This is a genomic window from Pseudomonas sp. JL23, from assembly GCF_056933585.1.
Genome location: NZ_CM167795.1, coordinates 4,164,127 through 4,276,961, shown reverse-complemented (window position 1 = coordinate 4,276,961; position 112,835 = coordinate 4,164,127). Strand labels below are relative to the sequence as shown.

103 protein-coding genes and 3 pseudogenes (2 of these 106 only partly in view) are annotated in these 112,835 nt (G+C 59.2%); 60 read left to right on the top strand and 46 right to left on the bottom strand.

Going from position 1 to position 112,835, the window contains the following annotated elements; all coding sequences use genetic code 11:
* Positions 1 to 621 carry the 5' portion of a LysR family transcriptional regulator gene (locus AC1Z24_RS19825; RefSeq protein ID WP_483742325.1) on the bottom strand. 282 nt of this gene lie to the left of the window's left edge, so the window shows 621 of its 903 coding nt (coding positions 1-621); it begins with the start codon at positions 619 to 621; the stop codon falls past the left edge of the window.
* A gap of 135 nt (positions 622 to 756) precedes the next feature.
* Between AC1Z24_RS19825 and AC1Z24_RS19820 the strand changes: the two genes are divergently transcribed.
* Both AC1Z24_RS19820 and AC1Z24_RS19815 read left to right on the top strand, forming a co-directional pair.
* On the top strand, positions 757 to 1,674 hold the full coding sequence (locus tag AC1Z24_RS19820) for an NAD(P)-dependent oxidoreductase (protein WP_483742324.1): 918 nt from the start codon (positions 757 to 759) through the stop codon (positions 1,672 to 1,674).
* A gap of 133 nt (positions 1,675 to 1,807) precedes the next feature.
* Positions 1,808 to 2,593 (top strand): 2-keto-4-pentenoate hydratase, encoded by a 786-nt coding sequence (locus AC1Z24_RS19815; RefSeq protein WP_483742323.1) that lies wholly within the window; start codon positions 1,808 to 1,810, stop codon positions 2,591 to 2,593.
* 311 nt (positions 2,594 to 2,904) lie between these two features.
* Here the strand turns inward: AC1Z24_RS19815 and AC1Z24_RS19810 are convergent, their stop codons facing one another.
* The 3 genes from AC1Z24_RS19810 to AC1Z24_RS19800 all read right to left on the bottom strand — a co-directional run bounded on the left by AC1Z24_RS19810 (position 2,905) and on the right by AC1Z24_RS19800 (position 6,788).
* Positions 2,905 to 4,143: an MFS transporter gene (locus AC1Z24_RS19810; RefSeq protein WP_483742322.1), complete on the bottom strand. Its 1,239-nt coding sequence runs from the start codon at positions 4,141 to 4,143 to the stop codon at positions 2,905 to 2,907.
* Between the two features lie 321 nt (positions 4,144 to 4,464).
* Positions 4,465 to 5,352: a GntR family transcriptional regulator gene (locus AC1Z24_RS19805; protein ID WP_259107670.1), complete on the bottom strand. Its 888-nt coding sequence runs from the start codon at positions 5,350 to 5,352 to the stop codon at positions 4,465 to 4,467.
* Positions 5,353 to 5,471: 119 nt separating this feature from the next.
* Positions 5,472 to 6,788: a CitMHS family transporter gene (locus AC1Z24_RS19800; RefSeq protein ID WP_483742321.1), complete on the bottom strand. Its 1,317-nt coding sequence runs from the start codon at positions 6,786 to 6,788 to the stop codon at positions 5,472 to 5,474.
* Between the two features lie 347 nt (positions 6,789 to 7,135).
* Between AC1Z24_RS19800 and AC1Z24_RS19795 the strand changes: the two genes are divergently transcribed.
* From AC1Z24_RS19795 to AC1Z24_RS19780, 4 genes are all read left to right on the top strand, one after another.
* Complete coding sequence (locus tag AC1Z24_RS19795) at positions 7,136 to 9,742, top strand: aconitate hydratase (RefSeq protein ID WP_483742320.1); 2,607 nt, start codon at positions 7,136 to 7,138, stop codon at positions 9,740 to 9,742.
* 31 nt (positions 9,743 to 9,773) lie between these two features.
* Positions 9,774 to 10,922 carry a 2-methylaconitate cis-trans isomerase PrpF gene (gene prpF, locus AC1Z24_RS19790; RefSeq protein ID WP_483742319.1) on the top strand — a complete coding sequence of 383 codons (1,149 nt, stop codon included), beginning with the start codon at positions 9,774 to 9,776 and terminating at the stop codon, positions 10,920 to 10,922.
* A 78-nt stretch (positions 10,923 to 11,000) separates the two neighbouring features.
* On the top strand, positions 11,001 to 12,230 hold the full coding sequence (locus tag AC1Z24_RS19785; protein WP_483742318.1) for a lactonase family protein: 1,230 nt from the start codon (positions 11,001 to 11,003) through the stop codon (positions 12,228 to 12,230).
* 15 nt (positions 12,231 to 12,245) lie between these two features.
* The gene (locus AC1Z24_RS19780; protein WP_483742317.1) at positions 12,246 to 12,995 is read left to right on the top strand and encodes a transporter substrate-binding domain-containing protein; all 750 of its coding nucleotides are present in this window, start codon (positions 12,246 to 12,248) and stop codon (positions 12,993 to 12,995) included.
* Between the two features lie 568 nt (positions 12,996 to 13,563).
* On the opposite strand, the gene AC1Z24_RS19775 is transcribed toward AC1Z24_RS19780, so the two are convergent.
* Positions 13,564 to 14,574, bottom strand: coding sequence for a zinc-dependent alcohol dehydrogenase family protein (locus AC1Z24_RS19775; protein ID WP_483742316.1), 1,011 nt, complete (start codon positions 14,572 to 14,574; stop codon positions 13,564 to 13,566).
* 159 nt (positions 14,575 to 14,733) lie between these two features.
* On the opposite strand from AC1Z24_RS19775, the gene AC1Z24_RS19770 reads away from it, so the two are divergent.
* The 3 genes from AC1Z24_RS19770 to AC1Z24_RS19760 all read left to right on the top strand — a co-directional run bounded on the left by AC1Z24_RS19770 (position 14,734) and on the right by AC1Z24_RS19760 (position 16,942).
* Positions 14,734 to 15,648, top strand: coding sequence for a LysR family transcriptional regulator (locus tag AC1Z24_RS19770; RefSeq protein WP_483742315.1), 915 nt, complete (start codon positions 14,734 to 14,736; stop codon positions 15,646 to 15,648).
* 273 nt (positions 15,649 to 15,921) lie between these two features.
* Positions 15,922 to 16,356: a DUF1810 domain-containing protein gene (locus AC1Z24_RS19765; RefSeq protein ID WP_483742314.1), complete on the top strand. Its 435-nt coding sequence runs from the start codon at positions 15,922 to 15,924 to the stop codon at positions 16,354 to 16,356.
* Positions 16,357 to 16,489: 133 nt separating this feature from the next.
* Positions 16,490 to 16,942: a hypothetical protein gene (locus AC1Z24_RS19760; protein ID WP_483742313.1), complete on the top strand. Its 453-nt coding sequence runs from the start codon at positions 16,490 to 16,492 to the stop codon at positions 16,940 to 16,942.
* A 12-nt stretch (positions 16,943 to 16,954) separates the two neighbouring features.
* On the opposite strand, the gene AC1Z24_RS19755 is transcribed toward AC1Z24_RS19760, so the two are convergent.
* Positions 16,955 to 17,398, bottom strand: a complete 444-nt coding sequence (locus tag AC1Z24_RS19755) for a hemerythrin domain-containing protein (protein ID WP_483742312.1) — start codon at positions 17,396 to 17,398, stop codon at positions 16,955 to 16,957.
* A 201-nt stretch (positions 17,399 to 17,599) separates the two neighbouring features.
* Between AC1Z24_RS19755 and AC1Z24_RS19750 the strand changes: the two genes are divergently transcribed.
* The 3 genes from AC1Z24_RS19750 (at position 17,600) to AC1Z24_RS19740 (ending at position 20,123) form a co-directional block, all read left to right on the top strand.
* Positions 17,600 to 18,250: a hypothetical protein gene (locus AC1Z24_RS19750; protein ID WP_483742311.1), complete on the top strand. Its 651-nt coding sequence runs from the start codon at positions 17,600 to 17,602 to the stop codon at positions 18,248 to 18,250.
* A gap of 496 nt (positions 18,251 to 18,746) precedes the next feature.
* Positions 18,747 to 19,433 (top strand): spermidine synthase, encoded by a 687-nt coding sequence (locus tag AC1Z24_RS19745; RefSeq protein WP_483742310.1) that lies wholly within the window; start codon positions 18,747 to 18,749, stop codon positions 19,431 to 19,433.
* A gap of 120 nt (positions 19,434 to 19,553) precedes the next feature.
* The gene (locus AC1Z24_RS19740) at positions 19,554 to 20,123 is read left to right on the top strand and encodes a tyrosine-type recombinase/integrase (RefSeq protein ID WP_483742309.1); all 570 of its coding nucleotides are present in this window, start codon (positions 19,554 to 19,556) and stop codon (positions 20,121 to 20,123) included.
* Between the two features lie 80 nt (positions 20,124 to 20,203).
* Here the strand turns inward: AC1Z24_RS19740 and AC1Z24_RS19735 are convergent.
* Positions 20,204 to 20,440, bottom strand: a pseudogene (locus AC1Z24_RS19735) (N-acetyltransferase family protein); the annotation flags it as partial.
* 408 nt (positions 20,441 to 20,848) lie between these two features.
* On the opposite strand from AC1Z24_RS19735, the gene fae reads away from it, so the two are divergent.
* The 4 genes from fae to AC1Z24_RS19715 all read left to right on the top strand — a co-directional run bounded on the left by fae (position 20,849) and on the right by AC1Z24_RS19715 (position 25,301).
* Positions 20,849 to 21,361 (top strand): formaldehyde-activating enzyme, encoded by a 513-nt coding sequence (gene fae, locus AC1Z24_RS19730; protein ID WP_483742308.1) that lies wholly within the window; start codon positions 20,849 to 20,851, stop codon positions 21,359 to 21,361.
* A gap of 10 nt (positions 21,362 to 21,371) precedes the next feature.
* Positions 21,372 to 22,406: an aldo/keto reductase gene (locus AC1Z24_RS19725; protein WP_483742307.1), complete on the top strand. Its 1,035-nt coding sequence runs from the start codon at positions 21,372 to 21,374 to the stop codon at positions 22,404 to 22,406.
* Positions 22,403 to 23,836: an NAD-dependent succinate-semialdehyde dehydrogenase gene (locus tag AC1Z24_RS19720; RefSeq protein ID WP_483742306.1), complete on the top strand. Its 1,434-nt coding sequence runs from the start codon at positions 22,403 to 22,405 to the stop codon at positions 23,834 to 23,836. The genes AC1Z24_RS19725 and AC1Z24_RS19720 overlap by 4 nt, the downstream gene beginning before the upstream one ends.
* Positions 23,837 to 23,936: 100 nt before the next feature.
* Entirely contained in the window at positions 23,937 to 25,301 is a 1,365-nt protein-coding gene (locus tag AC1Z24_RS19715; protein ID WP_483742305.1) for an MFS transporter, read from the top strand.
* 85 nt (positions 25,302 to 25,386) lie between these two features.
* Here the strand turns inward: AC1Z24_RS19715 and AC1Z24_RS19710 are convergent, their stop codons facing one another.
* The 4 genes from AC1Z24_RS19710 to AC1Z24_RS19695 form a co-directional block, all read right to left on the bottom strand.
* A complete protein-coding gene (locus AC1Z24_RS19710; RefSeq protein WP_483742304.1) occupies positions 25,387 to 26,262 on the bottom strand; it encodes a LysR substrate-binding domain-containing protein in 876 nt (291 codons plus the stop codon).
* A 246-nt stretch (positions 26,263 to 26,508) separates the two neighbouring features.
* On the bottom strand, positions 26,509 to 27,366 hold the full coding sequence (locus AC1Z24_RS19705; RefSeq protein WP_483742303.1) for a glycine betaine ABC transporter substrate-binding protein: 858 nt from the start codon (positions 27,364 to 27,366) through the stop codon (positions 26,509 to 26,511).
* A gap of 272 nt (positions 27,367 to 27,638) precedes the next feature.
* Positions 27,639 to 28,868 (bottom strand): M24 family metallopeptidase, encoded by a 1,230-nt coding sequence (locus AC1Z24_RS19700; protein ID WP_483742302.1) that lies wholly within the window; start codon positions 28,866 to 28,868, stop codon positions 27,639 to 27,641.
* Positions 28,869 to 28,923: 55 nt separating this feature from the next.
* On the bottom strand, positions 28,924 to 29,805 hold the full coding sequence (locus AC1Z24_RS19695; RefSeq protein ID WP_483742301.1) for a HalD/BesD family halogenase: 882 nt from the start codon (positions 29,803 to 29,805) through the stop codon (positions 28,924 to 28,926).
* 115 nt (positions 29,806 to 29,920) lie between these two features.
* Here AC1Z24_RS19695 and AC1Z24_RS19690 point away from each other — a divergent pair, with 115 nt between their 5' ends.
* Complete coding sequence (locus AC1Z24_RS19690; protein WP_483742300.1) at positions 29,921 to 30,835, top strand: LysR family transcriptional regulator; 915 nt, start codon at positions 29,921 to 29,923, stop codon at positions 30,833 to 30,835.
* On the opposite strand, the gene AC1Z24_RS19685 is transcribed toward AC1Z24_RS19690, so the two are convergent.
* On the bottom strand, positions 30,773 to 32,008 hold the full coding sequence (locus AC1Z24_RS19685) for an MFS transporter (protein WP_483742299.1): 1,236 nt from the start codon (positions 32,006 to 32,008) through the stop codon (positions 30,773 to 30,775). The genes AC1Z24_RS19690 and AC1Z24_RS19685 overlap by 63 nt on opposite strands.
* A 663-nt stretch (positions 32,009 to 32,671) precedes the next feature.
* Between AC1Z24_RS19685 and AC1Z24_RS19680 the strand changes: the two genes are divergently transcribed.
* Positions 32,672 to 33,484, top strand: coding sequence for a DUF1206 domain-containing protein (locus AC1Z24_RS19680; RefSeq protein ID WP_483742298.1), 813 nt, complete (start codon positions 32,672 to 32,674; stop codon positions 33,482 to 33,484).
* A gap of 400 nt (positions 33,485 to 33,884) precedes the next feature.
* Positions 33,885 to 34,184: a hypothetical protein gene (locus AC1Z24_RS19675; protein ID WP_483742297.1), complete on the top strand. Its 300-nt coding sequence runs from the start codon at positions 33,885 to 33,887 to the stop codon at positions 34,182 to 34,184.
* 154 nt (positions 34,185 to 34,338) lie between these two features.
* Here AC1Z24_RS19675 and AC1Z24_RS19670 read toward each other — a convergent pair whose 3' ends face one another.
* The 3 genes from AC1Z24_RS19670 to AC1Z24_RS19660 are packed head-to-tail and all read right to left on the bottom strand — an operon-like array spanning position 34,339 to position 36,648.
* Complete coding sequence (locus AC1Z24_RS19670; RefSeq protein ID WP_483742296.1) at positions 34,339 to 34,959, bottom strand: NADPH-dependent F420 reductase; 621 nt, start codon at positions 34,957 to 34,959, stop codon at positions 34,339 to 34,341.
* Positions 34,960 to 35,002: 43 nt separating this feature from the next.
* Complete coding sequence (locus AC1Z24_RS19665; protein ID WP_483742295.1) at positions 35,003 to 35,962, bottom strand: SDR family oxidoreductase; 960 nt, start codon at positions 35,960 to 35,962, stop codon at positions 35,003 to 35,005.
* A gap of 50 nt (positions 35,963 to 36,012) precedes the next feature.
* A complete protein-coding gene (locus tag AC1Z24_RS19660) occupies positions 36,013 to 36,648 on the bottom strand; it encodes an NADPH-dependent F420 reductase (RefSeq protein WP_483742294.1) in 636 nt (211 codons plus the stop codon).
* A 160-nt stretch (positions 36,649 to 36,808) separates the two neighbouring features.
* Here AC1Z24_RS19660 and AC1Z24_RS19655 point away from each other — a divergent pair, with 160 nt between their 5' ends.
* The 6 genes from AC1Z24_RS19655 to AC1Z24_RS19630 all read left to right on the top strand — a co-directional run bounded on the left by AC1Z24_RS19655 (position 36,809) and on the right by AC1Z24_RS19630 (position 42,564).
* The gene (locus AC1Z24_RS19655; RefSeq protein ID WP_259107747.1) at positions 36,809 to 37,261 is read left to right on the top strand and encodes a winged helix-turn-helix transcriptional regulator; all 453 of its coding nucleotides are present in this window, start codon (positions 36,809 to 36,811) and stop codon (positions 37,259 to 37,261) included.
* 63 nt (positions 37,262 to 37,324) lie between these two features.
* Positions 37,325 to 38,239 (top strand): LysR family transcriptional regulator, encoded by a 915-nt coding sequence (locus AC1Z24_RS19650; protein ID WP_483742293.1) that lies wholly within the window; start codon positions 37,325 to 37,327, stop codon positions 38,237 to 38,239.
* A gap of 3 nt (positions 38,240 to 38,242) precedes the next feature.
* On the top strand, positions 38,243 to 39,148 hold the full coding sequence (locus AC1Z24_RS19645; protein WP_483742292.1) for a LysR family transcriptional regulator: 906 nt from the start codon (positions 38,243 to 38,245) through the stop codon (positions 39,146 to 39,148).
* 156 nt (positions 39,149 to 39,304) lie between these two features.
* The gene (locus tag AC1Z24_RS19640; RefSeq protein ID WP_483742291.1) at positions 39,305 to 39,934 is read left to right on the top strand and encodes a glutathione S-transferase family protein; all 630 of its coding nucleotides are present in this window, start codon (positions 39,305 to 39,307) and stop codon (positions 39,932 to 39,934) included.
* A 46-nt stretch (positions 39,935 to 39,980) separates the two neighbouring features.
* Positions 39,981 to 42,041 carry a pyridoxamine 5'-phosphate oxidase family protein gene (locus AC1Z24_RS19635; protein ID WP_483742290.1) on the top strand — a complete coding sequence of 687 codons (2,061 nt, stop codon included), beginning with the start codon at positions 39,981 to 39,983 and terminating at the stop codon, positions 42,039 to 42,041.
* Between the two features lie 46 nt (positions 42,042 to 42,087).
* Positions 42,088 to 42,564, top strand: coding sequence for a nuclear transport factor 2 family protein (locus AC1Z24_RS19630; RefSeq protein ID WP_483742289.1), 477 nt, complete (start codon positions 42,088 to 42,090; stop codon positions 42,562 to 42,564).
* A gap of 23 nt (positions 42,565 to 42,587) precedes the next feature.
* Here the strand turns inward: AC1Z24_RS19630 and AC1Z24_RS19625 are convergent, their stop codons facing one another.
* Positions 42,588 to 43,481, bottom strand: coding sequence for a LysR family transcriptional regulator (locus AC1Z24_RS19625; protein ID WP_483742288.1), 894 nt, complete (start codon positions 43,479 to 43,481; stop codon positions 42,588 to 42,590).
* 189 nt (positions 43,482 to 43,670) lie between these two features.
* Between AC1Z24_RS19625 and AC1Z24_RS19620 the strand changes: the two genes are divergently transcribed.
* The gene (locus AC1Z24_RS19620; RefSeq protein ID WP_483742287.1) at positions 43,671 to 44,297 is read left to right on the top strand and encodes a hydrolase; all 627 of its coding nucleotides are present in this window, start codon (positions 43,671 to 43,673) and stop codon (positions 44,295 to 44,297) included.
* 104 nt (positions 44,298 to 44,401) lie between these two features.
* Here AC1Z24_RS19620 and AC1Z24_RS19615 read toward each other — a convergent pair whose 3' ends face one another.
* Complete coding sequence (locus AC1Z24_RS19615) at positions 44,402 to 45,319, bottom strand: bifunctional helix-turn-helix transcriptional regulator/GNAT family N-acetyltransferase (protein WP_483742286.1); 918 nt, start codon at positions 45,317 to 45,319, stop codon at positions 44,402 to 44,404.
* A gap of 484 nt (positions 45,320 to 45,803) precedes the next feature.
* Here AC1Z24_RS19615 and AC1Z24_RS19610 point away from each other — a divergent pair, with 484 nt between their 5' ends.
* The gene (locus AC1Z24_RS19610; protein ID WP_483742285.1) at positions 45,804 to 47,183 is read left to right on the top strand and encodes an OprD family outer membrane porin; all 1,380 of its coding nucleotides are present in this window, start codon (positions 45,804 to 45,806) and stop codon (positions 47,181 to 47,183) included.
* Positions 47,184 to 47,423: 240 nt separating this feature from the next.
* Here the strand turns inward: AC1Z24_RS19610 and AC1Z24_RS19605 are convergent, their stop codons facing one another.
* The gene (locus AC1Z24_RS19605; protein WP_483742284.1) at positions 47,424 to 47,726 is read right to left on the bottom strand and encodes a hypothetical protein; all 303 of its coding nucleotides are present in this window, start codon (positions 47,724 to 47,726) and stop codon (positions 47,424 to 47,426) included.
* Between the two features lie 141 nt (positions 47,727 to 47,867).
* Here AC1Z24_RS19605 and AC1Z24_RS19600 point away from each other — a divergent pair.
* Positions 47,868 to 47,978 (top strand): annotated as a pseudogene (locus AC1Z24_RS19600) (hypothetical protein); the annotation flags it as partial.
* A gap of 421 nt (positions 47,979 to 48,399) precedes the next feature.
* The gene (locus AC1Z24_RS19595) at positions 48,400 to 48,627 is read left to right on the top strand and encodes a hypothetical protein (RefSeq protein ID WP_483742283.1); all 228 of its coding nucleotides are present in this window, start codon (positions 48,400 to 48,402) and stop codon (positions 48,625 to 48,627) included.
* 35 nt (positions 48,628 to 48,662) lie between these two features.
* Here AC1Z24_RS19595 and AC1Z24_RS19590 read toward each other — a convergent pair whose 3' ends face one another.
* On the bottom strand, positions 48,663 to 49,553 hold the full coding sequence (locus AC1Z24_RS19590) for a bestrophin family protein (RefSeq protein ID WP_483742282.1): 891 nt from the start codon (positions 49,551 to 49,553) through the stop codon (positions 48,663 to 48,665).
* Between the two features lie 325 nt (positions 49,554 to 49,878).
* Here AC1Z24_RS19590 and AC1Z24_RS19585 point away from each other — a divergent pair, with 325 nt between their 5' ends.
* The 4 genes from AC1Z24_RS19585 to AC1Z24_RS19570 all read left to right on the top strand — a co-directional run bounded on the left by AC1Z24_RS19585 (position 49,879) and on the right by AC1Z24_RS19570 (position 55,050).
* Positions 49,879 to 50,925 carry a class I SAM-dependent methyltransferase gene (locus AC1Z24_RS19585; RefSeq protein WP_483742281.1) on the top strand — a complete coding sequence of 349 codons (1,047 nt, stop codon included), beginning with the start codon at positions 49,879 to 49,881 and terminating at the stop codon, positions 50,923 to 50,925.
* A 113-nt stretch (positions 50,926 to 51,038) separates the two neighbouring features.
* Positions 51,039 to 51,839 carry a glucose 1-dehydrogenase gene (locus AC1Z24_RS19580; protein WP_483742280.1) on the top strand — a complete coding sequence of 267 codons (801 nt, stop codon included), beginning with the start codon at positions 51,039 to 51,041 and terminating at the stop codon, positions 51,837 to 51,839.
* On the top strand, positions 51,832 to 53,658 hold the full coding sequence (locus tag AC1Z24_RS19575; RefSeq protein ID WP_483742279.1) for a glycoside hydrolase family 15 protein: 1,827 nt from the start codon (positions 51,832 to 51,834) through the stop codon (positions 53,656 to 53,658). The genes AC1Z24_RS19580 and AC1Z24_RS19575 overlap by 8 nt, the downstream gene beginning before the upstream one ends.
* A 255-nt stretch (positions 53,659 to 53,913) precedes the next feature.
* The gene (locus AC1Z24_RS19570; protein ID WP_483742278.1) at positions 53,914 to 55,050 is read left to right on the top strand and encodes a saccharopine dehydrogenase family protein; all 1,137 of its coding nucleotides are present in this window, start codon (positions 53,914 to 53,916) and stop codon (positions 55,048 to 55,050) included.
* A 7-nt stretch (positions 55,051 to 55,057) separates the two neighbouring features.
* On the opposite strand, the gene AC1Z24_RS19565 is transcribed toward AC1Z24_RS19570, so the two are convergent.
* Entirely contained in the window at positions 55,058 to 56,401 is a 1,344-nt protein-coding gene (locus AC1Z24_RS19565) for an MFS transporter (RefSeq protein WP_483742277.1), read from the bottom strand.
* A 272-nt stretch (positions 56,402 to 56,673) separates the two neighbouring features.
* Positions 56,674 to 57,516, bottom strand: coding sequence for an EamA family transporter (locus AC1Z24_RS19560; protein WP_483742276.1), 843 nt, complete (start codon positions 57,514 to 57,516; stop codon positions 56,674 to 56,676).
* A 100-nt stretch (positions 57,517 to 57,616) separates the two neighbouring features.
* Between AC1Z24_RS19560 and gcvA the strand changes: the two genes are divergently transcribed.
* On the top strand, positions 57,617 to 58,543 hold the full coding sequence (gene gcvA, locus AC1Z24_RS19555; RefSeq protein WP_483742275.1) for a transcriptional regulator GcvA: 927 nt from the start codon (positions 57,617 to 57,619) through the stop codon (positions 58,541 to 58,543).
* A 36-nt stretch (positions 58,544 to 58,579) separates the two neighbouring features.
* Here the strand turns inward: gcvA and AC1Z24_RS19550 are convergent, their stop codons facing one another.
* Positions 58,580 to 59,503, bottom strand: coding sequence for a LysR family transcriptional regulator (locus AC1Z24_RS19550; protein WP_483742274.1), 924 nt, complete (start codon positions 59,501 to 59,503; stop codon positions 58,580 to 58,582).
* A 118-nt stretch (positions 59,504 to 59,621) separates the two neighbouring features.
* On the opposite strand from AC1Z24_RS19550, the gene AC1Z24_RS19545 reads away from it, so the two are divergent.
* Complete coding sequence (locus tag AC1Z24_RS19545; RefSeq protein WP_483742273.1) at positions 59,622 to 60,362, top strand: SDR family oxidoreductase; 741 nt, start codon at positions 59,622 to 59,624, stop codon at positions 60,360 to 60,362.
* Between the two features lie 67 nt (positions 60,363 to 60,429).
* Here AC1Z24_RS19545 and AC1Z24_RS19540 read toward each other — a convergent pair whose 3' ends face one another.
* The 5 genes from AC1Z24_RS19540 to AC1Z24_RS19520 all read right to left on the bottom strand — a co-directional run bounded on the left by AC1Z24_RS19540 (position 60,430) and on the right by AC1Z24_RS19520 (position 68,110).
* Positions 60,430 to 61,251 carry an alpha/beta fold hydrolase gene (locus AC1Z24_RS19540; protein ID WP_259107987.1) on the bottom strand — a complete coding sequence of 274 codons (822 nt, stop codon included), beginning with the start codon at positions 61,249 to 61,251 and terminating at the stop codon, positions 60,430 to 60,432.
* A 466-nt stretch (positions 61,252 to 61,717) separates the two neighbouring features.
* On the bottom strand, positions 61,718 to 64,102 hold the full coding sequence (locus AC1Z24_RS19535; RefSeq protein ID WP_483742272.1) for a response regulator: 2,385 nt from the start codon (positions 64,100 to 64,102) through the stop codon (positions 61,718 to 61,720).
* Positions 64,103 to 64,128: 26 nt separating this feature from the next.
* Positions 64,129 to 64,590, bottom strand: coding sequence for a response regulator (locus AC1Z24_RS19530; RefSeq protein ID WP_483742271.1), 462 nt, complete (start codon positions 64,588 to 64,590; stop codon positions 64,129 to 64,131).
* An 8-nt stretch (positions 64,591 to 64,598) separates the two neighbouring features.
* Positions 64,599 to 66,866, bottom strand: a complete 2,268-nt coding sequence (locus AC1Z24_RS19525; RefSeq protein WP_483742270.1) for an ATP-binding protein — start codon at positions 66,864 to 66,866, stop codon at positions 64,599 to 64,601.
* 359 nt (positions 66,867 to 67,225) lie between these two features.
* Entirely contained in the window at positions 67,226 to 68,110 is an 885-nt protein-coding gene (locus AC1Z24_RS19520; RefSeq protein WP_483742269.1) for a LysR substrate-binding domain-containing protein, read from the bottom strand.
* A gap of 159 nt (positions 68,111 to 68,269) precedes the next feature.
* On the opposite strand from AC1Z24_RS19520, the gene ydiJ reads away from it, so the two are divergent.
* The 3 genes from ydiJ to AC1Z24_RS19505 all read left to right on the top strand — a co-directional run bounded on the left by ydiJ (position 68,270) and on the right by AC1Z24_RS19505 (position 74,381).
* Positions 68,270 to 71,293, top strand: coding sequence for a D-2-hydroxyglutarate dehydrogenase YdiJ (ydiJ, locus tag AC1Z24_RS19515; RefSeq protein WP_483746669.1), 3,024 nt, complete (start codon positions 68,270 to 68,272; stop codon positions 71,291 to 71,293).
* Between the two features lie 218 nt (positions 71,294 to 71,511).
* Positions 71,512 to 73,707: an OsmC domain/YcaO domain-containing protein gene (locus AC1Z24_RS19510; RefSeq protein ID WP_483742268.1), complete on the top strand. Its 2,196-nt coding sequence runs from the start codon at positions 71,512 to 71,514 to the stop codon at positions 73,705 to 73,707.
* A 212-nt stretch (positions 73,708 to 73,919) separates the two neighbouring features.
* Positions 73,920 to 74,381: a hypothetical protein gene (locus tag AC1Z24_RS19505; RefSeq protein WP_259108905.1), complete on the top strand. Its 462-nt coding sequence runs from the start codon at positions 73,920 to 73,922 to the stop codon at positions 74,379 to 74,381.
* 152 nt (positions 74,382 to 74,533) lie between these two features.
* Here AC1Z24_RS19505 and AC1Z24_RS19500 read toward each other — a convergent pair whose 3' ends face one another.
* A complete protein-coding gene (locus AC1Z24_RS19500) occupies positions 74,534 to 74,866 on the bottom strand; it encodes a hypothetical protein (protein ID WP_483742267.1) in 333 nt (110 codons plus the stop codon).
* Between the two features lie 238 nt (positions 74,867 to 75,104).
* Between AC1Z24_RS19500 and AC1Z24_RS19495 the strand changes: the two genes are divergently transcribed.
* Positions 75,105 to 75,431: a hypothetical protein gene (locus tag AC1Z24_RS19495; protein WP_483742266.1), complete on the top strand. Its 327-nt coding sequence runs from the start codon at positions 75,105 to 75,107 to the stop codon at positions 75,429 to 75,431.
* On the opposite strand, the gene AC1Z24_RS19490 is transcribed toward AC1Z24_RS19495, so the two are convergent.
* Positions 75,428 to 75,799: a VOC family protein gene (locus AC1Z24_RS19490; protein ID WP_483742265.1), complete on the bottom strand. Its 372-nt coding sequence runs from the start codon at positions 75,797 to 75,799 to the stop codon at positions 75,428 to 75,430. The genes AC1Z24_RS19495 and AC1Z24_RS19490 overlap by 4 nt on opposite strands.
* A 157-nt stretch (positions 75,800 to 75,956) precedes the next feature.
* On the opposite strand from AC1Z24_RS19490, the gene AC1Z24_RS19485 reads away from it, so the two are divergent.
* The 6 genes from AC1Z24_RS19485 to AC1Z24_RS19460 all read left to right on the top strand — a co-directional run bounded on the left by AC1Z24_RS19485 (position 75,957) and on the right by AC1Z24_RS19460 (position 82,165).
* Positions 75,957 to 76,436 (top strand): cysteine hydrolase family protein, encoded by a 480-nt coding sequence (locus AC1Z24_RS19485; RefSeq protein ID WP_259108894.1) that lies wholly within the window; start codon positions 75,957 to 75,959, stop codon positions 76,434 to 76,436.
* A gap of 161 nt (positions 76,437 to 76,597) precedes the next feature.
* The gene (locus AC1Z24_RS19480; protein ID WP_483742264.1) at positions 76,598 to 77,839 is read left to right on the top strand and encodes a DUF1835 domain-containing protein; all 1,242 of its coding nucleotides are present in this window, start codon (positions 76,598 to 76,600) and stop codon (positions 77,837 to 77,839) included.
* Between the two features lie 121 nt (positions 77,840 to 77,960).
* A complete protein-coding gene (locus tag AC1Z24_RS19475) occupies positions 77,961 to 78,518 on the top strand; it encodes a DUF6891 domain-containing protein (RefSeq protein WP_483742263.1) in 558 nt (185 codons plus the stop codon).
* Positions 78,515 to 78,955, top strand: a complete 441-nt coding sequence (locus tag AC1Z24_RS19470; protein WP_483742262.1) for a hypothetical protein — start codon at positions 78,515 to 78,517, stop codon at positions 78,953 to 78,955. Before AC1Z24_RS19475 ends, AC1Z24_RS19470 begins: the two co-directional genes overlap by 4 nt.
* A 97-nt stretch (positions 78,956 to 79,052) precedes the next feature.
* Positions 79,053 to 80,594: a methyltransferase regulatory domain-containing protein gene (locus AC1Z24_RS19465; protein ID WP_483742261.1), complete on the top strand. Its 1,542-nt coding sequence runs from the start codon at positions 79,053 to 79,055 to the stop codon at positions 80,592 to 80,594.
* Positions 80,595 to 80,926: 332 nt separating this feature from the next.
* A complete protein-coding gene (locus tag AC1Z24_RS19460) occupies positions 80,927 to 82,165 on the top strand; it encodes a hypothetical protein (RefSeq protein WP_483742260.1) in 1,239 nt (412 codons plus the stop codon).
* Between the two features lie 88 nt (positions 82,166 to 82,253).
* Here AC1Z24_RS19460 and AC1Z24_RS19455 read toward each other — a convergent pair whose 3' ends face one another.
* Positions 82,254 to 82,949 (bottom strand): tRNA (adenine(22)-N(1))-methyltransferase, encoded by a 696-nt coding sequence (locus AC1Z24_RS19455; RefSeq protein ID WP_483742259.1) that lies wholly within the window; start codon positions 82,947 to 82,949, stop codon positions 82,254 to 82,256.
* A 416-nt stretch (positions 82,950 to 83,365) separates the two neighbouring features.
* Positions 83,366 to 84,277, bottom strand: a complete 912-nt coding sequence (locus AC1Z24_RS19450; protein ID WP_483742258.1) for a LysR family transcriptional regulator — start codon at positions 84,275 to 84,277, stop codon at positions 83,366 to 83,368.
* A gap of 128 nt (positions 84,278 to 84,405) precedes the next feature.
* On the opposite strand from AC1Z24_RS19450, the gene AC1Z24_RS19445 reads away from it, so the two are divergent.
* Entirely contained in the window at positions 84,406 to 84,669 is a 264-nt protein-coding gene (locus tag AC1Z24_RS19445) for a DUF2798 domain-containing protein (RefSeq protein WP_483742257.1), read from the top strand.
* Between the two features lie 9 nt (positions 84,670 to 84,678).
* Here the strand turns inward: AC1Z24_RS19445 and AC1Z24_RS19440 are convergent, their stop codons facing one another.
* From AC1Z24_RS19440 to AC1Z24_RS19430, 3 genes and pseudogenes are all read right to left on the bottom strand, one after another.
* Positions 84,679 to 85,191, bottom strand: coding sequence for a GNAT family N-acetyltransferase (locus tag AC1Z24_RS19440; protein ID WP_483742256.1), 513 nt, complete (start codon positions 85,189 to 85,191; stop codon positions 84,679 to 84,681).
* 103 nt (positions 85,192 to 85,294) lie between these two features.
* A pseudogene (locus tag AC1Z24_RS19435) lies at positions 85,295 to 87,340 on the bottom strand (ATP-binding protein); the annotation flags it as partial.
* A 323-nt stretch (positions 87,341 to 87,663) separates the two neighbouring features.
* Positions 87,664 to 88,344: a hypothetical protein gene (locus tag AC1Z24_RS19430; protein WP_483742255.1), complete on the bottom strand. Its 681-nt coding sequence runs from the start codon at positions 88,342 to 88,344 to the stop codon at positions 87,664 to 87,666.
* Positions 88,345 to 88,907: 563 nt separating this feature from the next.
* Between AC1Z24_RS19430 and AC1Z24_RS19425 the strand changes: the two genes are divergently transcribed.
* Entirely contained in the window at positions 88,908 to 89,450 is a 543-nt protein-coding gene (locus AC1Z24_RS19425; protein WP_483742254.1) for an OmpP1/FadL family transporter, read from the top strand.
* A 137-nt stretch (positions 89,451 to 89,587) separates the two neighbouring features.
* On the opposite strand, the gene AC1Z24_RS19420 is transcribed toward AC1Z24_RS19425, so the two are convergent.
* The 3 genes from AC1Z24_RS19420 to AC1Z24_RS19410 are packed head-to-tail and all read right to left on the bottom strand — an operon-like array spanning position 89,588 to position 93,694.
* On the bottom strand, positions 89,588 to 91,015 hold the full coding sequence (locus tag AC1Z24_RS19420; protein WP_483742253.1) for an efflux transporter outer membrane subunit: 1,428 nt from the start codon (positions 91,013 to 91,015) through the stop codon (positions 89,588 to 89,590).
* Positions 91,012 to 92,592 (bottom strand): DHA2 family efflux MFS transporter permease subunit, encoded by a 1,581-nt coding sequence (locus tag AC1Z24_RS19415; protein ID WP_483742252.1) that lies wholly within the window; start codon positions 92,590 to 92,592, stop codon positions 91,012 to 91,014. Before AC1Z24_RS19415 ends, AC1Z24_RS19420 begins: the two co-directional genes overlap by 4 nt.
* Complete coding sequence (locus AC1Z24_RS19410; protein WP_483742251.1) at positions 92,585 to 93,694, bottom strand: HlyD family secretion protein; 1,110 nt, start codon at positions 93,692 to 93,694, stop codon at positions 92,585 to 92,587. Before AC1Z24_RS19410 ends, AC1Z24_RS19415 begins: the two co-directional genes overlap by 8 nt.
* Positions 93,695 to 93,792: 98 nt before the next feature.
* On the opposite strand from AC1Z24_RS19410, the gene AC1Z24_RS19405 reads away from it, so the two are divergent.
* Positions 93,793 to 94,482, top strand: coding sequence for a CerR family C-terminal domain-containing protein (locus AC1Z24_RS19405; RefSeq protein WP_483742250.1), 690 nt, complete (start codon positions 93,793 to 93,795; stop codon positions 94,480 to 94,482).
* 6 nt (positions 94,483 to 94,488) lie between these two features.
* Here AC1Z24_RS19405 and AC1Z24_RS19400 read toward each other — a convergent pair whose 3' ends face one another.
* Complete coding sequence (locus tag AC1Z24_RS19400; protein WP_483746668.1) at positions 94,489 to 95,637, bottom strand: MFS transporter; 1,149 nt, start codon at positions 95,635 to 95,637, stop codon at positions 94,489 to 94,491.
* A 187-nt stretch (positions 95,638 to 95,824) separates the two neighbouring features.
* Between AC1Z24_RS19400 and AC1Z24_RS19395 the strand changes: the two genes are divergently transcribed.
* The gene (locus tag AC1Z24_RS19395) at positions 95,825 to 96,457 is read left to right on the top strand and encodes a TetR/AcrR family transcriptional regulator (RefSeq protein WP_483742249.1); all 633 of its coding nucleotides are present in this window, start codon (positions 95,825 to 95,827) and stop codon (positions 96,455 to 96,457) included.
* Positions 96,458 to 96,649: 192 nt separating this feature from the next.
* On the opposite strand, the gene AC1Z24_RS19390 is transcribed toward AC1Z24_RS19395, so the two are convergent.
* Both AC1Z24_RS19390 and AC1Z24_RS19385 read right to left on the bottom strand, forming a co-directional pair.
* A complete protein-coding gene (locus AC1Z24_RS19390) occupies positions 96,650 to 96,856 on the bottom strand; it encodes a hypothetical protein (protein ID WP_483742248.1) in 207 nt (68 codons plus the stop codon).
* Positions 96,857 to 96,858: 2 nt separating this feature from the next.
* On the bottom strand, positions 96,859 to 97,779 hold the full coding sequence (locus AC1Z24_RS19385; protein WP_483742247.1) for an AraC family transcriptional regulator: 921 nt from the start codon (positions 97,777 to 97,779) through the stop codon (positions 96,859 to 96,861).
* A 100-nt stretch (positions 97,780 to 97,879) separates the two neighbouring features.
* On the opposite strand from AC1Z24_RS19385, the gene AC1Z24_RS19380 reads away from it, so the two are divergent.
* Entirely contained in the window at positions 97,880 to 98,608 is a 729-nt protein-coding gene (locus AC1Z24_RS19380; protein ID WP_483742246.1) for an SDR family oxidoreductase, read from the top strand.
* A gap of 128 nt (positions 98,609 to 98,736) precedes the next feature.
* On the opposite strand, the gene AC1Z24_RS19375 is transcribed toward AC1Z24_RS19380, so the two are convergent.
* Complete coding sequence (locus AC1Z24_RS19375; protein WP_483742245.1) at positions 98,737 to 99,075, bottom strand: hypothetical protein; 339 nt, start codon at positions 99,073 to 99,075, stop codon at positions 98,737 to 98,739.
* A gap of 122 nt (positions 99,076 to 99,197) precedes the next feature.
* Between AC1Z24_RS19375 and AC1Z24_RS19370 the strand changes: the two genes are divergently transcribed.
* Both AC1Z24_RS19370 and AC1Z24_RS19365 read left to right on the top strand, forming a co-directional pair.
* A complete protein-coding gene (locus tag AC1Z24_RS19370; protein ID WP_483742244.1) occupies positions 99,198 to 99,506 on the top strand; it encodes a LysE family translocator in 309 nt (102 codons plus the stop codon).
* Positions 99,507 to 99,648: 142 nt separating this feature from the next.
* Positions 99,649 to 100,527, top strand: a complete 879-nt coding sequence (locus tag AC1Z24_RS19365; protein ID WP_483742243.1) for a DMT family transporter — start codon at positions 99,649 to 99,651, stop codon at positions 100,525 to 100,527.
* 108 nt (positions 100,528 to 100,635) lie between these two features.
* On the opposite strand, the gene AC1Z24_RS19360 is transcribed toward AC1Z24_RS19365, so the two are convergent.
* Complete coding sequence (locus tag AC1Z24_RS19360; protein WP_483742242.1) at positions 100,636 to 101,547, bottom strand: LysR family transcriptional regulator; 912 nt, start codon at positions 101,545 to 101,547, stop codon at positions 100,636 to 100,638.
* Positions 101,548 to 101,650: 103 nt separating this feature from the next.
* On the opposite strand from AC1Z24_RS19360, the gene AC1Z24_RS19355 reads away from it, so the two are divergent.
* The 3 genes from AC1Z24_RS19355 to AC1Z24_RS19345 all read left to right on the top strand — a co-directional run bounded on the left by AC1Z24_RS19355 (position 101,651) and on the right by AC1Z24_RS19345 (position 104,636).
* Entirely contained in the window at positions 101,651 to 102,640 is a 990-nt protein-coding gene (locus AC1Z24_RS19355; protein ID WP_483742241.1) for a DMT family transporter, read from the top strand.
* Complete coding sequence (locus AC1Z24_RS19350; RefSeq protein WP_483742240.1) at positions 102,624 to 103,778, top strand: gamma-butyrobetaine dioxygenase; 1,155 nt, start codon at positions 102,624 to 102,626, stop codon at positions 103,776 to 103,778. Before AC1Z24_RS19355 ends, AC1Z24_RS19350 begins: the two co-directional genes overlap by 17 nt.
* 222 nt (positions 103,779 to 104,000) lie before the next feature.
* Positions 104,001 to 104,636: a LysE family translocator gene (locus AC1Z24_RS19345; RefSeq protein WP_483742239.1), complete on the top strand. Its 636-nt coding sequence runs from the start codon at positions 104,001 to 104,003 to the stop codon at positions 104,634 to 104,636.
* Between the two features lie 20 nt (positions 104,637 to 104,656).
* Here AC1Z24_RS19345 and AC1Z24_RS19340 read toward each other — a convergent pair whose 3' ends face one another.
* From AC1Z24_RS19340 to AC1Z24_RS19325, 4 genes are all read right to left on the bottom strand, one after another.
* Complete coding sequence (locus tag AC1Z24_RS19340; RefSeq protein ID WP_483742238.1) at positions 104,657 to 105,136, bottom strand: VOC family protein; 480 nt, start codon at positions 105,134 to 105,136, stop codon at positions 104,657 to 104,659.
* Between the two features lie 99 nt (positions 105,137 to 105,235).
* Entirely contained in the window at positions 105,236 to 105,970 is a 735-nt protein-coding gene (locus AC1Z24_RS19335) for a slipin family protein (RefSeq protein ID WP_483746667.1), read from the bottom strand.
* Between the two features lie 20 nt (positions 105,971 to 105,990).
* On the bottom strand, positions 105,991 to 106,524 hold the full coding sequence (locus tag AC1Z24_RS19330; RefSeq protein ID WP_483742237.1) for an NfeD family protein: 534 nt from the start codon (positions 106,522 to 106,524) through the stop codon (positions 105,991 to 105,993).
* Positions 106,525 to 106,720: 196 nt separating this feature from the next.
* Positions 106,721 to 107,947 (bottom strand): MFS transporter, encoded by a 1,227-nt coding sequence (locus AC1Z24_RS19325; RefSeq protein ID WP_483742236.1) that lies wholly within the window; start codon positions 107,945 to 107,947, stop codon positions 106,721 to 106,723.
* A gap of 167 nt (positions 107,948 to 108,114) precedes the next feature.
* On the opposite strand from AC1Z24_RS19325, the gene AC1Z24_RS19320 reads away from it, so the two are divergent.
* The 5 genes from AC1Z24_RS19320 to AC1Z24_RS19300 form a co-directional block, all read left to right on the top strand.
* Complete coding sequence (locus AC1Z24_RS19320) at positions 108,115 to 109,047, top strand: LysR substrate-binding domain-containing protein (protein ID WP_483742235.1); 933 nt, start codon at positions 108,115 to 108,117, stop codon at positions 109,045 to 109,047.
* A gap of 50 nt (positions 109,048 to 109,097) precedes the next feature.
* Positions 109,098 to 110,012, top strand: coding sequence for a pca operon transcription factor PcaQ (gene pcaQ, locus AC1Z24_RS19315; RefSeq protein ID WP_483742234.1), 915 nt, complete (start codon positions 109,098 to 109,100; stop codon positions 110,010 to 110,012).
* A gap of 226 nt (positions 110,013 to 110,238) precedes the next feature.
* Entirely contained in the window at positions 110,239 to 110,958 is a 720-nt protein-coding gene (gene pcaH, locus AC1Z24_RS19310) for a protocatechuate 3,4-dioxygenase subunit beta (RefSeq protein ID WP_483742233.1), read from the top strand.
* A 10-nt stretch (positions 110,959 to 110,968) separates the two neighbouring features.
* Entirely contained in the window at positions 110,969 to 111,556 is a 588-nt protein-coding gene (pcaG, locus tag AC1Z24_RS19305) for a protocatechuate 3,4-dioxygenase subunit alpha (RefSeq protein WP_483742232.1), read from the top strand.
* Between the two features lie 140 nt (positions 111,557 to 111,696).
* On the top strand, positions 111,697 to 112,835 hold the 5' portion of the coding sequence (locus AC1Z24_RS19300) for a 3-carboxy-cis,cis-muconate cycloisomerase (protein WP_483742231.1). 232 nt of this gene lie beyond the right edge of the window; 1,139 of the gene's 1,371 nt are visible here — the first part of the coding sequence; it begins with the start codon at positions 111,697 to 111,699; the stop codon falls past the right edge of the window.

Genomic DNA, 112,835 nt, shown 5'->3' with positions numbered 1-112,835 from the left:
AAACGAGTCCAATAAAAAACGCTGCAAAAACGATTGATCGAATACGACCATTTCTGCGTCCTGCAGGTGGTGTGGCTCCAGAAAAGGCTCGCCGGCCAACGCGTGATCCGGTGCCATGCACAGCACCATTTCATCGGTGCCCAACAGGACTGAATCCCAGGCACTGCCGACCCGTCGAGCTTCCAGCAGGGCGACGTCGATTTCGCGATTCTCCAGCAACCGGCCGATCTCATCGGCGCTCCCTTCAATCACGGTCATGGTGATGCCTGGGTATTCCTGACGAAAGCTGCCCAGCAACGTCGGAATATATTTGATGCCGAACATCGGCGGCACACCGAGCTTTATTTCGCCGCTGATCAGTTGCGACATGTCACGCAGTTCCTGCCGGGCCATGTCCAGTTCCAGCAGTGCTGTTTCAACTCGCCTGAGAAAACACTGCCCTTCGGCCGTTACCGTGATTTGCCTGGCAGCACGGTTGAACAGTACGACCCCTAACTCTTCTTCAAGCCGGGTGACCGCCATGCTCAGCGCAGGCTGAGCGATGTGCAGGGTCTGTGCGGCCTTGGTGAAACTGCCTTGGCGTGCAATCTCGACGCAGCATTTCAACGCTTTCAGATTCATCGGCAATCGCCCTGGTGGTCAGTAACAACTCATCACAATTTGTGATGAAAATGATCATAACAATATATTTCACATATCTGTCCAGCGTTTTTAGTATGGCGCCACACCATCAAATATCACCGGCGTTCCGTGCGCATGGACGGTCAGGACACACCTCATATGAAGATTGCATTCGTTGGTCTGGGGCAGATGGGCCGGCCCATGGCGAGCAATTTGCTGCGCGTTTGCCCGGGCCTGTTGGTGAACACTCCCAGTGGTCGGGGTTATCCAGAGCTTGAGGCGCTGGGCGCTGTACCCACTGATGATCGTCGGGCGTTGGCGAGCAGCGACATCGTCTTCCTGTCATTGCCGAACGAAGAGGTCGTCGAGGCCTTTTTATTCGGGGCCGAGGGTATCGCCCAATGGATGCGGCCCGGCAGCACTGTCGTGGACACCAGCACCATTGGTTACAGGCAGACAGTCGAGTTGACTGAGCGCCTGGCCGTCAGGGATATCCGCTTTATGGACGCGCCGGTTTCCGGGATGGAGGCGCGCGCGGTCGAGGGCACACTCACGGCCATGTGCGGCGGCAGTGAACAGGTATTCGATGACATTGCGCCTTACCTGCGATCCATGGCTTCAACGCTCCTGCATATGGGCACCAACGGTACAGGGCAACTGGCCAAGCTGATCAATCAACTGCTGTTTGATATCAACTGCGCTGCGCTCGCCGAGATTCTGCCGATGGCGGTAAAGCTCGGTCTTGATGCCGAAAAGGTTGCTGCGATTGTCAACAGCGGGACAGGGCGCAGTTACGCCTCGGAGTTTTTCCTGCCGCATATCCTCGCCGACCGGTTCGGCAACGGCTATCCCATGAAGCACGCCTACAAGGACCTCGTCAGCGGTGCGCAACTGAGTACCGGGCTGTGCATTCCGCTGCCGATGCTGGCGGCCGCCACCGCGACTTACCAAACGGCGTTATTGCAAGGCCATGGCGACAGCGACAAGGGCGCAATGATCAAGGTCTATGAGCACCTGCTGGGCGTCAGCTTCCGCGCTCATCCTGCGCCGTAATCGGCTGCGGCAGCTGCTTTTTGATAATCCGATTCAGTCATCAGAGCATTCATTTTGACCTCATCATTTGCGCAAAACATACCGGCGACGCTGATCCCCAGGGACGGCTACGTGCCTGATACCGGAGATAGACATGACTGACACCCTATTTGATCCTGTCGCCACGGCGTCAATCCTTGCCGGAGCCTGGGCCAGCGGTGAGCTGATGACTGCGCTTCCTGTCGAGGCAAAACCCGAAACGCTGGAGCAGGGGTATGACGCCCAGGATGCGTTTTTCACCTCGGCAGGAGGCACGCGCGCTGGCTGGAAGCTGGGGGTCGGCAGCCCTGCTGCCATGCGCAACGGCAATCTGTCGCGGCCGCTGATTGGTCAGTTGCAGCGATCCCGTCTCCACGCCAGCGGAATTCACCTGAACCTGCCTGCTGATTCGCCGGTGACCATCGAGTGCGAGATCGCGTTCGTGCTAGACCGCGACCTGCCACCGCTGGCAGGGAGAACGATCGATCCGCAAGACATACGTAGCACCTGCGTAACCTTCGAGGTGGTGCGTTCTCGTTTTGTTGACCGAAAAGTCGTCGGCTGGCCGAGCTTCGCAGCAGACAACGTAGGCTTTGAAGCCCTCGTGGTTGGCCAGTCGATTTGTGAAGGTCTTGACCTGGAGGCGCTGGCTGAGCTGGCGCGCACGGCGGTTGTGTCCCTCAATGGCAGCCCCAAGGCCAAGGGGTTGTCGGGTGACGCGGCGACCGATCCACTGGCTTCACTCGCTGCCCTATACAGCCATGCCGCCGAGCGTGGCGTGACACTTCGTGCGGGCGACATTGTTTCCACGGGAGCGATGTGCGCGCCGTTCGATATCCAGGGTACAGGTCATACATTGTCCGTCACTTATTTCGGCAAGACCTTGACCTTCTCCATTTGAATTTTGCCTCTGGGGTGAATGCACGACGGATCTGAAACTAAAGCGCGGTATCTGCCGGACAACAATTGCCGGTGGGTTCACGCGCTGTGACCCGTATCGAGCCAACGAGAGTTTTCTCTCTCTCAGATTCGTCAAAAGCCTTCGCTCGCCGCTCTTAATGAACTGCCCGTCGAAAAGCCTTGTATAGGTATAACGGCCCCTGCGGCTGAGCTGCACTAGCTACCGATCTCTAACCGGATCCGCCTGGCATTGGTGCCGGTCGGCACTGCCGACTGCCAGCTCCCCTTTGATGGAACAAGGTCGCGCAATACTTACGCGATATGCGGCACCATGGATTCTAAGGCCAACTGCTCCACCGGAATCATCGGCCTCCTGGTCATGCTCAGGATCACGACAGCGCCAGTGACGAGTAATGCACCTGCGATGGCAAACGCCCAGTTATAGCTTCCTGTGGCAGTGATGACGTACCCCGTCACAATCGGCGCCAGCATGCCGAAGATGTTACCGCCCACCACCACAAAGGCCATGGCGCGGCCCACGTCCCCCGAGCTTGGAAGCAGGTCGTTGAGCAGCGAGAAGTTGAGCGATGTGGTCGACGCGATACCTGCCAGAGTCAGAGAGAAAATCAGCACCAGCACTGCGATATCGTCAGCGAAGGGAATCAGCAGGATGCAGCTTGCAACCAGCATGGTCAGCGCGATGACGTTGCGACGTTTACCCGAGGCAGCACCGCTGCCATTCTTCAGATATTGGTCGCTCAGCATGCCGATCACGATGCACAGCACCACGGCGGCTGCGTAAGGAATGGCGGTGAACAGACCGCTCTTGGCGATGGTCAGGTGTCGTACTTCCTGCAGGTAACTTGGCAGCCATGTCAGGAACAAATACTGGGTGTAAACGTTGCAGCCTTGAGCGATGGCCAAGCCCCAGAGCGTTGGCGTCTTCAACAGTTTTTTAAGGCCATGGGCCGTCGTAGCAGTGCTACCGGTCGAGTGGGTGGTACGAGTGGCAACGATGTGTTCGCGCTCCTCTTTCGCCAGCCACTTCACCTGCTCAGGTTTGTCGTAGAAGAAATACCACGCCGCCAGCCAAACAAAACCAATGGCGCCAGCGATCACGAACGACATACGCCAGCCGAACGCAGCCACCAGTGCAGCGAGCACCATTGAACAGATCGCCGGGCCCGCATATGAGCCGCTGTTGAAGATGGCAGTGATCGTGCCGCGCTCTGTGCCTGGGATCCACTCGCGGATAGCCTTGGCACCCACCGGGTTGCTGACCGATTCGCCGGCGCCCATGACTAACCGTGCGGTCAGTAAGCTGGCGAAGCTGGAAGCAGCGCCTGTAAGCGCTGTGGCCAGAGACCAGATGAATATCCCCAGGCCACCGACCCGTTTGACGCCGTACTTGTCGATCAGCAGCCCCACCGGAATGAGAAAGAGCGCGTAGCTCCAGATGAACGATGAAAACAGATAGCCCATTCCGACCGACGTGAGGTGGAACTCTTCTGCGATGGGTTTGGCGGCAATGGAAAGCGCGATGCGATCCATGTAGTTGATCATGGCCAGGGAGAATAGGAAGACGGCTATCCAGCCTCTACGGTATGACATGTGTTCACCATTATTTTGATTGTGGTGTGCTTTATCGAGTCGCTGGCGGTTGGGGGTGTTCAGGCGGACACAGATGCCAGAGCTCGGTTTTGTGTTGTGGATCAAAAATGAGCTTTGTGACGATATAAGTCAATCTGTGTTTTCTGGAAAGCATGTGAAGCCGACGACTAACTTGAGCGTCGGTACCGGATCGACAGGCAGGAAATGGCGCACGCGATCTGCACAGATCGCGTGGCGGCTTCAGGGGAAGGTCGTGAGGGGTTATTCGAAGAGCGCGGGGTCGACTTTGTGCCGTCTGGCCTGTTCCAGATGGCGGCGCATTTGATCAGCGGCTGCCAATCGGTCTCCTCGCTCCAGGCACTCTAGAATCGCCAGGTGTTCTTCAGCCTGGCCTTTACGGGGTGTACGCGCGCTCGCCTGTCGGTATTCAACGAGACGGCGCAGTTGGTCGAGGCGACGTACGGTCTGCTGCAGGAAGCGGTTGCCTGAGCACGCCGCCAGCGTCTCATGGAACCGGGAGTTGGCCTCGAACAGTTCCTGCGGCGTCATGGTCAGATACCCGCCATTGGCAATGAACTCCTGCTGCCGACGACAGGCCGCCAGGGTCTCGCGATCAATCTGGAATGTGGGTGACAGAAGACCGGAGGGCTCAATGGTGGCGCGGAACGAATAGCTTTCTTCGTATGCTTCAACAGAGTCGATCATCGGTAACAGGCGCCACCCTTGACCCGCGCGCTGTTCAACCCAGCCTTCTTGCTGGATCCGCGAGAGTACGGCTCGCAGAGCTGCTCTGGAGACGTCGAACTGACGCATGAACTCGATCTCGGTAAACAGCTCCGGAAGCTGTCTGCTGAGGCGCAGCTCGGCAAATTTCAGGTAGAGAGGATCGTCGCTGTTCTCCATGACCTCAGAGACGAGATCACCCAGATCATCGCTCGCGCGGGCCAGGAAGAAGCCTCTGTTGCGGTCGTAGGTCAACATGCCTTTTTCGACCAGATGTCCCATGGCGAACTTGACCGGCGTGCGCGACACATTGAGCGTCGTAGCCAGCTGAGACTCGACCAGGTGATGACCAATAGCGAAGCGTTCACGACGTACGTGGGAGACGATGTCACGCGCAATGCGTGCTTGCAGTGGGCTTAGAGGCATTGGATCGGGAACCAGAAAGAGCTGAACCAGAGGCCTGCCATTCTAGCGCGTCATTATATGCAGCGGCAGAGACCATTTTGCTGATCCCCGCCGATGTGTTTTGAGCACGCAATACCTGCTTAGCGAACCTGATAGAACGGGAAAGCGCCGAACAGTACGCCCCCCACGAACAATCCGAAGCTTGCGAGAATGGCCCATTTCAGCGCGAATCGCTGGTGATCGCCCAGGTCGACCTTGGCCAGGGCAACCAGCAGATAGAGCGAGGGCACGAGGGGGCTCAACAGGTGTACCGGTTGGCCAACGACGGACGCGCGCGCGATCTCCAATGGCGTAATGCCGTACTGCGCCGCGGTTTGAGCTATCACCGGCAGGATGCCGAAGTAAAACGCGTCGTTCGACATGAAAAAAGTAAACGGCAGGCTGACTACAGCGGTGAAAACTGCAAGGAATGGCCCGAAGCTCGGTGGAATCACGTACAGCAGGCTCTTGGCCATTGAGTCCACCATGCCGGTGCCCGACAGGATTCCAGTGAAGATACCTGCAGCGAAGATGACTGCCGTTACCGCCAGTACGTTGGCTGCATGAGCCGCAATTCGGGCTTTCTGATCCTCGATTTTTGGATAGTTGAGCATGATCGCGATGGCAAAGCCGACCATGAACAGTATCTGGATCGGCATAGCGCCGAGGATCAAGCAAGTGATCAAGGCCAGCGTCAGGATCAGGTTCGGCCAGAACATCTGCGGACGGCGGTTACCGTCACACTCTTCAGCAGAACCGTTCCCGAGTGCCATCGATCCGTTGTGGAAATCGTCCAGGTGAATGATGCCAAGACGCGCGCGTTCCTTTCGCCCCAGGATCACGGCGGTAAACACCAGGCAGGCAGCACCGATCAGCATTCCAGGGATCATCGGTACGAAGATGTCCATGGCATCAACATGCAGAGCAGCCGCTGCGCGTGCGGTAGGGCCGCCCCATGGAGAGATGTTCATGATGCCGCTGGCGATGTTGACCAGGCACGTCATACCCAGAACGCTCATACCCAGGCGCTGATACAGCGGCAGAAAGGCTGCACACGCAATCATGTAGGTCGTTGAGCTGTCACCGTCCAGCGACACCAGCATAGTCAGTACGGCTGTGCCGACCAGAACCTTCAACGGGTCGCCTTTCACGAGCTTCAGAATGAAGCGCACCAGCCCATCGAAAAGCCCTGCGTCAATCATGATCCCGAAGTACAGGATCGAGAAGGTCAGCATGACGCCGGTTGGGGCCAGCGTTTTCACGCCGTCGAGCATCATCCCGCCCAAACCGGCGTAGTGCCCACCCATCAGGGCGAACAGGATGGGGATCAGGATCAGAGCGACCAACGCCGAAAGGCGTTTGGTCATGATCAGATACATGAAACAGATGACCATCGAAAAGCCGAGGATTGTCAGCACGGTCGAACTCCCTTTTTTCTTGAATTTGTGGGGGCTATCAGCCAGGCAACTGCAAGGTAGCCGGCGTGATTCAGGTCGAGACAGGCTCGAGGGGGGAGGGAGGTCGAACGGATTCAGAGTGCGAGAGCGGGATCATGGTGGGCCTCAATTTTCTTATGTTTATTTTTCTACCGTACCTGACTGGCGCCGTGCCGCTGTCGCGACTGTGCACAGTAGAACTCAAGGGTTGGGTACGTCCGATCGCATTGGTTGAACGAATCGGATGAATCAACATTGACCTATATCATTACAAAGTTCAATATCGCCCTCACAAAAACATTGCCTGTATAGCCTGTGAGGATTAGCCAATGCCTGAGTCAAAGGGTCAAACCGTTTGCGCAAACGGAATCGAGTACCGTGTCAGCGACATTCGTGGGGTCGTGACTGATCTGGGCGGTAATTACGCAAAGCTTCCCTATAGCTTGCGAATCCTCGCCGAGAACGTTTTGCGGGGGGAGGCTGACCCTGAAGCCGCGCTCAAAGTCATCTGCGCCCGCTCCAAAGAGTTCGATATTCCTTTCCGGCCAGCCCGTGTCGTCCTGCAGGATCTGCTGGGTACGCCTGCGTTGGTTGATCTCGCCGGGCTGCGCGATGCTGTTGCCGAGAAAGGTGGCAACCCACGCTTGGTCAACCCGGTCACCCCGACTCACCTGGTAGTGGACCACTCACTCAACGTTGAGCGTTGGGGCGATGCCAGTGCGCTCGCCGATAACGAAGCCATTGAGCGTGAGCGCAACGCCGAACGTTTCCAGTTCCTGGACTGGTGCAACAAAGCATTCAGCAACCTGTCGATCATTCCTTCGGGCAAAGGCATCCTTCACCAGATCAACCTGGAACGCCTTACAACGGTTGTGGGTACTCAGCGCCGTGACGGCGAGCTATGGGCATTCCCGGATACGTTGGTCGGTACCGATAGCCACACCACCATGATCAATGCCATTGGCGTACTGGGCTGGGGTGTGGGGGGTATCGAAGCTGAAGCGGCAATGCTGGGTAAATCGTTGATGCTGCGCCTGCCGGAGATTGTCGGTGTGCGTCTGGAAGGCACGCTGCCGCAGGGCTACCTGGCAACCGATATTGCGCTGGCTCTGACCGAGCAGTTGCGCAAGGCGGGCGTGATCGGTTCGTTTCTGGAATTCTTCGGCCCAGGCGTGCCACAACTGTCGCTGGCCGACCGTGGCACGTTGTCCAACATGGCGCCTGAGTTCGGCGCCACTGCAGCGATGTTCGCGATTGATGATCGTACTCTGCACTACCTGCGCATGACTGGGCGTGGTGGCCAGATTTCCGGCCTGACGGAGGCGTATGCCCGGGCTCAAGGCTTGTGGCATGACAGCCTTGGTGAAGCTGAATACAACCGCGTCGTAACGCTGGATCTCAGCTCTGTGGCCCGCTCGATTGCCGGGCCTAAGCAACCCCATCAACGAATTGTATTGGGTCAAAAAGCACCCGCCACCAATCTCCCGGTTGGCTTGGACAACGGCTCGATAGTGCTAGCTGCTATCACCAGTTGCACCAACACCTCCAACCCACGGGGTGTGATCGCCGCCGGCCTGGTTGCGCGAAACGCACGCAAACGTGGCTTGAAGCGTGCTCCTTGGGTCAAGACGTCCTTTGCGCCTGGCTCGATGGTTGTCTCTGATTACCTTGAGCGTTCCGGGCTCAACGAAGATCTCGACGCCTTGGGCTTCAACCTGGTCGGCTACGGCTGCACCACCTGTAACGGTATGTCCGGGCCACTGCTCAGCCCTGAGATCGAAGAAGATATCCGCACCCGCAAGCTGGAAACCGTGGCTGCGACCTCGGGTAACCGTAACTTCGAAGGTCGGGTTCACCCATTGGCTCGCGAAGTATTCATCATGTCGCCGCCACTGATCGTTGCCTACGCAATTGCTGGCACCTACCTGATCGATCCGGAGAAAGATGCTCTGGGCCTGGATGAAAATGGTGTAGCCGTTTATCTGCATGAGCTGTGGCCAAGTGACGAAGAGCTGACTCGAATCGAAGCCGACAATCTCACCGCAGATCTGTTCGACAAGGCCTACGAAGATGTCCCTCGTGAAGCCGGTTTGATTGCCAGCGACTTGCGTGCAGGCGTCAGCGACCAATATGCCTGGCAGGCCAGCAGCACCTACATCCGTAAGCCTCCGTACTGGAGCGACGTGGTCACGGCTACTGATACCCGCAAAGATCTCAGCAACATGCGCGTGCTGGCCATGCTCTCGGACAACATCACCACCGACCATATCTCCCCATCGGGTGCGATCCTGCCTGAAAGTGATGCGGGTCAATATCTGCAGTCCCACGGTATCGCTGTTTCTGAGTTCAACTCCTACGGCACTCGTCGTGGTAACCACGAGGCGGCACAGCGTGCGACCTTCGCCAGCCCACGTCTGAAGAACGAGCTGCTCGAAGATGGTCGCGAAGGCCCATGGACTCTGCTGTTGCCCGAGAAAGAAGTCACCACGATCTTCCAGGCCGCTGAGCTCTACGCGGATCGCAAGCAGTCGCTGATCGTCGTTGCCGGTAAGGAATACGGCAGCGGTTCCTCCCGCGACTGGGCAGCCAAGGGACCACGCCTGCTGGGCGTCCGTGTCGTGGTCGCGGAAAGCTTCGAGCGTATCCATCGTACCAACCTGGCTGGCCTGGGCATTCTTCCCCTGCAGTTTGAGGAAGGTGTATCGCGCCAAAGCCTTGGGTTGAACGGGCGCGAAATGTTCAGCGTCGAGGGCATTGGCGACGACTTCCAGCCAGGCGCCAAAGTCAATCTGGTGATTGAGCGTGAAAATGGTGAATCCGAACGAGTCACGGTGGTGAGTCGCCTGGATACCTTCGAAGACGTTCGCTACTTCCGCAGCGGCGGCCTGCTGCCCCAGCTGCTGATCGAAAGCATGAAAAACGCATCCGCCAACTGATGCAGCGTCGATTTGTCGCAGGAGATATCAAATGACTCAAAGACGTATTCCAGCCGTTTACATGCGTGGCGGCTCCAGCAAGGGCGTGTTCTTTCTCGATAAGGATCTGCCGTCTGCCGGCGCAGAGCGAGATGCCATCCTGCTCCGCGTAATCGGCAGCCCGGATGTCTACGGCAAGCAGATCGACGGTATGGGCGGGGCGACCTCCAGTACCAGCAAAGTCGTGATTATCGGCAAGTCCAGCCGTGAAGATTGCGACGTGGATTACCTGTTCGGGGCTCCGGCCATCGAGACGCCGGTTATTGACTGGTCGGGTAACTGCGGCAACCTGAGCTCGGCTGTGGGGCCTTACGCGATCGCTGAAGGCCTGGTGGATGCTCCTCGTGATGGCATCGCCGTCGTCCGTATCTGGCAGGCCAATATCCAGAAACGCATCATTGCGTACGTCCCCATGCGCAACGGCGAGGTTCAGGAAGAAGGTGAGTTCGTGCTCGACGGTGTTGCGTTTCCTGCTGCTGAAGTCGTGCTGGAGTTTCTCAATCCAGGCGGCTCGGACGGCAGCATTCTTCCTACCGGGAACGCCATCGACGAGCTGGATATTCCAGGCGTTGGCAAGCTACCCGTCACGTTGTTGAACGCCGGGAACCCGACCATCTTCATTGATGCTGAGACGGTAAGCCTGACAGGCACCGAAACGCAGGATCAAGTCAACGGCGATGCTGAGCTGCTCGCCCGCTGCGAAACGATCCGCGCTCACTGCACCGTCGCCATGGGGCTGGCAGCGAGTGCCGAAGAGGCAACCCGTCTGCGTCCTCACACGCCCAAGCTGTGCTTCGTGGCCAAACCTCAGGCTTATCAGGCCGCAGGTGGCAAGTTCGTCGAGCCCGGTGATATCGACGTGATCGCCAGGATCTTGTCGATGGGCAAGCTACATCACGCGATCACGGGTACTGGTGCGGTCGCTGTTGCCGTCGCGGCAGCGCTCGATGGCACGCTGGTAAACCGTATCGTTGGCGACATCGGCGATCGTCAGGTTCGTATGGGCCACACCGCAGGTAGCGTTGCAGTGGGAGCCAAGACAGTTCTGGAAGAGGGTGCCTGGACAGTCGAGAAAGCAGTGATGAGCCGCAGTGCCCGTCGCTTGATGGAAGGCTGGGTTCGCATTCCTGAAGCGATCTGATGGAACCGTCGTCATGCCGAAGCTGGTTCGGCGTGACGACAGCCATGCTCGATAATAAAAACAACAGAGATTCACACCATGAATTCATCCGGATTTACGCGTCACGCGATGCTCCGCCGTCATTTCATACAGCTCTCTGCCGCGGCTGCAGGGGGTGTATTGGCTGGTGGCCTCACCCTCCCGGCACATGCCGCTTCTACCGGTGATGAAAGCAAAATGACGAATAACACACCATCGCAGACACCTCGGTTTGCTTACGTTGGATCACGCACGAGCAAAGAGCGCAACGCCCGTGGCGTCGGTATTACTGTGTACCGTTATGTGCCTGAAACTGGCGCTTGCACGCTGATTCAAACGCTCAATGATCTGATGAATCCGTCGTTTCTGACCTTCGATCACTCACAGACCCATCTGTATTGTGTGCATGGTGATCTAAGCGAGGTGAGCTCTTTCGCCATTGATGCCAAAACCGGTGAGCTGACCAAGCTCAATACAGTCGGTACCCAAGGTAAGAACCCTGTTCACCTTAGTGTTGATCCGACCAACACATTTTTAGCCGTTGCCAACTACGCCACGGGCAGCTTTGCAGTTTTTCCAATTCAAGAAGACGGAAGACTGGGCGAGCTGGCGCATCTGGAGTCACTGCCTGGAGAACCCGGGCCTCATAAAGTTGAGCAAAGCAGCTCCCACCCGCACATGATTCCATTTGATCCTTCTGGACGGTTTGTCGTCGTCCCTGACAAAGGTCTGGATGGCGTCTTTGTTTATCGTGTACAGCAAAACAACGCCAGGTACGAAGCTACACAAGTCAGCATGATCAAGGCTCGCGAAGGGTCTGGCCCGCGCCATGTCGTATTCACGCCGAACGGCAAAAACGTCTATGTAGTGAACGAACTCGATAGCAGCGTTACGGGCTATGGCTATGATCCTGAGCAGGGCGCCCTGACTCCACAGGAAATTGTCTCCACATTGCCGTCTAATTTCACGGGTAACAGCCGTGCAGCGGCAATCGTGATTGCGCCTTCCGGAAAGTACCTCTATGTGTCGAACCGAGGCCACGACACTGTGGCGACCTTCTCGCTCGAACAAGGCGGTGCGTTTACCGCCAAAGGGCATACGTCGTCGCAAGGTCGCAAACCTCGCTTCATGAACCTGACCCCAGATGGCTCGCGCCTTTTTGTTGCCAACGAAGAAACCGACACCATTGTGAGTTTCGACGTTGACCAGAACTCGGGGGCGCTCACTTCCAACGGTCAGGTCATCAAGACCGGCAGCCCGGTGTGCATGATTTTTAAAACCGTCAACTGAAAGGAGCGAGTGGCTGTGGAATTTGATCTTGCTGCTGTACGAAAGGACTTGGCTCCCCATGGAGAGCTGCGGGTTGCGATCAATCTCGGTAATCCAGTCCTGGCACAGCGTGATGAAAATACCGGGGTTCTCTCGGGTGTGTCGGTTGCATTGGCATACGCGCTCGCTGACGAACTCGAGATTGCCATCTCCCTGACGCCATATGACGCTGCCGGCAAAGTTTTCGTTGCACTCGAAGAGCAGGGTTGGGATCTCGCGTTTCTTGCCATTGAGCCGGTCAGGGCTGAGAAAATTTGCTTCACGCATCCGTACGTCTGTATCGATGGAACCTACCTGGTAAAAACCCAGAGCAAGTTCCAACGCGCTTCTGCTATGGATACCGACGGCTGCAGAATTGCGGTGGGCAAGGGTGCGGCCTATGACCTGTACTTGTCGCGAACATTGAAGAATGCCGAGCTCATCAGGGCTCCTACCTCCGCTGGCGCAGTCGATACCTTTATGGCGTTGGGGTTGGAAGCTGCGGCAGGCGTTCGCCAACCGCTGGAGCGTTTTGCGAGAACGGCCCCAGGCGTCAGAGTACTCCAGGACAACTTCACTGAGATCCGGCAAGCCATGGCTGTTCCGAAAGGGAGAGCGGTTGCGGCGCAGCATCTGCAGCAATTCATCGATCAGTGCCTTCGCAGCGGATTTGTCGCCAAGGCGCTCAGCGAAAGCGGCGAACAGGAAGCTCGGGTTGCGTTGCCTTCTTCGGTTCACCGTCCATGACCCTGAAACTTTTTATCGAGCGCGTTGAACTGCGAACCTGTCGGTAGAATGCCGACCCGAAGAAGAAAGCACGGCGACTGAACAATGTCTTGAAGACGCTCCAACCTTTGAAGCCCACAACCCAAGCCATTGAAGAAAGTTGGTGAAGCGTCTATACCGCAGCAGCCAGTCCTAGGGTCTGTACGAAAAGTCGCCGAGCGAAGGTCAGGCAAGGCAAAAACAGGCGAGGAAGCGGAGTCTACTGGCTGTAAATGAGCATTATCCGCTACGCGGCCCCTTCGGGCCGTCCTTCGGACGTTCTCCTTTCAGTCGTCCGAGCCTGTTTTTAACGCAGCATCACCGAGCGCAGGCACTTTTCTTACAGAGCCTAAGCAGTCACTGAAGAAAAATACTTACCGACCACCAATTCTGACCGATAGCTGCCGGCCAGAATTGGTGGTCGGTAGTCTATGTCCTGATAGCTGGTCGTGTTTGGCATGACCAATCCCTGCCTCTATTGCACAATCGCTGCATGACTCCCACAGCCAGCAGTCGCACGACGACCGCCACTCTGGCTTTACGTGCAGAATCAGGAAACCTTGATGACCACCTTGCCGAAGGCTCCCCTTGCCAGATGCTCGAACGCTTTGTGGGCATCCTCGAACGTATAGGTCTGGTCGATCACCGGACGGATCTCGTGTTGGTTCAGGAATGCATTCATGCGATCAAACGCTGAGCGAGGTGCCACGGCGATGCCTCGGATGGTGGTCTGGCGGAAGATCAACGGCATCAGGCTCAGCGTCGTGGCCTGCCCGGTGAGGAAGCCGATCTGCGCGATCTTGCCAGCGGCCTTGGTCGCCAGAATCGACTGGTTCAAGCCCTCGCCACCGGCCACATCCAGCAGCAGGTCGACGCCCTTGCCGTTGGTGAGTTTCAGCACTTGCTCTTCCCAGCGCGGACAGGTCCGATAGTTGACGCCGGCCACTGCGCCGAGCTTCTTCACTGCCTCGAGGTTGGCGTCGCTGCTGGACGTCACGATCACCCTGGCGCCAAGTGCGGTTGCCAGTTGCACCGCGAAAATCGATACGCCGCCGGTGCCTTGCACCAGTACGCTCTGGCCCGGCTGTATCTGACCGTAATCAACCAGCGAGAACCATGCCGTGAGTGCTGCAATCGGGAGCGTCGAAGCTTCTTCGTCGGACATGTTGTCCGGCGCGCGCACGGCGCTTTCCTCGTGAACGATCATGTACTCGGCCAGGCCACCGGGCAGGGGCATTCCGAAGCAGTAGGCGGGTTCGTCCGGGCCTGGCTCGCCATCGATCCAGCGCGAGTACAGATGCGAGTTGACGCGGTCGCCCACCTTGAACCGGCTTACACCTTCACCCACGGCGACGACCGTGCCTGACGCATCGCTGACCGGGATCAGTGGTTTGGGTACCAAATGGGGTTCGTAGAAGCCATCGACGATGGCCTTATCGCGAAAATTCAACGAGACCGCACCTACTTTCACCAGTAGCTCGCCAGCTTTGGGTTCAGGCGTCGCCGTTTCGCCGAGGGCCAGATTATCGAGACCAAAGTCGTTCAGAAGCCATGCTTTCATGGGTATTTCTCCAATGGGGTGAGCTGTTGGCGACATTATTATCAAGCGTGTCTGCTCGATAAATGCCCGACCCGGCACAGGATTGTTATTTCTGGAGATAACAATCAAAGTGTGAGCTTGCGCCTGATCGGCAACAAAAAGCACAAGTGAGAAGACGTTATGGAACTGCTCCAGTCCATGCAGCTGTTCGCCCGGTTGGCCGAACTTGGCAGCTTCACCCGCGCGGCCGACGCGATGCAGATCGGTCGTCCGCAAGTCACGCGAGCAATACAGGAGCTAGAAACATCGCTTGGGGTGCGGCTGTTTCAGCGCACCACCCGCACGGTCCGACTGACCTCGGAAGGAGAGCAGTTCTACGAGCGCATCAAATCGATTCTTGGCGAAGTTGCGAGTGCGACGGCAATGTTTGCGTGTCCACGTTCAACCCTCCGTGGTCGACTGCGGGTCGACATTCCGACGGCGTTTTCCGAACCTGGTCTCATCGAAAGCCTGCGTACGTTTACCACTCTCTTTCCTGCAATCGAGCTGGCCCTCGGGATCACCGATCGGACTGTCGATCTGGTTGCCGAGGGCGTGGACTGTGCATTGCGGATCGGCGAATTACCCAGTTCGAGCCTCGTGGCCCGTCGCATTGGACTGGCGACCATGGTCACCTGCGCGGCGCCGCGATACCTGGCGGAACATGGCGAGCCCAAAAACCTCGAGGACTTGAACGCGCACCGTGGCGTGACGTTTCTGTCGGGACACAACCAGCGCCCGCAGGCCTGGCAATTCATGGAAGATAAACGCGAGCAATCACATATCTGTAGCCAGGGCATCACCGTCAACGAGTCCAACGCCTATGTAGAGTGCGGTGTCGCAGGCTTTGGCATTCTTCAAGCGCCTGGGATTACGCTGGATCGCTTTCTTGCGAACGGGGCGTTGGTTGAGGTACTGCGGCCCTATCGGCCGCATCCAAGGCCTGTCTCAGTGCTGTACCCAAGCCGCTCGCACCTGGCGCCGCAGGTCGACGTGTTTGTCGGTTGGGTGCGCGAGCAATTTCCCCGACTATATGGACGGTGGCTAGAGGAATAGGCAGGTAATCCTGTTTCGCGAAGATGAATCTGCCAAGGGCTGCTCCTGGCCGAAAGCGGGCCAATGAAGAGGCCTTGGACGTGATGCAATATCCGCCCTCGGCAGCCGAGCGGTTCACATGCAATACACTCAAAGTTGGCATGTCCGCAAATTTTTACCCATCAAGAAGAGGGAGTAGTCTTTGTGAAATTGTCGGCGGCCAGCTATTGCGAGCTGACGTTTTACACCGATGGCACTGTCACCCGTTACTTCCTGAAATCGTAGGGGCGAGTCGTGAACGATATTGTCGATTTGGGCCGTTTCGTCGAAGCCCAAACCCCGGTTTTCAGCCGAGTACTGGATGAGTTGAGCGCTGGGCGCAAAGCGAGTCACTGGATGTGGTTTGTGTTTGCGCAGCTGCGCGGGCTCGGGCATAGCGAAATGGCCAAGCGCTTTGCCATCTCGGGGCTGGCTGAGGCGCGAGCGTATTTACAGCACGATGTGCTGGGGCCACGGCTTGAGGAGTGCGTCAAAATCCTGCTAAGCCATCCTGAAAAGAGTGCCACGCAGATACTCGGATCGCCGGATGATATGAAGCTGCGCTCATGCCTGACGCTGTTTCTGGCAGTCAGTCCAAACTCCACGCCGTATCAGCAGGCGCTTGATCAATTTTATTCGGGAGCGGCAGATGGCCGAACAGTTGCCCTGCTTCAAGGTCATAATGGCTGAATTCATGCGGAGCAAGAATCCCTTTAACCACGGACACTTGCGCTCAGTTGCACCAAAGCCCTGATCAACAAGTCGGGGACAGGTCAGTAAAAGGACGCCATTTTGCGTCCGCTAACAATCAGGGAAAGATGTCATGCGCTATCGTGAACGAAGCGACGAACATGCAGAGCGATTCCAGCAGGCGATCGCAAATCACCTCGGCATCACTGCGGAGGAACTGGACGAGTGGGTCGTATTGGAGCAGGAAGAGTTTACTGACGAAGGCGAGCTCGTCAGCCATTTCGTCGAGTTCGACAAGAACACGCCATCGGGCATTCTGGCTCGTGTTGGGCTGCCCCAGGACGGCACGAAAGTGAAGTATCTGGAACCAGGCAGCGTTATCCTCCTTGATGATGACGTGCCTGGCCCGGGCAGCGCAGAGGGGGCTGCACCTTTGACGCAGGTCAGCGTAGCGACCTATCAGCCGTCGTCGTTTCCCAAAGTCGTTAAGTGGCTATTTATCGGATTGCTAGTCGCGGTCAGTGCAGGCGTGGCAACGGTTGCATGGATCCTGCACTCTTTGGGCCCAATGCCTTCTTTTGGCTGATTATTTATGGCATCAGGTGGGGGCGATCTGCTCCCGATACTCAGCCAGGTATTGTTTAGCCAAGGCTGTTTTTTGGCTTTCATCGAGCAGCTTGCCTGCTGCCTGGAAGAACTTCTGTTCTTCTTCCTTTAAATGATGATGCACCTTGTGCGTGAGCTTTTTGGCCGTCACTAACCAGGCAGGGCTAGACATGTCGGTCTCATCAAGTGTCTCCATCATTTCGTCCATTTCATGATGTTCTGAAATGGCATGCCGGCTCAGGTCAATACCGTTGTCATGGGCCATGAGTGGTATGTAAAAACAGCGTTCCTCTGCAGTTTCATGAGCCTGTAGCTCGGCTTTCAACCGTTCGTAAGCCTCTTTACGTTCGATGTTGTCACCATGGGTCACCGTCAGCGCATCGGCATAGCCGCGCTGACGATCGTGGCTTTCTCGCAGTGCTTCAAAAATATTCATGATAAGTCTCGATTGAGCGTGAGGTAGTGTCAGATAGACACAGGCGAACGCCAGGGGTTCATGCTCTCGATGGCTCGGCCTTTCAATCCCTTGGAAGGGTGCGATTAGAGATTTGATCGTTCTTGCAAATCGTTCACAGCGGCTTGTGCTGTGCGGCAAATTAATGAGAAAAAGCGCACTCATTCACAAAACAACGCGACCATGCCCATCAATTCCATTCAGGCGCAGAAGTTCAAGCGGCGCGGCCTTCGCTGGACCCTGTTTACCGTTGGCATGGCCGTCCTGTCATCGGCCTTTTCGCTATGGCGTGACTGGATCACCACCTATCCGCTTGATGTGCCTATCACGCTGTCTCAAGCACAAACCATCGATGAGTCAGTGGAGATTCGGGCGCCAGACTATAACCAACTCATTATCCGTTTCACGGACCTGAACCGACAAACGCTGAACACACTGGCGGCCTTCGATAAGGCTCCTGTCCTGCCGCCTGTTACTGTGCAGTGGAAGCTGCTTACGCCTGATGGCGTGGTGATAGACCAGGGCGATGCGCACACGGGCAAGGTTGAGGGATGGGCCAGTGATTTCGTCGATCATGGACTGGGCATGATTCATTACCCGCAACCTACCGGCCACTACCGCTTTCAGGCTCAAGTGGTTTCCCCCGACCCCGCGTATAGCCAGATCAACGCGCACCTGATGTTGGATGCCCATGCCAAAAGTGCAAGCGACTGGCGGTTCGAATTATTGTTCTTCGGAATGTACGCGCAGGTGTTGGTGATATGGCCACTCGGTGTTTTGGGAGGCCTCTTTATGCTCTACAACGCTGTGGCGTGGTGGAGATTTCGCAGGTAAATAGTCAGATTGAGGCCTGCTTGACTGTTCGACGGATATAAGGCGAGCAGGTAGGGCGTCATTGCGCTTCGAGGGTTTTACTGCCCTTATCACTGTCGACTCCGATTTTGTCTGTGGCGTTGCCAATATGGATTTGTCATGCCGTTTAGCGACATGCGGAGCTTTTGCCGCAGCAATCGTGGGACCAAGGGCTGCGTTTGGTCGATTTCAGCAGGGTGTCTATCGGCTGTATTGGGGCGCGCGTCGCCGGGCGCGATGGTCGCGAGTAGACCCAATGCATCCCCTGGCATCCGGCAGATGCTGGCCGGAGCAGTCATGCCAGGCATGCGCAAACGCAAAGCCGATCCACTTATCGAGAGCGCGCCCAACACAATGACCGTTAGAATGGTGCCCTTCATCAATTGCTCCGTTGCCCTTGCTTGTGGGCTCACGGCTACTCTAATCCGCGCCAGATTGCCCCACTCAATAGCTTTATTACTTTCTCGATGACCTCCTTATGAAACGTTTCGTTCTGCTCGACACAACCCCGATTCCCGAAAGCGACGCAGCCCTATGCCTGTTCGAGTACGGCGAAGACTTCGTGATCAAGATCCTGGGTGGTGATGGCGGGCAGTTGATGAACACTCGCATGCACGGTTCCGAAGATGCCCTGGCCGAGATCCCTTGCCGCAAGGTGGCCAGCCGGCCCAATTCCAGGGTCTTGGTCGGCGGGCTGGGCATGGGCTTCACCTTGGGATCGGCGCTCAAACATTTGGGCGCGACCGCCGAGGTCGTGGTCGCCGAGTTGGTGCCGGGGGTGGTCGAGTGGAATCGAGGACCGCTGGGAGAGAAGGCCGGGCGCCCGTTGCTCGACCCTCGCACGGTGATCCGCATGGAAGATGTCGCCAAAGTGCTGCAAGCCGAACCGCAAGGCTTTGACGCGATCATGCTCGACGTCGACAACGGCCCCGAAGGTCTCACCCAAAAAGCCAACAGCTGGCTGTATTCCGCCGTTGGCCTGAGCGCCTGCGCCAAGGCCCTGCGGCCCAAAGGCGTGCTTGCCGTGTGGTCGGCCAGCGCGGATCGGCTGTTTTCCGACAAATTGAAGAGGGCCGGCTTCAAGGCTGAAGAAGTGCAGGTGTTTGCCCACGGCAACAAAGGCACCCGGCACACCATCTGGATTGCCGAAAAGCTTAAGGGCTAAGCCTTTAGCGTCCGAACTTGTTGCCTATGAGGTCCATGCTCGTCCTTCAACACATATGGAGGACACGTCATGCCTATCACCGCATTCCAATCGAAAAAAAGCTGGAGCTAGGGAAAACTGATGGGGCAGAAAGCTCCGCTCCGTCTCAGAGACATTTGGGAAATTCGAGTCAGGCTCCAGCTAACAGGGAACACCCGAGATGAGGCGCTCTTCGATCTGGCCATCGACAGCAAATTACGTGCGTGCGATCTCACCAAGCTGCGGGTTAGCGACATCTCACACGGCCAACGCGTCGCGCCTCGGGTTATGGTGATGCAGCAAAAGACTAAACGGCCGGTGCAGTTCGAAATAATGGAGCAGACTCGGAAGGCACTAGAATCCTGGATACGGATCGCGCATCTGCAAGGCGAAGACTTCTTGTTTCCCAGTCGTATTCGAGATTCCGAACACCTTTCTACGCGGCAATACGCACGTATCATAAAGGCATGGGTTGCTTCGATCGGTCTCGATCCCGTTTTGTACGGTACTCATACGCTGCGCCGAACCAAAGCGACGTTGATCTACAGAAGAACCGAGAATCTGAGGGCTGTGCAGCTGCTCCTCGGACATACCAAGTTGGAAAGCACAGTACGCTACCTGGGTATTGAGGTAGACGATGCTTTGGAGATTTCGGAGCAGACTGAAGTTTGAGGATTTGGCGGCGGTAGTAAACCGTCGCTATCCGACCCATTGCAGCCGTCCGAGTTGTCTACGAAACCAGGAGCGATTCAAATGTGTGCGAAGCCAAGTGTCTCGTGCAGCCCTACGCTGCCACCACTGGGCAGGGCGACACAGGCATAGGCGGCGTGCAAACCTTGCCTCTCCAGCGTAGGCAGCAACACGTCATACAGTAAGCGTCCCACGCCACTCCGGTGCGCTTCTGGCGATATATATACGGTGACGTCGACCGACCGGCGGTAGGTTTCACGAGCACGATGCTGACCGGCGTATGCATAGCCGATTAGCTTACAAAGCACAGCCCTGGCCTGTTTCGAAACACATTTACGTTGTCGCCGACAGCCCCCCGCTTAAGGCTCAGCTCTGCCTGGCATTCTTCTTCGAGGATCCTGTGACTGATACCAAAACTGGTATTGGCCATCTCTGTACCCTTACCGCGCGGGATTTTTTGGGTATGAGGAGAACTCATATCTCCATGACTTTTAATGGTTACAGCCGCTCCACGGTCCGATGTTAAAACATCGCAAACACAGCTCATCAACAACAAATAAGAGCGTTTGCAGTCATGACCAAGCGCCACTGCCGCGTCCTCGCCAGCCTCGTGTTGCGCTCTTCATACCCCGATGTTTACCGCGCGATCTTCAAGATTCGCGTCCGCTCCTGATCACCCAAAATAAATCCAAAAAGAGTAACGACTCATGAAAAAACTCGACCTGTACATCGGTGAAGGTTTTGAAGGACCAGGCGTGAACGCCGCGCACATCAATATTCTGATCGGCCCGCGTAACGGTCCGGCGGGGCAGGCGTTTGCCAATAGCCTGGCGTCGCCGAGCCAGGGGCATTGCCCGTTCATGGTGATCGCCCAACCGAACATCCCGGTAAAGCCGATGACCCTTTATGTCAACAAAGCTGCGATCAACAGTGACTTACATGGTAACGCCACCTGGGGCGCGTCCCAGGCCGGGATTGCCAAGGCTGTGTTGGAGGCTTTGCTGGACGGCACTTTGCCGCCGGAAGCAGAAGACGAGTGGGCCATTGTCACCGCCAACTGGGTCAACCCGGCTTGCGATGATCTCGATGTGGTTTACCTGAACAACTACAACGCCTGCCGCACCGCAATCCGCGCCGCCCTGACCGGCAAGCCGGAAACCGCGCAACTGGCGGATGTGGTCGCTCACATCAGCAACCCTTTCTATACCCCAAAAGCCTGAGGTTTGCGCCATGCAATACATTCGTTTGGGTAACTCCGGCCTGCAAGTCTCCCGCCTCTGCCTGGGCACCATGAACATGGGCACCCCGGACTGGAAACCGTGGATTTTCGATGAAAAGCAAAGTGAGCCCATCGTCGCCCATGCGCTCGATAAAGGGGTGAATTTCATTGACCTGGCAGACTTCTATTCCGCCGGTGTCGGTGAAGAAGTGGTCGGGCGCATCGTCAAGCGTCTGGCTCGCCGCGAAGACCTGGTGATCACCACCAAGGTTGGATACGGCACCCGCAACGGCATCAATGTCAGTGGTCATTCTCGCAAACACATCATGGACAGCATCGACGCCTCGCTGAAACGTCTGAACATGGATTACGTCGATGTGTTCATGCTGCATTACTTCGACGTGAATACCCCGGTCGAAGAAACCATGAGTGCGATGAACGACATCGTGCGCTCCGGCAAAGCCCGCTATATCGGTGTCTCGACCATGCTCACCGGACAACTGGCGAAGATCCTCATGGCCTGCGAGCGCAATGGCTGGGTCAAACCGATCAATATGCAGCTGCAATTGAACTGCGCCTACCGTGAAGAGGAACGCGAGACGATCCCGTTCTGCCGCGATCAGGGCCTTGGCGTCTCGGTGTTCAGCCCATTGGCTCGCGGTTTGCTGACCGGCGACGTGCAGTCGACCCGCAACCAGACTGACTTCTTCACTCAGCAGATGTACAGCGACGAAGCCTCGTTCGAGATCGCTCATTCGGTACAGCGGGTGGCCCGTGCCCGTGGTGTGTCGAACGCGCAGATCGCTCAAGCCTGGGTTGCCAATCATCCGGGCGTCGATTGCATGCTGGTCGGCGCCGACACCACTGCGCAGTTCGACAGTGCCTTGGCGGCGCTGGAGACCAGACTTGATGCTGAAGAGCTGCAGGAACTGGAACGCAACTACACCCCGTGTGACGTGATCAACGATTACACCGCCGGCAAACGCATCCTGCGCTCGGCTCGTCCGGGGCTGGAACGCTTTACTCTGACTGAGGCTGTGGCATGAGCTCGCTGATTCGTAACGGCAATTTCATCGACGGCCAATGGTCGAGCGGCGGTGCGACCTATCCGGTGTTGAACCCGGCCAATGGCGAAGTGATCGCCGACGTGCAAAAGGCCGGCGCTGAGGAAACCAATCTTGCCATTGCCGCCGCCAACCGTGCCTTGCCGACCTGGCGAAAATTGACCGCCAAAGAACGCAGTCAGCGCCTCAAGCGTTGGAGCGAACTGATGCTGAGTAATCAGAAAGATCTGGCCACTTTGCTCAGTCGCGAGCAGGGCAAACCGCTTGCCGAAGCCATGGGCGAAGTGGTCTACGCCGCAAGCTTTCTGGAGTGGTTCGCTGAAGAAGCCAAGCGCGCTTACGGCGACGTGATCCCGAGCCATAAGGCAGACGCGCGGATCATCGTGGTCAAGGAAGCTATCGGCGTAGTGGCGGCGATCACCCCTTGGAACTTCCCGCTGGCGATGGTCACGCGCAAAGTCGGTCCAGCGCTGGCGGCGGGTTGCACAATGATTCTCAAGCCGTCTGAGGAGACGCCGTTGTCAGCCTTCGCCTTGGCGGTGCTGGCCGAGCAGGCGGGCATTCCGGCGGGCGTGTTCAACGTCATCTCAGGTGACGCCGTAGCGATTGGCGGGGCGCTGCAAGCTAGTGGCATCGTGCGCAAACTCTCGTTCACCGGCTCTACCCGCACCGGCAAACTGCTGATGCGCCAAGCAGCGGATACGCTGAAAAAAGTCTCGCTGGAGCTGGGCGGCAACGCGCCATTCATTGTGTTTGACGATGCTGATCTGGACGCCGCCGTCAAAGGCGCGATGGCCTCGAAATTCCGCAACACCGGGCAAACCTGTGTCTGCGTAAACCGGTTCTTTATCCAGGACGGCGTCTACGAAGCTTTCACCGGCAAACTCGCCGAAGCGGTCGCCGCGATGCGCGTCGGCAGTGCGCTGGACGGTGAAACCGAGCAAGGTCCACTGATCAACGCGGCGGCGTTGGCCAAGGTTGAGTTGCACGTGAGTGACGCCTTGGAGAAGGGCGCCACGTTGCTGTGCGGCGGTCGCCGTCATGCACTGGGCGGCACCTTCTACGAACCGACCATCCTCTGCGACGCCAACAGCGACATGCTGATCGCTCAGGATGAAACCTTCGGCCCGGTAGCCGCGTGCTTCCGCTTCAAGGACGAAGCCGAAGTATTGCAACGGGCGAATGACACACCCTACGGATTGTCGGCGTACTTCTACAGCCGCGACATCGGCCGTGTCTGGCGCATGGCCGAAGGCCTGGAGGCCGGCATGGTCGGAATCAACGAAGGAATCATTTCCACGGAAGTCGCGCCGTTTGGCGGCATCAAGGAATCGGGACTGGGTCGAGAAGGCTCCAGGTACGGTCTGGAAGACTACCTGGAAATCAAATACCTGCTGATGGGCGGCCTCTGACCCCCAACCGTAATCCCCGTGGGAGCGAGCGAACGCACTCCCACGGGTTCAAGCGCTGTCGATTTCATTTCTCCGTCAATAACAACAATTGGAGACGAACATGTCCGCTCAACCTATAAAGATCGATGACCTGCCCATCGGGCGCTTCCACCTAAAAATCGCAGGCCTCACGTTCGGCGCGCACTTCACCGACGGCTACATCCTCGGCCTGATCGGTATTGCTTTCACGTTACTCAGCCCGCAGATGCACCTCGATGCCTTCTGGCAAGGCCTGATCGGCGCTTCGGCACTGATTGGCCTGTTTCTTGGCAGCCTGTTCTTCGGCTGGATCTCCGACAAGGTCGGTCGGCAGAAAATCTTCCTGGTCAGTTTTGTCCTGATTACCATTGCTTCTGTCATGCAGTTCTACGCCGAAACTGCGATGCAGTTATTCCTCTGCAGGGTGATAATCGGCATCGGGCTTGGCGGCGACTTCAGCGTCGGCCACGCGATGCTCGCCGAGTTCTCGCCGAAAAAACATCGCGGTGTGCTGCTCGGTTCGTTTAGCGTCATCTGGACTTTCGGCTATGTCGCCGCGACCTTCGTCGGTACCGCGATGCTCAGTCTGGGGGATGATGCCTGGCGCTGGATGCTGGCTTCTTCAGCCATCCCGGCAGTGTTGATCCTGATCGCGCGGATCGGTACGCCCGAGTCACCGCGCTGGCTGGTCAATCAGGGACGGATCGCCGAAGCACGGGCGATTGTCAAAAAACACCTGGGCGATAACGTCGAACTCGATGAAACCCGCTCCACCGAAACCCGTTCCGGCTACGCGGTGCTGTTCAGCCGCGAATACCGCAAGCGCACCGCATTCAACTGCCTGTTCTTTGTCTGCATCGTCATGCCGTACTTTGCGATCTACACCTTCCTGCCGTCGATCCTGCAGAAGATGGGCCTTGCGGAGGGCTTTGGCACTGAATTGATGCTCAACATGCTGCTGATCCTCGGCGCATTGATCGGCATCTGGTGCACGGTGAAGTTCTCGCGGCGAGGCTTCCTGATCAATTCGTTCATCATCCTCGCAGTGGCGTTGTTCCTGCTGGCGGCATTACCGGGCAGTGCGGCTTTCTTGATGGTGCTGGTGTTCGGCGTGTTCACGCTGGTGTTGTCGGCGGTGAGCAATCTAGTGGGCGTGTTCCCGGCCGAGAGCTTTCCGACAGAAGTGCGGGCCAGCGGGATTGGCCTTGCTACAGCTGTGAGTCGCTTGGGCTCGGCAGTCAGCACGTTCCTGTTGCCGGTGAGCGTTGCCGGTATCGGCTTGAGTCCGACCATGGGCATCCTGGCGTCGATTCTTGCACTGGGCGCGATCATTTCCTGGGCCTGGGCACCGGAGACCAAATCCCTGACGCTGAGCCAGGCGTGCAAGGCACAGAGTCCGGTGGAGGGCGGTGTACCGGTCACTGCAAAGGTCGTAGCCCCAACCTGAAGCAGGATCGTTCCCACGCATCGCGTGGGAACGATCAAATACACAGCGTTGGCGAGCAGGCCCGTACACAGCTGCTGACTCCGTTTCAGGGATTACTCACCAACCCCAACCAGTCAGTAAACAACCGCACCTTCGACAATCCCAGCTTGTCGTTTGCCACATCCAGCCAATAGCCATAAGGCCCGATCACTTCGACCGGAGTGATCGGCACCAGGCTGCCATTGGCTAATTCCTTTTCGATCATCTGCCGATCAATCACCGCCAGCCCACCACCAGCCAGCGCCGTATGAATCACTTGGTCCAGCGTGCTGAATTCGAGTCCTTGCGCGGCATCGATATCTTCGCGTCCCATCGCCGCCAACCAGTTCTCCCACACCTTCAGGCGTTTGCCCTCATGCAGGATGTGCAGCAGCGGAATCTGTCGCAAATCCGGCGGCTGATCATGGATGAACAACTCCGGGCTGGCCACCGCCATGTGCCGCTCCATCACCAGCAACTGACTGCTGCAATGGTTGCCCGCCTTGAGACCGAAGCGGATGTGGCAGTCGATTTCCGCAAGGCTTTCGTTGCTGTTTTGGTGGGTCACGCTGAGGCTTATGTCCGGGTAGCGTTGGCAGAACGCGCGCAAACGCGCCGACAACCAGCGCGTCGCCCACGTGGGGGGCGCGACGATGCGCAGACGTTGGCGCAGGTTCGGTACGCGCACTGCTAGCAGGGCGCGTTCGACGTGGTCGAAGGCGTCGCTCAATTGGGGGGAAAGGGCGAGGCCGGTTTCGGTCAGCGACAGGCCCTGGGGCGTGCGGATAAACAGCGTCACGCCGAGATAATCTTCGAGTTGCTTGATCTGACGGCTGACCGCGCCTTGGGTAACGTTCAACCCCAAAGCCGCCTGGCTGAAACTACGATGCCGCGCGACTTCTTCAAAGACGCGCAGCATGTTGAGCGAGGGCAGTTGACGCATGAAAGGGTGACTCCATACCTGCCTTCAACGCAATAGTGCGCGGGCAGGTTTATTATTTTTGATGGGTGTTGTGCAGGGTGTATCTGACTCCTGTCTGAGGGGCTGATGCAAGGGGTGATTGAACTAAAATTCTCGCGGGCAAGTCTCTTGCAGAGATTACGCTTTCCCGCAGGACCGGCCGTACGACGCTCCGCTTTAGCCGGTCATACAAGATCAGCGACGACGGGTTAATCGGTGGCGCTGATCCTAATTCATCCAGCTATTCACTAAAGCTCTATTAGCATCAATCCAGACCTGTGCGCCTTTTTCAGGTGTGCTGCTGCCGTTCTCATTAATTGTCGCCATCAGCTCGCCGAGAGATTTCTCATCCATTTTCCACTTCTGCAACCAGCGCTCAGCTTCAGGATGGTCATCTTTGAATGACAGAGCGGCTATGCCATGGATAGCGTCAGTGGTGCCATAGGTTTTCTTGGGGTCGTCAAGATAGCGAAGATTCTTTTTCGCCCAGACCCAGTGTGGTTTCCACAACGTGACCACAATGGGTTCTTTGCGCTTCATGGCACGATCCAATGATTGAAGCATCGCCGCTTCAGATGATTGGATGAGGGTATAGTCTAACGTGTAATCATTAATGGCTTTATCTGTCAGGCCCATAATCCCGGAGCCTGCATCAATGCCAAAAATAGAGGCCTTGCCGCGCCATACAAACTCATCTTTGCGAGCATTCAATTCGTCGATGCTTTTAATGTCAACATAATCAGGGACTGCCAATCCAAGATTTGCTTCACTTAGCCAGGGGCCGATCAGTTGGACTTTGTCTTTGATGCTCTGATAAGGAGCGCTGTCGGCTGATGGGAGCCATACCTCAAAAGTTAAGTCAATTTTCCCGAGGGCCACAGAGTTGTAGAGAATTATCTTGGAGGCGTTTTCAAGTTTTACGTTGTACCCTTTCTCGGCCATAAGAATTTTCCACATATTGGCCACAGCGATGTTTTCCGCCCAGCTGTTAACGCCTATACTGATTGTTTTGGAGTCAGCTGCGTATGATGCGGGATGAAAGCATATGCAAAGCCCAATTAATATTCCTGTTAGTATTTTTTTCATTTGGATTGCGCCTTTTCGAATAATGAAGCAACAAGTTATTTTTCAAGCGATAGGGGTAAGCTTTCTGTGAGAGACCATAGAGTTAGCAAATTGCCGCGACGTCGGTTCATCTCGTTTTTCGATGCGGATAGTTAGCGTTTGCATCCATCGGAACCTTGGGTAAGCGCCTGGAGCGCTTTTGTTCGCGGCCGCAGAGGCTGCTACAGCCTTGTACATGGCTGTAGCAGGGTTAATAAGCGGGCGTCGATTGAATCATTCCACGGCCGTGGTGCTCAACGTGGCAGCAATCTCGGGTCGAATGGGTAGTCAGATAGCAATTCGATGCCGTGTTCGTGGATGTAAATCTGCTCTTCAAGCTTGACCCCTTCGCCGCCCTCATCGTGGCCGATGTAGCTTTCCACGCAGATGGTCATGCCGGCTTCGAACACACCGTCGTAGCCCAGCGCATCGATGTCTTCGCGGTGCACTACGTACGGGTATTCACCTGTCATGCCAACGCCATGGGCCAAGGCGAAATAGCGGTTGGCCTTGTAGTTGTCCGGGATGCGCCAGGCCAGCTCGGCGTATTCTTTGAAGCTTCGGCCGGCCTTGAGCATTTCCATGTTGGTCTGCACTTGCTCGTAGGCCAGTTTGTACAGCTCCTGTTGCTTGGCGGTGGCGGCTTGTTCGCCACAGAGGAACGTTCGCGAGAAGTCGGCGTAGTAGCCGAAACGCCCGACTACATCGGTATCCAGTGCTACTAAGTCACCGGACTCTATGGGCCGGGTGCTGCATTCCTGGAACCATGGGTTTGTGCGCGGTCCGGAGGAAAGCAGGCGAGTTTCGACATAGTCGCCGTCGGTGGCGATTACGTGCTGGTGCAGGTGTGACCACAGTTCGTTTTCGCTGATGCCCGGCACCAGCTTGCTTTCCATCAAGCGCACGCCGTCCTCGGTGGCACGCAGGCTGGCACGGATCATCTTCAGCTCGTTTGGCACCTTGATGCAGCGTGCGCGCTCCAATGGTTCCTGGGCGTCGAAAATCTGGTAGCCGAGTTTTTGCAGTTCAAACGCAGCGGCCGAGGTCGCGCTTTCGATGGCGATGCGTTTGTTGCCGCCACCGTGCTTGCGTACCAGTTCACCGATTTCAGCAGCCCATTCGGCGGTGACGTTATTGAGAAAGCTGTCGCAGAAGTAATAGGAGATGGCTTTGGCCGGGCGCACTTCATCGACGGTGTTGAGCTGTTCCGCCAAGTGCAGGCAGCCGCCGAATTCGAAGATCACCACCGGACCTTCTGCCGGGATGAAAGCGTAACGCGCCGGGTTGCGCGCCGAGTACACTTGCATATTGCGCGAACCGGTGGCGTAGCGCATATGCGTCGGGTCGAATAACACGCACGCGGCGTAGTCGCGTTTTTTCAGTTCGTTGCGCACCCGCTGCAAGCGGTCGAGCTGGATTTGCTGGATCTCGTCGTACGTTGGTTCGCAGTCGGCGGGGTTGCGGTTAGGGCCGGACAGACTCATGGGTGTTCCTCGCAGGGCAAATACGGTTGGTTTTTTCTAGATATTTTTGGGTGGGTCAGTCGAGCAACTGGTCGCTGCGTACCAGGTTGCGTTCAGCTTGCAAGTGGGCTTCGGACAGCCGTCCGTATAGCTGTTTGGTGCGCTGGGCCCGGCCGATGATTCCGGGTTTTTCGGAGTAGGCGAAGATCGCAGTGTTGCGCTCGGTGGCGCCCTCGACCCGCGTTACCCGGTGCACCGAAAAGCGACCCTTGAAGATCTGCAAGTCGCCGGGATTGAGCTCCAATTCCTGGACCCGGCTGCGGTCGTCACCGCGCACAACGTTGCCGACGGCGCCAAGGTTTTCCTGGGTGCGCGTGCGGATCATCGGCGCGTATTCGAACAGGCCACCGGCCTCAGGCTTCTGGGTCATCATGCTGACGATGAATTCGTTGGTGTCGAAGTGCCAGGGCTGCTCGGTGCCTTCGGGCATCACGTTGATCACCAGCCCGGCGAACGGGTCGGCGTATTCGAAAATCTCTGGCTCGTTGAGGCAGGCACCGATAAATCGCTTCATCATCGGCGAGACGTACAGGCGATGAATGATCGCGTCCGGGGCAATCATGTCCCGGGTCACAAAACCACTGGTGCGCTCCATGAATGTGCGGCGCGGGTCATCCTGGGGCAGAGTAGGGTCGTCTTCAGTGAAGTAGGCGTTGACCTTGCGCACCGAATAAAAAGTCTTGCCCGACAGTGCCTGACCTTCTGTGCGGGCCTGTTCCAACGCCTCGGGCCGCAAGAAATTCCTCAGCAGGCAGCAACCGTCCTCGGCGAGCTCAGCACGGGCGTGTTCGATCAGCGCCTGCAACCGGACATGGCCCGAATCATGTATGGGGTACAACTCGGTATTAATAATGTCGCTGATATCGCCCACTTCGGCGTCGGCAAGTTGAAGGCGCATGCAAGTCTCCTGAAACTATCCATTAAAGTATTTGGCGTTGAGTCGATAGTTGCTTAAAGAGGTACGAAGTGGAAATTACAAGTTGTGATCGAATCCATCGGCAGGGGCGATAGTTATGTCAGGCGAACTGGATGGGACGTTACTCAAAGTGTTTGTCGCGATTATCGAGTGCCACGGATTTTCTGCGGCGGCCGATCGTCTGCACAAAACCCAATCGACCATTAGCCAGAGTTTGCAGCGCCTGGAAGAGATCGTTGGCACGCCGTTGGTCCAGCGCACCAGTCGCTCGGTGAGCCTGACACCCGGTGGCGAGACATTTCTGATCTACGCGCGGCAGATTCTCAAGCTGCACGCAGATGCCATCAACGCCGTGCATTTGCCTAGCGAGCAGGTGTGTATTCACGTCGGCATGCCAGATGACTACGCACAGTTTTGCCTGGCTGGGGTGTTGCGCGACTTTCAGGCGCAGTTCCCACAGGTGCGACCGGATATTTGTTGCGAGATGTCGACGGCGCTAGTCAGTCGTCTGCAACGTGGTGAACTGGATCTTGTGCTCGGTGTGCAGCACGCCAATCTCCAACCTGGCGAGTACCTGTGCGATGAGCCCCTGGTGTGGGTGGCAGCTGAGGGGTGGCGTGCAGGTCCGGATACATCAGTTCCTTTGTCCGTTTATGCCGAGGGCTGCGCGTTTCGAGCCAACGCCGTGCGGGCGCTGGCCGAGGCGGGACGGGCGTGGCATGTGGTTTATACCAGCCAGAGCCCGCGTGGTATCGCGATTGCCATTGAGCAGGGCCAATCGGTCGGTGTCACGGCGCGGCGTCTGGTGCCGGCGGGTTGGCAGGTTCTGGACGAGACTCAGGGCTTTCCGCCGATCGAGTCGGCGCGGTTGATGTTCTGGCGTTCGACTCAGTGTGAGACGCGGGCGGTGGAGGCTCTGGTGGACATTCTTTCGAGCCGGTTGGGTCGTTCAGAGTGGTTGGCTGAGCGCGGGCTCACGATTTTGACGCCGGGCCATCAGCCTCAACAATAACAGGCTGGCGGTCGCCCAGCAGGCGATCCAGCCGTGTACCAGCGCAAAGTTCCCGGTGGCTTGCAGCAGCCAGCCACACAGCCAATTCGCGATGGCGCTGCCCAAGCCATAGCCGACCATGCTCAGGCTCACGACTTGCAGGCTTTGCACCGGGCTCAATCGCGAGCTGAGGTAAGCGGCCATCAAGCCCCATACCGGGAAGTAGAACAGCGCGAACAGCCCGGCGGCCAACCAAGTCATGTTCAGGCCCGGTTGCCAGAGTAGGGCGAGCATGGCCAGGCCGAAGGCGCTGATGCTCAACGCCATTACCCTCAATGCACCCCAGCGATCCGCCAGCGAACCCAGCAACAAACCGCCAACAACCCCGCCAATTCCGATCAGAGTCCACAGTGAGCCGGTGATTTGCGCGCTGGCGCCCAGCCGTTCGCTGGCAAACGCCGAGAGGAAATTCAAGAAAGGACCGCTGATCCCCCCTATAAAGGCGCTGAGCAGCAGTATATGCAACGCGACCGGATGCTCAAGGCACAGGTGCAGCCATTGCCTAAACACACGGCGCAACGAAGGCGCGCTGCCGGGTTTGAGGCGGTGTTCTTTAGCGAGAGGTGCCAATGCCCAAAAGGTCAGCAGCGTGACAATCAACGTCAGTCCGGCGCAAATCAGCCAGAAATACCTCAACGAGATGCCATGCAACAAGGCAATCAGCACACCGTTAAGGCAGATCGCAAAAGCCGCCCCTGATGACGCCAGCCCCAGCACACGGCTACGGTGGGAGGTGGGGATCACTTCGCTGGCCAATGCAGCAATGGCGTTCCAGTTCGACACAGCGCAGGCCGATACCAGCGCCAGGCACAACGCAAACGGCAGCACCCACGGAGTGGCGACTGCCAGGGCCAAGAGCGCCGGGCTCAAGACCATCGTCATCCGCACCATATTGCGCGGGCTGATCCAAGCCGCTGCGATGCCGCTGATAATCGACGCCCCCATGTAGAAAAGCTGCAACATCGCCGCGATGAACGCCGCTTGGCTGTAGCTGAGCTCGAACACTTGGCGGATCTGGGGCAATAAGGCCGAGTACAGGAAAATACTGAAGCCGTGGGTGGTGGCGTTACACGCCGTAAAGATAAGCGCCAATAAGATAATACTTCTTGTGCGTGGTTTCTTTTTGGTTTGCATGAGTTGGGCTCGGTGCAATTTAATATGCAACATATTGGGTCGAAATTTCAGAAGCCGCCCTATGTGGGTGCGTCTGCTCGATTAAGTATTTGATTAAAATAAGACTCGCGCTTATGTAACAAATAGGCAGTGTTTGATTGTCATTAGTGTGCTGCGAAATACTCATTCTATTTATACGTCCACGACAGTGGCACGGCTGAAACCGACATAGTATGAAAATTGAGGGTTAGCTGTGACGACAAGGTGTGTGTTAAGGGGCACACCGACACCATTGACTTTCACGCCGCCGCTTACCGATGTCATGCCCAAATTCTGCTCCGGGGCTATGTACCTCTTTATCGCGCATCAACGCAATTGGTCGAAGCGATGGAGGCAGCGGAGAAATTGGTGATCGATAGAGCGTCATCATCGAATGTTTTGAGTCAGCACGCGCCCGACGCATTATTGTGGCAGGTGCCCTATCGTAAACCCTAATGGCTGCTCTTGGCCGAGAGCTGCCTGTTGGTAGCCTATGGTCACCGGTCATGCGGTCGCGCAGTCAATTCATCTCTCGGCCAAGCGACTCCTCAGGCGCTTCAGATACCCGTGCAATCTTGAATTTAACGATAGAACCCCTTCCAGCCAGACGAGTCTGTTCCTGTACTACTTTCGGGAAAGCAGCCAATGTCAGCGCACCACAGCCTTATTGTCCTTGCGCGCGGAGGGTACGCCGCTCGAGGAGTGATTTACCTGATTATCGGAATCTTCGCATTGCTTGCGGCACAAGATTCGACACAACCAAAAGACAGCCATAAAAGCCTCGAAGCATTATTAGGCCAACCGTTTGGCTATTTTTTAGTGGGTCTCGTGGTGGCGGGTCTGCTCGCATTTGCGGCTTGGCGTGTCCTGCAAGCCACACGCGATGTCGACCATCATGGCAAAAATCTCAAGGGTCTGATAATTCGCACCGGTCTGTTGGCGGGAGGTTTGGTCAATGGTGCTCTGGCATTTTTTGCGTCAGGCCTGCTTATAAGCGGCATTAGTAGCTCGGGCGACTCGGGAGGGCAAACAAAAGATTGGCTGGCGCATCTGTTGTCTTGGGAACATTCCAACTTATTGGTGTACCTGATTGCGCTGATTCCGCTTGGTGTTGGAGTGGCTCACATTATCAAGGGATTGAAGGCGTCGTTTGAGAAATATTTCGAGGCCGACGAAGACGTCATGCGCTACGTCTGCCCGGTGTCCCGGTTTGGCCTGATTGCCCGCGGTGTCGTCTTTTTAGAGATTGCAGTGCTGCTGGCTGTTAGCGGCTCTGCCTATAACGCCATTGATCCGCCCGGTATGAAGGAAGCCCTTGGCGCGCTCCAGAATTTACCCGCTGGATGGTTGGTTTTGATCGTGATGGCCTTCGGGTTGATTGCGTTCTCGGTTTACAGCTTTTCTGAAGCCTTCTGGCGGAAGATAAATATGGAAATACCCGGATTGTCGAACGCGTAGTGTAAACAGGAGTGACAGGTCACTCGCAGCCTCAGCGTGCAATTTCAGCCCCTTGTTTGAGGGCATCGAAGGCTACTGGTGGCTAGCGACTCGAGGCTGACACTTCATCACTATTGGTATTACTGCTCTTCGGTGTTGCTGCTGAGTGCCCTAAGTCTGGTTGGCTCGGCCCTTTGGCAGGTACGCCCACGCCAGGTAGTTGATGGGTTCGTCCAGTTAATTGAACATCTGCGCGGTAGGCCTACTCATCACTGAAGACTGTGAGCAATCCAGTGAGAGATGATCAGAGAAAAATTTCAATTACAGCGTGACCATCGGCGCGGTTGAGCTGCCGATTCCGGGAACGACCCGCTGTGCCTGTAACTCTACCGGTATCTACTCATTGGTAAGGTACAGCGCAATGGATAAGACAATCACCGTGGATCAGTTGGCTACCGTTGACCTTGGACCCATCAACGAGATATGGCTCGGTGGCACTCATACCCAGCTATGCCTATGGCGTGGCGAACAGATCTTCACCCACGAAATGCTCAGCGAGGGCACCCACGATCAGAATGTCCAACGCCTGTGCTTGCAGTTGGTCAACCCTGATGATCAGGCCGCAGTGGCCAGCGTTGAGCGGATCGCGCGCGAACGGCTGCAAGAGATGGGGAAGGAGGGTGAGTTTTATCCGGCTGAGGAGGCGGATACTCATCAATAGCCGCGCTGAAACTCTGATGAAAGAAAAGAGTATCGCCCAGTCATGAGTGTCCTCAAGCCTGATCGCCCCGATACAAGAACAAAGGCACGGCGGCCATCCTGAAGTCGGATGGCCGCCGTGCCTTTGCTCCGTTGCGGTGGATAGGGGCGATAATTCAGCCGATATCGACGTTCAGGGCGATATTGAAGCTGCCAGCGCCGTTTCGCGCTACGCCCATCAGCAGCAGACCGAGCGCCTCAAGGGTTTGCGCCATGTGCAGACCACCGACGTCGAGTGGGCGCATTCCAAGGCTCGTGATGTAGGTGGCGACGCGTTCCTTGACCTGAGGATCATCGGCGGCGAAAAACCCATCGAGGCGTCCACCCCGCGCCAGTACGTGGCCAAAGATGCTGTTGAATGCCTTCACCACGTGCGCGTGCGCGTGCGCCGCCTTGGCGATTTCCTGAGCAGCAGAGCTGCCCTGCGGAGTTAACAGACTTTCAGCGTCGGGCGTAAACGGGTTGGTGATGTCAATGATCACTTTGCCGTCGAGCGCGTCGGCGTATTCAGCCACTACCGCCGACGCGCTGCTGTACGGCACGGCGAGGATAACGATGTCACCTGTTGGTACCGCGCCGTAGGTCCCGGTGGTGGCGGCGCCTGCAAGTTGTGTCGCCAGTGCCCTGGCCTTGGCAGGATCGCGGCTGATCACCTCGACGATATATCCCGCGTTGGCGGTACGACCGCCTATGGCTGCGGCCATGGTGCCTGAACCTATGATACTGATCGTGCTCATCTGCACTGTTCTCCTGAGTGGGTTATTGCCCACCTCCCTCGGTTTAGCGAACCGGGAAGTAGTGGCCGTTGTTGAAGTCATCGAGAAGACCAGGTTGCGAGGGGTTCCAGCCGAGTGTCTGGCGTGTGATGTCGTTGGATGCCGAGAGGTCCAGCGTAACCACAGCCGCCAGGAAGCCGAAGTAGCCCGGCACCATCAACTCGTCAGCGGGGATGCTTACTGCGGGAAGGTCCAGGCGCAGGGCGATGGCCTCGGCGATCTGTCGCAGCGCGATCGCCTGATCGCCGACCGCGTGCCACGCCTTGCCTGCCGGGCTCTTCTCCAGGGCCAGACGGAATAAGGACGACAGGTCGCGTATGTGTACTGCGGACCACCGGTTATCGCCCGCGCCAGGGTAGCCGACGTAGCCTTTAGCCTTGGCAAGCCCTATCAACTGCTGCAGAAAGCCAGCGCGATCCGTCGAACTGTGTGCGATGGGCGCAATCCTTACGACTGATGACCGCACGCCCTGTTCGGCAAGGCCGAGCACGGCAATTTCCACGGCGTTGCGTGCGCGGAGCGTGCCTCTGTGCGAGGGGCCTCCCGCCAAGGCGGGGTCTTGCTCGGTTGCCATACGGCCCAGGCTGGACGGTGCAGCCCGACCTGGATTGGTCGGCGCGCCGATGCTGCCCGCTACGACCAGCGGCTTGCCGGTGCCCGCCATGGCCTCGCCGAATGCGAGCACGATGGCCAGCTCCGACTCGCACAAGGCGTCGAGTCCGCCGGAGGGCAGCAGTTCTGCGCGGTACGCCAGGTGTATGACGCCGTCTGACTCCCGCGCCGCGGCCTTTAGGCCATCCAGGTCTTCCAGGCTCCCAATGCATGCTTTTGCTCCGAGTGCGGACAGTGCGGCCGCAGCCTCGTCCGAGCGGGCCAGGCCGGTGACCTCATGTCCGGCGGCGATAAGTTCAGGGATGACGTGTGAACCGGCGTGGCCGGTGCCGCCAGTGACGAATACATGCATGTTGGTGCTCCAAGTGTGTGAGTAGTGTTGGGGGAGGGGCTATAGGGTGCTCAACCGAGCAGGCTGACGCCGATTGAGAACCGTGTGTGCATGACGGAGTGGGTGACGAGGCCCAGTGATAGCAGGCAGACATGCTCAAGGGCGCGGGCCATATCCAACGCCCCGGCGTCCATCGGGCGCATCCCGAGGCATTCGATAAATGCTGCGATACGGGCTTTTGCCTGTGCATCGTCCCCTGCAATGAATACGTCGAGCGGGTGCTGTTCGACGGCGCTGGCAGCCAGTACGTGGGAGAACTGACTATTGAACGCTTTGACGACCTGAGCTGTGGCAGGGGCGACTTTGACGATTTCCCGGGTGCCGGAGCTGCCCTCGGGCGTCACCAGGCTTTTGAGGTCGGGGCCCACGGGATTGGTGATATCGACGATCAGCTTGCCTGCGAGTTGTTCGCCGTATTGCTTCACCACGTCGAGAACGGCGGAGTAAGGCACCGCGAGAATGACGATGTCTCCTGCCGGTAACGCACCGAACATCCCTGTCGTCGCGTTGCCGGCAATATCGTCGGCCAGTACCTGCGCCTTGCTGGCATCGCGACTCACGACCTCGACGATATATCCGGCGCCAGCGGCAAGGCCGCCTATTGCTGCGGCCATGCCACCTGAGCCGATGATGCTGATTGTGCTCATGTGCGGGTCCTTGTTTTGGCAGAGGGTTGAACAGTGCTGGGATGCCGACGTCAGATCGGCGATCTCGCTCAGTGGGATCTATGTTGGTCATATTACTTGCAAAAAACAAGTAATAAATTGAAATTTACTTGCGATACACAAGCGATGCTAAGATCCGCCCATGAAGACAACAGCCAAAAAAGACATCCGCTCCCATTGCGCGGTGAACTACGGCGTGGAGATCTTTGGTGACCGCTGGTCGCTGTTGATCATTCGCGACATCGTGTTTGTCGGCAAAAAGACCTATGGCCAGTTCCTGAAATCGGAAGAGGGCATTGCCACCAATGTCCTGGCTTCGCGCCTGGCTTTTCTTGAGGAGCAAGGCGTTCTCTCGAAGGCGCCGAGCCCGGACGACGGGCGCAAGGACTTCTACAGCCTGACCGAAAAGGGCCTGGACCTCATTCCCATCGTGCTCAACATCGTGCTCTGGAGCGGCAAGTACGATTCGCAGTCGTACGTACGGCACAGCCAGGAATTCTTTGCCCGCCTCAGTCAAAACCCGATAGAGGTGAGCGAGGAGGTGAGGGCGCTGGTGCGTAGCGGCGGGTGCCTGTTCCCTGACGGCAACGGATGAGCCGGGCGGCAGACGCGCTACGCTGCTTGCCACTGGATAAGTTATTGCAGCCGGACGGTGATCATGGACAGGTTTCAGGAGATGAAAGTACTGCTGGCCGTCGCCGAGGCGGACAGCTTCGCCGCCGGGGCCAAGCTGCTGGGTATGTCGGCGCCCAGTGTGACGCGGGTCATCGCGGGCCTGGAAAATCGCCTGGGCACGCTGCTCCTTGCACGTAGCACACGCAGCCTGCGTCTGACCGAGGCGGGTCGGCGTTATGTGGAGGATTGCCGGCGCATTCTGCAGGATCTGGAAGAGGCCGAGGAGCTTGCCACCGGCAGCAGCATTCGAGCGCGGGGTAACCTGACGGTCACGGCATCGGTGATGTTCGGCGAGTTGTTTTTGATCCCGCTGATGACGGAGTACCTGGCGCTGCATCCTGAGGTCGTCATCAACGCACTCTTGGTGGATCGTGTGGTGAACATGCTTGACGAGGCGGTGGACGTCGCCATCCGCATCGGTCAATTGCCCGACAATGGCCTGCAAGCCATCCGGGTCGGGCAAATCCGCCCGGTGGTCTGTGCTGCACCCGGTTTTCTCGATCGGGTCGGCAGGCCGACGGCGCCGGAGGAGGTTTTGGCGGCGCCTGTCGTGATGTCATCTGCCAGTGGCCTGCTGACTGACTGGCAGTTCGACGTAGCGGGAAACGCCATCACCCTGCACCCCAAGCCACGTTTGACCGTCAGTTCCAATCAGGCCGCGATCAATGCCGCGCGCATGGGGTGGGGCTTCACGCGAGTGTTGTCCTATCAGGTCGCCGAACTGGTTTCCAAGGGCGAACTGGAGATCGTCCTGGGTGCATTTGAAACAACCCCGTTGCCCGTGCATGTGCTGTATCAGGGCAACAAGCGGGTATCCGCCAAGGTACGCACCTTCGTTGACTATTGCTCGAGCCGGTTCCTCGAAGACCCGGCCCTGCATGCGGTCCCGACTGTCTAGTTCATGAGTCGTTATGGTGAAATGCGTATCTTCGGGGCCGTCGCGCAGGCGGGCAGTCTTGCCGCTGCAGCCCGGCAACTGGAGCTGTCGCCAGCGACCGTCATGCGTACCGTCGCGTCGCTGGAAACACGCTTGAGCAACAGGCTGCTGATTCGCGGACCACGTGGCATTCAGCTAAGTGAGGCCGGTGAGCAGTTCGCTGTGAGTTGTCGCCATATCCTGGAGCAGGTCGACATGGCCGAACGCTCCGCAGCAGGCATACATGCCAGCCCGGTCGGGCAATTGGTCGTATCGTTGCCGTTGGCGATGGATCAGGCTGTATTCACGCCAATAGCGCTGGCCTACCTGGCTGAATTTCCCGATGTACAACTGGTCATCAGGACGTGCACTGGCGCGCCGAAACTTCTGGATGAAGGCATTGATGTCGCCCTGGTGGTCGGGCATTTGCCGAGCTCGTCGGGGTTCGCCGTGCCGCTGGGCATGATGAGACCGGTTGTCTGTGGCGCTCCAGCTTATCTGGCAACGCGGGGCCGCCCACAGACACCCGCAGACCTCAAGACCCACCGAACGGTGATGACTACTGCTGCCGCAGGCCCGGAGAGTGAGTGGCGCTTCTGCCGCGAAGGTTTTACGTGCGTCATCAAGCCTGACCCCGTGCTGACCTGTACCACTACGCGTGGGGCCATACACGCTGCAACCCTGGGGCTGGGGTTGATCCGTTGCATGACCTACGAGGCCCATCATGAATTACAGGCTGGGCTGCTCGAACCGGTGTTGAGCGCCTTTGCCAGCCATGCCCTGCCGGCGCAATTGATTTACCGCGACGGTCGCCGCGCCGATGCCCGGATACGGACCTTCATCGCCTTCGCTACGCCAATACTGCGCAGCCATCCGGCGTTTGGCGGGTAACGCAGAGTGCACTCTTTTGCTAAACGAAATTATCCATTGCTCAAGTTGGTGATTCTGCCCGACGGCTGAGAGGTGCAGCATCTGCACCCAGCGCAAGGAGGCCAATACGGATTGATTTCTGCGCTGCCGCCCCCAGTCAGAGCAGGAGCCAGGACCATGACGCAGCCAGTCATCAAACTCTATCGCCACACCCTTTCAGGCCACTCCCATCGCGTCGAGCTGATGCTCGCATTGCTGAGGCTGCCCACTGAGCGGATCTTTGTCGATCTGGCCAAAGGCGCCCACAAACAGGCGGAATTCCTCGCAATCAACCCCTTCGGGCAAGTGCCGGTCATCGATGACGATGGCACGGTCCTCAGCGACTCCAACGCGATCCTGGTCTATCTGGCGAAGAAGTACGGTGACGGTAGCTGGCTACCCGATGACCCGCTTGCCGCTGCACGAGTCCAGCGCTGGCTCTCGGTTGCCGCTGGCGAGATTGCCGGCGGCCCCGCAGCGGCACGGCTGATCACCGTTTTTGGCGCGGCGTTGAATGCCGAAAGCGTCATTGCGAAGTCGCACGCCTTGCTCAAAGTGATGGACAACGAGCTGGCGCAAACGGCGTTTCTGGCCGGTGATGCTCCGACAGTGGCCGATGTGTCCAGCTATACCTATATCGCCCATGCTCCGGAAGGCAACGTGTCGCTGGCGGCCTACCCGAACGTACGCGCCTGGCTGGAAAAGGTCGAGGCATTGCCCTGTTTCGTGCCCATGCAACGTACCGCCGTGGGCCTGCAGGGCAACTGAGCCGGCCTGCTGTCGGGCCACCTGCATCCGTCTCAAGGAGCGCTCCATGGACACTCTGCCCAAACACCGTCGCTCTCCCTGGCATGCCGGGGAGCGCATACTTCAGGAACTCCACAGCGTATCCGAGCGGATGGAGGTGATCGGGCAAAAGGTGATCCGCAGCTACATGCCCGATCAGCATCGCGAGTTCTACCATCAATTGCCCTTCATGATCGTCGGCGCCGTAGACCCACAACAACGGCCTTGGGCGACCTTGCTCGAAGGGCCGGAAGGCTTTGTCACATCGCCCGATCCGCAGCAGTTGCTGTTGGCTGCACATGCCGACGATCAGGACCCTGCCATGGCCGGGCTGCAAACGGGCCAGGCCATCGGCTTGCTCGGCATTGAGCTGCACACCCGGCGCCGCAATCGTATCAACGGCGTGATCGAGCAGGCTTCTGCCCATGGCCTCTCGGTCATGGTCGAGCACTCCTACGGCAACTGCCCCAAATATATTCAGGCAAGGACCTGCCAACGTTTCCCTGAACTGATGCAAGGGCGGGCCCCGCGCCAGGACTTCAATGCCCTGAATGAGCGGACTGCCGGGCTGATTCGTGAGGCCGATACTTTTTTTGTCGCCAGTTACTTTGACCATGACCCGCAACATCGCTCGGTGGACGTATCGCATCGGGGCGGGCGGCCCGGATTTGTCAAAGTCGAAGGCAACCGTCTGACCATTCCTGACTATGCCGGCAATCTGTTTTTCAACACCTTGGGCAACCTACAGGTCAACGCCCTGGCCGGGCTGCTGTTCGTCGATTTCAGCAACGGGGACGTGCTGCAACTCTGCGGGCGCACCGAGCTGATTCTGGATAGCCCGATGATCAAGGCATTCGAAGGTGCCGAGCGCCTCTGGACCTTCGAGGTCGAGCAGGTGGTGTTGCGCCCGGCGGCGGTATCGCTGCGTTGGGAGTTTCATGACTATGCACCGACCAGCCTGGCCACCGGCACCTGGGCCGAGGCAGACGCGCTGCTGAGCGAGCGCGAGCAGCGTCGGCAATGGCATCCCTGGCAGGTGACGCGCATAGAACAGGAGAGCAAGGACATTCGCTCGTTCTATCTCCAGCCGCAGGACAACGCTACCGTTGCCTTCGTTCCTGGCCAGCATCTGCCGATACGTCTGTTGCGCAGCGGCGATGAGTCCGCGTTGATCAGGACCTACAGCGTCTCCAGCGCGCCGTCGGATGGACACATCCGTATCAGCGTCAAGGCCCAGGGCCCTGCGTCACATCATTTGCATGACACTGTGCGAGTGGGGGACATTCTGGAGGTGCGCCCGCCATTGGGCAGTTTTACCCTCGCAGAAGAAACCGAACGCCCGGTAGTGCTGATCGGCGCAGGCGTCGGTATCACGCCGCTGGTTTCCATGTTCAGGGAACTGATTGCGCAAAATATCCAGCATCAGCGGCACCGCCCGATCCATCTGTTCCAAAGCGCCCGGACCCTGGAGGACCTGCCGTTTCAGGTGGAACTCGTCGAACTGCAACAGCGTGATCCTGAGTCGGTGCATATCCACCGTGCCTTGAGCAGCCCTGAGGCCGAGGCCGTTGCTGGCCGGGATTTTGAAATCATTGGTCGTCTGGATTTTGCCCGGCTCAAGGCTCGCTTGCCGCTCGATGACTACGACTTTTACCTGTGCGGGCCCGCAGCTTTCCTCCAAGCCATGTATGACGGGCTGCGGGGGCTGAACATTAGCGATGAGCGCATTCATGCCGAAGCGTTTGGTCCGTCGACGTTGCAACGCCTGGCGGTCGAGCAGGAGACCCCGCTGATCCAGCCACCCGCTGCTACGACGCCCGTGCCGGTGTATTTCTCCACATCGGCCAAGGATGCGCGCTGGACGCCGGGGGCTGGCAGCCTGCTGGAGCTGGCGGAGAGCCGTGGCCTGAACCCGGACTTCAGTTGTCGGGGAGGTTCTTGCGGCACCTGCAAGACCCGTCTGGTCAGCGGCAAGGTCCATTACCCCAATCCTCCGGCGCAAATGCCGGATGCCGATACGGTACTGATTTGCTGCGCCGTCCCGGCGGAGCATGAGGAGGGGGTGCAGCCTTTGGTCCTCGATCTCTAGCAATTGTTTCTGCATGTACGTCCTTCAACTACCGGGAGCAAGCCTCATGTCGACCCCTGAAATACGCCAACCTGTGCCGCCGTTCACCCGTGAAACAGCCATTCTGAAAGTCCGCCTTGCCGAAGACGGCTGGAACAGTCGCGATGCGGCGAAAGTGGCCCTGGCCTATACCCCGGATACCCAATGGCGCAACCGCGCGGAGTTCGCCGGCAGCCGTGAGCAGGCCCAGGCGTTTCTGCAGCGCAAATGGAACAAGGAGCTCGAGTACCGCTTGATAAAGGAGCTTTGGGCGTTCACCGACAGTCGAATTGCCGTGCGCTATGCCTATGAATGGCACGATGACTCCGGTAACTGGTTTCGCTCATACGGCAACGAGAACTGGGAGTTTGCCGACAATGGCCTGATGGCCCATCGATTTGCCTGTATCAACGACCTGCCCATCAAAGAGTCCGAGCGCAAATTCCGCTGGCCACTGGGGCGTCGTCCTGATGACCATCCGGGGTTGTCGGCATTGGGACTGTAGATCGACCGGCCGAGGCCACCTGATCACACCCGTGCGGCCCCTGCAAAATGTGGCGACTGGTCGAAAGCCTCGATCAGAAACTCCGTCAGAACGCGTATCTTGCGCGCGGGATGCGAGCCGGGCGGGCGGATGACGTAGGCGCCCGCCTGCGGTGGCAGGTAACGGGTCATGATGGGCACGAGCGCGCCACTGGCCACACCCTCATCCGTGAGGCAGGCGGGCAGGTAAGCGATGCCCAGTCCTGCTGTCGCGGCGGCGACCAGCGCCGTGCCGTTGTCAGCCTTGAAACGCCCCTGCGCACGCACCGAAATGATCTTGTCGCCGTCCATGAATTGCCAGGCTTCGGTGCCCTGCATAAGGGCTTCATGGGCGGTGATTTGCTCCGGCGACTCCGGCGCTCCATGGGCCTTTATATAGTCGGGGCTTGCGACGAGCCGGGTATAAGACGGGCCGATGCACCTTGCGATCAGGTTGGAGTCTTGCAGATAGCCAACCCGGATCGCGCAATCGAAACCTTCCGCGATGAGATCGACGAAGCGATCGCTGTAGCAGGTCTGGATTTGCAGTTCGGGGTGGTGAATTGCCAATTGCGCAAGCATGGGCGCGAATTGAGGGCCGAACGACAGCGGCACAGCGATCCGCAAACGACCGCGCAGGGCACCGCTGGGCAGGATGGTTTCCCTCGCGACCTCGATTTCGGCGCAGACCCTCGCGGCATAGTCGCGGAACGTGGCCCCGGCTTCCGTCAGCGCGGCGCCGCGGGTGGTGCGGGCCAGCAGCTGAATGCCCAGCTCCGTTTCCAGCCTGGCCAGCCTGCGGCTGATGATCGATTTGGACACCCCCAGCCGTAGCGCTGCCGCCGAAACCCCGCCGGCATCAGCCACTTCCACGAATGTTTGCAGTTCTTCGATATCCATGTCGGTGTTCCTCATTTCGCAACACAGCTAGTCGCATGATGCTACTACTGCGTCGAGTATGGGAACAGCACAATCCTGCTTCCTGGTGATCTCGCCTTTGGCGCATATCTCCCGGACACCATCAGTCCAGGCGTCGTCCCAGCGGTGTCGCCTGTACGTGTGCATCCCCACCAAGAACAGGACCAGCAAATGGCTAGCGAAGTTATCCGCAACCCCCATACCGACCAACTCTTGTCGCCCGAAAATTCGGCGCTGATCATCATCGACTACCAGCCGATCCAGGTCTCCTCGATCCGCTCGATGCCCCGGGACGAGTTGGTTTTCAACATCGCCAGCGTCGCCAAGGCGGCCCTCAACTACAACCTTCCGATCATTCATTCGACCGTCAACGTCGCCACCGGCCGCAACAAACCACCGATTCGGGAGCTGCAGGACCTGCTTGGCCACCTGCCGACCTATGACCGCACATCGATCAACAGTTGGGAGGACACCGAGTTCAAACGGGCGGTCAAAGCCCTGGGCCGCCGCAAGCTGATCATGACCGCACTCTGGACTGAAGCCTGCCTGACCTTCCCGGTACTCGACGCGATCCAGGAAGGCTACGAGGTTTATGTGCCGGTCGACGCGGTCGGTGGTACATCCGTTGCTGCGCACGAGATGGCGCTGCGCCGAATCGAACAGGCGGGCGCGAAGCTCATTAGTCGAGTGCAGATGTACTGCGAGCTTCAGCGCGACTGGGCACGGGAATCGACTGTCGCCGGTTTCATGGGCGTTTTCGAGAATGCCGATGGGTTTAATGCCGAGAAGGCCGTTTAAGAAACGCGGTCAGTTCGCTTCGAATAGTTGAGAGCTTGATAAGGGTGGGGCTTGCGCAGGCAGGCACCACCTCTCACTTCGTTTCAACCTGATGGTGAAGGAGCCTACAAGTTCTTCGCCCAGGTCTGACTGACCAGATCCTTGCCGAAGCTGTGAACCGGTTCTTCCTCGACTAGCTCAAATCCCGCCCTTTGATACAGCTTGCGGGCATCCGTGAGGATGCTGGTGGTCCAGAGGATCATCCGTTTGTAACCTGCCTGTCGGGCAAACCGCAGGGTCTCCTCGACCAACCGATTGCCGATACCCAGGCCTCGGGCGCTGGCGTCCACATACAACATCCGCAGTTTGGCGGTGGTCTCGTCTTGCCTGACGACGAAGACTGAACCGATGACCTTGCCATCCTTTTCCGCGATCCAGCAACGTTCACCCGATGGGTCGAACTCCCGCAGGAACCTGGCGACGATCTCGGCCACCAGTGCTTCGAACTCCGAATTCCAGCCATATTCGCGTGTGTACAGTTCTGCCTGCTGCTGAACGACGATACCCATCTCACCGGCTCGCGGATCGCGCAGCAGATAGGACGAGTCGTTGCCAGCCAACAGCGACTGGACCTGCTGCATGGCTTGGGTCAATTGGTCCTGGCGGGATTCGGGCATGCCTTGCAGCATTGCCATCACTTCTTCGCGCGCGGCTTGTTCAAGTGAGGCAAGGACAGCCTTTCCCGCATTGGTGAGCTGTATGAGCAACGCTCGTGCGTCGCTGGGTGAGCGGGTTTTGCTGATCAGCCCTTTTTTCTCGAAACCGCTGATGATCCGGCTCAGGTAGCCAGCGTCCAGACCCAGCATCTGGCAGAGCTCGGCACTGGTCAGGCCGGCGCTGGTTCCCAGTTCATAGAGGATCCGGCTTTCGCTCAGGGAAAACTCGGCCTGCAGCAAGTGCTCGCGCAGGGCACCGATCTGGCGGGTATAGAAGCGGTTGAAGCGGCGGATGGCTTCGGCGCGAACCATGAGGGAGGTCGTCATGACAATGTCCATAAGGTTGCTTAAGGCAAGTATATGCTTGCCTAAAGCAATTATGTCAACGCTGTAGATGTCCGGGTGATTCTTTAGGCGCGGGCTTGCCCGCGAAAAACGATAACGCGGTGCATCTGACGGGCCACTCAGTCAGATGAGCGGGCAAGCACAGCCAAACGGAGCGAAGCGGCGCTGGTGCTCCGCTTACGTTTCATTCTCAGTCAATCATTGAGTGGGCAGCCGTGAATGTCCTGATTAAAAATAGTTTATAAATAAAAAGTTATACATGAATGAATAAAAGTTTATAAATAAATATTCTTTATAAATAAAAAATACGTTTACAAAAAACAAATGCCTTAAGCTTTGTGCTGATCCTGTTGCGCAATATTGATGTCCACTCATTGAACCTATCACCCGTCATCGCATTCGAAGGCCGTCAGAGCCCCACTTAACAATAAACGCTGCGTTGCAATTGCGCAGTCTGGAGCATGTAATGAAGTTAGCTGTCCTGGCAGTATCCGTAGGCGCGGGGGTTATATCGCAGTTTGCTATGGCCGACGGAACCGGTGGTTTCATCGAAGATAGTCATATCGCGTTGGGCTCTCGCAGTATGTATTACGACGCTGATGTGCGATCCAACAAGGCAAGCAGTACCGGTGCCCATACGCCGGACGAGCGAGAGGCGGGGACGGCTTTGCGTCTCGACTACCAATCCGGTTTTACCAAGGGTACGGTAGGTTTCGGGCTTGATGCCGAGGCCATTCAGGCGATTCACCTGGACGGTGGCACCGGCCATCACCTGGACGGTAACTCCAACAGCTTCTTCCCGAGCAATGGTACTTCCGCTGCAGATAACTGGAGCCGGTTCAACGCCAATGCCAAGTTCCGTATTTCCCAGACCGAATTGCATGTCGGCGGGGCGCTGGCGCCTTCGCTGCCGATTCTCCTGTCCAACGATAGCCGCTTGACGCCGCAGACCTATTCGGGCGGCATCCTCACGTCCAAGGATATTCCCGACCTGACGTTTACCGGCGGTGAAATCAACAGGGCAGCGGGCCGTGCTTCTAGTAACTCCACCGGTCTTTCAGTCGCCGGCGCCACGCAAGACAGCGACAGCTTCAAGTTCGGCGGGGTGGATTACACGCCTTTCGCTCGCAGTGGCGATCCGCTGCTGAAAAACCTGATTGTGCAATATTATTATGCCGATCTGGAAAACTTCTACCGTCAGAACTTCTTTGGCCTGGTTCACGTATTGCCACTCGGCAATGATCAATCTTTCAAGACTGATCTTCGTTATTTCGACAGCACCGGCGATGGCAAAAACGGCGAGGCTGGCTATGCGTTCAATAACAACGGTGGTTATGCCAAACATGCTGGCGAAGTTGATAACAAAACCTATAGTGCGCAGTTCACTTATCAATTGGGCGGCAGTGCGTTCATGCTCGGCCACGTAGGCGTCAGTGATGATGGCGGCTTTGTCTGGGCCAACCAGGGCAACCTGGTAGACCCTGTTGCCCAAGGCGCCGGCGGTTCCGACTTCTATCTGTTTACCAATGCCGTGGTCGGCAGCTTCTCGCGCGCTGGCGAGCAAGTGAACTTCGGTCAGTACACCTATGACTTCCGTACCTGGGTTCCGGGCCTCAAGGCTTCGATCGCTTACCTGCGCGGTGACGATATCAAGGCCAAGGTCGCCGGTGGCAGTGATCAAAGTGAAGCGGAACGCGACCTGCGGGTTGACTACGTGATTCAGGAGGGTCCTCTGAAAGGCTTCGGCACCACCGTCCGTACGGGTAACTACCACGGCGAAAACACCGGCACGTCCTCTCAGGACCAGACCCGCATCATCTTCAACTACACGTACAACTTTATGTAATTGCGCTGTACCGCTACCTCTCCTCTGTAATTTAGGCCTCGACTTTTCGGGGCCTCTTTTTATCTCGAATAAGTGCTACTCCATCGTCCTCGCACCGTGCCTTCGCGCAGCACCCGATCGTAGGACCGGCTTTAGCCGGGAGAGCATCGGTTTCAAAGATGCTCTCCCGGCTAAAGCCAGTCCTACAGAAGCCGCATTCAAATTCAGAAATCGCGCTGTATCTGACAGGGATCTGCGTTGTCAGGACCCGCTGCTGGAGCCTTTGCCTTCATCTGAACTCGACCCGGCGCCCGACGGCGTTTTATTGCCTGGGCTCGAATTGCCGCCAGCGCCCGCTTCACCGCCAGAGCCGGGCAGGGCGGTACCGTTGGTGTTGGCGCCGTTGCTGCCACTTGGCTTGGAGGACTGTGCGGAGCTGCTGCCGGAAGACGTTGTCGGGGCGCTGCTGCTGGCGCCGCTGGCGCTCGTGGCGGCCATCAGGGGAGTCGACAGTACGCAAGTCAGACCGGCCATGGCCAGTGCATAAGTTATTGTTTTTCTCATGAGGAAAAGCCTCTTGGTAGACGTGAACAAAGGGTGCAAGTGCTGGCATCTTTGCCAATCGCTCTACGGGTGTGACTCATCTGTGCGTGGAAAAAGTTTGAAAAAATGAAGAATCGGCGATGAACGGTTGCAGGTGCTCGTAGCCCGCGCGTGGCCGATGCCTCGGTGATGCCGACGCTGATCGCCGGCAACCCCAACTCGGTGTGCATCATGATTGGCGAGAAGGCGGCCGATATGATTCGACGCGCTTGAATTGATAGGCTTCTTTCGTGGGACCGGCTTTAGCCGGGAAGGCTTATTCCCGGCTAAAGCCGGTCCCACAGGGGCACGCAACGACATAACCCGCAACACTTGTAAGCCCCGAATATCGAGGGCTGTAGGACGATTCTGAAGTTTCCCGATATGCTCTGTCAGCGCTTGTAGATGTCTTCGCAGGCGACTAATTTGCCGCCTGTCGCTGGACTCAGCGACAGGGTTTAGTCGCCCGTTTTCGTTGGCAAGTTGTCGCCATTAATCACCGGTGTCTCTGATGCTGCAGTGGTGTTTTATGGTGGCTGTGTACGGGGCACCTTCGGGTGCGCCGGATGCCTCGGACCGGTCGACTAACCCGTGCACAGCCGCCACCCGATCGTTTAGTCGCGTAACAGGTGGCTTCACTCTACGAGGAATAGCCATGAATCATTCAATTAACGACCTGTTCACCCTTAACCCGGATATCAAAACCGAAGACGCCCTGATCTTCGCCTCCGAATACCTCGACGGCGTTGCCGCCATCTTTTACGAAACCGCCGAAAACGCCACCCTCGAATACCGACCCCTGGCGCGCTCGGCGATTCAGCAACTGGATGTGGTCAGGCAGGTGATCGAGGCATTGGCGACAAGGGCGCAAAGCCCCGCGTAGGGCACACAAAACGCTCTTCATTGCGGGTGAAATCATCACCCCATCCGCCCACCCCCCAATGCATCGCGCTGCATCGATTGCAGGTTCTTCTCGATGGTCTCGCAGATGGTTTCCATCTGGATCTGGTGCTCGCTGGAGTGAAACGGGCTTTGCAGGTCGGTGCCGATACGTTCGATAGCGAGCAGCATGAAGCCGACCACAGTGGAGGCCAGGGGGGTGAACCAGCCCAGGGATTCCACCAGGCCCACCGGTACGATCAGACAGAACAGCGAAATGAACAGGCGCGGAAAATACACGTAGGGGTAGGGCAACGGTGTATTGGCGATCCGCTCCATGCCGCCCTGGGCGTTGGACAGCTCGACCATGGTCGATTCCAGTCGCGCCAGGCGGATACTGTCCAGGCTACCGGCCTTGTACTGCTGGGCCAGCAGGGCGGCAGAGCCGTTGAGAATGTCGTTGGCGAAGTTATTGGTTGCACCGTTGCGGGCGAACTCGTCGGCGGGAATGAAGGCCTGAATTTCCGTCGGGCAAGGCTGACCCTTGAGGTGGGCCGCCAGACAGTTGATATAGGCCACATGGCGTCGTAGCAAAGTGGACTTCACCGGGTTCACTTCAGCGCCGTGATCATCCAGCAGAGTCAGCACCTGGCGGGCAAAGCTGCGCGAATTATTGACCATCGCCCCCCATAGCGTGCGCGCCTCCCACCAGCGGTTGTAGGCGCTGCTGTTGCGGAAACTGATCAGCACCACCAGTGCCGAACCGAGCAGGGTCAGAGGCATCAGCGGCAGATTGATCTTGGTATTGAGCACCAGCATGAAATCAACGGTGACGGCGATATCCCAGAGCAACAGCCAGAACAGCGCCCAGCCGACGTAACCCATGGTCTTGATGATCAGACGGTACTTCTTGACGATGGCAGCTTTCAACGGAAACCTCACGATGAGCAAAAACACAGATGCTCTGGATCGGACGGCCATTGGCCATGAAAGGTTCGCGACAGGGGCTGAAGAAACGTTGAATCAACGGGGTTTGGGTGTTGGCGAGCGAGCGAAACGCCGCGCGGTTGTTCTGCCTGGGGCAACCGCCCGTTTTGTCCTTGCTGACCGGCTCCTACACAGATAACCAACTAAACTCAACTCCGTCCCCCTCACAGGGACTTCCAATACGTGGTTTATTCACCCGACCACCGCCAACAGTTGTCAGGTTCTCTACGCCCGTGCCGACGGTGGCCTTCTGACAGGAGGTTATGCAATGGACGAGGCGAAACTTTATGCGTTCATGGGCAAGCTGGTGTCCGATATGGGCGCGGCCGGCCTGCTGGCCAATGTGATGGTTGGCGACGAACTGGGGCTATACAAGGCCATGGCTGACAGTCAGCCGATTACCCCCGAGGCCTTGGCAGGCAGGACCGGTTGCAACGCGCGGCTGCTTCGCGAATGGCTCAGTGCCCACGTAGCGTCCGGCTACATGGAACATTACGACGGCCAGTTTGTATTACCCGAAGAACAGGCCCTGGCCCTGGCCATCGAGGAGTCACCGGTTTATGCAGCCGGTGGCGTGATGGTGGTGGCGTCGATGTTTCACGACAAGGACAAGCTGGTAGCGGCCATGCGTGGTAATGGCGCGCTGGCCTGGGGCGATCATCACCCTTGCATGTTCAGCGGCACCGAGCGTTTTTTCCGGCCGGGGTACAAGGCCTATCTGGTCGACCAATGGCTGCCAGCGCTGGATGGGGTGGTCAACAAGCTCAAGGCCGGGGCCAAGGTAGCGGATATCGGTTGCGGGCACGGGGCGTCAACCATCGTCATGGCCCAGGCATTTCCCGCGTCGAATTTTGTCGGCTTCGACTATCACGCACCCTCCATCGTCACGGCCACCCGGCGTGCCGAAGAAGCGGGTGTCAGCGACCGGGTCAGTTTTGTCGGGGGCACCGCCAAGAACTTTCCCGGCCAGGATTACGACCTGATTTGCTACTTCGACTGCCTGCACGATATGGGAGACCCGGTTGGCGCGGCGAAACATGCCCATCAGGCGCTGAAGGACGATGGCACCGTATTGTTGGTGGAGCCTTTTGCCAACGACACACTCGACGCCAATATCAACCCGGTGGGACGGCTTTTCTATGCGGCATCGACCTTTATCTGCACGCCCAATTCGTTGTCGCAGGAGGTGGGGCTGGGTCTGGGCGCACAGGCCGGTGAGGCGCGGTTGCGCAAGGTATTGACCGACGCAGGCTTTAGCCACTTTCGGCGTGCCTGTGAAACCCCCTTCAATCTGATTCTGGAGGCACGCAAGTAGACTCAGTGCCGGGCAGGGCAGAAGCGCCTGTCCTGTCAGCCCAAAAGCTTTTACTGAACTTCGCCCGAGGCTCGCCAGTCAGCTCTGTATGACGATCATAAGGCGATAAATCCATGCATATCTCGTTGCAGCAGCAAGTGGCACTGGTGACCGGTGCGAGTTCAGGATTGGGCGAAGGGGCCGCCAGAGCATTGGCCGCTGCCGGGGCCGCAGTGGTAGTCAATTACAATAGCCACGCCGAGCCTGCGGAAAAACTGGTCGAGGAAATTCGTGCTGCGGGCGGCCAGGCGGTAGCCATTGGCGCCGATGTTTCCCAGGAAGAACAGGTCGAAAAACTGTTCGCCCAGACGCTGGAACACTTCGGTCATCTGGATATTCTGGTGGCCAATTCCGGGCTGCAAAAGGATGCGCCCCTGGTTGATATGAGCCTGGCAGACTGGAACACGGTGATCAACGTCAACCTGACCGGGCAGTTCCTCTGCGCCCGTGCCGCCTTGCGTCAGTTCATCAGCCAGGGCATGCGCCCCGGAGTGTCCCGGGCCATGGGCAAGATCATTCATATGAGCTCGGTACATCAGCTGATTCCCTGGGCCGGGCATGCCAACTACGCGGCTTCCAAGGGCGGTGTCGATCTGCTGATGCGCAGCATCGCCCAGGAAGTCGGCGAGCAGCATATTCGGGTAAACAGTATTGCCCCCGGCGCGATCCGTACCGCGATCAATCAACAGGCGATGCAGGGCGACGGCGAGGCCAAAATGTTGAAGCTGATCCCCTATGGCCGCGTCGGTGAAGCCGAAGATGTCGCCAATGCCGTGGTCTGGCTGGCGTCCGATCTGTCGGACTATGTGCACGGCACGACGCTGTTTATCGACGGTGGCATGAGCCTGTATCCGGAGTTTCGCGGCAATGGCTGATCTCCTCGAAGAAGCGCAGAACCCCATCGAGAACCATGGCATCATCGGCGATATGCGCGGCGCTGCTCTGGTGGCGGATACCGGTAGCATCGATTTCTGTTGCTGGCCGGATTTTGACAGCCCATCGATTTTCAGTGCGCTGCTCGACACCACCGCAGCCGGGATCTTTCAGCTCGCCCCGGATTTGCCCGACGCTCGTCGTCAGCAGATTTACCTGCCGGACACCAACGTATTGCAGACGCGCTGGATCGCTCAGGACGCGGTGGTGGAGGTCACTGACCTGATGCCCGTCGGTCAGAATGAAGACGATCTGCCCCGCGTGGTGCGGCGCATCGAGGTGCGCTACGGCAAGGCCAACGTACGCATGCGCTGCCGCGTGCGCATGGACTACAGCCGCGCGCGGATGGAAACCCATATGGACGGCGAGGATGTCTGCTTCGTTGCCCAGGGCCAGCCGGGCATGCGATTGTCAGCCACTGTCGGCTTGCATCTTGAGCAGGATACCGCCGTGGCCGAATTCGCCATGGAGAAGGGCCAGATCATCGAGTTCATTCTCGGTGGCATCGACGACCCTCAGGTCGCGGCCGGGCATTGCAGCCGTTATTTCACCGACACTCTGGCCTTCTGGCGACGCTGGAGCGGGCAGTCGGAGTATCGCGGGCGCTGGCGGGAAATGGTCAATCGCTCGGCCCTGACCCTCAAGCTGCTGACGTCACGCAAGCATGGTGGAATCGTTGCCGCCGCCACCTTCGGCCTGCCGGAAACCCGTGGCGGTGAGCGCAACTGGGATTATCGCTACAGCTGGATCCGTGACGCCTCGTTTACTGTCTACGCCTTCATGCGCCTGGGCTATGCCGACGAAGCCAATGCCTTCATGGGTTGGGTCAAGGGGCGCATGGGCGATTGTTGTGCGGACTCGACCAGGCTGGGCATTCTCTATGCCCTGGATGGCCGCGAAGAGCTGCCTGAAGAGCATCTGCAACACCTGACCGGCCATGGCGGCGCGACCCCGGTACGTATCGGTAACGAGGCTTACAAGCAGACCCAGCTGGATATCTACGGCGAGCTGATGGATGCGGTGTATCTGGCCAATAAATACGGCGAAGCGATTTCCTACGAAGGCTGGAAACACGCTACGCAACTGGTGGATCACGTCTGTGAGCACTGGCAGGACAAGGATGTCGGCATCTGGGAAATGCGCGGTCAGGATCAGCATTTCCTGCATTCGCGGCTGATGTGTTGGGTGGCCCTGGATCGTGCCTTGCGTCTGGCCTTCAAGCGTTCCCTGCCGGCGCCTTTCGATCGCTGGGACGCCCAGCGTCAGGCAATCCACGACGATATCTGGAAGAATTTCTGGGATGCCGATCTGGGTCATTTCGTGCAGTACAAGGGCAGCCGCAACCTGGATGCGTCGATGCTGTTGATGCCGTTGGTGCGCTTTGTCGGCGCCAGTGACCCGCGCTGGCTGGCAACTCTGGAGGCAATCGAAGGCACGCTGGTACGGGACGGCCTGGTCTATCGCTATCGCAACGATGATCAACATGATGATGGTCTGACCGGCGAGGAGGGCGCCTTTACTGCCTGCTCATTCTGGTATGTCGAATGCCTGGCCCGGGCCGGTCGGGTCGAACAGGCTCATCTGGAGTTCGAGCAGTTGCTGCGCTATGCCAATCCCCTGGGCTTGTATGCCGAGGAGTTCGACGAGCATGGCTGCCACTTGGGCAATACGCCCCAGGCCCTCAGCCATCTGGCGCTGATCAGTGCGGCGAGCTTTCTGGACCGCAAACTGGATGGCAGCAAGACCTTGTGGCAGCCCTGAGCACAGGATAAAGGGGCCATTGCATGCATTGTGGGACCGGCTTTAGCCGGGAGGGCGGCATATCAGGCGATAGAATTGTATCGGTCCTGCCTGCGCCTTCCCGGCTAAAGCCGGTCCCACGTGGGTTTTATGTTTGCCGCTCGGCCATGCGGTGTCGAAGATGGCGCGGGATCTCCTGGCGAAAAAACGCATTGATTCAACCGGCCTGTTCAAGGACAGTTGCCCGCTTGGTTGAGTCACTCAGGGAAGCGTTACATGGCGTTCAGGGTATTGGTGGTCGGCGGCTACGGGAATTTTGGCAGTATCGTGTGCAGGCATCTGATTGCAATGCCCGGTGTCGAACTGGTGATCTCGGGCCGCGATCCGCGCAAGTTGCAGGCTAAGGTCGATGAGTTGCGGGCGTCGTCGGGCAAGCCCTGCGAGAGTTGGTGCGGCAATGCCATGGGCGCTGAATTTAATTCCGCCCTGGGCGCGTTGGGTATCCAGTTGGTCATTCATACCGGCGGCCCGTTTCAGGGACAGTCCTATGCCGTTGCCGAGAACTGCATCGCGGCCGGGGTGAACTACTGCGACCTGGCCGACTGCCGGACCTTCGTCAGCGGCATTGCCGCACTGGACGTTCGCGCCCGTGAGGCCAGGGTGGCGGTCCTCAGCGGTTGCAGCTCGGTGCCAACGCTGTCCTCAGCCCTGATCGATCAACAGCGCCATCGCTTCCAGCGCATCGACAGCATTGAACATGGCATTTCCTCGTCGGCAAAGATGCCGGGCCTGTCGACCATCGAAGGCGTGCTGGCCTATGCGGGTAAACCGATTCGCCAGCTCAAGGATGGCCAGGTGCATGAAGTGTCGGGCTGGCAGGGCTTGAAGCTGCGCAAGATGCCGCAGCTGGGAACCCGCTTGCTGGCTAATGTCGACGTGCCGGACCTGGATATTTTCGCCGCCCGTTACGGCGCTCACACCCTAAGCTTTCAGGCCGGAGCCGGGTTGAAACTGGCCGGTATCGCCAACTTCCTGCTGGCCCAGGCAGTCAAGTCAGGTCTGGTCCGTAATCACGCGCCGTGGGCTGCCCGGCTGCATCGTTGCGGGCTGTTGTTTGAACCGCTCGATGACGGCAAGAGCGCGATGTTCATTGACGTACACGGGCTTGGCACTGACGGCAAACCCCTGTCCATGACCGTGCAGTTGACGGCGAAAAACGGCAAGGGCCCGGAAATTCCCAGCTGCGCCGCCGTGGCGCTCGCGGCGAAACTGGCCGGGGGTTATCTGCCTGGGCCCGGTGCACGGCCGTGCGTGGGGGAAATCAGCGTCGAGGAATATATGGCGGCGATCAACGAGCCCCAGAGCTTGAGCATCGCGGTGGAGTGTTCTGATGGAACCGTTTCGCACTCATAGGCTGGCCTCAATGTGCTTTGCCGACCTTGAGATTCTGCGCGGCTTCAACGACCGTACGTGGCAGCGGACGCGGCGCCCGGGCCAGATACAGCCCCAGCACGCCACCGAGCAGCAGTGCCGCCGAGACCATCAGCAGGGCGTAGTCATAGCTTTGCGTGGCGTCCTTGATCCAGCCCATCACCGGTGGCAGGCCGAGGCCGGCGATATTGGCGATGGAGTTGATCAGGGCAATCGAGGCGGCCGCCGCAGCGCCGGACAGGTACTCGGTGGTGGTCGCCCAGAACACCGGGGTCGCCGCCCAGTTCAAGCCCACCGCGACCACCAGCAGGGCATAGGCCAGCCACGGATTACTGGTGGCCACGGCCAGGGCCAGTAGCGCCCCGGCCAGCATCAAGGGCACACCCAGGTGCCAGCTGCGTTCGCGCTTGCGGTCGGAGTGAGTGCCGTTGAGATACATGAAAATGCAGGCAAACAGGAAGGGTAGGGCTGACAGCACGCTGACGGTAAACGACGCCTGCCCGGACACGGACTTGACGATCAGCGGCAGAAACAGGGTGATGCCGATGGTGCCGAACGCCTGCAGCAGCCAGAACAGACTGAGCAGCCATACCTGGCGGCTGCGAAACGCGGTCTGCCAGGCGGCGTGATGGCTGATGGGTGAGGTCGCCTGTTCGGCGGCGATAGTGCGGCTCAGCCATTCTTTCTGGTCCGGTTGCAGCCAGTGGGTGCTTTGCGGCGTTTCCGGCAGGTAGCGCAGCACGACAATGCCCAGGACCACCGCCGGTATCCCTTCGAGCAGGAACAGCCAGCGCCAGCCGCTGACGCCAAAGTGCCCGTCCAGGTGCAGGAACGCGCCCGACAGCGGTAGGCCGATCACCGAGGCCAGGGCCGCGCCGATATAGAAGAACGACATGGCCTTGGCCCGATCACTGCGCGGGTACCACTGCGAAAGGTAATAGATGATCCCCGGCGTAAAACCGGCCTCGGCGGCGCCCAGCAGCAGGCGCATGCCGTATAGCTGGTTGGCGCTCTGCACCAGGCTCATGCCGGCGGCGACGATGCCCCAGGTGATCATGATCCGCGCAATCCAGCGCCGTGCGCCGACTCGAGTGAGGATCACGCTACTGGGCACTTCCAGCAGGATATAGGTGAGGAAGAACAGACCGACACCAATGCCATACATACGGGCAGTGAGGCCCAGTTCGGCGTTCATCTGCAACGCGGCAACGGAGATATTGGACTTGTCGATATAGGCGACCATGTACAGCAACATCAGGAAGGGAATCAACTTCAGGTTGAGGCGCTTCATGGTGCTCGCGTGCAGACCCGAGTCGGCGAATGGCGGATGCATGTGACCTCCCTGTTTATTGTTATGAGAGTGGTAGCGGTTGCATCGGTTCACCTTAGACGAGGTTATCGGATGACTCAATATATGATTTTATATCCCATATATTGGGATTTTATAATTGTCGGTTAACGCAACACTCGCTGGCCGATCTGCCCATTTTCGGCGCAACTGATCCCTACTGTGGCGATGGAGTGCGAAGCGCTCTCAATACTTCAGTGACTGATCCATTGCTATCGCCAGCAAGCCGGCTCCCACAAAAATATGCGTGGGATGGGTTACAACCCCAGACAAATCGCTCCAACCGCCACCACCACGCATACCGCCCAACGCTTGGCGCTAACGGCCTCACGCAGAAATACCCGGCCAATCAGCACCACCATGACCACACTGGTCTCGCGCAATGCCGAGACCATGCCCATGGCGCCGGACTGTAACGCCCAGATCACGATGCCGTAGGCACCAATGGACACCAGGCCGCCGACAAAGGACGAGGTGACGGCCGCAGGGTTGCTGCGAATAGGCCCCAGCAGCCCGGTAATCCCGCGCCTGGCCACGAACACCAGTACCGTGCCCCAATAGAACGTGAACATCCACAGGGTATAGGCCAGGGCCTGGCCGTCGGACTGGCGCACGCCAATACCGTCGATCACGGTATACAGGGCGATGATCGCGCCGGTGGTCAGCGCCGTCAGGGCGGCGGCACGGGAGACGTGACGGTCGAGCAGGGCCAGGGTCAGGATGCCGCCGGAGATCAGGGCGACGCCCAGGGCATGGATCGGCGTAATGGCTTCATGGGCAAACAGCGCGGCGCCAAGGGCCACGAGTAAAGGCGACGAGCCTCGGGCAATGGGATAGGCCACCGCCAGGTCGCTGCTGCTATAGGAGCGCACCAGGTTAATGTTGTAGACGATATGCACCAACCCGGACGCGACGATATAAGGCCACGCCGCTGCGGGCGGTAACGGCAACATCAGGGCCGCGACCGTGGAGATCAGGGCAATGGCAATGCTCATCCAGGCCATGGACAGATAGCGATCGCGATTGCCGTGCAGCATCGCGTTCCAGCTGGCATGGAGCAGGGCGGCCAGGAGAACGAGGCCGCCGGTATAACTGAGCATGGTGTTTTCCAGATCGAGGGGATTGTCAGCAAAATATCTATCTTGGTGTGAGCTGACAAACCAGTTAAATTGCTTTTTTACATCAGTAAAACTATCGCGAATGACCAGGCTTATCCCCCCGCTCAATGCCTTGCGCGCTTTCGAAGCAGCAGGGCGGCTCGGCAGCTTCAAGGAAGCGGCCGCAGAACTGCACGTCACCCAGGGCGCGGTAAGCCAGAGCGTGCGCCTGCTTGAGGACTGGTTCGGTGCGCCGCTGTTCGAGCGGCACAATCGGCGCGTGCTGTTGACTCCGGCAGCCAAGGCCTACCTGGAGGCGATCGGGCCGTTGTTCGAGCAATTGGCCCAGGCCACGGCACGGTTCGGCTCCCCGGATAATGCACCGCAGGTTTTGCGGGTGAATGCTTTGGCGTCGTTCACCTTGCGCTGGCTGGTGCCGCGATTGCAGACATTGCGCGTCGAGCATCCCGCCATCGATGTGCGGGTAGAGACTTCGAGCAAATCGGTCGAAAGCCTGAAAGACAGCTGCGACATCATCATTCGCGGCGGGCCGGACACCCTCTATGGCTATTCGACCCGGGTGTTTCTCACCGAGGAGCGCCTGCCGGTCTGTAGCCCGGCACTGCTGCAACGGCTGCCACTGCATACCCCGGACGATCTAAGGCAGCACACCCTGCTGCACACCTCAAGCCTGCCAAGGCTCTGGCCCGACTGGCTGACGAGCGTAGGGACACCCCGGCTAAAGCCCGCGGCTGATATGGTTTTCGATCACTTCTACCTGACCCTGCAAGCGGCCATAGGTGGTCTGGGCATCGCCATGGGGCCTGTGGCGTTGGTGGCCGACGACCTCAAGACTGGACGGCTGGTAACGCCTTTCGACGGGCCACGCCTGCCATCACGGAGCTACTGCGCCTATGTGCCGGTGGAGAAGCTGGAGGATGAGGCGGTGCAGTTGTTTTGTGCGTGGCTGGAGCGGGAGGGTGTGGGATTGCCAATATCAAGCGCGACGCCAATGTCTGAACTGAAATGAAAGGTGTGGGCCTCGTGACTGGGCAACCTTGCAATATCAGCGCTTGCTCACCGTCTCATCCCACGGCGTCAGCGCTGGAAACAGCTCGCTCAGAAAGGCGACAAATGCCTTCACATTCGGGCTTCCCCGGCGACTCTGCGGCCATAGCGCAGTGATGGTGAACCGCTCCACCGTGAACTGCGGTAGCAGGGGCACCAGCTCACCGCGTCGGACGTAGGGTGCAGCTACATAGTGAGGCGAGATACCGATACCGCCGCCAGCGGCCAGTATAGCGGCGACCGCATCGCTGAAATCGGCAGTGATTGCAGCCTGTGGGCTGACTTCCAGTTGCTTCTCGGCGGCCTGATAAGGCCAGCGCAGGCTTTGTCCCGAACTCTGGTAACGAAAGTTGACGCATTCGTGGTCGGCCAGATCCTCGGCGATCACGGGAGTGCCTTTGCGACGCAGGTAATCGGGGGAAGCAAATGCGCCGATGCGATGCGGCCCCAGAGACCGAGAAACCAGGCGCGAATCCGCCAGGTTGCCGACCCGGATCGCCACGTCGATACCTTGCTCGATAATGTCGGTCACCTGATCGCTCAGCCTCAGGTCGATCAGCAGCTTGGGATAGCGCTCGCGAAAGCGCGGCAGGGCCGGTGCGAGGATATTCAGGCCGATGGGCGCAGGCGCAGTGATCTTAAGAGTGCCGGAAGGCTCGGCCCGTGAAGCGACCGCCGCCTGATCGATCTCTTCCACTTCCCGCAGAATTCGCAACGCACGCTCATAGATATCCCGGCCTTCAGGCGTCAGGGTCAGTGAGCGGGTGGTGCGGGTAAAGAGCTTGAGGCCGAAATGCTCTTCGAGGCGCTGCACGCTTTTACTGACAGCCGAAGGCGACACCGACAGCGCTCGCGCTGCAGCGGTGTAACTGCCCAGTGAGGCGGCGCGGGCAAATGCGATGAGACCGGTCAGGCGGTCCAAACCAATTTGTTCCTTCATGGCATTAGTAAAGCGACTTGTGCCCCAATTATCAATCCTTTCGCTAAACCTTAGTCTTGCTCCATCGAACGCCATTCAGGGGTTCCACAGGAGTTTCAGCATGACCATTACGCAATCACTGCCATCCACGCTCACCGACCGCACTGTGGTTATTTTCGGCGGCACTTCCGGCATCGGCCTGGCCGCAGCCATACAGGCCAAAGCGGCGGGGGCCAGAGTGATCGTCATCGGCTCCAATGCCGAGCGCGCCCGGCAAGCGGCACAGGACAATGGTCTGGACGGCTGGCGTGCCGCCGATGTGACCCGCCGCGAGGCCATCGAAGTGGCACTGGCTGACATTCCCAAGGTCGATCATCTGGTGCTGCTGGCCGGTACCTTTGTCGTCGGCACCGTGCTGGTTGCGCAAATCGACCATCTGCGCGGGGCCTTCGAGGAGCGTATCTGGGCCGCCCTGCACGCGATTCGTGCCCTGGGCGACAGGTTGGCGAAAGATGGCTCGATCACCTTTATTTCCGGCGCCCTGGCTGATCGCCCGAATGCCTACGGCACGGCGGTGATCGGCGCGGCATCGGCGGCTATGGAAGCATTGGCGCGGGGCTTGGCCCTTGAACTGGCACCTATTCGCGTCAACACCCTGTCCCCCGGCCCGATCAATACGCCGATCTTCAGCAAGGCGTTGGGCGAGGGGCGTGATGCTTACGTGGCGTCTCTTGAGCAGGGTTTGCCGTTGCGTCGGCTTGGCACTGCGCAGGAAGCGGGTTCGGCAGCGGTATTCCTGATGGCCAATGCCTATATGAATGGCGCCGTGCTCAATATCGATGGTGGCGCGCGGCTGGTGTGATCCTGTTTGCGTTGGCTTGAGCAGGAGGGACATCGGGTCACGGCCTTAGCCATGACCCGAACAGGCATCAGCCCTTGATAAACGCCAGCAAGTCTTCGTTGATGACTTCCGGGTGAGTGGTGCACATGCCGTGCGGATAGCCTTTGTACACTTTCAGCGTGCCGTGCTTGAGCAGCTTGATGGACAGCTCGGCCGAGTCTGCAATTGGCACGATCTGATCGTCGTCACCGTGCAGAACCAGGACCGGCACGCTGATTTTCTTCAGGTCTTCGGTGAAGTCGGTTTCCGAGAACGCCTTGATGCAGTCGTAATGGGCTTTTGCGCCGCCCATCATACCCTGGCGCCACCAGTTTTCCTTGATGCCTTCAGACACCTTCGCGCCCTCGCGGTTGTAGCCGTAGAACGGCACGGGCACTTCCTTGTAGAACTGCGCGCGGTTGGCCGCCAGCGCCGAACGGAAACCGTCGAACACCTCGATGCCCAAGCCGCCGGGATTGTTGGCGGTCTTGAGCATGATCGGCGGCACGGCGCCGATCAGCACGGCTTTGGCAACGTGGCCGGCGCCGTGTTGCGCAACGTAACGGGCAACTTCGCCACCGCCGGTAGAGTGGCCGATATGCACGGCATTGGTGAGTTTCAGGTGCGCAACCAGCGCGGCGACGTCTGCGGCATAGGTGTCCATGTCGTTGCCGGTGGAGGTTTGCGTCGAACGACCATGGCCGCGACGGTCGTGAGCGATCACCCGGTAGCCCTTGGAGACGAAGAACAGCATCTGTGCGTCCCAATCGTCGGAGCTCAGCGGCCAGCCGTGATGGAAAACGATGGGCTGACCCGTGCCCCAGTCTTTGTAGAAGATCTCGGTGCCGTCGCGGGTGGTGAAGCTGGTCATTTCGTCTTGTCCTTTTTTAGTCGGTGTCGAAGTCGCTGCCTGGGCGGTATTGCTGCCTATTGCCATGGCGGAAAGCGAGCCTGCGGCCAGCGCAGTCGCGCCCACCTTGAGCACCTGTCGGCGTGAACTTGATGGGTTATTGTTTGGATCGGACACAGGGCCTCCCGCTCTCGGTATCGCACGAGAGTCAGACTCAGGACGTTGGCTCAACCAGCGAGCATTGAGGGTGAAGTGCAAAGCGCGGTCGCGGCGCACATTGCGGCAGATTGAGCTTGAACCGCCCTGCAAGGCCTCGATGTAACGTGCGTGCTTTTACTTGGTACGCCGCGCTGTCACGCAGCAAGCACCGGCTGCGTGGGAGCGGGTTTGCGCGACGAGGGTCAAGACGGTATCTACAGGAGTCGCATTCGAATCCGATTGAGGGGGTTGTGTTTTACAGGCACCGCCGCACGGTATGAATGGGCGCTTACACCTGCACCCGCTGACCCATGGCCAGCCAGATTTTTTCCTGCAACTGCTGTTCGGTAAAAGGCTTCTGCACCACGCTGGAGTTGTCCAGGCCGAGGACGTCGGTGTCGGCATAGCCGGTGATGAAGACGATAGGGATTCCCGGCTGTGCCTTGCTTATCAGGGCGGCAAGCTCGCCACCGGTCATGTTGGGCATGGCGTAGTCGGTGATCAGCAGATCGACGGCAGGGGACAGTTTGCTCAGGGCGTCGATACCGCTGCTGGCCTGTAGCACCATCAAGCCGAAAGACTCGAGCATGGTTGCGGTCAGGTCCCGTACGACAGGGTCGTCATCGACCAGCAATACCGTGCGCGTGCCCATGGTCCGGGCGTCGCGGGCCGGGCCGGGGGCCGGGATGATCGGGGTGGACAGGCCGTCGATTTTCGGCAGGTACACGCTGACCGTGGTGCCAACGTTCAGCTCGGTCTCGATCCGCACGCCACCGCCCGACTGTTTGGCGAAGCCGAATACCTGAGCCAGACCCAGCCCCGCGCCCTGGCCAACCGCCTTGGTGGTGAAAAACGGTTCGTAGGCCTTCTTCAGGGTTTCTTCATCCATACCGCAGCCGGTGTCAGAGATGGTAAACACCACATAGCGGCCCGGCTCCGGGTCTTCAGGACGCACGGCAGGCACCTTGACCGTTTCGTTGTGGGTGCGCAGCTTCAGAGAGCCAGCGGTGGAAGCCATGGCGTCCCGGGCGTTGATGGCCAGGTTGAGGATGATCATTTCGGTCTGGGTCGGGTCTGCCGAGGCGGTCCACAGGCCGGGAGAGAGCGACAGGTCAACCCAGATATTGGCGCCCAGGGCCTTGCTCAGCAGGCCCTGCATGTCCTGGATGGTGGTGTTCAGATCCACCGGGCAGGGTTGCAGGCGCTGGCGGCGGGAGAATGACAGTAACTGAGCGGTGAGCCGCGCACCGCGTTCCCCGGCTTCACTGATGTGCTTGAGGCGCGTGGGGACCTTGTCCAGCTTGCCGCGTTCGATATCGCGGCTGGCAAAGGTCGCGCTGGTGAGGATCACGGTGAGCAGATTATTGAAGTCATGGGCCACGCCCGCCGTCAGTTGCCCGACGACCTCGAGGCGCTGCATCTGTTGCAGCGTGGCTTCGACCCGCTCGCGCTCCTTGATCTGCTCCTGCAAATGCTTGTTGGCCGCTGCCAGTTCTTCGATCACGGCGCGCTCTTCGGTGATGTCGCGCACCGCTGCGTACATCAACCCGTTCTCCGGCACTATGGTCCAGGACAGCCAGCGATAATCGCCGTTGCTGTGGCGCATGCGATTGACAAAGCGGGTTGAGACATTGCCCGAGGCGATGCTTTGGGTTTCCTTGATCGTCGCATCCAGATCAAGGGGGTGAATCAATTCCCACAGGCGCAGGCTGTTGATCTGCTCCCGCGACCAGCCGAGTGCCGATTCCCAGGCCGGGTTAAAGGCAATCGGCGTCATATCGAAGCGCAGTACCGCCAGCAGTTCCCGTGACAGCTCCCAGGTGCGGTCACGTTCGCGGGTACGCTGTTCGACCCGCTGCCCCAGGGTCTCGGTCAGTTGCACCAGTTCCTGAGTGGCGACCCGGCGCTCGCTGATATCCTGGATGACCCCGGTAAACTGCACGCAGCGGCCGTCCCGGAAGGTCGAACGCCCGTTGGAGAGCAGCCAGCGAATGCGGTTGCCGGGCAGGACGATTCGATATTCGGCGTTGAAGGCCGAAGCCTTGCTCAGGGCCAGGTCGATCTTTTCCTGCAGGGCGTCACGGTCATCCGGATGGGTGAGGTCAATCATCTGGCCCATTTGAAAATTGCCGATGGGTGGCAACTCGTACAGCGCCCGGCAGCGTTCATCCCAGATGACTTCCAGGTTGTCGATATTGACTTCCCAAACGCCCATTTCTGCTGCTTGTATGGCAATCCGCGCACGGGCTTCGACGTCTTCCAAGGCCGACTCGGCGGCCTGGCGCTTCTCGCGCTCGCGCACTTCCAGCACGGCACGACGGATCGCCTTGGGCAAGACTTTGAGGTTCTGCTTGAGTACGTAATCGACCGCGCCCAGGCGCATGGTCTCTATGGCCTGCTGCTCGCCGAACATGCCCGAGAGAAAGATGAAAGGCGTTTGCGGGACGATCTGCTTGGCCACTTCCAGCACTTCGGTGCCGGATGAGGAGGGCAGCAGCACATCGCAGACAATGACGTCGAACTTCTCCCTGCCCAGGGCTTCAGCGGCGCTGAGGTGGTCGTGCACCACCACCGGCTCGACCTGCAGCTCATTGGCTTCCAGGGTAAGCAGGGTCAGCTCTACGTCATAGATGCTGTCTTCAACGAGCAGCAGCTTCACTTTTGCCAGGGGCATGGCCGTACCACTCTCGGGTTTCAACGTCAGGATTTCGGGCGTTTTACGACGCGGGTCGAGCCGGGCGGGGGTTCATTGAGCACGGCCCAGAAGATTCCCAGGTCAGAAATGGCGCCAACGAACTCCTTGAAGTCTACAGGCTTGACCACGTAGGCGTTCACGCCCAGTTGGTAGGCCCGGTCAAGATCGGGTTCTTCCCGTGAAGAGGTCAGCATGACCACGGGAATGCTGCGCAGGCTGTCGGTGTTGCGCACATTCATCAGCACTTCAAGGCCATCGATCTTTGGAAGTTTCAGGTCGAGCAGCAGCACCGCAGGATTGCCTTCGACCCGGTCGGCATATTCATTTTTCCTGAACAGATAATCGAGCGCCTCCGCGCCGTCACGCACCACCACAACCTCATTGGCCAACTGACTGCGCTCGAGCGCCACCAGGGTCAATTCAAGGTCGTGGGGATTATCTTCTACCAGGAGTATCGGTTTGAGCATGTATGGCCTCATTGACCAGCAGGAATAGGGGTTGCAAGTGTTTTTCTGGGCAGAGAAAAATAGAAAGTGGCGCCGTTGTCCGGTACGCCTTCGGCCCAGACGGTGCCGCCATGGCGTTCGACGATCCGCCGGACATTAGCCAGGCCGATGCCGGTGCCTTCGAATTCTTCCATGCGATGCAGACGCTGGAATACCCCGAAGAGTTTTCCAGCGTACTGCATGTCGAAGCCGACACCGTTGTCGCGGACACTGACAACGAAATCGTTTGCGCGCTCCTGTACGTCGACTTTAATGGTCGCGACGGCGCGATTGCGAGTGTATTTGATGGCGTTGGCAATCAGATTGCGCATGGCCAGATGCAGGAACGCCGGGTCGGCGACGACAACCGGCAGCTCGCCGAATGACCATTCTATGATGCGGCCTTCATAGTCCGGACGCATTTCCAGCTGGATTGACGCGATCATGGCCGACAAATTGACGTCTGAGAGATGCATGGCCGCGCGGCCCATCTGCGAGAAACTGAGCAGGTTATCGACCAGCGTCCCGGCAAATTTGGCAGAGTCGCCAATGGTGCCGAGAAAGCGCAAGCCGCGCTCGGAAAGGTTGGAGCCTTCGATGTCCTCAAGCAGCTCCGCATAGCCGGCGATATGCCTCAGCGGTGCGCGCAAGTCATGGGAGACGCTGTAGGAGAACGATTCGAGTTCTTTGTTCGAGCGTTTCAGGTCTTCCGACAGTTGTGCCAGCTCTTCGGCTTTGCGCAGTACGATCCCCAGTACTGCCAGGCGCAGTTCCTGCACGCCTTCGATTTCATTGGCATCCCAGGGCGTGGAGAAACCTTCGACGATCTGCTGCCATTGCTCGAAGCTCTGGCGCGGGTTGAGCGAGCCACTGTCGGCGACGGTTTTTTCCGGACGGCCGGCCCAATGCACGACCTGGGGTTGTTCCGGCTTGAACCAGATCAGGTAGTGCGGATGAATCTCGGAAATCGACACTGCCAGGATGCCGCAGGCCGAAGCACTCAGCCCGACGATTGCCGGTATGTCCCGGCCGACATTGTCGGTATGGAAGAACTCGGATCCACCTTGCTCTGCCAGCCAGCCTGCCAGCTCGCGGACCTGGGCCTTGGACGGCGTACGGCCATAGACATCGCAGCCGGACCCGGAAACCACCGCAGCGCCGGCGGCGCCGACGAAGTTGACGAAAATGTCCGGCAGTGAGCGCAGGCCCAACAGCACACTGTCGTGATCGGCAATGGCGCCAAGCAGTTGGACGATGCGCTGGCGAATTGACAGCATCCGTTCGTTGCGAATGTGGGCTTCGCGCGTCTCGACCTGCAACGACAGTACCCGGCCCAACAGCTCGCAGGCGGTACGGACCTGGAAGTTTACTGGATGAGGCGCGCTGTGATGGCAAGAGATCAGGCCCCACAGCTTGCCGTCGACGACGATGGAGATCGACATGGACGCCAGGGTCTTCATGTTGCGCATGTATTGCAGATGTACCGGTGACACGCTGCGCAGGGTTGAGAAACTCAGGTCCAGCGGCTGCCCCGTCAGCGGATTGTCTGCGGGCAAAAGTCGAGAAGGCTGGTAATGAGCGTCTTCGATCACCCGGATACGATTGGCGCAATACAGCTGACGGGCCTGTGCGGGAATATCGGAGGCGGGGAAGCACAGCCCCAGATAGCTCGGATAGCCCTCGTCGAGCAATTCGGCATTGACCAGGCCATTGCCGTCGCTATCAAAACGGTAGGATTTTACCCGGCCAAAACCGGTCATGTGCTTGATGACACGCACCGCTCGGACGCACAAGGCTTCCACGGTTTCGAAATCCGAGACGCCACTGATGAAAGAACGCACCAGTGGATACAGTCGCGAACTGGACCCGGACGCCGGGCCCGGACGCTGGAATTCAGCGATCAATACACCATCATGGCGATGCAGCATCATTGGCACATGCTGATGTTGCGCGCCCACCAGGAAGCTGACATCGCCTACGTGGTAGGGCTGGGATTCCTCGTCGTCCAGTTCGCCCAGCAGTTCAATGAAGGTCGCAGCGTCGTCCACGATGGCATCGAAGCGGCCAGCCAGCAGCTCGGCGCTGCTGATGCCCAGCCATTGAGGGAGGTTTTCGCTGATCTGGCGGATCGCCAAGCCCGGTTCTTCAATCACCATCATGAAACCCAGCGGTTGAATGCTGCCGGGCGTGCGAATCTGTTCCCGGGCACAATTGGCCAGTGCGAGCTGAAATGAGTCAGTCGTTTCGGGGCTGGTCAAGATGTCCCTCCATTAGGCGCGCGGCAGTGGGCGGGGGTCGACAGACTGACCAAGGTCGCTCACATGTAAAAAACCGGTGACAAAGTAACAAATCCGACAGCCTTGAGATTGAAAAATTTTCTGCGCCAGCGTTGGAAAGCGGCGGCCCATCCTGGGCCAGGGACCAACTTGTGCATGGGGCGTTTGACCCATATCAGCCTCTAGACAGCTGGGGGTATCGATCCGTTCAACGGCCAATGAGGTTTGTTTGCCATCATGGTTGCCAGTATCGATTCGATCAGTGGGACCGGCTTCAGCCGGGAATGCGTCTTCCCGGCTGAAGCCGGTCCCACCGGTACCTATGCAACGCGCGCCTATCATCAGATCTGCCCCAGCAACCACCCGCGAAACGCCGCCAGCGACGGTAGCATTTCATTGCGCGGCGGGTAGGTCAGGTAATAGCTGCGCTGACTGGCAAAGGGCTGGCCGAGGCCGATCAGTTCGCTGCTGGTCAGTTCATCGGCCACCAGAATGCGCGGCACCAGGCCGATCCCGATACCGGCCCTGACCGCCTGGATCAGGTGCGAAGTCAGTTCGAAGCTCGGCCCCAGGCGCATCAGGCGGTGGGGCAGGTGGTGATGACTGAACCAGTCACCCCAGACATTGGGGTTGTTGGCGACGTTGAGCAGCATCAGCTCGCCGATGCGCTCCGGCGTCCAGTCGCCATGGGCCAGGGCGGCTTCCGGGGAGATGATCAATGCCAGCTCTTCGGCATGCAGGCGGTGGCTGATCAGGCCTGGCAGGTCGGCGGTGCCGACGACGATGGCGGCGTCGATGCCGCTGGTATCGAAGTCGATGGCGTCGATCCGCGAATTGATATGGATGAGCATGCCGGGATGGCTCTTGTAGAAGCCATGCAGGCGCGGCAGCAACCATTTCGAACCGAAGGTCGGCAGCGTGGCCAAACGCAGGGTACCGCCACCGGACTGGAAGGCCATGGCCTGCAAGGTGGCGCTACGGATCCGGCCCAGGGCCTCGCTCATCTCTCGCTGGTACAGACGGCCGACATCGGTCAGTTGCACCTGGCGGCCCTCGCGACGAAACAGGGTCAGGCCCAGTTGCTGCTCCAGGGCCTGGACCTGACGGCTCACCGCGCTCTGGGTCAGGGACAGCTCCACTGCGGCGCGGGTATAGCTTTCATGACGGGCGGCGGCTTCAAAGGCCAGCAGCAGCGACATGGAGGGCGTGAGGTGGCGGTAATTCATTCAGAAAAGTCATCGATAGCGGCAGGAATATCCATTTGTCCTGCGCCATAACCTCCGGGATCATTGGCACAGACCAAGATCCGAGGCTGACCGATTAATGCCCGGACGACAAGTATTTTGCTTTTTTCCGTGATCAGACCGACAAGAGGCCATCCCATGATGATCGCCCAGCTGACTGGCGCCGCCCCGGCGCCGCAGTACCCTGAATTTCTCGACGCCCTGCGCGCCAGCGGTTTCCGTGGCCAGCTCAGTGCCGACTACGCCACGCGCACCGTGTTGGCCACGGATAACTCGATCTATCAGCGCCTGCCTCAGGCGGCGGTGTTCCCGCTGGATGCCGATGACGTCGCGCGCATTGCCGCGCTGATGGCCGAGCCGCGCTTCCGTCAGATCAAGCTGACCCCACGGGGCGGTGGCACCGGCACCAACGGCCAGTCGCTGACCGATGGCATCGTTGTCGACCTGTCGCGGCATATGAACAGCATCCTTGAAATCAATGTTGCCGAGCGCTGGGTACGGGTGCAGGCCGGGGTGGTCAAGGACCAGCTCAACGCCGCCCTCAAGCCCCACGGGCTGTTTTTCGCCCCGGAGTTGTCGACGTCCAACCGCGCCACCGTCGGCGGCATGATCAACACCGATGCCAGCGGCCAGGGCAGTTGCACCTACGGCAAGACCCGCGACCATGTGCTGGAATTGCATAGCGTGCTGCTTGGCGGCGAACATCTGCATACCCGGCCGTTGTCCGACGCCGAACTGGACGCCGCCTGCGCTCAGCCAGGTCGCAGCGGTGAGGTCTATCGCAGTGCCCGGCAGATCCAGGAAACCCAGGTCGAACTGATCGAGGCGATATTCCCCAAGCTCAACCGCTGCCTGACCGGCTACGACCTGGCGCACCTGCGCGACGAGCAGGGCCGCTTCAACCTCAATAGCGTGCTGTGCGGCGCCGAAGGTTCGCTGGGTTACGTGGTCGAAGCCAGGCTCAATGTCCTGCCGATTCCCAAGTACTCGGTGCTGGTCAACGTGCGCTACAGCAGCTTCATGGATGCGCTGCGTGACGCCAATGCCTTGCTCGCACACAAGCCGCTGTCCATCGAAACCGTGGACTCACGGGTATTGATGCTGGCGATGAAAGACATCGTCTGGCACAGCGTTGCCGAATATTTTCCGGCCGATGCCGAGCGCCCGACCCTGGGTATCAACCTGGTTGAGTTCAGCGGCGACGAGGTCGACGAGGTCAACGCACGGGTAACGGCGTTCGTCGCGCATTTGCAGGCCGACACTACCATCGAGCGTCTGGGTCATACCCTGGCTGAAGGTGAGGCGGCGGTGACCCGGGTCTACACCATGCGCAAGCGCTCGGTGGGCCTGCTGGGCAATGTCGAGGGCGAGATTCGCCCGCAGCCGTTCGTGGAAGATACGGCGGTGCCGCCGGAGCGTCTGGCCGACTACATCGCCGAATTCCGCGCCTTGCTCGACGGTCATGGCCTGACCTACGGCATGTTCGGCCATGTCGACGCCGGGGTACTGCATGTGCGCCCGGCGCTGGACATGAAAGACCCGGCCCAGGCCGCGCTGGTCAAGCCGATCTCCGATGCCGTCGCCGAGCTGACCCAGCGCTACGGCGGCCTGCTCTGGGGCGAGCATGGCAAGGGGTTGCGTTCGGAGTATGTGCCGGCGTTTTTCGGTGCGTTGTACCCGGCGTTGCAGGCGCTCAAGGGCGCCTTCGACCCGTACAACCAGCTCAACCCCGGCAAGATCTGCACCCCGCCGGACGCGGCCGAGGGCCTGCTCAAGGTCAACGAAGTCACCCTGCGCGGCGATCTCGACCGGCAGATCGACGAGCGCGTCTGGCAGAGTTTCGGCACCGCCGTGCACTGCAATGGTAACGGTGCCTGCTACAACTTCGATACGAATGACGCGATGTGCCCGTCGTGGAAAGCCACCCGTGAGCGCCAGCATTCGCCCAAGGGCCGGGCGTCGTTGATTCGTGAGTGGCTGCGTCTGCAGGGTGCGGCGAGCATCGACGTGCTGGAAGCGGCGCGGGGCAGGGCGTCCTGGCTCAAGGAGCTGCCGACGCGGCTGCGCAACAACCGGGCGCGGTCTCGCGGTGACGCGGATTTTTCCCACGAAGTCTATGGCGCGATGGCCGGTTGCCTGGCGTGCAAGTCCTGCGCGGGGCAATGTCCGATCAAGGTCAACGTGCCGGAGTTTCGTTCGCGCTTTCTGGAGCTGTACCACGGCCGTTATCAGCGTCCGCTGCGTGACTACCTGATCGGATCGCTGGAATTCAGCATTCCTTATATGGCTTACGCACCGGGCCTGTACAACGCGGTGATGGGCTCGAAGTGGGTCAGTGGCCTGCTCGAACGCCACGTCGGCATGCTCGACAGTCCGCTGATCCATCGCTACAACCTGCAGGCCACGTTGAGCCGCTGCAACGTGCGCGCCGCGACTTTGCCAGCGCTGCGGGAACTGAGTGATGAGCAACGCCAGCGCAGCGTGGTGCTGGTGCAGGACGCCTTTACCCGCTATTTCGAGACGCCGCTGCTGGCGTCTTTTGTTCAGCTGGTCCATCAGTTGGGCTATCGGGTGTTCCTGGCGCCTTACAGCGCCAACGGCAAGCCGCTGCATGTGCAAGGGTTCCTCGGTGCCTTCGCCAAGGCCGCTACGCGCAACGCCACCCAGCTCAAGGCCCTGGCCGACTGTGGCGTGCCACTGGTGGGGCTGGACCCGGCGATGACGCTGGTCTACCGCCAGGAATATCAGAAAGTGCCGGGCCTGGAAGACTGCCCGAAAGTGCTGCTGCCCCAGGAATGGCTGATGGACGCCTTGCCTGAAGCAACAGCGTCGGTGGCCCCGGCCGCGTTCCGCCTGATGGCCCACTGCACCGAGAAAACCAACGTGCCGGCCAGTACCGGGCAGTGGGAGAAGGTGTTCTCGCGTCTCGGGTTGAAGCTGACCACCGAGGCTACCGGCTGCTGCGGCATGTCCGGCACTTACGGCCACGAAGCGCGCAATCAGGAGACGTCCCGGACCATCTTCGAGCAGTCATGGGCGACCAAGCTGGATAAGCAGGGTGAGGCGTTGGCAACCGGCTATTCGTGCCGCAGCCAGGTCAAGCGCATGGCTGACCGGCAGTTGCGGCATCCGTTGGAGGTGCTGCTGGAGCGGCTGCTCGCCTGATGCATTGTTAGTGTGGGACCGGCTTTAGCCGGGAAAGCGATATGGCAGGCGATAGGAATTTATCGACCCTGCCGGCGTCTTCCCGGCTAAAGCCGGTCCCACAAAAGCATCGCAACGCAGTGCTGATTGTCGACCCACAACACATAGCCAAAGACTTCCCGCAGAAAAACCGGATAATGGCGGCCATTCGTTTGCTCGCTTATTGATGGTAATGCCACATGGAAATCAAGGTTAATTTTCTCGACAACCTTCGACTTGAAGCCAAGTTCGATGACTTCACGGTGATCGCCGATCAGCCCATTCGTTACAAGGGCGACGGTTCGGCACCGGGGCCGTTCGATTACTTCCTGGCTTCGTCGGCTCTGTGTGCGGCTTACTTCGTCAAGTTGTACTGCGATACCCGCAATATCCCCACCGATAACATTCGCCTGTCGCAAAACAATATTGTCGACCCGGAAAACCGCTACAACCAGATCTTCAAGATCCAGGTCGAATTGCCAGCTGACATCTCGGCCAAGGACCGCCAGGGCATCCTGCGTTCCATTGATCGCTGCACGGTCAAGAAAGTGGTGCAGGCCGGGCCTGAGTTTGTGATTGAGGAAGTGGAAAACCTCGATGCCGATGCCCAGGCGCTGCTGATGCCGAGCCTGGCGTCCGGGGCCAGCACCTTTATTGCGGGCAAGGACCTGCCGCTGGAAGAAACCATCGCCAATATGTCCGGCATCCTTGCGGGCCTGGGGATGAAGATCGAAATTGCCTCATGGCGCAATATCGTGCCCAACGTCTGGTCTCTGCATATCCGCGACGCCCATTCGCCCATGTGCTTCACCAATGGCAAGGGTTCGACCAAGGAAGGCGCACTGGCTTCGGCGTTGGGCGAGTTTATCGAACGGCTGAACTGCAACTTCTTCTATAACGATCAGTTCTGGGGCGAAGAGATCGCCAATGCGCCGTTCGTGCATTATCCGGACGAGCGCTGGTTCCAGCCGGGTCCGAAGGATGAACTGCCGAGGGAGATTCTCGACGAATACTGCCTGGAGATTTTCAACCCTGATGGCGAGTTGTTTGGCTCCCATCTGTACGACACCAACTCCGGTAATATCGAGCGCGGTATCTGCTCGCTGCCGTTTGTGCGCCAGTCCGACGGCGAAGTGGTGTATTTCCCCTCCAACCTGATCGAAAATCTGTACCTGAGCAACGGCATGAGCGCTGGTAATACCCTGGCCGAAGCCCAAGTGCAGTGCCTGTCGGAAATCTTCGAACGCGCGGTCAAGCGCGAGATTCTCGAAGGCGAACTGGCGTTGCCCGATGTGCCGCAGGAAGTGCTGGCCAAGTATCCCGGCATTCTCGCTGGTATCCAGGGCCTGGAAGAGCAGGGCTTTCCGGTGCTGGTCAAGGATGCCTCGTTGGGCGGCCAGTTTCCGGTCATGTGCGTGACCCTGATGAACCCGCGCACCGGTGGCGTGTTCGCTTCGTTCGGCGCGCACCCGAGTCTGGAAGTGGCGCTGGAGCGCAGTCTTACCGAACTGCTCCAGGGCCGCAGTTTCGAGGGTCTCAACGATCTGCCGCAACCGACTTTTGAGAGTCATGCGGTGATGGAACCGAACAACTTCGTCGAGCACTTCATCGACTCCAGCGGTGTGGTGTCGTGGCGCTTCTTCAGTGCCAAGGCCGATCATGAATTCGTCGAGTGGGATTTCTCCGGCCAGGGCGAAAACTCCAATGCCGAGGAAGCTGCGACCTTGTTCGGTATTCTCGAAGAGCTGGGCAAGGAGGCCTACATGGCGGTCTACGAACACCTGGGCGCCAAGGCCTGCCGCATTCTGGTGCCGGCATACTCGGAAATTTATCCGATCGAGGATTTGATCTGGGATAACACCAACAAGGCGCTGTTCTTCCGCGAAGACATCCTCAATCTGCACAGCCTGGACAACCGTGACCTGAAAGGGCTACTCAAGCGCCTGGACGAAAGCGAGTTGGATGATTACACCGACATCACTACGCTGATCGGCATCGAGTTCGACGACAACACCGCCTGGGGTCAGCTGACGATCCTCGAGTTGAAACTGCTGATTCAGCTGGCCCTGAAGAAATACGACGACGCCAAAGAGCTGGTCGAGGCCTTCCTGCAGTACAACGACAATACCGCCGAGCGCGGCCTGTTCTATCAGGCGTTGAATGCGGCGCTGGAAGTGCAGCTGGATGGTGACCTGGATATGCAGGACTACGAAGTCAATTTCCGGCGCATGTTCGGCAACGAGCGCATGGACGCCGTGCTGGGTTCAGTGGACGGCAGTGTGCGCTTCTATGGCCTGACCCCGACCAGCATGAAGCTCGAAGGCCTCGACCGGCATCTGCGTCTGATCGACAGCTATAAAAAGCTGCATGAGGCGCGGGCTCGATTGGCAGGTTGATTCGGCCGCAAGCGCTGAACAAAAAAAGCACCGCGCTGAAAGGCGGGGGAGTGGACTGCATCGTGCGCTAAGCGGTGTGAATTACTGTGAAATCTCTGTGGCTTTGCGAATTGCTGTGAAGCCCCGCCATTGGTGCTAATGGCTTCATGCTACCGTTCGGACGTAGGCATCGTAATCGCGATATGCCACAAATCCATGAAGGAGCAGAGCCGATGTCGACCGTATCGCCCGCTGGCAGCAACCCGACGCCACAGAAATCCACGACGTCGGCCTTCGACGACAAACTCAATATCGCCAAGTCCAGCAAGACCGTTGCCGACTATATGCGCCAGAACGGCAAGTCGGCCATTTCCGGGCAGGAGCTGGCGCAACTGGCCAATAACACCTCGGGCAAGGTGCCAGCGGATGTCTCCGCCGCCGCCCAGTACATGCAGCGCCATCCGGATGTTTTCACCGCCATCGAAACCCACGATGTCGCCGGTGCCGACAACCTCTCCGGTGTGTGGAACTTCGATTGGGCTGCCAGTGGCGGACTCAACGGCACGCCGACCGACGCCATCGCCAAGATGCAGGACACCTTCGACCTGGCTATCGCCAAGTCGGCGCAGATCACCGAGATCACCACGGGCAAAAAGGCCGAGCTGGATTCCACCAAGCAACGGCCTAGTAACTGATAGTTGGTTTGTTGCCGCCCATGTTGAGAGAATGTGGGACCGGCTTTAGCCGGGAAGACGATCTGGCAGGCGATAAAATGTATTAATCCTGCCTACGCCTTCCCGGCTGAAGCCGGTCCCACAGGGATATCGCGCAGGCTTCACACCTCAGCTTACCAGCGACCGTAGTCCCGGCCATGATCGTAACCGCGATCATGGCCCCGGTCGTAATAACCGTAGTGCGGCGGCGGGGCACGGCGGTATTCGACGACCCGGGTCACCGGCACATAAGCCACTGGCTGGTAGTAGCGTGGTTGTGGCGGGTAGGCCCGATATTCAGGGCGATAGTGATCATGGCTCGGACCGCTGAACATCGTGGCTACGACGGCTCCCACTGCTGCTCCGGCGATAACAGGCACTATCACATCACGCTCGCTGGCGGATGCCGTACCTGCTGCAATAAGGCAACCGGACAGGATCAAGGCTTGGGTTATCTTCGAAAACATGGGTGTCTCCTCTGGCGAGATAAGTGGGTTCGCCATGGACGTATCTAACACCCGATTCATGTAAAGAAAGGTCTGGATTCGGTAAAGATCAGGTAAAGCGTGGGTAAATCACTGCAACTATCGGTGTCGATGATAGTGAGCATCACGCTTTATCAGTTTTGTTCTGTGCATATAACTGGAAAATAGCCTGCATAGAAGACCCTGCTCTATCAGCAGAATATCGCCCAGGATCCCGCCCATGCGTCGTTTGCTTATCCCCGTTCTCGCCCTCGCCAGCTCGCTGCTGGCTGCCTGCGCCTCCACGCCGAATCAGCCGACGGAGACCTTGCACACCAGCAAGAGTCCTGAAGCGTACACCGACTGCGTCATGCCCAAATTGCAGGGGCCAACCCAGGTGCCGACCCTGACCCAGACGCAGCGCCACTACAAGATTGTTGTTGCCAGTGCGCTCACCGCCGACAACATCCTTGAGGCTTACAAGGCGCCCAGCGGCGGCAAGATTTTCCTGTATGAACGCGGCCTGCTGGCCAACAGTTTCAAGCACGCGGCGCAGGAATGTCTCTAATCGGTGGATGAAGCAAACGCCCGGTTGGTGATCGTGATGTTATTGCCATTGGGGTCCTTGGCATTGGCGAAGCAATAACCGTCCGCCTGGTGGGTGGAGCCGAACTCCAGGCCTTGGGCCAGACAGTGCTGCTTGAAGCCTTCCACATCCTCGATATCAAAGCCCAGCTTGACCGTGACTTGCCCGGTTTTTACGGCTTTGCCCGCCAGATGCAGCATCAGGATTGCGCCGCCAACCGGTGCGCGTAGTTCGACGATACGGTCGCCGTCTTTACGGTGGGCGATAAAGCCGAAATGACGCTCATAAAAATCGCAGGTGGCCTGCATGTCGCGAACGTACAGCACGATGCGATTGAGGATCGGGGTCATGGCGTCTTCCTTGAGTAATGCGGATTATTGATTGTGAGCGCTGCGCATTCTCGGTGGGCTGGCGGGGGAATGTCGAGTGCAGGGTTTGCCTCAAGCTCACCCTTGGTGGTCCATGTCGATATACTCGGCGCCCTCAGCAAGCGTTCGGGAGAAATTCATGCGGCAGGTGTTACTTATCGTTGATGTCCAGTCCACCTTCAGCCCGCCCGAATGGCTGGTCGATGGCGTGCGGGCCTTGTCGGCGAATATTCCCACCATTGCTTCCATCGAGCTGCATGACGAACAGGTCACCCCGTTCAATCGGCAACTGGGTTGGCACCCGGCAGCGCAAGACGAGAGTCTGGTCGAAGCGGACAGGGTTTTCGTCAAGCACGGCTACGGGCAAAGCGCAGAAACCATCGAATACATCAAACAGCTTGGCGTGGACCGGGTGTTGGTGTGCGGCCTGCAGACCGAGACCTGTGTGCTTGCCGCCGGGTTTGCCCTGTTCGATGCCGGGCTGACTCCGACGCTGATTACCGACCTGACCATAGGCTCGTCCCTGGACCGCTCTGGCAAGCTAGGCATCAGCCTGTGGGAGCATCATTTCCGTCAGGTCACCACCCGGGCAGAGGTGATTGCCGGGCTGGATGTCTAGCCACGACACATATTGCGTCGATAACCGCTTGCCGCTAAAGTCTGGCCCCGGGCGTTTTGCTGCGCCTGCGGTCCGCGCGAAGGGGTAACCCAGGCACTTGTGCACCATTTTTCATTCCAGCTCCCGGCTTGTCGGCGGACCGAGCCCTGTAAGGAGTTGGCATGCCCGCTATTCTTGCTTCCCGTCATCACGGTCTTCTCGACCTGCCTGCACTGCGCAAGCGCGCCAAGCGTTTGCTCAAGGCCCTGAAAAATCACGAGGCTGACGACATCAGCCAACAACTGCGCAGCCTCGGCATAGCCGGGCCCGATTATCGCCTGGCCGACACCCAATGGCTGGTGGCCCGGGAGGCCGGTTTTTCCAGCTGGCCCAAGCTGATCGCCCATGCCGACGCCGTCGCTTTCGCCGCACGTCACCCAGGTTTTACGGCGGACGGGGAGGCAACGGTGCAACACTGGCGTTGCGGTAATGACATCGAGCACAGCCTGCGCACCGCAGGTTTATCCGGCGCGTTTCATATGTTCGATGACCCCATGGTGATGGGGCCGGTGCCGGCATTGCCCGAGGATGATTACTGGGCGGTGCGCTCGGCTTTCGCGCAGCAGGCGTTCGGGCTGTCCGAGCGCGATATCCAGCAACGCCAGACCAGGCAACGCGCCGCCCTGGCCCAGTTGAACGCCGACAGTGAAGTGGTGCTCTGGTGCGAGGGGGATGCCTATGACCAGTTGTTCCTGATCCGCCTGTTGGCCAGCCTTCCCGTGCTGCCGCGCCGACTCGAGTTGATCGAAATTACCCAAGTGCCTGGTATCGAGCGCTTTATCGGCATCGGCCAACTGGCCCCGGACCTGCTCGCCTGGCTATGGCCGCAACGCCGCCCGTTGGGTGAAGACGCTCTGGCTTTGGCACGCCGGGCATGGGCGGCCTATACCGCCACGGATCCAACGGCCTGGGCGCATCTGGCCGCTCAGGATCACCCGGTATTGCCTTTGTTGGCGCCCGCCCTGGCCCGGCAGCTGCAAGAGCTGCCGGGTGCAGGTGATGGCCTGAGCCTCACCCAGCGCCTGACCTTGCGCATCCTGTCGACCCATGGCGAATTGCCGGCTGGTAAGGTATTCGGCCACCTGATGATGAGTTACGAACCGTTGCCTTATCTGGGCGACCTGATGTTTCACGCGTTGCTGCGCGCACTGATCGAGACACCGCTGCCGTTGATCAAGGAGATGCCGGGCGAACACTGGCAGCAACGTCTGCTGAGTCTGACAAAGCTTGGCGAGCAGGTCCTGGGCGGGCACGCCCACTGGCTTGACCTGAAGCCCGCCGAGCGTTGGGTCGGCGGGGTGCGTATCGTTGCCGATCAGGCGCCTTGGCTGGTGAGTGGCGAAGGGCGGGTTTGGCGGCGTTGATCTGAATGGACCACGGCTGAATGTGAACGGCTGCTCATCCATGTCATGGAGAGCAGTCGTGCCCGAACTCAAACGCTCTTTGTGAGTCCATCATGGGCACGTTTTCCAGGGAGAAACACCAATGTCCGAAAGCGACGAATACGTGGCCGACAGCATCAAGATGTGGGTATGGTCCGGCTTTTATACGCAGCAGGAAATGGACGAGATGGTCGACGACATCATTGACGATGACTGCGATGTCCCGGCGCTCAAGGCGCTGATCCTGCCTGAAGTAAAGCGCAAGCGTGAAGCCGAGCGCTCATGGCCGCAGATCACCGCCTGTGATCGACTCGATAAGGTGTTCTATCACCTGCATGAGGACGGTATCTGCGCATTGTCCAATGCGGGCTACACAATGTCGGACGGCTTCTCTGATGTCGCGCAAGCCGTTCATGAAGCCCCTGACGGCCACTATCACGGCTACTGCTTTTATCACGGGCAGGATGTCGAGCGTGCTGTGCAAGCCGATGATCTGATGATCGCCTTCGGTTCACTCGATGATGATCCGCAACGCAGCCTGAAGGTCGGCCAGCGGGTGGTCGAGGTACTGAAAAATGCAGGCTTTGACGTGCATTGGGAAAATGCGATCGAGCAACGCATCCAGCTGCCAGCCTTCAAGTGGCAGCGCAGATCGCCATGATTGATCAGCCTGTAGCCGATGAAATCGATATCGCCAACAACTCGGGCAAACGCTCCCGTGCCGTCCCGCCCCAGGCTCGAGGCGGCAGTTGGGGGGCGTTTGTGTTTGGCGGCATTTGGGCGTTGTGCAACGGGGTCTGGTTCGGTGCCTTGAGCTTTCTGGCCGTGCTGACGCCGCTGCTGGCGCCGCGCTTTACTCCATTGTTCGCCTTGGTCACCCTGTTTGGCGTGGGTGTGTGGCTTTACCTGGCAGCCCGCGGGCGCTCATTGGCGTGGGCCCACAAGCGTTGGAGCAGCCTCGAAGTGTTTCAGGCGACGCAACGCACCTGGTCAAAGGTCGCCAAGGTGGTGTTTGCCGTTGGACTGGTGCTGTCGATGATCCTCGCGGGGCTGTTCTGGATCATGCTCAAGGAGGGATTGAGTGCGATGAAGGGCTGAAGCCCGGCGCGCTCGTTGGCGGTCTTTGAGCTTGTGGTGGGAAATTGCTCTACTTTATAGGAGGACAGTAGTAACGCCCACGAGAAAAGGATGGCCAATGAGTAATTCCTGGAACGAAGGTTATTTTACAGACGAGGGTTATGTCTTCGGATATTGCCGCGAGATCAATCCTGTATTCCAACGTTACTGCCTGCTGCTGCGCGGTTTTCACACTCTGGAGAGTACTGACGCCTGGCATTGCGAACTGGGCTTTGGTCAGGGTGTTTCGATCAATATCCACGCAGCCGCCAACCCAGGAACTTACATAGGCACGGACTTCACCCCGTCCCAGGCCGCCCATGCCAATGCCCTGGGCGCCACGTTTGGCAGTACTGCGCGGTTATATGACGACAGCTTCGAACAGCTGCTGGCCCGTGCCGATCTGCCGCAATTCGACAGCATCAGTCTGCACGGTATCTGGAGCTGGGTCAGCCGCGATAATCAGAAACTGATCGTCGAATTTGCCCAGCGCTATCTCAAGCCAGGTGGTCTGTTGTACGTCAGTTATAACTGCCTGCCAGGGTGGTCGCCGCTGGCGCCGTTGCGCAAGTTGTTCAGTCTGCACGACCGTTTTGCGTCCCACGCGGTTCGCCCGGCCGAGCGCATCGAGGCGGCCCTGCAATTCTCCGAAGTGGTACTGGCGGCCAACCCCAATTACGCCAAGACAGCCCCGAACCTTGACGCCAAGCTGCAGAGCATCAAGGGCGAAAATCGCCAGTATGTTGCCCATGAATACTTCAACCGCGATTGGGACTGTGTCTACTTCACCGATGTCGTGGATGCTCTGGCCGATGCCAAGCTGGACTACGCCACTACCGCCGTACCGCTGGACGCAGTGGACCCGCTCAACCTGAGCAACGAAGGCATGGACGTATTGGAGGCTATCGACCACCCGATCATGCGCGAGCAGGTGCGTGACTACTTCGTCAACCAGCCATTTCGTCGCGATTTGTATCAGCGAGGCACCCAGCGGCTGTCCGCGTCAGAACAGCGTGAGGGCATGCTCAATACCCGCTTTGTCATGCTGCAAGTGGCAGAAAGCGTATCGAACACCGTCAAGGGGGCGGCGGGTGAGGCTTCGCTTCAGGTTGAAATCTACGGTCCGGTGCTCGAAGCACTGGCGGCCAAGGCCTACGCACCGAAAACCTTGCGTCAAGTGGCGGGCGCTGTACCGCAGTTGACCTATGACGCCCTGGAGCAGGCGGTCAATGTGTTGGTCGGCATGGGCGCAGCGGCTCCGTGCCAGAGCGAGGCAGCGGAGAAACTGGTACAGGCGCGCTGCACCACCCTCAACCTGCAACTGTGCAAACGCTCGTTGCTCAACGATCAGATCCAAACCCTGGCCAGCCCGTTGACTGGCGGTGGCGTGCCTGTTGGCCGTTTCCATCAGATGTTTCTGATCGCGATCAAGCAAGGCAAAAAACAGCCTGCGGAATGGGCGCAACTGGCATGGGACATCATCGGTGATCAAGGCGAAGGGCTGGTCAAGGACGGCAAGGCACTGACCACGGCCGCAGAAAACGTTGCGGCATTGACCGAGCAGGCTGAAGCCTTTGCCGAGACGTCCCTGGTTATCCTGAGGGCGTTGAAGATCGCTTGATCATTAAGGCCGGGGACGCTCAAGCTGCGCCCGAATGACTTTGACCAAACCACCCGCACATCGTTGACGGGCGCGGTGGTTTTGGGTGATGGGATGTATCTATGTGATTATTGAAAGGTTTTCTGCCCTTGAGTGATTTAGCTGGAAACGAGACGCGGAGTTACCCGATATGGACGTTTGAGTTGGGTGTCAGATGAGTAAGTATTAAAAACACTGATTGGCTGATTCCGAAGCCTGTTGTTCAATATCATGGTTTAAGCTATCAAGTGCTCCATATGTGAAAGCAGCTCTAAAAAATATTTTTTATTTCGGATTTGTTATAAGGCATCGCAATGGATCTGCAAAGTAAGTTCTTGATCTGGATGTTTACCATGTTTTGTTGCTGTCAGGCAAATGCTGACTGGGCCGCTCCTGGTATTGCTTATCGGTGTGATAAAGGAGCAAGCACTTTTACGTTTGTTGCTACGATGGCCACGAGCGATCCAGTTCCCGGAACCATTGATGTTCCGAAGAGCTACCACGCGCTATTAGGTGGTGAAACTATCAAGTGTTCGCTCAACGGTCAAAAACTTCAGGCAAAAGTCTTTATACGTGAGTATAGAGTGCAAGGCATATGCGGAGCTGCAGGGGGAGTCATCATTTCTCAACTGATGGTCAACGGCAGGTCAGTAATGAAAGACAAAGATTTTAATTATTATTGTTTCAATCCTGATTCATATTACCGAATAAAGATAAGCGTGCAGGCCAGAAATATCGCTATAACAGGCTGTCATGCTACCTGGGATTGGGATGTTGGCTATAAAGAAGTCTATTGCGATGATGAAAAGATAACGGCTGACTCTGGATTGGCGTTCAAGCATGGATGGGAGACCACCTATAGTCCGGATTCTGCTGTCTGTTCGGTTGTCTTTGATCAACTGAGAAGAAAGGTTTTTCCACCAGGAGGATATGATAATAAGCATGAACTGGTAAGCCGTTTAGACGCGTGTACACGCTCTGTCGTATTCGGTATGAGTGGATTTGAATTGCCCCATTGGGAGGTCGTCAAGCTTGAAGACCATAAGGAACTTGCTCTGAGTATGCTTCTGCAGAATTTTTTAGGGCCGGAAAGGTTTTTCACCCGGCTCAAGGACGACCTGCACAATCCAGAGGAAAGCGGTCAGGAATATTATATTGAACAGGTAAAACGTCTTGAAGAGCTCATTGTTCAGCGAAATGAGCTTATGCTAACAAGGAACTCATTAGATAAATATTATGATTATGGACAGCGCCACGTTGTTGCCGAGGACCAACTCATTGCGATGATTCCGTATGCTGCCGGTACGTTGCCAGCCCACGAGGGTATGTGCCCTGAGGTCAATTTGAAGAGCTACCCGACAGGCGTTTTATCTTATGTAAAAACTGATTTGTCGGGCGTTGATGGCAGTAGGGTGAAGAGGGGTGGGGTATATGGGGAACTCATGGTGCAGAATAATGAACTTTATCTGATTAGTGCTGGATCGACCAAAGTATACATTGAACGTAAAGGTGATTCATCGCCGGTGTCTGAATGTCAAATAGAATACAAGTAAACAAGTTTCTGATTGAACTTCACCGGTCTGTCCGTGGCGTGACAATGCTCATCGTTAGCCCGGTGTTTATGGGGGAGCCGCGCAAAACTCAGGCCAGCAGTTCGCTGATCCAGCGAACTTCCCGGGCCAGGTCCTGCACCTTGTCCTCGGGCACAGCCTGCTGTGCGTGGGCGAAGCTGGCCAGGGTGCGCTGTTTATGGCGTAGCCTGCGTTGCCATTTGGCCAGGAGTTCCGGGCTGCGCGCCTGCAGCAGCAGCGGGCCGAAATACAGTTCCTCGGCGCTGTATGGCTGCCGCATGGCGGGCTCGGCGACGATAATTTCGTAGTCGAAACGGTTTTCCCGCAGCAGTTCTTCGGCCAGGATTCGGTAGTCGTTATCCATCAGCCATTTGCGCAGTGGCGGTTCGCCGCCGTTGGGTTGCAGGATCAGCCGCTCACGGCCACTCAGGCGGGCCTTGCCGCTGTCGAGGATATCGCGGATTGTTTCGCCACCCATGCCGCAAATACTGATCGCGGTGATGCCATCCTGCGCCTCGATCGCTGCCAGGCCATCGGCCAGGCGTACGCTGATCTGATCGCCCAGATCGTTGTCGGCCACGGTGCGCTCGGCCGCCCGGAACGGCGTCAGCGCTACTTCTCCCGCCACTGCCGCGACGATGGCGCCACGGCGCAGCAGGGCTACCGGCAGGTAGCCGTGGTCCGAGCCGATATCGGCCAGTCGCGCACCTGCGGGCACATGGGCCGCGACGCGCTCCAGGCGCTGGGACAAGGTATGTGGGTTCAATGCTGACCTCTGTCAGGAGAAACATAACCATTTGAAGTCATGGCTTTTGTGTGGGACCGGCTTTAGCCGGGAATAAGGTGGTGAAGACGTGGGCGTGTATTGATCTTGCCTGCCTCTTCCCGGCTAAAGCCGGTCCCACAATGGTTGTGTGTCTGAGCCCACAGGCGCGCGATTGTGTCGGTCAACGTCGCGCATTTCAAATGTTTCCGGCTACGGAGGAATAGGCATGGAACGTCGAGGATCCGGGTATCCGGCGCAGTGTTAATTCGATAGCGACGGAAAGCTTCACGCCGCAGTTTCCGGTGACCCTGATCGAAAAAGACTTCGGCTAATTCATAGAGGCTGCGCAAGGCGGTGCCGCGCTGACGATTGCCGCAGCACGCCTGTATAAGCCGGATCGATCAAAGGCTGGATAGTCATTCGCTGCGCAGCGCATCTTCCAGAAAGTCGATGAATGCACGCACCTTGGCATTCAGCGCCGAGCGTTCGCTGACGCAGGCATAGATGTCCATCGGTTCCGGCTCCGCGCAGGCGAGGTTGCGTCTGTCGGGTTGAAACAGCTGGAGCAGTTGGCCGCTGTCGATGAACGGCTGAGCGACGAAGCTGGCGAGACGGGCGATACCGCCACCGTTCGCGGCGATCCGGGCGATGATGTCGATGTCGTCGCAGACGAAGCCTGGCTTGACCCTGGCCTCGAAGCGCTTGCCGTCGCGGATAAAGGTCCAGGGCAGGAAGCGACCATCGGTGGGGTAGCGAAAGACCAGGCAGGCGTGTTCCTGCAGGTCTTCCGGGGTGGCCGGGACGCCTGCGCGGTCCAGATAAGCGGGTGAGGCGCAGAACAGGAACGGGCGTGAGGCGATATGCCGGGCGATCATCTGATCGGTCAACTGCGCCTTGATACGGATACTGATGTCTATCCCCTCCAGCCGATGATCGACCCGGCGATCGGTGCTGATGAGTTCAATGTCGATGCGTGGATAGGCGTCGCTGAACGCGGGCAGCAAAGGTGCCAGTACGTGACGGCCAAAGGCGGCGGTGGTCGCGATGCGCAGAGAGCCCTGAGGCTCACTGGCGACCGTTGCCGCCTGGGAAGCCAGGTCGATTTCGCGGGGTATATGGCGCACCTTGTCGAAATAGCGCGTTCCGCTTTCGGTCAGGGCCATGCTGCGGGTCGTGCGTGACAGCAGCCTCACGCCCAAGTGCGTTTCAAGCCGCGTGATGCTCTGGCTTACCGCCGCCGCGCTCATGCCCTGGGCCCGGGCTGCCGCCGCGATGCTGCCGTTTTCGACGACCCGGATAAACGTATTGATCAAGCCGAGGATATCCATCGGGCTCCTGTCAACGAATTCGTCAGTTTTACTTACGGATGATTCAAGTTTGACGGCTCTACCGACACCTCAGGCAGATTGCTAGGTTAGCCGCTGTTTCGCCATTTACCTTTGACCAGGACTGATCAATGACCGACCGCGCAGTGAAAAATACCCTACGTATCCGCTTTCCCAAACACGCGACGCCCTATGTATTCGCCCTCTATATGGCAACCATCATGGCGTTTCTCATGTGTCTGGTGATTACCCTGGCCGAGTTCGGACTGGACGAAAACTACATGAAAAATGTGATGAATGCCTACCGAGTAGCCATGCCGTCAGCATTTTTCTGCGTGCTGATCGTGCGCCCGATCGTTGCCAGGCTGGTGGCCTGGACGGTGCACGGTCACTGAGGCGATCTTTTACTGAGCGGCCTGGAGTGCGAGCTCGAATCGCCGCTCCTTCGCGGTTTCGTCGCCTGGGGAAGGAGGCGAGGGCAGAAAACCGCAACGCTGCAGTACTTTCTGTGAGCCGACATTGTCGTCATAGACATACGCCACCAGTTCTGTCAGCCCCCAGCGGTTTTTCGTCTGCGCGATCAAGTGCCGCAGTGCCAGGGTCGCCAGCCCCTGGCCGCAGGCGCGCAGGCCGACTCGATAACCGACTTCGGCAGAGTGCTCGGGTGAGTCAATGCTTTTCAGATTCGCCCGGCCAACGATTTCGCCGTCGGCGTCTTCGATGACAAGGGGATGCCAGACGCCGCGGGCAAAGTCGCTCAAGTAGCGGTCGATGTGCTCGGCGACGCCTTGGGATGAGTAGAAAGACGGGGCGCGGGCTTCGATATGGGATTCGAACCACTCACGGTTGTCGATTTCGAAGGCGAGCAACGCCTGTGTATCCGTACGGCTCAGCTCGCGAACGGTGAAGGCTGTCATTGCTTACATCCCAAGATTAGTTTCCCTGACACTGCGCTGTTGTGCAGCACACAGGGTCCTACAAAATGTCATTTCAGCCCATGGGGCTGTGCTGTGTTTGATATTAATCGCCCATCAATTCACGCACCCGGGATGTGAGTGCCTCGACCGCGAACGGCTTGGTCAGCACCCACATGCCTGTGCCCAAGTGGCTATTGCCCAGCGCCGCGTTCTCCGCGTATCCGGTAATAAAGAGGGTCTTGAGGCCGGGCCGGACTTCGCGTCCCGCATCGGCCATTTGTCGGCCATTCATGCCGCCCGGCAAGCCGACATCGGTAATCAGCAGGTCGATATGCACATCGGAGCGCAGCACTTTCAGGCCTGCGACGCTGTCAGGCGCTTCGATCAGGGTGTAACCCAGTTCGCCCAGAGTATCGGTCAGCAGCATGCGAACCGTGGGTTCGTCGTCGACGATGAGAATGGTCTCGCTACCTTTGGATGTCAGCCCTTGCGACTGGCCTGGGTCGACCTCGACCGTTGTCACCTCACCGCTATAGCGCGGCAGGTAGATACACATGGTGGTGCCCTGACCGACTTGCGAGTAGGCCCGGACTTGCCCGCCGGACTGCTTGGCAAACCCGTAGATCATCGACAGGCCCAGGCCCGTGCCCTGACCGAGCGGCTTGGTAGTGAAGAAGGGATCGAACGCCTTGGACATGACATCGGGCGTCATGCCGGTGCCGGTATCGCTGACAGACAATGCCACGTACTCGCCTTCGGGAATGTCATGGGCGCCAGCGACTTCGCGATCCATCCACTGGTTTGCGGTGGCGATGGTAATGCTGCCACCGTCAGGCATGGCGTCACGGGCGTTAATGCACAGGTTCAGCAGGGCGTTTTCCAGTTGGCCCGCATCGACCAGGGTCGACCACAGGCCGCAAGCACCGATCGTCTCGACATGAATGCCTGGGCCTACGGTGCGTCGCACCAGTTCGGTGATGCCTGTCATCAGTGTGTTGATGTCGGTGGGTCGCGGGTCGAGGGTCTGGCGGCGAGAGAAGGCCAGCAGCCGATGGGTCAGCGCGGCGGCGCGTTTGGTGGCGGCCTGGGCAGCCTGCATGTACTTGTCGACTTCTTCCACTCGGCCCTGGAGGATTCTGCTGCTGATCAGTTCCAGGGAGCCGGATATGCCGGCCAGCAGGTTGTTGAAGTCATGGGCAATACCGCCGGTCAACTGGCCGACAGCTTCCATTTTCTGGGACTGACGCAGTTTTTCCTCGGCCTGCATCAGCTCGTTCGTACGTTCGGCGACGCGCTGTTCCAGTGTTTCGTTGAGCGCGCGCAGTGCCGCCGTTGCACGATCGCGTTCGCCCTCGACGAAACGTCGCTCTTCAACGTCGATCAGTACGCCGGGAAAGCGCAGCGGGGTGCCATCGACCGCCCGTTCCACCCGGCCGTTGGCTTCGAGCCAGTAATATTTGCCATCAGTGCGGCGCACTCGATACTGATGGGCATAGGCACTGCCGCGACTGATCGCCTCGGCAATGGCGGCCTTGAGTCCGTCGCGGTCGTCCGGGTGGACGGTGGCAATCACCTGTTCGAAACTGAGACCTTCGCGACCCAGGGCTGGATCCAGGCCAAATGCCCGGGCAAAGGCTTCGTCGACGGCGAAGCGATCGCTGGGCAGGTCCCAGTGCCAGGTGCCGATGATCGCCCCGGCCGCCAGGGCCAACTGCACGCGCTCGACGTTTTCCCGGGCAATCGCCTCGCTGGCGAGCAGGCGTTCCTGGGCGATGCGGCGTTCGGTGACGTCGCTGAAGAAAATCGCGATCTGCCGATCGGCCGGATCGCCGACACGAATCGCCCGCACGTCGAACCAGCGTTCGAACGCTTTGGCGTAACTCTCGAAATTCGCCGGCTCCCCGGTCTTGGCGACATGGCCATAGGTTTCGAACCAGAAACTTTCCAGATCAGGCGCGAATTCGGTGACCCACTTGCCTCGCAGATTGACCCCGGCCTGCTGTTCAAAAGCCGGGTTGGCCTCGACGAAGCGGTAGTCGATGGGGTGATCGTCGGCGTCGTACTTGACTTCGACAATGGCGAAAGCCGCTTCGATGGTTTCCAGAATGGTCCTGAAGCGCTCTTCACTTTGGCGCAGGGCCTTTTCGCTTGTGCGCAGGCTCAAGACCTCGGCCTCTAACTCTTCCCTGGTAAGGCATTCCAGATCTGCCCGCCAATCATGCATCGTTCTGTCCTGCGCCGGATTTTGACTTTCAATTGCGTATGAACAATGAAATCAGAAACGCTGGAAAGTTGCACCACGATTGCGGGCGAATCGAAAACGATACCGCGCGGACCCGTAGGACCGGCTTTAGCCGGGAGCGCATTGTTAAAGCCGATGATGCACTCCCGGCTAAAGTCGGCCCTGGGGTCGGTAAGGGCTGTGTGATCTGCAAAAAAACCACGGCAAAGGCTGCGGGCCACCTCTCGCTATCAGAGATTTTTCACTTGCTGCTGCAACTTGATGCTCACCAGCAACTGACCATGCTCGGCATTACCTGCCACGCGGCCCCAGCCGGAGGCGGTGCCCATTTCGAAGAGGGTGACTTTGCCGGAATCGAGTATCAGAGCGATGACAAACATGGCGTAGTCGTAGCTATAGTCCTGCACCTGGGTCAGAGACGCCCCATCTGCTGCGTAATATACGGTTCCATCTCCCTTGACCTGCAAGGTCGCGGCATAGGGGTATACGCCGTTGTCCTCTGCGCCTTGTGCGTAGTAGGTGCCGCTCCACAAGTTCAGCTCGATCGGCATGAACTGCGATGTGCCCGATACCTGAAGCGATTGCGCGGTCCCGTTGCTGACAGTGCCGGATACTGCGTTGAAACCCGGATTTTGGCTGAAGGCGAGCGTAGCGCATATACCGCCAAGTAGAGTAGGCGTGATGACCAGAGTGTCGCTGCTGAAAGTGTAATTGTCCTGCAGCGAGACTTGTTGGGAGGTCTGCCCATCCCATGAAACGGTGAGAGTGGCCTTGTAAGCCGCCAAACCGGACGTGCTGACCAGCTCAGTGTCAATCATGACAAAGGAGCCGATCGTCGAGTCCACCATGTAAAAACCTGTGAACTTAATCAGTCCCTGAATAGAAGATTGCGAAACGTCGGATGAGGTCATGTTGCGTCCTTTCAAATGAGTGATGGAGAAAGGAATATAGCCAGCTTTTGGGTAGGTGCGATTTTGTTTTTTTGTCTAAAAAAACGATGAAACCCTTGCAGAGTAGGGGTTTTATCATAATGGCAGGCTGCCAGCTTTTGGATTGCAATGAATAATGGTTGCTAGCTATGGTTCTGGCTGGCGAGGTCCTGGCGAGAAGCGCCATTTTCCCGCGATTTATGCCCGAATATATTATTTGAACAATGCTCTTTCATTGGCGAAGGTGCGGGAAAGAAAGTCAGCGACAGTTCAGATCAAGCACCTTGGCGCGACATCGCTCAGTCACGATCACCACTTCGATAAACTGGATCAGGCGACTGCGGGCGACCCAATCCACTTGGCAAAACCATCCAGCATGATCGCAACTCCCGCGTCATAGGCTGCGGGACTGTCGAGCGTAGAGAAGGGGGCGGCGAGATAGGCTGCGCCCGGATAGCTGTCCTGGGCGAATTTCGCCAGATAGCCGCTGATGAAATCACCGTGGGTCTGCGCTGACTGGCGGTTTTCTTTTTCGGCGGCTGGGCGTGACCTATTCGTCGCCGGTCTGGTTTCAGAAACTCGATGCCCATGACGACATCATCCCCGACGGCCGCTTGAACGCGCCGCAGCAGGCGGGCGCGGGACTGGCCTACGACCTGGGCGACTGGACCTTTGCCTTCGACTACGTATGGATCAACTGGGCCAGCCAGAAAACCTTCTCCAACTCCCCGACCGAAGGCGGCGCGCCGGGAGCGAGCAACGGGCCGGGGTTCGGCTGGCGTGACCAGAACGTCCTCCGTTTCGGGGTTAACTACAAGGTCAATGAACGCCTGCAAGTGCGTACTGGCCTGTCCCTGGCCAACCATCAGGTGCCGGATCGCGAGGCGACGCTGATTGCCGTGGCGCCTTGCGACCAACCGAAAAGCGCGCACCTGGGCCTGACCTATAAGCTGTCTGACGACCTGGAGCTGACCGGTGCCTATATGTACGACTTGCGCCATATCACCAAAGGGACCGGGGCAAGCGAGGGCACCGAGGCCGGCGGAGAGTTGCATATGCTGACGGTTGGAGTGGGCTACAAGTTCTGAACAACTTCCTGCAAAAAATCAGCCTCATGTGGGACCGGCTTTAGCCGGGAAGGCGGTAGGTGACCTGCGATAGAGGTGTGTCGATCATACCTAAGCTTTCCCGGCTGAAGCCGGTCCTGCACTGTTTGGTCTTTGCGCTACAAACTCCATCCCAAGCCCAAGGATTTATGCAGCGATGCAAAGTCCTTGAGCAGGGTGGCGTCGCCGGAAATGCGCTTTTCCTGAGCCTGGAAGCGGGTGCGCTCGGCGTCCAGCCAGTCCAGGGTGCTGGCGGTGCCGGCGCGGTAGCGTTGCCGGGTCAGGTCGGCGGCGCGTACGGCGGAGGCTTCGACGTTGCGCAGCAGCACGACGTTCTGCCGGTCGTGGCCGTAGCGGGCCAGGGCCACGTCGGCGTCGCGCAGGGCGGTCAGCACCACGCTGCGGTACTGGGCCAGGGCTTCGTCGCGAGCGCCCCGGGCCCCTTCGACGCTGGCGGCGACGCGACCGAAATCGAGGAAGTTCCAAGTCAGGCGCGGCAGCACCAGCCAGGTGCCGTTTTCTTTACGCGCCAGATGACCGGGGTCGGCGGCGGAGAACGATAGGTCGCCCATCAGGCTCAGCCTGGGAAACCAGTCGGCCTGTTTCTCGCCGATCTGTGCGTTGCTGGAGGCCAATTTGCGCTCGGCGGCGCGGATATCCGGGCGGGCCTGGAGGATCGCCGTCGGGTTGGCAAATGGCACATGCTCGGGAATGCCTGGCATGGCCTGTGGCGGGCTCAATCGGCTTTGCAGTTCTCCCGGTTCCAGGCCGCAGAGCAGGCCCAACTGATCCATGGACTCGATGATCGAGGCTTGCAGCGGCAGGCGTTGCGAGCGGGTGTTTTCCACCTGGGTCAGCACCTGTTCCAGTTGTAGCTGCGAGGCCACACCACGCTCACGGCGCTGTTGCGTCAGGTCCAGGGCCTGGCCGTCCATTTCCACGGTGGCATCGATCAGGGCCAGGCGGGTCTGCTGATCGCGCAGATCGGCGTAGGCCTGCACGACTTCGGCGGCCAGTTGCACCTGGGTATCAGCCAGTTGCGCCCGGGACGACTCGGCTTCAGCCTGGGCCGCTTCGATGGCGCGGCGTGTGCCGCCAAACATATCGACCTCCCAACTGGCATCGAAACCGGCCAGATACAGAGTCAACGGGCCACGTCCGCCGCTACCGCCGTTGTCACCGCTGCTGAGTGCAGACGTGTCGGGGGAGCGCAGTTTCAACATGGCCGCATCGCCGCTGACTTTGGGCATGGCATCGGCATGGGAACCACTGAGGCTGGCCCGGGACTGGCGCAGACGGGCCTGGGCCGTGGCGATATCGGGGCTGTTGGCGAAGGCCAGGCTGACCAGCTCGTTGAGTTGCTGGTCATTCAGGGCCAGCCACCAGCTTGCCGGGGAGGGCGCGTTGGGTTCGGCAGGGGCATTGGGCAGGCGCCCGGCGGCCAGGGTTTTCGGCGCGACGTCGGGGGCACCGTGGTAGTCGGGGCCGACGGTACAGGCCGAGAGCAAGCCGAGGCTCAGGAGAACGGGCAATGAACGAGCAATCATTTTCGGGAGCCTGCCTGCGCTGCGCGCGATTTCAGGATAAAGATCAGGGGTAGACAGGCCAGCATGGCCAGGCCCAGGGCATGGAACGCATCGTTGTAGGCCATGACCGCGGCTTGCTGGGCAATGTCACTGGCAACCTGGGTCAAAGCCTGGAGCGACGCTGTGGACGGATCGCCGCTTTGCGCCAGGTAGCTGGCCGTGCTGCTGGCCATATGGTCTTGGGCCAGTTGGCTATTGGCAGGTATGCCTTCGCGCAGCATGTCGTCATGGAAATGGCTGCGCCGGTCCATCAGCACCCCAAGCAGGGCCAGGCCGATGGTGCCGCCCAGGTTGCGCGACATGTTGTACAGCCCTGCGGCGTCTCCCGCCTCGTGGGCCTGCACCGAGCGCATCGACAGTTGACTCAACGGCAGCATCACCAGAATCTGGCCGAAGCCGCGCAGGAGCTGTGAGACGGTAAAGTCATGACCGACGCTGGCGGCGGTCAGGCTGGTGTCGAGAAAGCAACTGGCCCAATACAGCAGCAGGCCGATGCCGACCAGCCAGCGCAGGTCGTAGCGCCCGAGTATCCGTGGCAGCAACGGCAGCACGAAAAACGCCGGGATGCCGGACAGCAGCATGATCGAGCCAGCCTGCTGGGCGTTGTAGCCCGAAAGGATGCCGAGGAACTGCGGCACCAGATAGGCGGTGCCATACAGCCCCGCACCCACGGCGGTGGCGATCAGCAGGACGCTGCCGAAGGCGCTGTTGGTCATCAGGCGCAGGTTCAGTATCGGGGTTGCGGACCTGAGCTGGCCCAGGGCGATACCGAAGAAACCAACCACCATGGTGACACTCAGCCAGCAGATCAGCAGGGAGTCGAACCAGTGTTCGCGCTGGCCTTCTTCCAGCACCACGGTCAGGGAGCTGAGGCCCATGGCCAGGCCGATGATGCCCAGCCAGTCGGCCTTGATAAAGCGCTCCAGGTTCATCTTCTCGGCAGGCAGCCCGACCAGCAGCAGGGTGATCAAGGCAATGCTGATGGGCAGGTTGAGGAAGAAACACCAGCGCCAGTTGATGTTCTCCGTCAGCCAGCCGCCGATTACCGGGCCGAGCAAGGGTCCGAGAATGGCCGTCATGCCGAACAAGGTGGTGCCAATGGCCATCTGATGCGCGGGCAGGCGGGTGCGCACGATGGTCTGGGCTGTGGGGATCATCGCGCCTCCGGCAAAGCCCTGGCCTATGCGCCCCGCGATCATCGCCCCGAGGCTGGATGACAGCCCGCAGAACATGGAAAAGAAGGTGAACATCAAGGCCGTGCCGATCAGAAAGCGGCGCAGGCCAAAGACCCGGGTCAGCCAGGCCGCCAGGGGAATCATCACGATTTCCGACATCAGGTAGCCGGTGGCAATCCAGGTGCCCTCGGTGCCGGTGGCGCCGATCTGGCCCTGGATCTGCGGCAGGGCCGAGTTGGTGATGGAGATATCCAGGGTCGCCAGCAAGGCGCCCATGGAACCGGCGGCGACGGCAATCCAGTCGGTCAGCGAGGCGTTGCGCGGTGCTTCATGGGGTACGGCCCCGGCGAGGGCCTCAGCCATGGTGGGTGTCCGCCTGGCCGCTACGGGTGTCGATATCGACGGTGGCCGACAGGCCCGGAACCAGCGTCTGGCGCTGTTCATCGGAGACGTCCAGGACGATCCGCACCGGCACGCGCTGGACGATCTTGGTGAAGTTGCCGGTGGCGTTGGACGGCGGCAGCAGGGCGAACTGCGCACCGGTGCCAGGGGACAGGCTGTCGACCCGGCCATTGAGGTCATGACCCGGCCAGGCGTCGACATGAATGGTCACGCTCTGCCCGGAACGCAGACCGCCGATCTGGGTTTCCTTGTAGTTGGCGGTCAGGTAGACGTCGCTCACCGGCACCACGGTCAGCAGCCGGGTGCCGGGCTGCACGTACTGGCCGACCCGCACGCCGCGGTCGGCAATGCGCCCGTCGAGGGGGCTGCGAATCACCGCGTCGTCTACGTCCAGCTGGGATTGTGCCGCCTGCGCCCGGGCTACACCGAGTTGCGCCTGGGCCTGTTTCAGTTGGGCCTGCAAAGTACCGTAACGGGTTTCACTGGAGCGCAGCGCGGCTTCCTTGGCGGCCAGGGTGGCGCGGGCCTGCAGCGACTGGTTATTCAGTTGTGCCAGATGTTCTTCGGGTTCGGCGCCGGAGCGGGCGAGCGGGGCGTAGCGGGTGACTTCGCCCTGGGCATGACGGGCGTCGGCTTGCGCGCCCTGGAGTTGGGCGCGGGCTTCGGCAATGGTCGAGTCCTGCTGGACGAGATCGGCCTCGGCCTTGGCCATATCCGCCTGGCGAGCGGCGATGGTGGCGGAGGCTTCGTCGGTGGCGGCCTGGTATTTGCGTGCATCCAGACGCACGAGGATGTCGCCGCGATGGACCTTCTGGTTGTCTGCCACCAGCACTTCGCCGACATAGCCACTGATCTTCGGCGCCACGCTGATGCTGTCCGCTTGCAGGTAAGCATCGTCGGTGGATTCGATGAAGCGGCCTTCGAGCCACCAGTAGGCGCCCCAGGCGACACCGCCGATCACCGCCGCACCGGCCATCAGCGAGAGAATCCGGCGTGCCTTGCCGCGTTGGCCGTTGCCGGTTGGCTCAGGGGTGGCTTGTGCTTCGTCACGGACAGCAGACATCGTCAAACTCCGAATTTATACCAGTCGGAATAAAATCGAATTTTCGCCAAAATTTGTCAACTGGTATATTTTTGTTTCTTTACTTGACTGGAGTGCCCATGGCTCGACACAAACCAGCCGCCGAGGGTGGCTACCAGCGCGGCGAAGAAACCCGCGCGCGGATCATCGAGGCAGCAGTGGCGGTCTTCGGCGAGCGCGGCTACGAAGGCGCCTCGACCCGGGATATTGCCGCAGCGGCAGGTGTGAATGCGCCTGCGATCCAGTACTACTTCGATGGCAAGGAAGGCGTGTATCTGCAGTGCGTCGAACAGTTGATCGAGTTTCTCTGGTTGCGCATGGGGGAACCGGTGGAGGCGGCGGAAAAAGCCCTGTTGCAGCCGAATGTCGACGACGGACAACTGATCGAAGCGACCCTGGACATCCTCGGCGCGGTGATTTCCATGATCGAGGACAAAGCCGTGGTCTGGCGTGAATTCCTCGATTGCCATCAGGAAGGTTTCAGACTGCAAAGCGCCGCAACCTTGTTCGAGGCTAAGTTCAAGGTGCGCGTGGGCGGCGTGATTCGGGTACTGATTGCCCGGCTGGCGGGTCTGGAAGTGCAGGATGAACGGGCCATCATTCACTCGATGGCCCTGTTTACCCAGGGGCTGGCCTTTCGGGCGCAACGTTCCAAATTGTTGACGGCGCTGAAGTGGAGCGCCATCAATGAGAAGGAAATGCAACTGGTCAGGGACGTAGTGCTGACCCAGGCACGCTTCACCCTGGAAGGCTTGGCGCGCAGTAAGTAAGCGGTTTTAGTGCGCCGCTTGTGCCGCAGCCCCATGGTCACGCTCGCCGGGGCGGAAACCATGATCACGGGCGTTCCAGGCGATCAGCAGGGCAATGCCCAGCAGCGCTGCGACGGCCCAGGGAAATACCTGTGCACCGGCATATCCCAGCAGCAGACCGCCCATCACACCGGCCCCGGCAATCGCGCCGTTCCAGGCCACCACGTTCATCGACAACGCGACATCGGCCCCCGGCCCGGCGCTGTCGGCCAGGGCGGTTTGCAGCAAGGTAGCGGCGCCGCCGAAGCTCAGGCCCCAGAACAGCACCGCCACACCCACTACCAGCGGCTGCGTACCGGCCACGCCGAGCAACAGCGCGATGACTCCAAATAGCAGCAGGCTGGCCAGCACCGCCCGGCGCAGGTAGTGATCGACCAGGCGCCCGGTGATCCAGATCCCTAATAGCGCCGTCAGGCCGAAGGCCAGTAGCACGACATCGACCCGCTCACCCAGCCCGGCACGCTCTACGAACGGCGCGATATAGGTGTAGAGGATGTTATGGGCCAGCATCCAGGTGATCACCACCGCCAGTACCGGGCGTACGCCGGGTGTGGTCAATACGCGACGCAGCGGCAAGTGTTCGTGGCTGGCCTGGCCGGGGTAGTCCGGCACCTTGGCCAGAACCCAGCCGACCAGCCCGAGGGTCAGCGCCGACATCACCCAGAAGGTCGCCCGCCAGCCCAACAGCGTACCCAGCCAGGTGCCCAGGGGCACACCCAGCGACAGCGCAATGGGCGTGCCGACCATGGCCAGGGCCATCGCCTTGCCCTGTTGCCGGGGTAGGACCATGCGCCGCGCATAACCGGCCAGCAGGCTCCACGCCAGACCCGCCGCCATGCCTGCGCCGAAACGGGCGAACAGGGTCAGCAGGTAATGGCTGGACAGCGCGGTGATGGAGTTGAACAGCAGAAAGCCGAGGATGCTGGTCAACAGCACCTTGCGCCGCGACCAACTGCGGGTGGCGATGGTCAACGGGATAGCGGCCAGCAGCGAACCCAATGCGTAGGCACTGACCATCTGCCCGGCCAGCGCCGCAGAAATATCCAGGCCCTGGCTGATTTGCGGCAACAGACCGGCGGGAAGGGTTTCGGTGACGATGCACAGGAAGCCGGTCATGGCAAGGGACAGCAGGGCGGCGATGGGCAGGCCGGTGTCGGGGGAATGATTCACACGGGGAGTCCTTGTGGGTTGAATTCGGTTTATGTACCAGTCGATATATATGTAGTCAGAATCAGGGTGTCGTTGTCAATGACTTATGTATCGACTAGTATTTAAGTCGCTTTCCTCTTCGCCGGAGTTCGCCATGGCGCAAATGGGCCGCCCCCGCACCTTTGATCGTGACCAGGCTGTCGAGCAGGCCTTGCAACTGTTCTGGGAGCAGGGCTACGAATCGACCTCACTTAGCCAGCTCAAGGCGAGCATCGGCGGTGGCATTTCCGCGCCCAGTTTTTATGCGGCGTTTGGCTCCAAGGAGGCGCTGTTCCAGGAAGTGGTGCAGCGCTATCTGGGCAGCCACGGCCAGGTCACCGAATGCCTGTGGGACGATGATCTGCCGCCACGCCAGGCCATCGAACTGGCGCTGCGCCAGTCCACCCGCATGCAGTGCGAGGCCGGGCATCCCAAGGGTTGCATGGTCAGCCTCGGAGTCATGAGCGCACCGAGTGCCGAGTTCGCCAGCGTGACCCAACCGCTCACCGACTCGCGTGAACGCACCCGCGCCGGATTGCGTCATTGTGTGGAGCGCGGTGTGCTCAGTGGAGAACTGGCCGCCGACACCAACGCCGGGGCATTGGCCACCGTCTTCGACAGCTTTCTGACGGGCATATCGACCCTGGCCCGGGATGGCGTTGAGTGTGAGCAGATCGAAGCGGCGATCGGGCAGGTGTTGCGGGTGTGGGATGAGGCCAGGGGGAATAACCGTGGGACCGGTGCTTAGCGTGATGTGGTGCTGCACCTGTATCACAACTCCCTGCATGGGAAAACTTGTGGGAGCAAGCTTGCTTGCGAAGGGGCCGGTTCAGCCTGCACATTTTTTGGCGGCTAGCACGTGCTTTCGCGAGCAAGCGCGCTCCCACGGGGGTTGTGCATGCTACGTATCAGCGCGCTGTCAGAGCCGCAGTGACCACGCCTACGGAAAAACAAACTGCTTCAAGACCGCCATCATGATCACCGCCAGCACGGCGAGACCTATTCCGGCAGTCCAGTCCGATTCCTGGCGCTGGGCAAACCAGGCGCCTTTGGTGGGATACCGGCCCCAGGTCATCAGCTTTACGAATGGCCAGCCGATGGGGAAGCAGATGGCGCGAAAAACCAGGTCGTACAGTAGATCCAACATAGTCACACCGCCTCCAGTTCACCCTGAATATACCGCGTCGGCGACAGTCCGACGTGCCGGGTAAAGGCCACGCTGAAGGCGCTGGACGAGCTGTAGCCGACGCGCTCGGCGATCTCTGCCAGGCCGCTTTCCCGACGGCGCAGCAGGTTTTTGGCCAGGGCCATGCGCCAGGCCAGCAGATAGGCCATGGGCGCCATGCCGACGGCGCGGTTGAAGCGTTCGAAGAAGGCCGAGCGCGAGAGCGCAGCTTCCCTGGCCAGTTGCACCACGGTCCAGGCCTGGGTCGGGCTTTCATGCAGGCGGCGGATGGCCTGGGCCAGGCGCTCGTCGGCCAGGCCGCGCAGCAAGCCGGGGGAGGTGGTCGGGCCGGAGCTTGAGCGCAGGGCTTCAATCAGCAGCACTTCGAGCAGGCGCTCGAGAATCATCTCCCGGGCCGGACGCTGGGCACGGGACTCGTCGCTCACCAATTGCACCAGGGTCGCAAGACGTTGTTGGCCACGGACATGAATGAGTTGCGGCAGCAACGAGACCAGCAGCGCCGCGTCCGGCGAGCCGAACACACAGTGACCGACCAGGGTCAGCACATCGGTCGGGCCGCTCTGTTCGCCCAGGCGGAACTCACCCTGCAATGGCGCCACCGGGACGCTTTGCACGTCGTGCGCAGGCGGCTCGGCGCTGGTCATGGTGAAGCCGAAGGATGAGGGGATCAGCACAAAGTCGCCGGCTTGCAGGTGAAGTTCATCATGGCCATCCACGGTAAGGCGCGACGAGCCTTCAAGCACCACGCAATAAAACGGCGAACCCGGTTCTGCGCGACGGACCCGCCAGCGACCGGCGCCTCTGACTACCTTGGAGTAGGGCGTGCGGGGCTGGAGCAGGGTGACGACTTCCGCCAAGGGGTCGATAGTGGCTGTGCTTTCCATAGCAGGACTCTGGCGAATGAGATAAGGACTTTCGATTGTAGTCAGTCCTGCCGCTGAGTTCTATCGTTTGCTTACCGCAAACGACGTGAAGGAATTAAAGATGAAAACCGTACTGATCACTGGCTGCTCATCGGGCTTTGGCCTGGACCTGGCGCGTTACTTTCTCGAACGCGACTGGAAGGTTGTCGCGACCATGCGCACGCCGCGTGAAGATCTTTTTCCACGCTCCGAGCACCTGCGCGTACTGGCGCTGGATGTCACCGACGCAAAAAGCATCAGCCAAGCCGTGGCGGCCGCAGGCCCCATTGATGTGCTGATCAACAACGCCGGGATCGGCATGCTCGGTGCTGTGGAAGGCATCCCGCTGGACGCCGTCCGGGAAATCTTCGAGACCAATACCCTGGGCACCATTGCCATGACCCAGGCCGTGCTGCCGCAGTTTCGCCAACGTCAGGCGGGGCACATCATTAATGTCACCTCCAGCGTGACCCTCAAGCCGCTGACACTGCTGGCCGTCTATACCGCGAGCAAGGCGGCGGTCAACGCCTTCAGTGAGTGCCTGGCGCTGGAACTGGCGCCGTTCAATGTGCGCGTCAGCGTGGTACTGCCGGGACGGGCACCGGAAACCAGCTTCGGCAGCAACGCCCAGGCCCGCATCCTGATTCCTGAGGCGTACGCCGAACTGGCCAAGGAGGTGTTTGCCGAACTGACCAAGCCGACTGAAATCACTCGCTCAATCGATGTCAGTGAAGCGGTGTGGCGCGCAGCGACCGACCCGACGGCACCGCTGCATATTGCGGCAGGGGAGGATGCGGTGGCGTTGATGTAAGGCGAGGTTGGCGGCTGACAGTGTGGGACCGGCTTTAGCCGGGAAAGCGATGTGTTAGACGATATAAATGTATCGACTGTAATGACGCCTTCCCGGCTAAAGCCGGTCCCATCAAAAACCAATCGATTTCAGGAAAAAATATTCAGGAAATCCGCCACGCCACTGATCCAGTCCCAAGCGGATAAGCTGTGCACCGGGATCTCGCTGATACCACCGACAGTCGGGTCGGACTTCAGGCACCAGACCTCCACCTTGTCGCCGACTTTATAGGCGTTGGCGATTCTGCGTCGTTCGAGAGAGGTGCCGATATCGTGGATTTTGTGGAAGTGCTGGCCCTCGACGCTGTAGCTGAAGGTGACCAGGCGCGTGGCGGCCAGCGCGGGTATGCCGTCCAGGCTGGTTTTGCTGCCGGCAAAGGTGATACGACCTTCGACCTTGAGCACTTCAGGGGCCGGTGAGGTGCTCATCTCAACGAATCCCTCAAGGTTATCGACCAGATCCGATGCATGCCCGATTCTCATGTCTGCGCAGATTGCTTTCCTGCCGCAACTCAGGATAACTGAAACATTCTGTCTTATCCGGAGAAAACATGTTCGACCTGCAATCTGTGGTCACTTACGTGGCTGTGGTGATCGGTATGTTCCTGATTCCCGGTCCGGCGATGTTATTGGTGATTACCCGCACGCTGCAAAGCGGCCGCAAAGTCGGTATCTATTCGGGGCTCGGGATTGCCTGTGGTGATCTCATCCATACGCTGTGCGCGGCGCTGGGCCTGTCGGCGTTGCTGATGACCTCGGCGCTGGCCTTTAACGTGGTGAAGATCGTCGGCGCCTGTCCACTTCCGCAAGGCTGGCTGAGCTGCTTCACTGATCGACCTGGGGAACGAAATGATCCGTGAATCGATCTTTACACCATCGCTCACTGTCTGTACTCCTTGTCCGCGACACCGCCACGGGCGATGTCATTTGATTGTTTACAGGGGAATTTGCAGTGCCAAGGGGATTGAGCAGTTTCAGGACAGACAGTAAAGGTGCGGGTTTATGAGTCTGTTTCGGCCTCAGGCCCATGTTATTGGTATGTGGTTGATGGCCTGCGTGGGATTGGTATTTGCCAGCCATGACAGCATTTCCAAAATCCTGATTTTCTCCCTCCCGGTCATCTTCGTCGCCTGGGTGCGCTATTGCATCCATACGCTGTTGGTAACGGGGATGATCATCAGCAGCAAGGGGCCTAAGGTATTCCACACAAAACGGCCATGGCTGCATCTGCTCCGGGCCTTCTGCCTGCTGGGCGATAGCCTGACTTTCATGTTTGGCTTGACCCATGTGCCGATCGCCGAATCCACCGCCCTGGTGTTTCTCGCGCCTGCATTCGTCACCATCCTGTCGCCGCTGTTGTTCGGCATCAAAGCCAGCCGTTACCAATGGTTATCGGTGATCCTCGGTTTCACCGGCGTGCTGATTATCATCAACCCGGCCAGTGATGCGTTTTCGCTGTGGATGCTGTTTCCCCTGGCGTCGGCGTTCTTTTTTGCGGTGTATCAATTGCTCACCCAGTTGGCGGGGGAAACCGACAGTCCTGCGGTATGCAGTTTTTACGTGGGGATTTTCTGCACCCTGATCATGAGCGTGGTGGTGCCGTTCTACTGGGCCACCCCGGATACCCGGCAATGGATTTTGCTCGGGGTACTGGGCAGCCTGGGGTTGGCCGCGCATTTTCTGCTGGCCAAGTCCTATTGCTATGCGTCGTCCACGGTACTGGCGCCTTTGGGGTATCTGCAGATCATCTTCGCGACCATCTATGGGGTGCTGTTGTTCAACGGCTATCCGGTGCTGTCGTCGTTGCTGGGGATCGGCTTGATCTTTATCAGCGGGTTGTTGGTGTATGGGCGGCGCTCGGTGGTTTTGAACGCGGTTTGAACATCAGGTCCTTTAGTCGCCGATATGGATCAATTTGCAATGTCCTGTGGGACCGGCTTTAGCCGGGAATATGCCTCCCGGCTAAAGCCGGTCCCACAGACTACCTACTCATTTGTAGCCCAACATCTCCCGCAGCCACCCCTCCAGCAACGCCGCTTCCCGGCGCTTGACCGGCCCGTTGCGCCCATACAGCGATAGCGCATCCGGCAGATACACCGTCTCGGCAAACGGAGCGACCAGTTCACCGCTGTCGAGCATGCCTTGGGACGTGCGGCGCCAGCCCATGGCCAGGCCGTGCCCGGCGACGGCGGCCTGTAGCATCAGCGAGTAGGTATCGAAGGTGAGTACCCGCGCCTTGGCTGGCAGTGCGTGGTGGTGTTCGGCCAGCCAGCTGTCCCATTCCAGTTGATAGGGCGGCAGGGTCTGGTGGTGCAGGAAGGTGTGCCCCTCGAGTTGATCGAGGCTGATGCGGCTTGTGCCCATTTTTTCCAGATAACGCGGGCTGCACACCGGGAAGACTTCGTCCGACGCCGAGAACAGCAACGGGTGCTGGCCGGTTTCGCGATTGCTGCTCTGCATGGCGATGTCGAAATAGATGTCGTAATCGGGCAACGGTCGGGTCAGGGTGGCGACCCGCAGCTCGATCTCCGGGTAGCGCTGGTGAAAGTCCGACAGGCGCGGCATCAACCAGTGGAAGGCTTCGCACATCTGGCAGACCAGCACCACTTCGTTGGTGGCCGCGACGCCGCGAATGCGGTTGGCCTGCTCGGCGATCTCGCCCAATGCATTACCCAGGGCGTAGGCAAAGCGGCGCCCGGCCTCGGTCAGGAAAACCGCGCGGTTACGCCGCTCGAACAGGGATGTGCCGAGGTCTTCTTCCAGTGCGCGAATCTGCCGACTGATCGCAGCCTGGGTGATATGCAGCTCCTCGGCTGCGCGGGAAAAACTGCCCAGCCTCGCGGCGGCTTCAAAGGGCAGCAGGCAGGCCAGGGGCGGCAGTGACTTTCCGAGTTTATTCATACGCTCAGGTAATGGGTTCGGGCCGAAAGATCATTTGTAGCATACAAGTGCCTGCCGCAACATCTGCCAAAAGGGTCAGCGTTATTTCCCCCTCGGAGGCTCCATGGTGGTTGCGAACCGACAGATCATTCAAGGCACACTGTTCGCCATCGTCGCGACCTTTTTCTGGGCCTTCAACTTCATCACACCCTATGTCACCGGCCCCTACAGCATCGAAGACATGGTGCTGGCGCGCTACGTCATCGCCGGGGTCATGGGCCTCATCTTCTTGCTGTTCTACCGCAGGCAACTGCGCGGCATGAGTCTGGGCCAGCGCCTGAGTGGCATGGCACTTGGAGTCAACGGTTATCTGCTCTACAGCATCTGTATTGCTGGCAGCGTGATCTGCAGCGGTCCGGCGCTGATTGCCGCATTTGTCGGCCTGGTGCCGCTGTTACAGACGGTGATCGGCAACCTGCAGAGCCGCAGGCTGCGCTGGAAGTCCATCGTCCTCCCGATGATTCTGATCGTTGCCGGCCTGGCGCTGTTGAATATGCGCGCACTGGCGGCAGGGCCGTCCGCAGGTCATCCGCTGCTGGGCCTGGCCTTTGCCCTGGGCGCGGTTGCTTCGTGGCTGTCGTTCAGTGTGTTCAATCAAAAGGTTGTAGCGAACCTGGCACCGGCTACGACTGAGGTCTGGACCTGCCTGATGATGACAGGTGCCGGTATCGGCGCCCTTGTGTTGCTGCCATTGGCAGTCGGCGCGGGGAAAGCCCTGGTCCGGGAGCCTGATCTGCTGAGTGCGCCGGTGCTGCTGTTCTACGCCTGGGCCTTGATCATTGCCTGTTCGTCCTCGGTATTGGGGGCGGGGGCCTGGAATGCCGCGACCCGGCGCCTGCCCATGGTCCTCAGCGGCCAGTTCGTGGCCCTCGAATCGCTGTTCGCCACCGTGCTGGGCTACGCCTTTCTCGGCCAATGGCCAGGCCTATCGGAAATCATCGGAATGGCGCTTGTTGTACTCGGTGCCGCGCGTTCCCTGCACATCATCCTGGCGTCGAAGGACGTCCCATCACCTGCGTTGCTTGAGGAGATCGCCCATGAATATGATCGCTGACTTTCGCGCCTTCCCCATGGTCAGCCCCATCGCCGCTGTGCGCACCATGACCGGCTACGTCGAAGTTGAATGGGGTGACGGCCGGGTCAGCCCGTTTCACGAGCCCTGGCTGCGCGATAATTGCCCGTGTTCAGCGTGCGTTTATGCGGTGACCCGTGAGCAGGTGTTTCAGATCGCCGATGTGGCCGCTGACCTGCGTGTGGCATCGGCACAGCTCACCGCCCAAGGCACACTGTCGCTGATTTGGCAGGACGGTCACCCCAGCCTGTTCGATCCCGGCTGGCTGCGGGCCCATGCCTATGACGAGGCGTCGCGTCTCGAACGCAAAAGCGCCAGGCCGCAGAAGCCACTGTGGCGTGCCGACCTGCAACTTCAGGTGTTCGCCTACGCCGATATCATGGCCGACGACGCCCATCTGCTGGCCTGGCTGATTGCGGTGCGCGATACCGGCCTGACCCAGGTCACCGGCATGCCGACGAAGGAGGGCACTCTGACGACCATCGCCCGGCGCATCTCGTTTATCCGTGAGACCAACTTCGGTGTGCTGTTCGATGTGCAATCCAAGGTCGAAGCCGACAGCAATGCTTACACTGCCTTCAATCTGCCGCTGCACACCGACCTGCCGACCCGGGAGCTGCAACCGGGGCTGCAATTTCTTCATTGCCTGGTCAACGATGCCGAGGGCGGCGACAACACCTTTGTCGATGGCTTTGCCGTGGCCGAATATCTGAGCCGCGAGGAGCCCGAGCTGTATCGCATTCTCTGCCAGACGCCGGTGGAGTTTCGCAATAAGGGCCGCAACAGCGATTACCGCTTCCTGGCCCCGATCATTGCCCTGGATGCCAGCGGCGCCGTGGCCGAAGTGCGTATGGCCAATTTCCTGCGCGGCCCTTACGATCTGCCGACCGAGCACATGCTGCCGTATTACAGTGCCTACCGGCGCTTCATCGAACTGACCCGTGATCCGCGTTTTCGCTATACCCAACGGCTGGATGCGGGGCAAATGTGGTGCTTCGACAACCGCCGCGTGCTGCACGCCCGTGATGCCTTCGACCCGGCCAGCGGTGCCCGGCATTTGCAGGGCTGTTATGTGGATCGCGATGAATTGTTGTCGCGGATTCTGGTGTTGCAGCGTTGACTGCAGAGGCGGGCACGTTGCGGTAGGCGATAACGCGGTATGGCAGATGCCTTCGCCTACAAAATCGTATTCCAACTCAAGGTTGTGTGCGACTGACATGCACACATTTGGCGCCCCCTCTGTATGCCGTTTTCCCGGCCAATCTGTGTCTGGCGCCCTTTGTCTGACCTTCTTACCATGGCCCGGCCTGTCCAGAACCTCCCCCGTATCAGGAGTCGCCCCATGCCCGACCTGTCCAACCTGCTTGCCTATGGCCTGATTTCCCTAGGCATGGTGCTGACGCCGGGTCCGAACATGATCTACCTGATCTCGCGCTCGATCTGTCAGGGGCGAATGGCGGGACTGATTTCCCTGGGCGGGGTGGCCTTGGGTTTCGTTGTCTATATGTTCTGCGCTGCAGTGGGCATCACTGCGCTGTTGCTGGCTGTTCCTTATGCCTATGACGCCCTGAGATTCGGCGGCGCGTTGTACCTGCTGTATCTGGCCTGGCAGGCGGTCAAGCCTGGCGGGCGCTCACCTTTCCAGGTGCGCGACCTGCCCAAGGACAGCCCCCGCAAGCTGTTCATGATGGGTTTTGTCACCAACCTGCTGAACCCGAAAATTGCGGTCATGTACCTGTCGCTACTGCCGCAGTTCATCGACCCGATCGGCCACGGCAGCGTGCTGGCGCAATCCCTGGTGTTGGGCTTTACCCAGATTGTCATCAGCGTCAGCGTCAACGCACTGATTGCCGTGATGGCCGGCTCCATCGCCGCGTTTTTCGTCAGCCGCCCGGTCTGGCAGATGGTGCAACGCTGGTTGATGGGCACGGTCCTCACCGGCCTGGCCGTACGCATGGCGGTGGAAGGGCGGCGCTAAAGCGTTTTCCGAACGGGTGGTCAGCCTGTCACGGCAGCCTCGATAGCCGCGATGTCGATTCTAGTCATGGTCATCATCGCCTCGAATGCACGCTTGGCCACAGCCTGATCAGGATGGGCTATCGCCTCGGTCAACGCCCGTGGTGTGATCTGCCACGACAGCCCCCACTTGTCCTTGCACCAGCCGCAGGCGCTTTCCTGGCCGCCATTACGGATAATTGCATTCCACAAACGGTCGGTTTCGGCCTGATCGTCGGTTGCTACCTGAAACGAAAATGCTTCGCTGTGCTTGAACGCCGGGCCGCCATTGAGGCCCAGGCAGGGGATGCCCATCAGAGTGAATTGCACCGTCAAGACATCACCCTGTTTGCCCGAGGGATAATCACCCGGTGCGCGGAAAATGGCGCCCACGTCGCTGTCGGGGAAGGTTTTGGCGTAGAAGGTGGCAGCCTCCAGCGCAGTGCCGTCGAACCACAGGCAAATGGTGTTTTTTGGTGTCATATGGGGTCTCCTTGTTTTAGATATGAATCATCTGTGGGACCGGCTTCAGCCGGGAATACGCCTTCCCGGCTGAAGCCGGTCCCACAGGATGATGCTCGTTCAGGCTGAAGGATCCGCCATGCCCCTGAGCAACTCGATCGGCAACGGAAAGACAATGGTCGAGCTTTTGTCCCCGGCAATCGAACTCAGGGTCTGCATATAGCGCAACTGCATGGCCCCCGGCTGGCGGCCCAGCATTTCGGCGGCCTGCATGAGTTTTTCCGAGGCCTGCAATTCGCCTTCGGCATGAATCACCTTGGCCCGGCGCTCGCGCTCGGCTTCGGCCTGTTTGGCGATGGCGCGGATCATCGATTCATTGAGGTCCACATGCTTGATCTCGACATTCGCCACTTTGATGCCCCAGGCATCGGTCTGCGCGTCGAGCACCTGCTGAATATCGAAATTCAGGCGTTCCCGCTCGGCCAACAGCTCATCCAGTTCATGCTTGCCTAATACCGCGCGCAAGGTGGTTTGCGCCAGCTGGCTGGTGGCCATGAGAAAGTCTTCCACCTGGATAATGGCCCTCTGTGCATCCAGTACGCGGAAATACAGTACGGCATTGACCTTGACCGAGACGTTATCGCGAGTGATGACGTCCTGAGCGGGAATATCCAGCACCACCGTGCGCAGATCGACCCGGACCATCTGCTGGATCACCGGAATCAGCAGGATCAGCCCCGGCCCCTTGACCTGCCAGAAGCGCCCGAGCTGGAACACCACGCCGCGCTCATATTCGCGCAGGATCCGGAACGTCGCTGCTGCCAGCACAATCATCAACAACAACAGTGCAACCATACCCAATTGCAGGCCCATGATCAGTCTCCCGCCAGTGCCGCGTCAGCTGCGGTTACCCGCAACAACAAGCCCTTGCGAGCCACCACCTGCACCCGTTGTCCCGACTGCAAAGGCGTTGTGCACAAAACCCGCCACCATTCACCCTGCAACATCACCCAGCCGCCACAGGCATCGTCGACCTGCAACCGCGTAACGGACGCAACGCTGCCAAGCAAACCTGCGTCGCCACTGACCGTCTGCCGAGGTCGGGTTTTCAGGGCATGGATCAACAGCACGATCAGCAAAAGAGCGCTTAGGGCGCCCAGCCCGACCATCAACGGCAGCGGCACATCGACGTTATTGAGGATGAGTGCGCCAAGCACAAACAGCACAATCCCGCCCAGGCCGATCACGCCGTAATTGGGCAGCGTTGCCTCGGCAATCAGAAACGCCACGCCAAAGATGATCAGCCACCAGCCAAGCGGATTGGGGGTAAGCACAATGATGGTATCGGCTGCGTAGAGCGGGGCGCTCAACAACGGCAGCAGCACGACAAGCAAGTAACGAGTGTTCACTTGACCCTCCGGGAGAGTCATTTTTGTTGGCTCTGGCTAAAGCTTAGTTGAGGGGCAAGAGGTGAGGGCGGCTGGCCGCCGAGTGGATGTGGCTTGGGATCGTTGGAGCGAGGCTTGCCCGCGAAGAGGCGGGTGCACCCGATACTGCGTGGGAGCCGCCTTGGTGGCGATCGAGGGCTAAGCGCTCCCTCAACTGTCAGCGCTGCTCCCTGACCTGCCTGCCATTGAACACCGTTACCGGCACCAGCGTCACCACAGCCGTCAGGGCGATGATCAGGGTAACGGTGGTGACGCCGAACTGGTCGCCGCCATAGCCGTAGAGCACCGGTGCAAGTGCGCCCGAACCAATGGTGCCGGTATAGAAGATGGCGAAGGCACGCTCCAGTTTGCGTGAGTCGACCACGTCGGCGACGGCGCCGTACAGCACTGATGATGTGCCATTGAGCACGGCGCCGAGTAGCGGCAGCACGAGCATCCCGGCGCCCAGCGGGGCGAACAGAACGATGGCGATCAGCAGGGCGGTGGCCAGTTCGGTGACGAATACGGTCTTGATGATGCCCAGGGATTCCGACAGCCAGCCGCAGACAAACTTGCCCACCGCACCGCCGATGAATACCAGGGTCAGGGCGATACCGGTCTGGGCCAGAGAGGCGCCGTTGGCCTTGAGGATAAACGGCAGGAAGGTCAGAAAACCCATGCGCACGGCGCTGTCCAGTATTCCGGTGGCCAGCAGGGCGTAGAAGGCGACCGGATCGCCAGGGTGATGGGTCTGCGGCCCGGGTTCGGCAGCCTTGGGCACTGACAGTGGCGTCACCGTTACGGCAGCGGCGGGCGCGCGCAGCAACAGGGCGATCAACAGCGCTGACAGAACCGCGATACCGGCATACAGGCTGACGGTATGGCTATAGGTGGTGTAGGTCAGCAGAAAGGCCGCGCCCGCCGGGAGCAGCGATTTACCCAGGTCTCCGGCAAAGTTGTACACGCCCAGGGGCTTTTTCGCGTTGCGCCCATAGGCCCGGGAGACCATGGCCGAAGCGATGGGGTTTTGCGTGCTGGCGCCGATACCGGACACTACAAGGGCCAGGCCCAACAGCACCACGCTGTCAGTAAGGCCGCCGATAAACCAGCCAATGCCGGTCAGGACCGTGGCGACAATCAGCAGGTATTCCGGGCGCGGCAGTTTCATGGCCAGGGACGACGCCGGGATTTGCAACGCCGCCAATGTCAGGGAATAGGCACTGCGCAATAGGCTCAGCAGCGTGAAACTCAGCATAAAGCGCTCTTGCCAGACGGGCAGGAACACGTAGACCAGATCGCTGAGACCATCATGGGTGGCATGGGCCAGGCACGCGGCGACCAGGGTTCTTTTCGCCGGTCTGGTCTGTGTTGACGGGGTTGCTGCTGGAGTCGCCGCAGAATTCATGAATGTGGCCCGCGCTTTTACCCGACGCGATAGTTCGCGCCCGGCCCTGTTAAAAGGGAAAGTGGAAAGAGAGTGAAGGCTGCAATGGCTTCATTCTAGAATGAGCCTCGAAAGTCCGGGTAGTGAAACGAATTCATACCCCATGACAGTTTTTGCGGGCGGTATCCATGGCATTAAAGAAACTTCCTTCGGTGGCTTCGCTGAAAGGCTTTGAAGCCTGCGCCAGACTGCTGAATTTCTCCCAGGCAGCGACCGAGCTGCACGTCACCCAGAGCGCGATCAGCCACCAAATCAGGCAGTTGGAAGAATCCCTCGGAGTGACGCTGTTCGACCGAAGTGCCGGCGCCATGCAACTAAGCGAGAACGGTGCAGCACTGTTGCCGGTGGTGCGAAGTTTCTTCCAGGGCATGAGTACGATTGTCGAGAAGTTCGAAAACAATGACCGGCAAAAGACCGTGCTGGAAGTCTTTGTTCACGATTCTTTTGCCACGACCTGGCTGTTACCGCGTCTCGCCGGGTTTTATGCGCGCTGGCCGCATATCGATATAAAAATCTCCACCGTAGAGTTTTCCCGTTTCGATAATCCGGCTACGCAAGTGGCGATCAGGATAGCGCCCAAGGGCAGCGCCTGGCCGGGGCTGCATTCGGTGTTCGTCATGGCCGAGCAGATTTTCCCGGTGTGCAGCCCGTCGTTGGTCGAGACCTTCGGCCTGCCGACCTGCGCGGCGGACATCATGCGCTACCCGCTGATTTTCCGCGTACGCAACCGTCTGAACGGCGAAGTGGTAGACACACCGTCATGGGATAACTGGCTGAAGCGAACCAACGTGCCCCTGACCCCGCTGAACCGCACCTTGAGCGTGCCCTATACCGCCATGGCCGTGCTGGCGGCCATGCGCGGCCTGGGTGTGGCCATGGCGCGCACCTCGCATATTGCCGACGAGTTCGAGACGGGCAAGCTGCAGAAGTTGTGGAGTGAAGAGGTTGATACCAACAGCGGTTATTACTTCCTGTGCACGCCGGGCAAGGAGAAGACGCCGGAGATCGAGGCGTTTTTTGACTGGTTGCAGGAGCAGATTGCAGCGGTCCATACGGACTGATATCGGACTCAAACCTGTTGATTTCCATCAACTCCGCACACGAGGCGCCCTTGAATATCGATACCCGCATCAAATTTCGCCATCTGGTGTGCTTTCTCGAAGTGGCGCGCCAAGGCAGTCTGTCCCGGGCGGCGGATAAGCTGGCGATCAGTCAGCCGGCCTTGTCCAAGGCGCTCAAGGAACTGGAAAGCCTGCTGGAAACCACCCTGTTTACGCGCAGCAAGCAGGGCGCGGCGCTGACCGAAGCCGGAGTGGCGTTTCTGCGTTTTGCCGGGCCGAGCGTGCAGTCGTTGCGTGAAGGGGTCAGCAGCCTGCGTTCCGGCGAGCATGATCCGGTGACGGCGCGCCTGGGCGTACTGTCCACCGCTGAAAGCCTGTTGGTACCGGAGGTGATCAAGCGTCTGCACGAGCGGCATCCGGCGCTGGTGGTCAGCGTGATGACCGGGCCCAGCGCCTATCTGTTGTCGCAGCTGCGGGTAGGCGAGCTGGACCTGGTGGTCGGGCGCATGACTGACAGCCCGCAGATTCAGGGCCTGGCCTTCGAGCATTTGTACAGCGAATCCATGACCCTGGTGGTGCGTGCCGGGCATCCGTTGCTCACGGCCGAGCCGCGTCGCGAGAGCCTGGAGGAGTTCCCCATGGTCCTGCCTCTGGCCGGAACCACTATCCGCAAGTTTGCCGACAGCCTGTTCGTCCAGTACGGCATCAACCCGCCGCGCCAGCGTCTGGAAACCCTGTCCCTGAGCCTTAGCCGCCGTTATGTGCAATGCAGCGATGCGGTGTGGATCGCGCCATTGGACGCAGTGCTGGAAGAGCTGCACACCGGGCTGCTGGTGGAGTTACAGCTTGGGATTCGCGAGCCGGGCGGTTCGGTGGGGCTGTGCAGCAATCCGGCGCTGCCGCTGTCCCGGGCGGCGCAGTGGTGTGTGGATGAGTTGCGGGCTGTAGGCGCGTTGTATCAGTAAACGGCCTTGTGGGAGCGAGGCTTGCCCGGGAATACGGTATTTCAGGTTCGTAAGGTGCGGCGTTTGTACCGACCTCTTCGCGGGCAAGTCTCGCTCCCACAGGGTAAATCGCATTCACCCATAACCATTTGGATATGGATCTCACGGTTAATTTCAATTTTCGTAACGAGGCCGGCGCTGGAGACTCCACCGCAGCCACGTCCATACTATAAAAACGGAGAACATCATGTCTGAAGCGGACCACAGTCGCTTTGTCATTCGTGATCGCAACTGGCACCCCAAAGCCCTGACGCCTGACTACAAGACGTCTATCCTGCGCTCGCCTCGCCAGGCGCTGGTCAGCATCCCGCAATCGGCCAGCGAAAGCAGCGGCCCGGACTTTTCCCACCTCAAACTCGGCCGACACGACAACGACCTGCTGCTGAACTTCAACCACGGCGGCCTGCCGGTGGGTGAGCGGATCATTCTGGTGGGGCGCGTCTGTGATCAATACGGCAAGCCGGTTCCCCATACCCTGGTGGAGATGTGGCAGGCCAATGCCGGTGGTCGCTATCGGCACAAGCGCGATGCCTACCTGGCGCCCCTGGACCCGAATTTCGGCGGCGTCGGCCGGACCCTGACCGACCGCGACGGCAACTACAGTTTCCGCACCGTCAAACCCGGTCCGTACCCATGGCGCAACGGCCCAAACGACTGGCGCCCGGCGCATATCCACGTGTCCATCAGCGGCCCGTCCATCGCCACGCGCCTGATCACCCAGCTGTATTTCGAAGGCGACCCGCTGATCCCGCTGTGCCCGATCGTCAAGTCCATCGCCAACCCGGACGCGGTGCAGAGCCTGATCGCCCGGCTCGACATGAGCATGGCTAACCCTATGGACAGCCTGGCTTATCGCTTTGACATCGTGCTGCGCGGCCAGCGCCAGACCCACTTCGAAAACCGCTGAGGACTGCCCCATGCCCGTTCAACTCTTGATGGAAACCCCGTCGCAGACGGCCGGTCCTTATGTGCATATCGGCCTGGCCCTGGAAACTGCCGGCAACCCGCCCCGTGAGCTGGAAATCTGGAACGAGATGGCCAAATCCGGCGCGCCCGGTGAACATATTCTGCTGCTGGGTAATGTCTTCGACGGCAATGGCCACCTGATTCGCGATGCCTTCCTCGAGTTCTGGCAGGCCGATCATAACGGCCTCTACGACCCGGCCTATGACCCCGACAAACTCTTCAACGGCTTCGGCCGCACCGCCACGGGCGACGATGGCCTGTGGACCTTGAAGACCATCAAACCCGGCCCGGTCAACAACGGCGCCGCGCATATCAACCTGTCGCTGTTTGCCCGTGGCATCAATATCCACCTGCATACCCGTCTGTATTTCGACGATCAGGTACAGGCCAATGCCGCCGACCCGGTGCTCAACCTGATCGAACAACCGGCACGCCGGGAAACCCTGGTAGCGCGGCGTTGCGAGGTGGATGGGCAACTGGCCTATCGTTTCGATATTCATATGCAGGGTGTGGCTGAGACGGTCTTCTTCGATTTCTGAAACGACGGTTTCGCTTTATCTGTGGGACCGGCTTTAGCCGGGAAGACTGTGTTTGATTCAATGATGCTTTCCCGGCTGAAGCCGGTCCCACAGGTTTCATCCATTCAGACTGTTATGTGTCGTTCAACCAGAGCAACGAAATGAACCGACCCAGCAATCAATTGTTCGACAGCTACTTCACCCAGGCCAGCATGCGTGAGGTGTTCTGCGATGCCGGGCGGGTGCAGGGAATGCTCGATTTCGAAGCTGCCCTGGCCCATGCCGAGGCGTATACGGGGCTGATCCCCGAAGCGGTGGTGGCTGATATCGCTGCGGCCTGCCGTGCCGAGCTATTTGATTTCCAGGCACTGGGCGTGGCCATTGGCAGCGCAGGCAACTCGGCAATTCCACTGGTCAAGGCCCTCGGCCAACAGGTCGCAGCGCGCAATCCGCAGGCCGAGCGTTATGTGCATATGGGCGCGACCAGCCAGGATGTCATGGACAGCGGGCTGATCCTGCAATTGCGCCAGGCCATCGGGCTGATCGAAGAGGATCTTGAGCAACTTACCAAGGCCATGGCCGCTCAGGCCCTGCTCTACGCCGACACGCCTCTGGCCGGGCGCACCTGGCTGCAACAGGCGACCCCGGTGACCCTGGGCATGAAGATCGCTGGTTGGCTGGGCGCGCTGACCCGTCATCGTCAGCGTTTGCGGGAGCTCAAGCCGCGGCTGCTATGCCTGCAGTTCGGCGGTGCGTCGGGCAGCCTGGCGGCGCTGGGTGAACAGGCGTTACCGGTGGCCCAGGCCCTGGCCGAGACCCTGCAGCTGAGCCTGCCCGAGCAACCCTGGCATACCCAGCGCGACCGTCTGGTGGAGTTCGCCAGCCTGCTGGGCATGCTTGCGGGCAGTCTGGGCAAGGTCGGCCGGGATATCAGTCTGCTTATGCAGACCGAAGTGGGCGAAGTCTTCGAGCCCTCGGCGCCGGGCAAAGGCGGCTCGTCGACCATGCCGCACAAGCGCAACCCGGTGGGGGCGGCAGTGATGATTGGCGCCGCAACCCGTGCGCCCGGGCTGGTCGCCACCATGTTTTCGGCAATGCCCCAAGAGCATGAGCGCAGCCTGGGCCTGTGGCATGCCGAATGGGAGACCTTGCCGGAGCTGTGCTGCCTGGTTTCCGGCTCGTTGTATCAGGCCTTGCAGGCACTGCCCGAGCTGCAGGTCGATGCCCGACGCATGCGCGACAACCTCGATGCCACCCGTGGCCTGCTGCTGGCCGAAGCTGTAAGCATCGCTCTGGCCCG

Bases quoted from the DNA above. Each gene is read 5' to 3' on its own strand.
- AC1Z24_RS19820 (WP_483742324.1), top strand. From the start codon at position 757: ATGGACGGTCAGGACACACCTCATATGAAGATTGCATTCGTTGGTCTG.
- AC1Z24_RS19815 (WP_483742323.1), top strand. From the start codon at position 1,808: ATGACTGACACCCTATTTGATCCTGTCGCCACGGCGTCAATCCTTGCC.
- AC1Z24_RS19810 (WP_483742322.1), bottom strand. From the start codon at position 4,143: ATGGATCGCATCGCGCTTTCCATTGCCGCCAAACCCATCGCAGAAGAG.
- AC1Z24_RS19805 (WP_259107670.1), bottom strand. From the start codon at position 5,352: ATGCCTCTAAGCCCACTGCAAGCACGCATTGCGCGTGACATCGTCTCC.
- AC1Z24_RS19795 (WP_483742320.1), top strand. From the start codon at position 7,136: ATGCCTGAGTCAAAGGGTCAAACCGTTTGCGCAAACGGAATCGAGTAC.
- prpF (WP_483742319.1), top strand. From the start codon at position 9,774: ATGACTCAAAGACGTATTCCAGCCGTTTACATGCGTGGCGGCTCCAGC.
- AC1Z24_RS19785 (WP_483742318.1), top strand. From the start codon at position 11,001: ATGAATTCATCCGGATTTACGCGTCACGCGATGCTCCGCCGTCATTTC.
- AC1Z24_RS19775 (WP_483742316.1), bottom strand. From the start codon at position 14,574: ATGAAAGCATGGCTTCTGAACGACTTTGGTCTCGATAATCTGGCCCTC.
- AC1Z24_RS19770 (WP_483742315.1), top strand. From the start codon at position 14,734: ATGGAACTGCTCCAGTCCATGCAGCTGTTCGCCCGGTTGGCCGAACTT.
- AC1Z24_RS19760 (WP_483742313.1), top strand. From the start codon at position 16,490: ATGCGCTATCGTGAACGAAGCGACGAACATGCAGAGCGATTCCAGCAG.
- AC1Z24_RS19755 (WP_483742312.1), bottom strand. From the start codon at position 17,398: ATGAATATTTTTGAAGCACTGCGAGAAAGCCACGATCGTCAGCGCGGC.
- AC1Z24_RS19750 (WP_483742311.1), top strand. From the start codon at position 17,600: ATGCCCATCAATTCCATTCAGGCGCAGAAGTTCAAGCGGCGCGGCCTT.
- AC1Z24_RS19745 (WP_483742310.1), top strand. From the start codon at position 18,747: ATGAAACGTTTCGTTCTGCTCGACACAACCCCGATTCCCGAAAGCGAC.
- AC1Z24_RS19740 (WP_483742309.1), top strand. From the start codon at position 19,554: ATGGGGCAGAAAGCTCCGCTCCGTCTCAGAGACATTTGGGAAATTCGA.
- fae (WP_483742308.1), top strand. From the start codon at position 20,849: ATGAAAAAACTCGACCTGTACATCGGTGAAGGTTTTGAAGGACCAGGC.
- AC1Z24_RS19725 (WP_483742307.1), top strand. From the start codon at position 21,372: ATGCAATACATTCGTTTGGGTAACTCCGGCCTGCAAGTCTCCCGCCTC.
- AC1Z24_RS19720 (WP_483742306.1), top strand. From the start codon at position 22,403: ATGAGCTCGCTGATTCGTAACGGCAATTTCATCGACGGCCAATGGTCG.
- AC1Z24_RS19715 (WP_483742305.1), top strand. From the start codon at position 23,937: ATGTCCGCTCAACCTATAAAGATCGATGACCTGCCCATCGGGCGCTTC.
- AC1Z24_RS19710 (WP_483742304.1), bottom strand. From the start codon at position 26,262: ATGCGTCAACTGCCCTCGCTCAACATGCTGCGCGTCTTTGAAGAAGTC.
- AC1Z24_RS19705 (WP_483742303.1), bottom strand. From the start codon at position 27,366: ATGAAAAAAATACTAACAGGAATATTAATTGGGCTTTGCATATGCTTT.
- AC1Z24_RS19700 (WP_483742302.1), bottom strand. From the start codon at position 28,868: ATGAGTCTGTCCGGCCCTAACCGCAACCCCGCCGACTGCGAACCAACG.
- AC1Z24_RS19695 (WP_483742301.1), bottom strand. From the start codon at position 29,805: ATGCGCCTTCAACTTGCCGACGCCGAAGTGGGCGATATCAGCGACATT.
- AC1Z24_RS19690 (WP_483742300.1), top strand. From the start codon at position 29,921: ATGTCAGGCGAACTGGATGGGACGTTACTCAAAGTGTTTGTCGCGATT.
- AC1Z24_RS19685 (WP_483742299.1), bottom strand. From the start codon at position 32,008: ATGCAAACCAAAAAGAAACCACGCACAAGAAGTATTATCTTATTGGCG.
- AC1Z24_RS19680 (WP_483742298.1), top strand. From the start codon at position 32,672: ATGTCAGCGCACCACAGCCTTATTGTCCTTGCGCGCGGAGGGTACGCC.
- AC1Z24_RS19675 (WP_483742297.1), top strand. From the start codon at position 33,885: ATGGATAAGACAATCACCGTGGATCAGTTGGCTACCGTTGACCTTGGA.
- AC1Z24_RS19670 (WP_483742296.1), bottom strand. From the start codon at position 34,959: ATGAGCACGATCAGTATCATAGGTTCAGGCACCATGGCCGCAGCCATA.
- AC1Z24_RS19665 (WP_483742295.1), bottom strand. From the start codon at position 35,962: ATGCATGTATTCGTCACTGGCGGCACCGGCCACGCCGGTTCACACGTC.
- AC1Z24_RS19660 (WP_483742294.1), bottom strand. From the start codon at position 36,648: ATGAGCACAATCAGCATCATCGGCTCAGGTGGCATGGCCGCAGCAATA.
- AC1Z24_RS19655 (WP_259107747.1), top strand. From the start codon at position 36,809: ATGAAGACAACAGCCAAAAAAGACATCCGCTCCCATTGCGCGGTGAAC.
- AC1Z24_RS19650 (WP_483742293.1), top strand. From the start codon at position 37,325: ATGGACAGGTTTCAGGAGATGAAAGTACTGCTGGCCGTCGCCGAGGCG.
- AC1Z24_RS19645 (WP_483742292.1), top strand. From the start codon at position 38,243: ATGAGTCGTTATGGTGAAATGCGTATCTTCGGGGCCGTCGCGCAGGCG.
- AC1Z24_RS19640 (WP_483742291.1), top strand. From the start codon at position 39,305: ATGACGCAGCCAGTCATCAAACTCTATCGCCACACCCTTTCAGGCCAC.
- AC1Z24_RS19635 (WP_483742290.1), top strand. From the start codon at position 39,981: ATGGACACTCTGCCCAAACACCGTCGCTCTCCCTGGCATGCCGGGGAG.
- AC1Z24_RS19630 (WP_483742289.1), top strand. From the start codon at position 42,088: ATGTCGACCCCTGAAATACGCCAACCTGTGCCGCCGTTCACCCGTGAA.
- AC1Z24_RS19625 (WP_483742288.1), bottom strand. From the start codon at position 43,481: ATGGATATCGAAGAACTGCAAACATTCGTGGAAGTGGCTGATGCCGGC.
- AC1Z24_RS19620 (WP_483742287.1), top strand. From the start codon at position 43,671: ATGGCTAGCGAAGTTATCCGCAACCCCCATACCGACCAACTCTTGTCG.
- AC1Z24_RS19615 (WP_483742286.1), bottom strand. From the start codon at position 45,319: ATGACGACCTCCCTCATGGTTCGCGCCGAAGCCATCCGCCGCTTCAAC.
- AC1Z24_RS19610 (WP_483742285.1), top strand. From the start codon at position 45,804: ATGAAGTTAGCTGTCCTGGCAGTATCCGTAGGCGCGGGGGTTATATCG.
- AC1Z24_RS19605 (WP_483742284.1), bottom strand. From the start codon at position 47,726: ATGAGAAAAACAATAACTTATGCACTGGCCATGGCCGGTCTGACTTGC.
- AC1Z24_RS19595 (WP_483742283.1), top strand. From the start codon at position 48,400: ATGAATCATTCAATTAACGACCTGTTCACCCTTAACCCGGATATCAAA.
- AC1Z24_RS19585 (WP_483742281.1), top strand. From the start codon at position 49,879: ATGGACGAGGCGAAACTTTATGCGTTCATGGGCAAGCTGGTGTCCGAT.
- AC1Z24_RS19580 (WP_483742280.1), top strand. From the start codon at position 51,039: ATGCATATCTCGTTGCAGCAGCAAGTGGCACTGGTGACCGGTGCGAGT.
- AC1Z24_RS19575 (WP_483742279.1), top strand. From the start codon at position 51,832: ATGGCTGATCTCCTCGAAGAAGCGCAGAACCCCATCGAGAACCATGGC.
- AC1Z24_RS19570 (WP_483742278.1), top strand. From the start codon at position 53,914: ATGGCGTTCAGGGTATTGGTGGTCGGCGGCTACGGGAATTTTGGCAGT.
- AC1Z24_RS19565 (WP_483742277.1), bottom strand. From the start codon at position 56,401: ATGCATCCGCCATTCGCCGACTCGGGTCTGCACGCGAGCACCATGAAG.
- AC1Z24_RS19560 (WP_483742276.1), bottom strand. From the start codon at position 57,516: ATGCTCAGTTATACCGGCGGCCTCGTTCTCCTGGCCGCCCTGCTCCAT.
- gcvA (WP_483742275.1), top strand. From the start codon at position 57,617: ATGACCAGGCTTATCCCCCCGCTCAATGCCTTGCGCGCTTTCGAAGCA.
- AC1Z24_RS19545 (WP_483742273.1), top strand. From the start codon at position 59,622: ATGACCATTACGCAATCACTGCCATCCACGCTCACCGACCGCACTGTG.
- AC1Z24_RS19540 (WP_259107987.1), bottom strand. From the start codon at position 61,251: ATGACCAGCTTCACCACCCGCGACGGCACCGAGATCTTCTACAAAGAC.
- AC1Z24_RS19535 (WP_483742272.1), bottom strand. From the start codon at position 64,102: ATGCCCCTGGCAAAAGTGAAGCTGCTGCTCGTTGAAGACAGCATCTAT.
- AC1Z24_RS19530 (WP_483742271.1), bottom strand. From the start codon at position 64,590: ATGCTCAAACCGATACTCCTGGTAGAAGATAATCCCCACGACCTTGAA.
- AC1Z24_RS19520 (WP_483742269.1), bottom strand. From the start codon at position 68,110: ATGAATTACCGCCACCTCACGCCCTCCATGTCGCTGCTGCTGGCCTTT.
- ydiJ (WP_483746669.1), top strand. From the start codon at position 68,270: ATGATCGCCCAGCTGACTGGCGCCGCCCCGGCGCCGCAGTACCCTGAA.
- AC1Z24_RS19510 (WP_483742268.1), top strand. From the start codon at position 71,512: ATGGAAATCAAGGTTAATTTTCTCGACAACCTTCGACTTGAAGCCAAG.
- AC1Z24_RS19505 (WP_259108905.1), top strand. From the start codon at position 73,920: ATGTCGACCGTATCGCCCGCTGGCAGCAACCCGACGCCACAGAAATCC.
- AC1Z24_RS19500 (WP_483742267.1), bottom strand. From the start codon at position 74,866: ATGTTTTCGAAGATAACCCAAGCCTTGATCCTGTCCGGTTGCCTTATT.
- AC1Z24_RS19495 (WP_483742266.1), top strand. From the start codon at position 75,105: ATGCGTCGTTTGCTTATCCCCGTTCTCGCCCTCGCCAGCTCGCTGCTG.
- AC1Z24_RS19490 (WP_483742265.1), bottom strand. From the start codon at position 75,799: ATGACCCCGATCCTCAATCGCATCGTGCTGTACGTTCGCGACATGCAG.
- AC1Z24_RS19485 (WP_259108894.1), top strand. From the start codon at position 75,957: ATGCGGCAGGTGTTACTTATCGTTGATGTCCAGTCCACCTTCAGCCCG.
- AC1Z24_RS19480 (WP_483742264.1), top strand. From the start codon at position 76,598: ATGCCCGCTATTCTTGCTTCCCGTCATCACGGTCTTCTCGACCTGCCT.
- AC1Z24_RS19475 (WP_483742263.1), top strand. From the start codon at position 77,961: ATGTCCGAAAGCGACGAATACGTGGCCGACAGCATCAAGATGTGGGTA.
- AC1Z24_RS19470 (WP_483742262.1), top strand. From the start codon at position 78,515: ATGATTGATCAGCCTGTAGCCGATGAAATCGATATCGCCAACAACTCG.
- AC1Z24_RS19465 (WP_483742261.1), top strand. From the start codon at position 79,053: ATGAGTAATTCCTGGAACGAAGGTTATTTTACAGACGAGGGTTATGTC.
- AC1Z24_RS19460 (WP_483742260.1), top strand. From the start codon at position 80,927: ATGGATCTGCAAAGTAAGTTCTTGATCTGGATGTTTACCATGTTTTGT.
- AC1Z24_RS19450 (WP_483742258.1), bottom strand. From the start codon at position 84,277: ATGGATATCCTCGGCTTGATCAATACGTTTATCCGGGTCGTCGAAAAC.
- AC1Z24_RS19445 (WP_483742257.1), top strand. From the start codon at position 84,406: ATGACCGACCGCGCAGTGAAAAATACCCTACGTATCCGCTTTCCCAAA.
- AC1Z24_RS19440 (WP_483742256.1), bottom strand. From the start codon at position 85,191: ATGACAGCCTTCACCGTTCGCGAGCTGAGCCGTACGGATACACAGGCG.
- AC1Z24_RS19430 (WP_483742255.1), bottom strand. From the start codon at position 88,344: ATGACCTCATCCGACGTTTCGCAATCTTCTATTCAGGGACTGATTAAG.
- AC1Z24_RS19420 (WP_483742253.1), bottom strand. From the start codon at position 91,015: ATGATTGCTCGTTCATTGCCCGTTCTCCTGAGCCTCGGCTTGCTCTCG.
- AC1Z24_RS19415 (WP_483742252.1), bottom strand. From the start codon at position 92,592: ATGGCTGAGGCCCTCGCCGGGGCCGTACCCCATGAAGCACCGCGCAAC.
- AC1Z24_RS19410 (WP_483742251.1), bottom strand. From the start codon at position 93,694: ATGTCTGCTGTCCGTGACGAAGCACAAGCCACCCCTGAGCCAACCGGC.
- AC1Z24_RS19405 (WP_483742250.1), top strand. From the start codon at position 93,793: ATGGCTCGACACAAACCAGCCGCCGAGGGTGGCTACCAGCGCGGCGAA.
- AC1Z24_RS19400 (WP_483746668.1), bottom strand. From the start codon at position 95,637: ATGACCGGCTTCCTGTGCATCGTCACCGAAACCCTTCCCGCCGGTCTG.
- AC1Z24_RS19395 (WP_483742249.1), top strand. From the start codon at position 95,825: ATGGCGCAAATGGGCCGCCCCCGCACCTTTGATCGTGACCAGGCTGTC.
- AC1Z24_RS19390 (WP_483742248.1), bottom strand. From the start codon at position 96,856: ATGTTGGATCTACTGTACGACCTGGTTTTTCGCGCCATCTGCTTCCCC.
- AC1Z24_RS19385 (WP_483742247.1), bottom strand. From the start codon at position 97,779: ATGGAAAGCACAGCCACTATCGACCCCTTGGCGGAAGTCGTCACCCTG.
- AC1Z24_RS19380 (WP_483742246.1), top strand. From the start codon at position 97,880: ATGAAAACCGTACTGATCACTGGCTGCTCATCGGGCTTTGGCCTGGAC.
- AC1Z24_RS19375 (WP_483742245.1), bottom strand. From the start codon at position 99,075: ATGAGCACCTCACCGGCCCCTGAAGTGCTCAAGGTCGAAGGTCGTATC.
- AC1Z24_RS19370 (WP_483742244.1), top strand. From the start codon at position 99,198: ATGTTCGACCTGCAATCTGTGGTCACTTACGTGGCTGTGGTGATCGGT.
- AC1Z24_RS19365 (WP_483742243.1), top strand. From the start codon at position 99,649: ATGAGTCTGTTTCGGCCTCAGGCCCATGTTATTGGTATGTGGTTGATG.
- AC1Z24_RS19360 (WP_483742242.1), bottom strand. From the start codon at position 101,547: ATGAATAAACTCGGAAAGTCACTGCCGCCCCTGGCCTGCCTGCTGCCC.
- AC1Z24_RS19355 (WP_483742241.1), top strand. From the start codon at position 101,651: ATGGTGGTTGCGAACCGACAGATCATTCAAGGCACACTGTTCGCCATC.
- AC1Z24_RS19350 (WP_483742240.1), top strand. From the start codon at position 102,624: ATGAATATGATCGCTGACTTTCGCGCCTTCCCCATGGTCAGCCCCATC.
- AC1Z24_RS19345 (WP_483742239.1), top strand. From the start codon at position 104,001: ATGCCCGACCTGTCCAACCTGCTTGCCTATGGCCTGATTTCCCTAGGC.
- AC1Z24_RS19340 (WP_483742238.1), bottom strand. From the start codon at position 105,136: ATGACACCAAAAAACACCATTTGCCTGTGGTTCGACGGCACTGCGCTG.
- AC1Z24_RS19335 (WP_483746667.1), bottom strand. From the start codon at position 105,970: ATGGTTGCACTGTTGTTGTTGATGATTGTGCTGGCAGCAGCGACGTTC.
- AC1Z24_RS19325 (WP_483742236.1), bottom strand. From the start codon at position 107,947: ATGAATTCTGCGGCGACTCCAGCAGCAACCCCGTCAACACAGACCAGA.
- AC1Z24_RS19320 (WP_483742235.1), top strand. From the start codon at position 108,115: ATGGCATTAAAGAAACTTCCTTCGGTGGCTTCGCTGAAAGGCTTTGAA.
- pcaH (WP_483742233.1), top strand. From the start codon at position 110,239: ATGTCTGAAGCGGACCACAGTCGCTTTGTCATTCGTGATCGCAACTGG.
- pcaG (WP_483742232.1), top strand. From the start codon at position 110,969: ATGCCCGTTCAACTCTTGATGGAAACCCCGTCGCAGACGGCCGGTCCT.